Origin of the sequence: Actinomycetospora chiangmaiensis DSM 45062 (assembly GCF_000379625.1) — a bacterium.
Lineage (GTDB): Bacteria > Actinomycetota > Actinomycetes > Mycobacteriales > Pseudonocardiaceae > Actinomycetospora > Actinomycetospora chiangmaiensis.
The window spans coordinates 1-113,772 of sequence record NZ_KB903219.1 but is presented as its reverse complement, the minus strand read 5'-3'; the positions used below and the strand labels follow the sequence as shown (position 1 = coordinate 113,772).

At 74.3% G+C, this 113,772-nt stretch carries 107 protein-coding genes and 1 riboswitch (1 of these 108 only partly in view); of the genes, 45 read left to right on the top strand and 62 right to left on the bottom strand.

From position 1 onward, the window contains the following. From A3CO_RS30820 to A3CO_RS0108080, 4 genes are all read left to right on the top strand, one after another. Positions 1-489: the 3' portion of an acyltransferase family protein gene (locus A3CO_RS30820; protein WP_245561463.1), read on the top strand. It extends 1,554 nt beyond the left edge of the window; the window shows 489 of its 2,043 coding nt (coding positions 1,555-2,043); its start codon lies off the left edge, out of view; its stop codon occupies positions 487-489. 94 nt (positions 490-583) lie between these two features. Next, positions 584-1,441, top strand: coding sequence for a class I SAM-dependent methyltransferase (locus A3CO_RS0108090; RefSeq protein WP_051085893.1), 858 nt, complete (start codon positions 584-586; stop codon positions 1,439-1,441). A gap of 52 nt (positions 1,442-1,493) precedes the next feature. Continuing rightward, a complete protein-coding gene (locus tag A3CO_RS0108085; protein WP_245561462.1) occupies positions 1,494-3,371 on the top strand; it encodes a glycosyltransferase in 1,878 nt (625 codons plus the stop codon). 113 nt (positions 3,372-3,484) lie between these two features. Then, on the top strand, positions 3,485-6,571 hold the full coding sequence (locus A3CO_RS0108080) for an arabinosyltransferase domain-containing protein (RefSeq protein WP_018331740.1): 3,087 nt from the start codon (positions 3,485-3,487) through the stop codon (positions 6,569-6,571). A gap of 7 nt (positions 6,572-6,578) precedes the next feature. Here A3CO_RS0108080 and A3CO_RS0108075 read toward each other — a convergent pair whose 3' ends face one another. Continuing rightward, on the bottom strand, positions 6,579-7,790 hold the full coding sequence (locus A3CO_RS0108075) for a glycosyltransferase family 4 protein (RefSeq protein ID WP_018331739.1): 1,212 nt from the start codon (positions 7,788-7,790) through the stop codon (positions 6,579-6,581). A gap of 67 nt (positions 7,791-7,857) precedes the next feature. After that, positions 7,858-9,564 (bottom strand): hypothetical protein, encoded by a 1,707-nt coding sequence (locus tag A3CO_RS35485; RefSeq protein ID WP_018331738.1) that lies wholly within the window; start codon positions 9,562-9,564, stop codon positions 7,858-7,860. Between the two features lie 246 nt (positions 9,565-9,810). Here A3CO_RS35485 and A3CO_RS0108065 point away from each other — a divergent pair, with 246 nt between their 5' ends. Further along, complete coding sequence (locus A3CO_RS0108065) at positions 9,811-13,224, top strand: arabinosyltransferase domain-containing protein (RefSeq protein ID WP_018331737.1); 3,414 nt, start codon at positions 9,811-9,813, stop codon at positions 13,222-13,224. Here A3CO_RS0108065 and A3CO_RS35480 read toward each other — a convergent pair whose 3' ends face one another. Next, positions 13,225-13,938, bottom strand: coding sequence for a class I SAM-dependent methyltransferase (locus tag A3CO_RS35480; protein WP_018331736.1), 714 nt, complete (start codon positions 13,936-13,938; stop codon positions 13,225-13,227). Next, positions 13,935-15,188, bottom strand: coding sequence for a polysaccharide biosynthesis protein (locus A3CO_RS0108055; protein ID WP_026204399.1), 1,254 nt, complete (start codon positions 15,186-15,188; stop codon positions 13,935-13,937). Before A3CO_RS0108055 ends, A3CO_RS35480 begins: the two co-directional genes overlap by 4 nt. Before the next feature lie 192 nt (positions 15,189-15,380). Here A3CO_RS0108055 and A3CO_RS37900 point away from each other — a divergent pair, with 192 nt between their 5' ends. Beyond that, positions 15,381-15,545: a hypothetical protein gene (locus A3CO_RS37900; protein WP_157647193.1), complete on the top strand. Its 165-nt coding sequence runs from the start codon at positions 15,381-15,383 to the stop codon at positions 15,543-15,545. On the opposite strand, the gene A3CO_RS0108045 is transcribed toward A3CO_RS37900, so the two are convergent. The 3 genes from A3CO_RS0108045 to A3CO_RS30795 all read right to left on the bottom strand — a co-directional run bounded on the left by A3CO_RS0108045 (position 15,542) and on the right by A3CO_RS30795 (position 18,908). Next, complete coding sequence (locus A3CO_RS0108045; protein WP_018331733.1) at positions 15,542-15,973, bottom strand: Asp23/Gls24 family envelope stress response protein; 432 nt, start codon at positions 15,971-15,973, stop codon at positions 15,542-15,544. The two genes, A3CO_RS37900 and A3CO_RS0108045, sit on opposite strands and share 4 nt — an antisense overlap. Continuing rightward, entirely contained in the window at positions 15,970-17,235 is a 1,266-nt protein-coding gene (nhaA, locus tag A3CO_RS30800; RefSeq protein WP_018331732.1) for a Na+/H+ antiporter NhaA, read from the bottom strand. The genes A3CO_RS0108045 and nhaA overlap by 4 nt, the downstream gene beginning before the upstream one ends. Positions 17,236-17,417: 182 nt before the next feature. After that, the gene (locus A3CO_RS30795; protein WP_084681627.1) at positions 17,418-18,908 is read right to left on the bottom strand and encodes an alpha/beta hydrolase; all 1,491 of its coding nucleotides are present in this window, start codon (positions 18,906-18,908) and stop codon (positions 17,418-17,420) included. A gap of 192 nt (positions 18,909-19,100) precedes the next feature. On the opposite strand from A3CO_RS30795, the gene A3CO_RS30790 reads away from it, so the two are divergent. The 4 genes from A3CO_RS30790 to A3CO_RS0108015 all read left to right on the top strand — a co-directional run bounded on the left by A3CO_RS30790 (position 19,101) and on the right by A3CO_RS0108015 (position 23,083). Continuing rightward, positions 19,101-19,385 carry a PASTA domain-containing protein gene (locus tag A3CO_RS30790; protein ID WP_018331730.1) on the top strand — a complete coding sequence of 95 codons (285 nt, stop codon included), beginning with the start codon at positions 19,101-19,103 and terminating at the stop codon, positions 19,383-19,385. Beyond that, positions 19,295-20,365 (top strand): TIGR03557 family F420-dependent LLM class oxidoreductase, encoded by a 1,071-nt coding sequence (locus A3CO_RS0108025; protein WP_342663152.1) that lies wholly within the window; start codon positions 19,295-19,297, stop codon positions 20,363-20,365. Before A3CO_RS30790 ends, A3CO_RS0108025 begins: the two co-directional genes overlap by 91 nt. A gap of 253 nt (positions 20,366-20,618) precedes the next feature. Further along, entirely contained in the window at positions 20,619-22,235 is a 1,617-nt protein-coding gene (locus tag A3CO_RS0108020; RefSeq protein ID WP_018331728.1) for a peptide chain release factor 3, read from the top strand. Beyond that, positions 22,232-23,083 (top strand): polysaccharide lyase family 20 protein, encoded by an 852-nt coding sequence (locus A3CO_RS0108015; RefSeq protein ID WP_018331727.1) that lies wholly within the window; start codon positions 22,232-22,234, stop codon positions 23,081-23,083. Before A3CO_RS0108020 ends, A3CO_RS0108015 begins: the two co-directional genes overlap by 4 nt. A 3-nt stretch (positions 23,084-23,086) precedes the next feature. Here the strand turns inward: A3CO_RS0108015 and A3CO_RS0108010 are convergent, their stop codons facing one another. The 3 genes from A3CO_RS0108010 to A3CO_RS0107995 all read right to left on the bottom strand — a co-directional run bounded on the left by A3CO_RS0108010 (position 23,087) and on the right by A3CO_RS0107995 (position 25,899). Continuing rightward, entirely contained in the window at positions 23,087-23,464 is a 378-nt protein-coding gene (locus A3CO_RS0108010; RefSeq protein ID WP_026204398.1) for a hypothetical protein, read from the bottom strand. 50 nt (positions 23,465-23,514) lie between these two features. Continuing rightward, positions 23,515-23,853 (bottom strand): hypothetical protein, encoded by a 339-nt coding sequence (locus tag A3CO_RS0108005; protein ID WP_018331725.1) that lies wholly within the window; start codon positions 23,851-23,853, stop codon positions 23,515-23,517. Between the two features lie 132 nt (positions 23,854-23,985). Then, positions 23,986-25,899 (bottom strand): heparin lyase I family protein, encoded by a 1,914-nt coding sequence (locus A3CO_RS0107995; protein ID WP_018331723.1) that lies wholly within the window; start codon positions 25,897-25,899, stop codon positions 23,986-23,988. A gap of 155 nt (positions 25,900-26,054) precedes the next feature. Between A3CO_RS0107995 and A3CO_RS0107990 the strand changes: the two genes are divergently transcribed. From A3CO_RS0107990 to A3CO_RS35470, 4 genes are all read left to right on the top strand, one after another. Then, positions 26,055-26,492 (top strand): VOC family protein, encoded by a 438-nt coding sequence (locus tag A3CO_RS0107990; RefSeq protein WP_018331722.1) that lies wholly within the window; start codon positions 26,055-26,057, stop codon positions 26,490-26,492. 64 nt (positions 26,493-26,556) lie between these two features. Next, a complete protein-coding gene (locus tag A3CO_RS35475; protein WP_026204397.1) occupies positions 26,557-27,624 on the top strand; it encodes a protein kinase domain-containing protein in 1,068 nt (355 codons plus the stop codon). Then, on the top strand, positions 27,621-28,907 hold the full coding sequence (locus A3CO_RS30780; RefSeq protein WP_018331720.1) for a PP2C family protein-serine/threonine phosphatase: 1,287 nt from the start codon (positions 27,621-27,623) through the stop codon (positions 28,905-28,907). Before A3CO_RS35475 ends, A3CO_RS30780 begins: the two co-directional genes overlap by 4 nt. Next, positions 28,904-29,365, top strand: coding sequence for an FHA domain-containing protein (locus A3CO_RS35470; RefSeq protein WP_018331719.1), 462 nt, complete (start codon positions 28,904-28,906; stop codon positions 29,363-29,365). Before A3CO_RS30780 ends, A3CO_RS35470 begins: the two co-directional genes overlap by 4 nt. On the opposite strand, the gene A3CO_RS0107970 is transcribed toward A3CO_RS35470, so the two are convergent. The 4 genes from A3CO_RS0107970 to A3CO_RS0107955 all read right to left on the bottom strand — a co-directional run bounded on the left by A3CO_RS0107970 (position 29,331) and on the right by A3CO_RS0107955 (position 32,355). Further along, complete coding sequence (locus tag A3CO_RS0107970) at positions 29,331-29,786, bottom strand: GtrA family protein (RefSeq protein WP_018331718.1); 456 nt, start codon at positions 29,784-29,786, stop codon at positions 29,331-29,333. The genes A3CO_RS35470 and A3CO_RS0107970 overlap by 35 nt on opposite strands. A 32-nt stretch (positions 29,787-29,818) precedes the next feature. After that, the gene (locus tag A3CO_RS0107965) at positions 29,819-30,904 is read right to left on the bottom strand and encodes a decaprenyl-phosphate phosphoribosyltransferase (protein WP_018331717.1); all 1,086 of its coding nucleotides are present in this window, start codon (positions 30,902-30,904) and stop codon (positions 29,819-29,821) included. Beyond that, positions 30,901-31,476 (bottom strand): phosphatase PAP2 family protein, encoded by a 576-nt coding sequence (locus A3CO_RS0107960; RefSeq protein WP_026204395.1) that lies wholly within the window; start codon positions 31,474-31,476, stop codon positions 30,901-30,903. The genes A3CO_RS0107965 and A3CO_RS0107960 overlap by 4 nt, the downstream gene beginning before the upstream one ends. Positions 31,477-31,563: 87 nt before the next feature. After that, on the bottom strand, positions 31,564-32,355 hold the full coding sequence (locus A3CO_RS0107955) for an HAD family hydrolase (protein ID WP_018331715.1): 792 nt from the start codon (positions 32,353-32,355) through the stop codon (positions 31,564-31,566). Positions 32,356-32,411: 56 nt separating this feature from the next. On the opposite strand from A3CO_RS0107955, the gene A3CO_RS0107950 reads away from it, so the two are divergent. Both A3CO_RS0107950 and A3CO_RS0107945 read left to right on the top strand, forming a co-directional pair. Continuing rightward, entirely contained in the window at positions 32,412-33,044 is a 633-nt protein-coding gene (locus A3CO_RS0107950; protein WP_018331714.1) for a hypothetical protein, read from the top strand. A gap of 20 nt (positions 33,045-33,064) precedes the next feature. Continuing rightward, positions 33,065-34,279, top strand: coding sequence for a carboxylate--amine ligase (locus A3CO_RS0107945; RefSeq protein ID WP_018331713.1), 1,215 nt, complete (start codon positions 33,065-33,067; stop codon positions 34,277-34,279). A gap of 47 nt (positions 34,280-34,326) precedes the next feature. Here the strand turns inward: A3CO_RS0107945 and A3CO_RS30770 are convergent, their stop codons facing one another. After that, on the bottom strand, positions 34,327-35,550 hold the full coding sequence (locus tag A3CO_RS30770; RefSeq protein ID WP_018331712.1) for an FAD-dependent oxidoreductase: 1,224 nt from the start codon (positions 35,548-35,550) through the stop codon (positions 34,327-34,329). A gap of 274 nt (positions 35,551-35,824) precedes the next feature. Between A3CO_RS30770 and A3CO_RS30765 the strand changes: the two genes are divergently transcribed. Further along, complete coding sequence (locus A3CO_RS30765; protein WP_018331711.1) at positions 35,825-37,351, top strand: hypothetical protein; 1,527 nt, start codon at positions 35,825-35,827, stop codon at positions 37,349-37,351. 3 nt (positions 37,352-37,354) lie between these two features. Here A3CO_RS30765 and A3CO_RS30760 read toward each other — a convergent pair whose 3' ends face one another. From A3CO_RS30760 to A3CO_RS30755, 5 genes are all read right to left on the bottom strand, one after another. After that, positions 37,355-40,516 (bottom strand): arabinosyltransferase domain-containing protein, encoded by a 3,162-nt coding sequence (locus tag A3CO_RS30760; protein ID WP_157647191.1) that lies wholly within the window; start codon positions 40,514-40,516, stop codon positions 37,355-37,357. 100 nt (positions 40,517-40,616) lie between these two features. Beyond that, positions 40,617-41,054 carry a DUF350 domain-containing protein gene (locus A3CO_RS0107925; RefSeq protein ID WP_018331709.1) on the bottom strand — a complete coding sequence of 146 codons (438 nt, stop codon included), beginning with the start codon at positions 41,052-41,054 and terminating at the stop codon, positions 40,617-40,619. A 45-nt stretch (positions 41,055-41,099) separates the two neighbouring features. Next, positions 41,100-41,939 (bottom strand): SCO6745 family protein, encoded by an 840-nt coding sequence (locus tag A3CO_RS0107920; protein WP_018331708.1) that lies wholly within the window; start codon positions 41,937-41,939, stop codon positions 41,100-41,102. Further along, a complete protein-coding gene (locus A3CO_RS0107915; protein WP_018331707.1) occupies positions 41,939-43,105 on the bottom strand; it encodes a glutathionylspermidine synthase family protein in 1,167 nt (388 codons plus the stop codon). The genes A3CO_RS0107920 and A3CO_RS0107915 overlap by 1 nt, the downstream gene beginning before the upstream one ends. Positions 43,106-43,118: 13 nt before the next feature. Further along, entirely contained in the window at positions 43,119-43,958 is an 840-nt protein-coding gene (locus tag A3CO_RS30755; RefSeq protein WP_018331706.1) for a hypothetical protein, read from the bottom strand. Between the two features lie 100 nt (positions 43,959-44,058). Between A3CO_RS30755 and A3CO_RS30750 the strand changes: the two genes are divergently transcribed. The 3 genes from A3CO_RS30750 to A3CO_RS0107895 all read left to right on the top strand — a co-directional run bounded on the left by A3CO_RS30750 (position 44,059) and on the right by A3CO_RS0107895 (position 45,979). Next, positions 44,059-45,258 carry a septum formation family protein gene (locus A3CO_RS30750; RefSeq protein WP_018331705.1) on the top strand — a complete coding sequence of 400 codons (1,200 nt, stop codon included), beginning with the start codon at positions 44,059-44,061 and terminating at the stop codon, positions 45,256-45,258. Positions 45,259-45,265: 7 nt separating this feature from the next. Next, positions 45,266-45,613: a metallopeptidase family protein gene (locus A3CO_RS0107900; protein ID WP_018331704.1), complete on the top strand. Its 348-nt coding sequence runs from the start codon at positions 45,266-45,268 to the stop codon at positions 45,611-45,613. Between the two features lie 123 nt (positions 45,614-45,736). Continuing rightward, a complete protein-coding gene (locus tag A3CO_RS0107895; RefSeq protein WP_018331703.1) occupies positions 45,737-45,979 on the top strand; it encodes a hypothetical protein in 243 nt (80 codons plus the stop codon). A 6-nt stretch (positions 45,980-45,985) separates the two neighbouring features. Here A3CO_RS0107895 and A3CO_RS30745 read toward each other — a convergent pair whose 3' ends face one another. From A3CO_RS30745 to A3CO_RS0107880, 3 genes are read right to left on the bottom strand one after another with little or no spacing between them, the layout of a single operon-like run. Further along, positions 45,986-46,630 carry a histidine phosphatase family protein gene (locus A3CO_RS30745; RefSeq protein ID WP_157647189.1) on the bottom strand — a complete coding sequence of 215 codons (645 nt, stop codon included), beginning with the start codon at positions 46,628-46,630 and terminating at the stop codon, positions 45,986-45,988. Positions 46,631-46,641: 11 nt separating this feature from the next. Next, on the bottom strand, positions 46,642-47,616 hold the full coding sequence (pheA, locus tag A3CO_RS0107885) for a prephenate dehydratase (RefSeq protein ID WP_018331701.1): 975 nt from the start codon (positions 47,614-47,616) through the stop codon (positions 46,642-46,644). Beyond that, a complete protein-coding gene (locus A3CO_RS0107880; protein ID WP_281167682.1) occupies positions 47,617-48,537 on the bottom strand; it encodes a hypothetical protein in 921 nt (306 codons plus the stop codon). A 114-nt stretch (positions 48,538-48,651) separates the two neighbouring features. Between A3CO_RS0107880 and A3CO_RS0107875 the strand changes: the two genes are divergently transcribed. Further along, positions 48,652-49,455 carry a DUF2470 domain-containing protein gene (locus tag A3CO_RS0107875; protein WP_018331699.1) on the top strand — a complete coding sequence of 268 codons (804 nt, stop codon included), beginning with the start codon at positions 48,652-48,654 and terminating at the stop codon, positions 49,453-49,455. Here A3CO_RS0107875 and A3CO_RS0107870 read toward each other — a convergent pair. Both A3CO_RS0107870 and A3CO_RS35465 read right to left on the bottom strand, forming a co-directional pair. Further along, a complete protein-coding gene (locus A3CO_RS0107870; protein WP_018331698.1) occupies positions 49,424-49,759 on the bottom strand; it encodes a DUF3817 domain-containing protein in 336 nt (111 codons plus the stop codon). The genes A3CO_RS0107875 and A3CO_RS0107870 overlap by 32 nt on opposite strands. After that, on the bottom strand, positions 49,756-50,208 hold the full coding sequence (locus A3CO_RS35465; protein ID WP_051085881.1) for a hypothetical protein: 453 nt from the start codon (positions 50,206-50,208) through the stop codon (positions 49,756-49,758). Before A3CO_RS35465 ends, A3CO_RS0107870 begins: the two co-directional genes overlap by 4 nt. 68 nt (positions 50,209-50,276) lie before the next feature. On the opposite strand from A3CO_RS35465, the gene A3CO_RS0107860 reads away from it, so the two are divergent. From A3CO_RS0107860 to A3CO_RS0107850, 3 genes are all read left to right on the top strand, one after another. Continuing rightward, a complete protein-coding gene (locus tag A3CO_RS0107860) occupies positions 50,277-51,077 on the top strand; it encodes a CPBP family intramembrane glutamic endopeptidase (protein ID WP_018331696.1) in 801 nt (266 codons plus the stop codon). Positions 51,078-51,087: 10 nt separating this feature from the next. After that, positions 51,088-52,278 (top strand): arginine deiminase, encoded by a 1,191-nt coding sequence (locus A3CO_RS0107855; protein ID WP_018331695.1) that lies wholly within the window; start codon positions 51,088-51,090, stop codon positions 52,276-52,278. 176 nt (positions 52,279-52,454) lie between these two features. Next, complete coding sequence (locus A3CO_RS0107850; protein ID WP_084681636.1) at positions 52,455-53,396, top strand: Rieske (2Fe-2S) protein; 942 nt, start codon at positions 52,455-52,457, stop codon at positions 53,394-53,396. 72 nt (positions 53,397-53,468) lie between these two features. Here A3CO_RS0107850 and A3CO_RS0107845 read toward each other — a convergent pair whose 3' ends face one another. Next, on the bottom strand, positions 53,469-54,191 hold the full coding sequence (locus tag A3CO_RS0107845) for a class I SAM-dependent methyltransferase (protein ID WP_018331693.1): 723 nt from the start codon (positions 54,189-54,191) through the stop codon (positions 53,469-53,471). Between the two features lie 217 nt (positions 54,192-54,408). Here A3CO_RS0107845 and A3CO_RS0107840 point away from each other — a divergent pair, with 217 nt between their 5' ends. The 3 genes from A3CO_RS0107840 to A3CO_RS0107830 all read left to right on the top strand — a co-directional run bounded on the left by A3CO_RS0107840 (position 54,409) and on the right by A3CO_RS0107830 (position 57,926). After that, positions 54,409-56,091, top strand: a complete 1,683-nt coding sequence (locus A3CO_RS0107840; protein ID WP_245561461.1) for a ferric reductase-like transmembrane domain-containing protein — start codon at positions 54,409-54,411, stop codon at positions 56,089-56,091. Then, a complete protein-coding gene (locus A3CO_RS0107835; RefSeq protein ID WP_211214416.1) occupies positions 56,078-57,232 on the top strand; it encodes a hypothetical protein in 1,155 nt (384 codons plus the stop codon). The genes A3CO_RS0107840 and A3CO_RS0107835 overlap by 14 nt, the downstream gene beginning before the upstream one ends. Positions 57,233-57,365: 133 nt before the next feature. Beyond that, a complete protein-coding gene (locus A3CO_RS0107830) occupies positions 57,366-57,926 on the top strand; it encodes a ferritin (RefSeq protein WP_018331690.1) in 561 nt (186 codons plus the stop codon). Positions 57,927-57,957: 31 nt separating this feature from the next. Here A3CO_RS0107830 and A3CO_RS30735 read toward each other — a convergent pair whose 3' ends face one another. The 25 genes from A3CO_RS30735 to A3CO_RS35450 form a co-directional block, all read right to left on the bottom strand. Next, on the bottom strand, positions 57,958-58,875 hold the full coding sequence (locus tag A3CO_RS30735) for a DUF4328 domain-containing protein (protein WP_018331689.1): 918 nt from the start codon (positions 58,873-58,875) through the stop codon (positions 57,958-57,960). Between the two features lie 4 nt (positions 58,876-58,879). Continuing rightward, positions 58,880-59,200 (bottom strand): rhodanese-like domain-containing protein, encoded by a 321-nt coding sequence (locus tag A3CO_RS0107820; protein ID WP_018331688.1) that lies wholly within the window; start codon positions 59,198-59,200, stop codon positions 58,880-58,882. Positions 59,201-59,291: 91 nt separating this feature from the next. Further along, entirely contained in the window at positions 59,292-60,917 is a 1,626-nt protein-coding gene (locus A3CO_RS0107815) for a solute symporter family protein (protein WP_245561460.1), read from the bottom strand. After that, on the bottom strand, positions 60,914-61,270 hold the full coding sequence (locus A3CO_RS0107810; RefSeq protein ID WP_033413990.1) for a DUF485 domain-containing protein: 357 nt from the start codon (positions 61,268-61,270) through the stop codon (positions 60,914-60,916). Before A3CO_RS0107810 ends, A3CO_RS0107815 begins: the two co-directional genes overlap by 4 nt. A 148-nt stretch (positions 61,271-61,418) precedes the next feature. After that, complete coding sequence (locus A3CO_RS0107805; protein WP_018331685.1) at positions 61,419-63,137, bottom strand: sodium/solute symporter; 1,719 nt, start codon at positions 63,135-63,137, stop codon at positions 61,419-61,421. A 6-nt stretch (positions 63,138-63,143) separates the two neighbouring features. Next, positions 63,144-64,004 carry a hypothetical protein gene (locus tag A3CO_RS38965; protein ID WP_211214415.1) on the bottom strand — a complete coding sequence of 287 codons (861 nt, stop codon included), beginning with the start codon at positions 64,002-64,004 and terminating at the stop codon, positions 63,144-63,146. Next, positions 64,001-64,861: a LytR/AlgR family response regulator transcription factor gene (locus A3CO_RS0107795; protein WP_018331683.1), complete on the bottom strand. Its 861-nt coding sequence runs from the start codon at positions 64,859-64,861 to the stop codon at positions 64,001-64,003. The genes A3CO_RS38965 and A3CO_RS0107795 overlap by 4 nt, the downstream gene beginning before the upstream one ends. 115 nt (positions 64,862-64,976) lie before the next feature. Next, positions 64,977-65,342, bottom strand: a complete 366-nt coding sequence (locus A3CO_RS0107790; RefSeq protein ID WP_018331682.1) for a hypothetical protein — start codon at positions 65,340-65,342, stop codon at positions 64,977-64,979. Beyond that, entirely contained in the window at positions 65,339-66,082 is a 744-nt protein-coding gene (locus A3CO_RS0107785) for an ESX secretion-associated protein EspG (protein WP_018331681.1), read from the bottom strand. Before A3CO_RS0107785 ends, A3CO_RS0107790 begins: the two co-directional genes overlap by 4 nt. Next, positions 66,079-67,383: a hypothetical protein gene (locus tag A3CO_RS35460; RefSeq protein ID WP_157647187.1), complete on the bottom strand. Its 1,305-nt coding sequence runs from the start codon at positions 67,381-67,383 to the stop codon at positions 66,079-66,081. Before A3CO_RS35460 ends, A3CO_RS0107785 begins: the two co-directional genes overlap by 4 nt. Before the next feature lie 96 nt (positions 67,384-67,479). Continuing rightward, entirely contained in the window at positions 67,480-68,385 is a 906-nt protein-coding gene (locus tag A3CO_RS0107775; RefSeq protein WP_018331680.1) for a S49 family peptidase, read from the bottom strand. A gap of 23 nt (positions 68,386-68,408) precedes the next feature. Then, the gene (locus A3CO_RS0107770; RefSeq protein WP_018331679.1) at positions 68,409-69,611 is read right to left on the bottom strand and encodes a histidine kinase; all 1,203 of its coding nucleotides are present in this window, start codon (positions 69,609-69,611) and stop codon (positions 68,409-68,411) included. An 85-nt stretch (positions 69,612-69,696) separates the two neighbouring features. Then, positions 69,697-70,557 carry an Fpg/Nei family DNA glycosylase gene (locus tag A3CO_RS0107765; RefSeq protein WP_018331678.1) on the bottom strand — a complete coding sequence of 287 codons (861 nt, stop codon included), beginning with the start codon at positions 70,555-70,557 and terminating at the stop codon, positions 69,697-69,699. Positions 70,558-70,570: 13 nt separating this feature from the next. Next, complete coding sequence (locus tag A3CO_RS0107760) at positions 70,571-71,020, bottom strand: hypothetical protein (RefSeq protein WP_018331677.1); 450 nt, start codon at positions 71,018-71,020, stop codon at positions 70,571-70,573. A gap of 9 nt (positions 71,021-71,029) precedes the next feature. Continuing rightward, a complete protein-coding gene (locus A3CO_RS30720) occupies positions 71,030-71,926 on the bottom strand; it encodes an alpha/beta fold hydrolase (protein WP_018331676.1) in 897 nt (298 codons plus the stop codon). Next, positions 71,923-72,414 (bottom strand): helix-turn-helix domain-containing protein, encoded by a 492-nt coding sequence (locus tag A3CO_RS30715; protein ID WP_018331675.1) that lies wholly within the window; start codon positions 72,412-72,414, stop codon positions 71,923-71,925. Before A3CO_RS30715 ends, A3CO_RS30720 begins: the two co-directional genes overlap by 4 nt. Positions 72,415-72,424: 10 nt before the next feature. Beyond that, the gene (locus A3CO_RS0107745; protein WP_018331674.1) at positions 72,425-72,727 is read right to left on the bottom strand and encodes a hypothetical protein; all 303 of its coding nucleotides are present in this window, start codon (positions 72,725-72,727) and stop codon (positions 72,425-72,427) included. Between the two features lie 81 nt (positions 72,728-72,808). Continuing rightward, positions 72,809-73,021, bottom strand: coding sequence for a hypothetical protein (locus A3CO_RS0107740; RefSeq protein ID WP_018331673.1), 213 nt, complete (start codon positions 73,019-73,021; stop codon positions 72,809-72,811). 293 nt (positions 73,022-73,314) lie between these two features. Then, complete coding sequence (locus A3CO_RS0107735) at positions 73,315-75,096, bottom strand: PHA/PHB synthase family protein (RefSeq protein ID WP_018331672.1); 1,782 nt, start codon at positions 75,094-75,096, stop codon at positions 73,315-73,317. 165 nt (positions 75,097-75,261) lie between these two features. Continuing rightward, positions 75,262-76,146 (bottom strand): methyltransferase domain-containing protein, encoded by an 885-nt coding sequence (locus tag A3CO_RS0107730; protein WP_157647185.1) that lies wholly within the window; start codon positions 76,144-76,146, stop codon positions 75,262-75,264. A gap of 209 nt (positions 76,147-76,355) precedes the next feature. Next, positions 76,356-76,997: a hypothetical protein gene (locus tag A3CO_RS35455; RefSeq protein WP_018331670.1), complete on the bottom strand. Its 642-nt coding sequence runs from the start codon at positions 76,995-76,997 to the stop codon at positions 76,356-76,358. A gap of 84 nt (positions 76,998-77,081) precedes the next feature. Beyond that, positions 77,082-78,110, bottom strand: a complete 1,029-nt coding sequence (locus A3CO_RS0107720; RefSeq protein WP_018331669.1) for an aldo/keto reductase — start codon at positions 78,108-78,110, stop codon at positions 77,082-77,084. An 80-nt stretch (positions 78,111-78,190) separates the two neighbouring features. Next, a complete protein-coding gene (locus tag A3CO_RS0107715; protein ID WP_026204386.1) occupies positions 78,191-79,321 on the bottom strand; it encodes a glutathione-independent formaldehyde dehydrogenase in 1,131 nt (376 codons plus the stop codon). A gap of 77 nt (positions 79,322-79,398) precedes the next feature. Further along, positions 79,399-80,754: a purine-cytosine permease family protein gene (locus tag A3CO_RS0107710; RefSeq protein WP_018331667.1), complete on the bottom strand. Its 1,356-nt coding sequence runs from the start codon at positions 80,752-80,754 to the stop codon at positions 79,399-79,401. A gap of 13 nt (positions 80,755-80,767) precedes the next feature. Continuing rightward, a riboswitch (TPP riboswitch) is annotated at positions 80,768-80,851 on the bottom strand. Positions 80,852-80,918: 67 nt separating this feature from the next. Then, positions 80,919-82,292: a DUF1996 domain-containing protein gene (locus tag A3CO_RS35450; protein WP_018331666.1), complete on the bottom strand. Its 1,374-nt coding sequence runs from the start codon at positions 82,290-82,292 to the stop codon at positions 80,919-80,921. 445 nt (positions 82,293-82,737) lie between these two features. On the opposite strand from A3CO_RS35450, the gene A3CO_RS30700 reads away from it, so the two are divergent. Then, a complete protein-coding gene (locus A3CO_RS30700; RefSeq protein WP_018331665.1) occupies positions 82,738-83,349 on the top strand; it encodes a response regulator transcription factor in 612 nt (203 codons plus the stop codon). 95 nt (positions 83,350-83,444) lie between these two features. Here the strand turns inward: A3CO_RS30700 and A3CO_RS0107695 are convergent, their stop codons facing one another. From A3CO_RS0107695 to A3CO_RS0107675, 5 genes are all read right to left on the bottom strand, one after another. Continuing rightward, positions 83,445-83,732, bottom strand: a complete 288-nt coding sequence (locus A3CO_RS0107695; RefSeq protein WP_018331664.1) for a hypothetical protein — start codon at positions 83,730-83,732, stop codon at positions 83,445-83,447. Between the two features lie 111 nt (positions 83,733-83,843). Then, a complete protein-coding gene (locus A3CO_RS0107690; RefSeq protein ID WP_018331663.1) occupies positions 83,844-84,740 on the bottom strand; it encodes an alpha/beta hydrolase in 897 nt (298 codons plus the stop codon). A gap of 11 nt (positions 84,741-84,751) precedes the next feature. After that, on the bottom strand, positions 84,752-85,417 hold the full coding sequence (msrA, locus tag A3CO_RS0107685) for a peptide-methionine (S)-S-oxide reductase MsrA (protein ID WP_018331662.1): 666 nt from the start codon (positions 85,415-85,417) through the stop codon (positions 84,752-84,754). 19 nt (positions 85,418-85,436) lie between these two features. Next, positions 85,437-86,234: a PIG-L family deacetylase gene (locus A3CO_RS0107680; RefSeq protein ID WP_018331661.1), complete on the bottom strand. Its 798-nt coding sequence runs from the start codon at positions 86,232-86,234 to the stop codon at positions 85,437-85,439. A 16-nt stretch (positions 86,235-86,250) separates the two neighbouring features. Further along, the gene (locus A3CO_RS0107675) at positions 86,251-87,240 is read right to left on the bottom strand and encodes a hypothetical protein (RefSeq protein WP_026204385.1); all 990 of its coding nucleotides are present in this window, start codon (positions 87,238-87,240) and stop codon (positions 86,251-86,253) included. 220 nt (positions 87,241-87,460) lie between these two features. Here A3CO_RS0107675 and A3CO_RS0107670 point away from each other — a divergent pair, with 220 nt between their 5' ends. Both A3CO_RS0107670 and A3CO_RS0107665 read left to right on the top strand, forming a co-directional pair. Further along, on the top strand, positions 87,461-88,756 hold the full coding sequence (locus tag A3CO_RS0107670; protein WP_018331660.1) for an SAM-dependent methyltransferase: 1,296 nt from the start codon (positions 87,461-87,463) through the stop codon (positions 88,754-88,756). A gap of 131 nt (positions 88,757-88,887) precedes the next feature. Then, positions 88,888-89,646, top strand: a complete 759-nt coding sequence (locus A3CO_RS0107665; RefSeq protein ID WP_018331659.1) for an SDR family NAD(P)-dependent oxidoreductase — start codon at positions 88,888-88,890, stop codon at positions 89,644-89,646. On the opposite strand, the gene A3CO_RS30695 is transcribed toward A3CO_RS0107665, so the two are convergent. Continuing rightward, positions 89,606-91,417, bottom strand: coding sequence for a TM0106 family RecB-like putative nuclease (locus A3CO_RS30695; protein ID WP_018331658.1), 1,812 nt, complete (start codon positions 91,415-91,417; stop codon positions 89,606-89,608). The genes A3CO_RS0107665 and A3CO_RS30695 overlap by 41 nt on opposite strands. 146 nt (positions 91,418-91,563) lie before the next feature. Here A3CO_RS30695 and A3CO_RS30690 point away from each other — a divergent pair, with 146 nt between their 5' ends. From A3CO_RS30690 to A3CO_RS0107620, 8 genes are all read left to right on the top strand, one after another. Next, positions 91,564-92,205, top strand: a complete 642-nt coding sequence (locus A3CO_RS30690; protein ID WP_018331657.1) for a DUF6474 family protein — start codon at positions 91,564-91,566, stop codon at positions 92,203-92,205. Positions 92,206-92,545: 340 nt separating this feature from the next. Further along, positions 92,546-93,538, top strand: coding sequence for an IclR family transcriptional regulator (locus tag A3CO_RS30685; protein WP_018331656.1), 993 nt, complete (start codon positions 92,546-92,548; stop codon positions 93,536-93,538). Then, positions 93,535-94,221 carry an ABC transporter permease gene (locus tag A3CO_RS0107645; protein WP_018331655.1) on the top strand — a complete coding sequence of 229 codons (687 nt, stop codon included), beginning with the start codon at positions 93,535-93,537 and terminating at the stop codon, positions 94,219-94,221. The genes A3CO_RS30685 and A3CO_RS0107645 overlap by 4 nt, the downstream gene beginning before the upstream one ends. A gap of 10 nt (positions 94,222-94,231) precedes the next feature. Further along, on the top strand, positions 94,232-95,296 hold the full coding sequence (locus A3CO_RS0107640; protein ID WP_018331654.1) for an ABC transporter ATP-binding protein: 1,065 nt from the start codon (positions 94,232-94,234) through the stop codon (positions 95,294-95,296). Continuing rightward, complete coding sequence (locus A3CO_RS0107635; RefSeq protein WP_018331653.1) at positions 95,293-96,096, top strand: ABC transporter permease; 804 nt, start codon at positions 95,293-95,295, stop codon at positions 96,094-96,096. The genes A3CO_RS0107640 and A3CO_RS0107635 overlap by 4 nt, the downstream gene beginning before the upstream one ends. A gap of 94 nt (positions 96,097-96,190) precedes the next feature. Next, positions 96,191-97,210, top strand: coding sequence for a glycine betaine ABC transporter substrate-binding protein (locus A3CO_RS0107630; RefSeq protein ID WP_157647183.1), 1,020 nt, complete (start codon positions 96,191-96,193; stop codon positions 97,208-97,210). 122 nt (positions 97,211-97,332) lie between these two features. Next, positions 97,333-98,289: a glycine betaine ABC transporter substrate-binding protein gene (locus tag A3CO_RS0107625; RefSeq protein ID WP_018331651.1), complete on the top strand. Its 957-nt coding sequence runs from the start codon at positions 97,333-97,335 to the stop codon at positions 98,287-98,289. Between the two features lie 27 nt (positions 98,290-98,316). Beyond that, positions 98,317-99,297, top strand: coding sequence for a glycine betaine ABC transporter substrate-binding protein (locus tag A3CO_RS0107620; RefSeq protein ID WP_018331650.1), 981 nt, complete (start codon positions 98,317-98,319; stop codon positions 99,295-99,297). On the opposite strand, the gene A3CO_RS0107615 is transcribed toward A3CO_RS0107620, so the two are convergent. Further along, a complete protein-coding gene (locus tag A3CO_RS0107615) occupies positions 99,294-99,986 on the bottom strand; it encodes an SDR family oxidoreductase (RefSeq protein ID WP_018331649.1) in 693 nt (230 codons plus the stop codon). The two genes, A3CO_RS0107620 and A3CO_RS0107615, sit on opposite strands and share 4 nt — an antisense overlap. Before the next feature lie 202 nt (positions 99,987-100,188). Here A3CO_RS0107615 and A3CO_RS0107610 point away from each other — a divergent pair, with 202 nt between their 5' ends. The 4 genes from A3CO_RS0107610 to A3CO_RS0107595 all read left to right on the top strand — a co-directional run bounded on the left by A3CO_RS0107610 (position 100,189) and on the right by A3CO_RS0107595 (position 104,308). Further along, positions 100,189-101,217 carry an NAD(P)-dependent alcohol dehydrogenase gene (locus A3CO_RS0107610; protein WP_018331648.1) on the top strand — a complete coding sequence of 343 codons (1,029 nt, stop codon included), beginning with the start codon at positions 100,189-100,191 and terminating at the stop codon, positions 101,215-101,217. A 59-nt stretch (positions 101,218-101,276) separates the two neighbouring features. Beyond that, positions 101,277-102,335: an amidohydrolase family protein gene (locus tag A3CO_RS0107605; protein WP_018331647.1), complete on the top strand. Its 1,059-nt coding sequence runs from the start codon at positions 101,277-101,279 to the stop codon at positions 102,333-102,335. Then, on the top strand, positions 102,332-103,087 hold the full coding sequence (locus tag A3CO_RS0107600; RefSeq protein ID WP_018331646.1) for a metal-sulfur cluster assembly factor: 756 nt from the start codon (positions 102,332-102,334) through the stop codon (positions 103,085-103,087). The genes A3CO_RS0107605 and A3CO_RS0107600 overlap by 4 nt, the downstream gene beginning before the upstream one ends. 270 nt (positions 103,088-103,357) lie before the next feature. Next, positions 103,358-104,308 carry a type IV toxin-antitoxin system AbiEi family antitoxin domain-containing protein gene (locus A3CO_RS0107595; protein ID WP_157647181.1) on the top strand — a complete coding sequence of 317 codons (951 nt, stop codon included), beginning with the start codon at positions 103,358-103,360 and terminating at the stop codon, positions 104,306-104,308. Positions 104,309-104,471: 163 nt separating this feature from the next. Here A3CO_RS0107595 and A3CO_RS0107590 read toward each other — a convergent pair whose 3' ends face one another. Continuing rightward, entirely contained in the window at positions 104,472-105,599 is a 1,128-nt protein-coding gene (locus A3CO_RS0107590) for a 5-methyltetrahydropteroyltriglutamate--homocysteine S-methyltransferase (RefSeq protein ID WP_026204381.1), read from the bottom strand. Positions 105,600-105,631: 32 nt separating this feature from the next. Beyond that, complete coding sequence (locus A3CO_RS30680; protein WP_018331643.1) at positions 105,632-106,438, bottom strand: IclR family transcriptional regulator; 807 nt, start codon at positions 106,436-106,438, stop codon at positions 105,632-105,634. A gap of 62 nt (positions 106,439-106,500) precedes the next feature. On the opposite strand from A3CO_RS30680, the gene A3CO_RS0107580 reads away from it, so the two are divergent. Beyond that, positions 106,501-108,903 carry a glycoside hydrolase family 65 protein gene (locus tag A3CO_RS0107580; RefSeq protein ID WP_018331642.1) on the top strand — a complete coding sequence of 801 codons (2,403 nt, stop codon included), beginning with the start codon at positions 106,501-106,503 and terminating at the stop codon, positions 108,901-108,903. A gap of 213 nt (positions 108,904-109,116) precedes the next feature. Here A3CO_RS0107580 and A3CO_RS35445 read toward each other — a convergent pair whose 3' ends face one another. Beyond that, positions 109,117-110,598, bottom strand: coding sequence for a serine/threonine-protein kinase (locus A3CO_RS35445; protein WP_018331641.1), 1,482 nt, complete (start codon positions 110,596-110,598; stop codon positions 109,117-109,119). 283 nt (positions 110,599-110,881) lie between these two features. Here A3CO_RS35445 and A3CO_RS37895 point away from each other — a divergent pair, with 283 nt between their 5' ends. Together A3CO_RS37895 and A3CO_RS30665 are read left to right on the top strand one after the other, a co-directional pair. Then, complete coding sequence (locus A3CO_RS37895; RefSeq protein ID WP_018331640.1) at positions 110,882-111,319, top strand: antitoxin; 438 nt, start codon at positions 110,882-110,884, stop codon at positions 111,317-111,319. Then, positions 111,319-112,164: a thioesterase family protein gene (locus A3CO_RS30665; RefSeq protein ID WP_018331639.1), complete on the top strand. Its 846-nt coding sequence runs from the start codon at positions 111,319-111,321 to the stop codon at positions 112,162-112,164. Before A3CO_RS37895 ends, A3CO_RS30665 begins: the two co-directional genes overlap by 1 nt. A gap of 13 nt (positions 112,165-112,177) precedes the next feature. On the opposite strand, the gene serS is transcribed toward A3CO_RS30665, so the two are convergent. Continuing rightward, positions 112,178-113,479 carry a serine--tRNA ligase gene (serS, locus tag A3CO_RS0107560; RefSeq protein ID WP_026204380.1) on the bottom strand — a complete coding sequence of 434 codons (1,302 nt, stop codon included), beginning with the start codon at positions 113,477-113,479 and terminating at the stop codon, positions 112,178-112,180. Between the last annotated feature and the right edge of the window lie 293 nt (positions 113,480-113,772).

Genomic DNA, 113,772 nt, shown 5'->3' with positions numbered 1-113,772 from the left:
GTCGGCGAGGTGGCCTGCATCGAGCACAACCGGGCGGCGATCGACGAGGTGCTGCGCACCCGTCCCGCGGCCGTGGTCGCGGCGGCGAGCCACGACGTGCGCACCGGGGACACCGAGCAGACGGGCCCCGGCATGCTCGACGCCTGGCGGATCCTGGGCGCCGCCGACATCCCGGTGCTCGCCGTCCGGGACAACCCCCGCTACGGCTACCCGCCGTCGAGCTGCGTGGACAACTACCGCCGGGGCGCCCCGGAGTGCGACGTCCCGCGCGCCGGGCTCTACTCGTCCACGCCGCCGATCCGCTCGCTGTCACTGCCCCCGACGGTGTCCTACCTCGACCTCGCCAACTGGATCTGCGGCCCCCGCACCTGCGACCCCGAGGTCGGCAACGTGACGGTCTACCTCGACGACAACCACCTGACGGCGACGTTCACCGCCTCCCTGGCGCCGGTGGTCGGCCCACGGCTGGCGGCACTCGTCCACCGGTGAGCCACGCCCGGTGGGCGACGACCCGGCGCACCTCGCGCGCCGGTCGACGCGGCGGGCCTCGACGTCGGGGCCGCGGCCGGTCTTCCATGACGACGTGGCCTCCCTGCACCGACGCGCCCGGCACGCCCTGCGAGTCCGTCTGCTCGACGCGGTCGCGGACGCGACGGCCCCCGCGCTCGCGGACCTGCGGCGCGAGCAGGACCGGCGGTTCGAGGAGCTCTCGGCGCAGCTGCGGGACCTCCGCGAGGCGATGCACGCCCGCGAGGTGCGCGACCGCCGGGACATGCTGGCCGCCGGCGAACGGGAGGCGGTCGGGTCGAGCGCGGCCTTCGTCCGGGAGGCCATGGCCGGCGCCCGCACCTTCCCCACGCCGCACGAGACGCTCGCGCACGCACTGTCCCTCGCCCCGACCGGCGGGATGGCACTGGAGTTCGGCGTGTACAGCGGCCGCACCCTGCGTCAGATCGCGGCCGCCCGCGCGGGCTCCGGGGTGTACGGCTTCGACTCGTTCGAGGGCCTCCCGGAGGACTGGCGGGCCGGCTTCCGCGCGGGCACGTTCGCGGTCGAGGAGCTCCCGACGGTCGAGGGGGCCGAGCTCGTCGTCGGGTGGTTCGCCGACACGCTGCCCGCCTTCCTCGCAGAGCACCCGGGGCCGGTGGACCTGCTCCACCTCGACGCCGACCTGTACTCCTCCACGACCACCGTCCTCGAGCTGGTGGGCCCCCGCCTGCGGCCCGGCTCGGTCGTCGTGTTCGACGAGTACCTCAACCACCCGGGCTGGCAGGACGGCGAGCACCGGGCGTGGCGGGAGTACGTCGCCGCCCACGACGTCGACTTCGTCTACGAGGCCTTCACCCACGACAACGAGCAGGTGGTCGCCGTCGTCACCGGGATCCGTGACGTCGCGGCGCCCGCCGCCCGGCCGGCCTCCGGCACCGGCGGCCGGGCCTGACCCGGTCGTCTCCTACGCTGCGGGGAGCACAGTCGGGGAGAGGGTTGGGCTCGTGACGGACCTGCAGACCGAGACGATGCGGCCCGCCCGGTCGGCCGCAGCGACCGGGCGGCTGGTGGTGCAGCGCGGGCTGTTCACCGGGCCCGTGCCCGAGATCCCCGACGAGATGTACGTCGAGGTCATCGCCGGGCACGCCGAGCGCCGCCGCGCCCACGTCCGCGTCGGCCCCTTCGGCCGGGTCTCCACCAACACCTACTTCGGGCGGTTCCCCGCCGCCTACTGGCAGCGCTGGACCACGGCCCGCTCCGTGCGCTTCGAGGGCCGCATCCGCGGCGCCGGCCGCGTGATGCTGCGCGCCTCGGACACCAACGGTGTCCCGCGCACCGTCGCGGTCCACGACGCCGAGGCCGAGGACGTCCGGCTCGAGGCCCGGCTCGACCGGTTCCTCGACGGGGGCGGCCTGTGGGTCGAGCTCGTCACCGACGACGCCGAGCTCCTGCTCGAGGACGTCCGCTGGACGGTCGAGGCGCCCGCGGTGCCGCGCCACACCAGCATCGTCATCTGCACCCACAACCGGGCCGACGACTGCGCGGCCACCCTCACCGCCCTCGCCGACGACCCCGGGGCGACCGCGCTCGTCGACGAGATCATCGTCGTCGACCAGGGCACCGACCCCGTCGAGAGCCGCCCCGCCTTCGACGTGGTGAGCGCCGTGCTGGGCGAGCAGCTGCGCTACCTCCGGCAGCCGAACCTCGGCGGTTCCGGCGGCTTCACCCGCGGCCTGCACGAGGTCGTCACGACGGCCGGCGAGGTGCCCACCGACGCGCTGTTCATGGACGACGACGTGCGTTGCGAGCCCGAGGTCGTCGTCCGCCTCTCGGCGTTCGCGCAGTACACGAGCCACCCGACCATCGTGGGCGCGCAGATGCTCAACCTGCTGCACCCCACCCAGGTCCTGGCCGGGGCCGAGTACGCGGTGCTCGAGGACCTGACCAACGGCCACGTCTCCCCGGGCGCCGTCGGCGAGTCGGACGTCACCGCCTACCTGCCGGACGGCACGAAGAACGTGCAGGACCGCCGGGTCGACGCGGGCTACACCGGCTGGTGGTCGTGCCTCATCCCGGTCGAGGTCACGCGGGCCATGGGCTACCCGCTGCCGCTGTTCTTCCAGTGGGACGACGTCGAGTACAGCTACCGCGGCCGCGCGCACGGCGTCCCGACGGTGACGCTGCCCGGCGCCGGGCTGTGGCACGCCGACTTCCCGTGGAAGGACTGGGACGACTGGCACCGCTACTTCAACCTGCGCAACGCCATGATCACCTCGGCGCTGCACAGCGGGTTCCCGGTGCGGCACGTGGCGGCGACCCTCGGTGAGCTGCTCGGCCGCTACCTGCTGTCCATGAACTACGGGCTGGCGGCGACCCTGATCCGCGCCGTCGAGGACTTCCTGGCCGGGCCGGACGTGCTGCGCGACGGCGGGGTCGACGCCACCGCCCGCATCCGGGCCGAGCGGTCCTCCTACCCGGAGACGGTGATGCACCCGATCGCCGAGGCGCCGACCCTCGGACCCGCCCAGATGCCCGTCGTCCGCGCCGGCGGGAAGCCGACGCGGACGAAGGCCGTCTGGGCCAAGCGGATCGTGCAGCAGGTGACCGGCCGGGTGCCGTTCCACGAGGGCCTCGTCGGGGCCGGCGAGGCCGACTGGTGGCACATGGCCCTGTTCGACCGGGTCGCGGTCACCGACGCGGGCCAGGCGGGGGTCCGGGTACGGCAGCGCGACCCCGAGCTGCTGCGGCGGCTCGGTCGGAACGGCGCGGCGGTGCTCTGGCGGCTCGTCCGCGAGGGCGACGCGGCGGCGGGGCGCTGGCGCGCCGCGGCACCGCAGCTCACGGGCGTCGACAACTGGCGACGCCTGTTCGGGATCGACTGAGTCGCGGACGGGGGGCCGGCCCGCGGGTCACGGGCCACCTCTCCCCGGGGGCCGACGGGCGCCTTGCTACGTTCGGCGATGCCCCCCTCCCGTCGTGACCCGGAGCACCACGCGTGACCGCCACCCCGCAGGACCTCGCGGCCCGGACCTCGGCGAGCACCGAGCCGCCCGTGTCCCGGGGCTGGTCGGTGGCCGCGGTCGTCACGGCGGTCGGCGGGGTGGTCGCGATCGTCTGCGCGGTCCTCCTGCCGCTGCTCCCGGTGTCGGTCGACCGGCCGGTGATCTCCTGGCCGCAGCAGCCGGGTGCGCCGCAGTCGACGGACCTCGGGCTCGTCGCGCAGCGTCCCGTCGCGCTCGACGTCCGCTTCACCTGCGCCGACGTGGCGGCGGCCGCGCGGACCGCCGACGGGGTCGTCGTGTCGACGTTCCGCCCGGGCTTCCCGGCCGCGGAGGCCGCCGGGCTCAGCGCGGTCGTGCGCGGCGACCGGCTCGTGGTGACCACCCGCGGGCAGACGGTGTCCGACGGGCCCGCCTCGGCCTGTGACGTCGCGATCCACGGCGACCTCGGCGGGCTCGTGACGACGGTCGACGGCGCCGTGGTGAGCCGCCTGCCCGGGACGTCGCAGCCGGACGTCGACGCGCTGGTCAGTTCGCTGTCGAGTGCGCCGGGGCTGCAGGTCCGGCTGTCCCCGGACGACGAGTTCGCCACCTCGCCGACCCCGCTCAAGGTCGTCGTCCTGGTCGTCCTGGTGCTCGCCGTCGTCGTCGCGCTCGTCGGGCTCGGGCTGCTCGACCGGGAGCGGCCCGGGAGTCCGGAGCGGGTCCGGTGGCGTCGGCCCGCCGTGGTCGACGTCCTCGTCCCGCTGGTGATGCTCGCGTGGACCTTCATCGCGCCCACCACCGACGACGACGGCTACTACTCCGCGATGGCGGCGAACGTGCCCTTCTCGGGCTTCGTCGGGAACTACTACCAGCTCTACGACCAGGCGTTCACGCCCTACACCTGGATCTACTACGCCCTCGCCGGCTGGCAGGGCGTCGCCGGGACGAGCCCCGTCGTCCTCCGCCTGCCCGCGTTGGCGTTCGGGCTGGCGACCTGGTTCCTGGTGCGTGCCTTCACCCGGCCGCTCCTCGAGGGCCGGGTGGTGGGCCGCGTCCTCCCCGTCGTCCTGGGCGCCGCCTTCCTCGCCTGGTGGCTCCCGTACGACATGGGGGTGCGGCCCGAGGCGGTCGTCGCCGCCAGCGTGATGGCCAGTTCGGTGGCGCTCATGCGGGCCGTCGAGCGGGACCGGCTGCTGCCGATGGGCCTCGCGGTCGCCGCGGCGGGGGTGGGCTTCACCGCCGGCACCACGGGCTTCGTCGCGCTGGCGCCGCTGCTCGTCGGGGCGCCCGCGTGCTGGCGGGTGCTGCGGGCCCGCGGCCGGCACGTCGCCCTGCCCGCCCTGGTCGGCGTCGTCGCGGCCGGGGGCGTCGTCTCGTTCCTGGCCTTCGCCGACGGCTCGCTGCGCGACTTCCTGCGCGCCCAGCAGATCTTCCGCGGCCTGCAGTACCCGGAGAGCTGGTCCACCGAGATCGTGCGGTGGAACTACCTGCTCAGCGACACCGCGCCGATGGGCAGCTACGCCAAGCGCCTCCCCGTCCTGCTCACGTTGTTCGTCCTCGTCGGCTTCCTCCTCCTGGCGGCGGGTCGACGCGGTTGGCCGCCGCGACTGCGGTTCGCGGGCCTGACGACCCTGCTCGGGTTCCTGCTGCTGTGGATGACCCCGAGCAAGTGGACCCACCACTTCGGTTCGTTGGCGGGGATCGGCACGGTCGTCCTCGCCGGCGTCCTCGTCCTCGGCCCCGGGCTGGCCCGGGCGCACCCCGACCGGCCCGTGCGGTGGCCGGTCGGCGTCGGGGCGCTCGTCGGCCTCGCGTTCGTCGTCGCCCTGTCGATGAACGGGCCCAACACCTGGGCGTACTCCTGGCTGCTCGGCATGCCTCACCCGACCGAGGCGCCGGCGGTGTCCTTCGTGCGCTTCGGGTCGCCGGTGTGGTGGCTGCTGGGCGCCGTGGTGGTGACGGTCGCGATCGGGGTGCTGGCGCGCCGGCGGGGCCGCCCGCTCGGGGCCGGGTCCGCCCTGACCGCCGTGCCGGTCGTGGCGACGGTGGCCCTCCTCGTCTCGCTGACGTACCTGCTGGGGAGCTTCGGGTACGCCGCCGTGCGCACCCTGGACACCTACTCCCCGGGCGCCGACGCCCTTCGGGACCCGCTGGCGAGCCGGTGCGGGGCCGAGCAGGCCGTGGAGGCCCTCGACCCACGCACGGCCCGGGTGCTCCCGACGGCGGAGGGCGCCCCGACCGCCGACGGCGACGCCTTCCCGGGCGGGACGTGGTCCCCGTCGAGCCCGCCCCCGGTGACGGGGGTGCCGGTCTGGGGCAGCCACCGGCCGGGACCGGACGGCGTGACGCCCGCGGACGGCGCGGGGACGGGCACGTTCACCACGCCCTGGTACGCCCTGCCGACGGACGCCGACGCGCTGCCGGTCTCGCTCTACGTCTCGGGGCGGACCGGGGACGGCGACGAGGTGCGCGCGGAGTTCCGGACCCCGACGGGCGTCGTCGAGGCCCCCCGTCTCGGCCAGGGCCAGGGCGGGAAGGCCGTCGACGCCCGGGAGTGGCGCTCGGTCACGCTCGACGGCCCGGCCTCGCCGCCGCCGGGGGCCACGGAGGTCCGCCTGGTCGTCGTCGACGGCGACGCCGGGACGGGGGGCTGGACGGCGGTCACCGCGCCGCTCGTGCAGCGGTGGACGCCGTTGGCGGACCTGGTGCCGCCGGGCTCGGCGACCGCGGTCGGCTGGCCGACGGCCTTCATGTTCCCCTGCCTGCGCGCCCCGCGGGCGGCCGACGGTGTCAGCGAACCCGTCGCCACGGTCGTCACCTGGGGCGACCAGCCGCTCTCCGGGGTCTCCGACAGCGCGTTCCTCCCGGTGCGCGGGGGACTGTTCGTGCCGAGCTACCGCAACTCCGCGGTCACCCAGCTCTCGGCCCGCTTCCGGGACGCGCCGCCCGTCCCGATCCAGGTCTACACGCTCCGCGACCCGCTGCCCGACGACCGCTACACGATCGACCCGCGACGGGTCACGGTCCCGGGCTGGCAGCCCGCGCCCAACACGACCTTCTCGGTGCCGGTCGGCGAGGACGGCGTCGTCCGGCCCTGACGCCTGGTCAGCCGGCCTTGGTGAAGACGGCCTCGTAGGCGTCGAGGACGGAGTCGACGCTGAAGTCCGCGGCGGCCGCGGCGCGACCGGCCGCGCGGTCCGGCGGCGTGTCGCGGAGGGCGCGCAGGGCCTCCCGGAGCCCGGCGACGTCGCCGGGCGCCACGATGCGGCCGAACCCGGTGCGCTCCACCGGGAGCCGCACCCCGGGGAGGTCGCTCGCGAGGGCCGGCACCCCGGCGAGCATGCCCACGACCTGCACGATCCCGAAGGCCTCGAAGGCGTTGACCGAGGGCAGGGCGAAGGTGTCGATGGAGGCGTAGAACTCGCCGAGCCGCTCGTCGGGGACGAACCCGAGCAGCTCGACCCGGGGGTCGCCGCCGATGTGGGCCCGGACCCGGTCGACGACGCTGCCGCCGGCGATCCGGCTGTGGTCCCCACCGATCAGGAGGCGGGCGTCGGGATCGTCGAGCCCGAGGAAGGCGTCGACCAGGTGCTCGACGCCCTTCTCCTCGACGATGCGTCCGAGGAAACCGACGTGGAACCCGTCGCCGCGCCGGTAGGTGGGGGCCGCCGGCTCGACCGGCGCGCAGGGTGGCGGGATGGCGACCATGTGCGGGGCGATGTCGGCCCACAGCCGGCTCTGCCGGGCGTAGTCCTCACTGGTCACGATCGTCGCCACCGACCGCCGCAGGCCGCCCCGGTTCGAGCGGTCCACCGCCTCGCGCTGCAGGGCGTTGACCGCGCCCGGGGGGAGGCTCACGTCGCAGTGGTAGGTCGACACCACCGGGATCGGGGCGAGGCGCGTGAGCAGGCCGGCCTCGATGAGCGGGAGGTGCAGGTTCGCGATCCGCGAGCGCCGCATCTCGCGCAACGCCAGGCGGGTGAGGTTGATCCCGATCGTGCCCTTGCCCACCCGGGCCAGCACCGGGGCGCGGACGACGCGGACACCGTTGATCGTCTCGGTGCCCGGCAGCGAGTCGTCGTGCCGGCTCGCGACCACGCACACGCGCCAGCCGCGGGCCGCGAGCCCCTCCGCGACGTCGCGCGCGACGTTCGTCAGCCCCGAGACGTAGGGCGCGTAGTAGGTCAGGACGATGACCAGGTCGTTCTCGACGGGCGACTCGGTGCGAACGATGGTCGCGCCTCCCTGCTCGTGTCGACGAGACCGCCCCCGGCCCCGAGAGGCCCCGCGCAGCCGGTGTCTCGATGCAGAACCCACGGTAGCGGTCCCGCCCCGTCGTCCGGCCACGCCCCGCTCACGGCGGGCGACAGGACGACCCCGAGGGTCAGAGCGTGAAGAGCCAGACGTCCCCGACGAAGGCCCCCGGGCGCCCGGTGACCGCCCGGACCCACCCCAGGGCGGCGTCGGGGGCGGCGAGCGCTCCGGGTACGACGACGACGGCGGTCACTCCGCGGGACGCGAGGTCGGCCCGGGCCGCCGCGACGTCCCCGCGACCGCCGTCGCCGATCCCGCGCTGGAAGGGTCCGACCTCGCCCTCGTGCACCACGGGGTCGCGCCCGGAGCCGCCGATGAAGTAGCCGCCGGTCTGGCGGAAGGCGAAGCCGGCCGCCGCCTGCCAGCGCAGCGGGTCGCCGCCGCCCCGCATCCAGTCCGAGGTCGGACGGGGCACGAGCTCGACCACCGGCGCCTCGCCGCCGGCCGCGGCGAGACCGGGCGCGCCCGCGGTGAAGAACGCCGGCGACGTCGCGTCCACCGACGGCTGGTCGCCCGCGGGGAGCCAGGTCGCCCCGGCGGCGAGGACCGCCGTCATCGCGAGGACGAGACCGCTGCGGCGCAGCGCGCCCGTGCCGGGCAGGCGGCGCGCGAGGTGCTCGAGGGCCATGGCCCACGTGGCGAGCACCCCGAGCGCGACGAACGGGGCGAACCGTCCCGTCTCCGCCTGGCCGAGGAGCGGCACCGGCTCGAGGACGTGCCAGGGGAGGCGGATGCCGGTGTCCGTGCCGAGGACCACCAGCGACCCGCCGAGCGAGAGCACCGCGAGGACCGCGGTGACGGCGACGGCGACCAGGACGGGGCGGGTCCGCACGATCAGCAGCGTCGCCGCGACGACGAGCAGCATGGCCACGCCCAGGTAGGAACCCTGCTCACCGGGGAACGCGGCCAGCCGGGTCGCGAGCGCGTCGGTGCCCGGCCGGATCGCCGTCAGGGGCGAGGGGACGAGCAGGTTGGCGGCGTCCGCCCCGGTGTCGGCGCCCTCGCGGATCGGTCCGAGCGGGCGGCTCGGCCCGCGGAGCAGGAGCCAGACCGGCCACGCCGTGAGCACCGCGGTGACCATGACCGCGGCGAGGGCCGACCGGCCCACGGCGGGCAGGTTCCGCCATGCTGCCCGCGGGTGGCTGAGACCGAGGACCAGGGCCGCGACGACCAGGGCGACGGCACCGAGCGCCAGCGTCTGCGTGTACACGAGCATCTGGGCCGCCACCCCGAGGCCGAGCAGCGCCCCGGCGAGCCAGGGCCGGCGCGGCGCGGCGAGGACCCGGACGACCGCCCAGAGCACCAGCGGCGGGAAGAGCATCCAGACGAGGTTCACGTGGCCGACCCACGCGTGGCCGACGACGAACGGTGCGAAGCCGTAGAGGAGACCGGCGAGGGCCCGGATCCACCGCGGGCCGACCACCGTCGCCAACGCCCGGTGCGCCGCGAACCCGGAGGCGACGGGGCCGAGGATCATCGCGACGTTGTCGGCCACGACCGGACCCGCCGTCGTCGTCACCGGCGCCAGGAGCACCGCCAGCAGGGGCACCCCGGTGTTCCACATCCCGTTCACGCCCTGGGGGGCGTTCTGCCAGCCCGACGTCAGGGGGTCCAGCCCGCGCCCGAGGGCGAAGGGGGTCCACCCCAGCCACCAGGTGAACAGCGACGCGTCGGTGGACACCCACCCCGCGAACCGGGTGCCGAGGTGTCCGAGGACCTCGTGGAAGAACGCGAGCGACGCCGCCAGGTACGCCGCGACGACGCCGAGCTCGGCCATCACCGCCCGCCGGCGACGCGCCGGGGGCGCGGTCGTCGGGGGCTCGTCGACGAGCGACGGCGGGGACGTCGTGGTGGTCAGAGCGGCCTCCCGGACGTGGTCGACTCACCGGAGTCGCTCGGGGAATCCTACGAGCGTGGCGCGGCCCGCCGTGGGAGCGCCTCACACGCCGCGCGCCCCCGCGCTTGTTAGCGTCCTCGCGGCAGGAGCGAGGCTCACGACGGACGCGGACGAACGGAGCGATGCGTGGCTGAGGGCACCGTGGACGGTGTCGCCGAGAGCCGGGACCTGCCCCCGGAGGGACGCTCCGCCCGGCTGAAGGACGCCCTGCGCGGCGCCGCGCTGCGCCTGCGCGGCCGCAGGCCCGGGTCGGAGGCGGGCACCGGGCCGGAGGCGGACGCGGCGCCCGACGCCTTCTCCCCGGACGACGACGGCCCGGACCGTTGGGGGCCGTCGGACTGGGGGCTGGACGGGCTCCTCGTCGCCCGGGTGATCGCCGTGGCGGCCGCGGTGGTGGCGGTCGTCAGCGGCGTCGCGCTGCCGTTCGCGCCGGTCGAGCAGAACGTGCCCCGCATCTCCTGGCCCCTGGACGTCGTCCGGCCGGAGTCGACGATGCTCGCCCTGCGGGCCTACAAGCCCGAGGCGATCGACGTCGGGTTCAGCTGCGGTGCGGCCCGCGCCGCCGGGGCCACGGCCGACGGGTACCTCCTGACGACGATGGCGCCCACCGCGGCCGGCTTCGACGACCGCGCGCTTGCGATCCGGGTCCGGGCGGACGAGCTCACCGTGCGCAGTGGCGGGCAGCAGATCGCCACCGAGCGCCTGCCCGACGGGCCGTGCTCCTACCGCGTCGTCGGTACCGGGACGAACGTCGCCGCGTTCCGGGACGGCCGTCCGCTGGGGGCCGTCGCGCCCCGGATCGGGCAGGCGGACCCCGACGAGATCCAGAGCGTCCCGCCCGACTCCCTGCCGGCTCCCCGCGCGATCACCGCCCTCCCGGACGTCGACGTCCTGCACACGTCGCTCACCGCCCTCCCCGGCGCGACCGCGAGCGACCTGGCGGTGCGGGTCACGGTCGACGACCGCTACGCGAGCACCCCGAGCCCGCTGAAGCACGGGCTGATCACCGCGGCCGTGCTCGCCGTGCTCGTGTCCCTGCTCGCCACCGCGGCCGCGATCCTGCTCGCCCGCCGCCGGGTGCCGCGCACCGATCCGGAGCGGGGACCGCCCCGGTGGCGCCGCGTGCTGTCGTGGGCCGCGGGCCAGCGACCCCGGGTCGTGGACCTCGTCGTCCTCGCCGCGCTGGCGGTCTGGGCGTTCCTCGCCCCGCTGGCCGACGACGACGGGTACTACCGCTCGATGGCGGCGAACATCCCGTTCTCGGGCTACCTGCCGCAGTACTACCAGGTGTTCACCCAGGGCTTCACGCCCTTCACCTGGCCGTACTACGTCCTGTCGTGGTGGCAGCAGCAGGCCGGGATGGCGCCGGTGGTGCTCCGCGTCCCGTCGGTCGTCCTCGGCGTGCTCACGTGGCTCCTGGTCCGCAGCTTCGTGGCCCGGGCCCACGGCCTCGCCGCCCCGTGGCGGGAGCACCGCCTCGCCGCCGCCGCGACGCGGGTCGTCCTCGCGGTCGCGTTCCTCGCCTGGTGGCTGCCCTACGACATCACCACCCGCCCGGAGCCCTGGACCGCCGCCTTCGCCGCGGCCACCCTCGTCGTCGTCGCCGAGGGCCTGGAGCGGGAGCGGGTCGACCTGCTGGGCCTCGCGGTCGGTCTCGGCTCGATCGGCCTGATGACCGGGACGACCGGGTTCATCTGTCTGGCGCCGCTCCTCGTCGGGGCGCCCGCGACCTGGCGGCTGCTGCGCCGCCGCGCCAGCCGCTGGTGGGAGCTGCCCGCCCGGTGGCTGGTGATCGTCGCGCCCGGCGCGCTCGGCGCGGTCGTGGGCTTCGCCGACGGCACCTACGGCGACTTCGTCCGCTCGCAGCAGATCTTCGCGCCGATCCAGCGCGCCGAGACGTGGTACCTCGAGTTCGAGCGCTACGCCCTCCTGCTCGACGAGACGAGCCGGTTCGGGGCCTACGCGAAGCGCACCGCGATCCTGGTCTGCCTGCTGGCGCTCGTCTGGTTCCTCGTGACGACGCTCGTGGCCCGGGCCGGCGGGGTGCGGGTCCCGCCCCGGCTCATGCTGGCGGGGTGGTCGACCGCGTTGGCGTTCCTCCTCCTGCTGCCGACCCCCAGCAAGTTCCCGCACCACCTCGGGGCGATCGTCGGCCTCGGCTCGGCGTTCCTCGCCCTGCTGCTCGTCGCGCTGCCCGGCCTCGTGCAGGGGATCGCGCAGGCGCGCGGGGGCCGGCTCCCCTGGCCGGGGATCGTCGCCGGTGCGGCCGCCGCGGTCCTGGTCGCGGCCCTCGCCGGGCACGGCCGGAACCGGTGGGCCTTCATGTGGGGCCTCGGCCAGCCGTCGTGGCTCGACTACCCCTCGGTCAAGGGCTACTACTTCGACCGGCCGGTCCTCTGGGCAGCGGTCCTCGTCGGGGTGCTCGTCGTCGTGCTGGCCGTGACGACCTTCCTCCGCCGGTCCTGGCGCCCGTACGCGCTGGTCCTCGCCGTCCCGGTGCTCTGCGTCCTCGCGATGCTCGCGACCACCACGCGCATGGTCGCCGACTTCGCGCTCGCCGCCGACCGCACGTCGACCACCTACTCGCCCGAGGCGGACGCCTGGCAGGACCCGGACGCGACGCGCTGCGGGGCCCAGCAGGCCCTCGACGTGCTCGGCACCCGGCGCACGCCCCTCACGCCGCTCCTGCCCGTGCCCACGGCCGAGGAGGAGCCGCCCGACCAGGCGTTCCTCCGGGACGCCACGCTGCCCGAGAGCGGCTCCCCCGGCGTCGGGCCCCTGGTCCCGGTGTGGGGCAGCTTCCGCTCCCCGTCGCCGGGACGGACGCCGGAGGCGCGGACCGGCACGTTCGCCACGGGGTGGTTCCGCCTGCCGCCGGGCACCTCGGCCGGGCAGTTCGCGGTGACCTCCCTGGTCTCCGGGCGGACCGGCGACGGCAACACGCTGCGTGCCGAGTACGGCCGGCCCGGCCTCGGGCCCGACGGCGTCGCCACCCTCGGGACGGCCCCCCGCGACCGGGAGGTCGAGTCCGGCGACGGCACCTCGTGGCGCAGCCTCGACCTCTCCCGGGCCACCCCGCCGCCGCCCGGGGCCACCCTGGTCCGGCTCGTCGCCACCGACGCGACCACGGACGTCGGCGGCTGGCTCGCCTTCACCGCGCCCCTGGTGCAGCAGTGGCAGCCGATGAGCACGGTGCTCGACCCCGCCGGGGTGTACACCGTGGCCTGGCAGCAGGCCTTCCTGTTCCCGTGCATCGCCCAGCCCCGCGTCCAGGACGGCGTGACGCAGCCGATGGACGGCTTCCTCGGCTACGGCGCCTCCCGCGGCGAGGCCCTGGCCGACTTCGCCGCCCGCCCGGACAGCGGCGGCATCGTCGGGAACTCCTACCGCGAGGCGTCGGTGACCGAGCGGCGGACGCGGCTGCGCGACTTCCCCGGGACGAACGACGACCTGGTGCTGATGCTCTTCGAGCAGCCCTACCCGACCGAGCGCTACCGGCTCGAGCGGGACACCCGGACGGTCTCCGGGCTCACCCCCTGATCAGCGGGAGCGCAGCAGGAAGACCGAGGACTCGCCGCGGCCGGGTGCCAGCAGCAGCCGCCCGGACAGGAACTGGACGAAGGCCGGCACGGCGTGGCGGGCGGCGTCCACGAGCCTGGGCAGCCGCGAGTAGGGCACGTCCCACAGCCCGTCGGTGCCCTCGCGCTCGACCTCGAACCCGTGGGCGACCAGGAACTCCCGCCACTGCGCGTGCGGCTTGAGGTTGACGTGGGTCGGGTCGTCGAACCCCATCCACGCGTCGCCGGCGAGCTGCCGCCCGCGGCCGGCGGGATCGGGCATGACGACGAGGGCCTGCCCGCCGGGCCGCAGGACCCGGCGCCAGGTGGCCAGCACCGAGGCCGCGGTGTCGTCGTCGAGGTGCTCGAGCACGTGGATGGCGGTGAGGGCGCCGAACCCGTCGGTCGGCAGCGCGTCCGTCGTCGTCGTGATCGCGCAGCCCGGCGCCGTCGCCCGGGCTGCCGCGGCCGACCACTCGGAGAGCTCGAACCCCGACGCCGGGCCCAGGGCCGAGAGCCGCCGCACCAGGTGCCCGGTCCCGCAGCCGAAGTCCAGGTACGGGCCGCCATCGGTGTACCGCGCCACGAGCCGCGTGAACCAGCGGAGCGCCGGCCGGTCCCCGGCCTGGCCGTTGGCCTCGTAGTAGGCCTCGTCGTAGTGGTCGGCCGTGCCGGGGCGGGGTTCGAACGAGCTCATGCGTGCCTCTCGGTCTCCGGGGCCGGGAGGCCCTCGTGCGTGCGGAGCAGCAGCAGGACGCTGACCACGGTGCCGGCGACGGACCCGACCCCGAAGGCGATCTCGCCGGCGACGACCACGCCCGGGACGAGCGCGAAGGTCACGCCCGCCGCGAGCAGTCCGGTCATCCAGCTCAGGGCGACGTCGACGTGCCGGCCGCGGGCCACGTGCACCTGCGTGACCACGACGAGACCCACGTGCGCGAGGACGCCCGCGGTGATGATCGCGAGGTCGAGGCCCCCGATGGAGTAGTCGGCGCCGAAGATCAGCCGGACGATCGGCGGACCGACGAGCCAGGCCGCGGGCACCCCGACGACGACCAGGGCCGCCAGCGCGGCCGCACCCCGACCGAGCAGCCGCAGCACCTCGCCGCGCCGGCCGTCGGCGAGCAGTCGCGTCAACGTCGGGACCACCGCGGACTGCAGCGGCACCACCATGGACAACGGGGCCTTCGCCAGCGTGAAGGCCGCGACGAACACCCCGGCGGCCGCTTGCGCGGTGTCCGGGGCGATGGCGACGACCACCACCGGGAGCCCGTTCAGCAGCAGCTGCGCGCACACCGAGCCGACGAGGAGCGGCATCGCGGCCCGCGCGAGCGCCGACGGCGTGTTGCTCGCGACGTCCTCGGGCGCATCCGGGAACTGCGCCGCGGCGCGGCGCCAGGCGGCGGGCAGGAGGGGGGCGTGGGCCAGCGTGATCGCGGCGACGAGCGCCCAGCAGAAGGCGGCCGCACCCACGTTCCCGACGACCAGCAGCACCGCCGCGATCGCGACGCGCAGCAGGGAGTCGAGGACCATGACCGCGCCGTGGCGCACGAGCCGGTCGGTGCCGATGAGCACCCCGCGGAGCAGGAACTGCACCGCCGAGACGAAGCAGAGCGCCAGCAGGGCCGCGAAGATCCAGACGTGCCCGTCCAGCGACGGCCACACCAACGGGCTGGCGGCGAGCAGGACGACGAGCGCGAGCAGCGCGAGCGCCCCGGCGGTCACCGCACCGGAACGCAGCACCCGTCGTCGGGAACGGCGCAGCGCGAGGCGCCGGGCGAGTTCCTGCTCCAGCGGCAGGAACGGCCCGAAGGCCACGACGAGGGCGAGGGCCCAGAACGCACCGAACGTCGCGTACTCCGCCGGGGGCAGGGCGCGCGCGACGACGGCGAGATAGACGTTGACGAGGAGACCGGAGACGAGGACCCCGACGCCCGCGGAACCCACGAGACGCCGCGCGCCGGGCCCCTCACGGGGCTCGGAGCGGGGCGGATCGGTCGTGGTGCTGATGTGAGGACGATACTGGTGGTCCACGTGCCCTCCGGGCCTCGCCCGACCTTCGGCGCGTTCTCGACCATCCGCGTGACGGGAAGGGCGGACCTCTGTGTCCTCCACCGAGTGTGTGGGTACGGTAACGCTGTGAACGTGCAGAAGGTCGTGGGCATCCTGGTCGCGATCCTCGTGGTCTTCTGGATCATCAGTTCGCCGACCACGGCCGCGGGGACCGTGAACGGGATTCTCAACAGCCTGGCGTCCGCCGGCTCCTCGTTGATCCAGTTCCTGCGCGGGATCGCGCCGGGTTAGACCGCAGGGGTCGGCGGGACCGCCGGCTCCTCCACGTCGGCACCCGGCAGGACGACGTCGGTGACGACGATGTTCAGCTCGGTCACGCGGACGCCCGCGATCTGGTCGACGGCCTCGGGCACGTGACGACGCAGCGCCCGGGTCAGCTCGCGCGCCCCGGCGCCGTACTCGATGGCGACGTCGAGGCCGACCGTCGCGGTGTCGCCCTCCATGTCCACGCGGACGCCCGCGACGTTCTCCGTCGCGCCGGTCAGCGTCTGGCGCACGGCACCGACGGCGCGGGCCGTGGAGTTGCCCAGCCCGGCGATCCCGGGGATCTCGCGCGTCGCGAAGGCGACCACCTTCTGCACGACGGCGGGCAGGACCTCGGTGGTGCCGGTGACGGCGATGGGGTCGGTCGGGGGGAGGGGCGGCGTGGGTGCGGTCATGCTCCCCGTGTACCCGCTCGTGCCCGCCGCCTCGCGGACCCCCGCAGCACGATCGTGGCCAGCAGCGCGGCGAGCAGCGAGGCCACCACGATGCCGACCTTGACGTGGTCGTCGGCCCCGCTGCCGCCACCGAAGGCCAGCTCGCCGATGAGCAGCGACACGGCGAAGCCGATGCCGGCCAGGAGCGCCAGCCCGATCACGTCGGCCCAGCACAGCGACTCGTCGAGCTGCGCCCGCGTGAAGCGCCGGACCAACCAGGTCGCCCCGCTGACACCGACCGCCTTGCCCGCCACCAGCCCGCCGACCACGCCGAGCGTGATCGGGTTGACGAACGTCGCGGTGAGGTCGGACCGCCCGACGACGGTGACGCCCGCGGCGAAGAAGGCGAAGACCGGCACGGCGACCCCCGTCGAGATCGGCCGCCACCGGTGCTCGAAGTGCTCCGCGAGCCCCGGGCCGTCACCGGGTGCCCGCCGGATCACCGGGACCGTGAAGCCGAGCAGCACACCGGCCACCGTGGCGTGGACCCCGGACGCGTGCACGAGCGCCCACGTGGCGGCCGCGAGCGGGAGGAGCAGCCACCACGAGCGCACCCGCCGCTGGACCAGCACCGTGAACAGCGCGAGCGGGACGAGCGCGAGCAGCAACGGACCGATCGCGAGGTCGGCGGTGTAGAAGATCGCGATGATCGTGATGGCGAGCAGGTCGTCGACGACGGCGAGCGTCAGCAGGAACGTCCGCAGGGCCGTGGGCAGGCCGCGGCCGATCACCGCGAGGACGGCGAGCGCGAAGGCGATGTCGGTGGCGGTCGGCACCGCCCACCCGGCCAGGCCCTCGGGGTCCCCGAGGTTGACGGCCGCGTAGATCAGCGCCGGCGCCGCCATGCCCCCGACGGCCGCCGCCACGGGCAGCACGGCGCGGGCCGGCTCCCGGAGGTCGCCCGCGACGAACTCGCGCTTGAGCTCGAGCCCCGCGACGAAGAAGAAGACCGCGAGCAGGCCGTCGGCCGCCCAGGTGGCGAGCGGGAGGTCGAGGTGCAGCGCGGCGGGCCCGACCCGGAGGTCCGCGAGGGCGGTGTAGGCCTCCCGCCACGGCGTGTTCGCCCAGATCAGCGCCAGGGCCGCGGCCCCGATCAGCAGGGCACCGCCGACGGTCTCCCTGCGGAGGATGCTCCCGAGACGCGAGGACTCGCCCGGCGACGGCGGTACGAAGAGGCGCCCGGTCCGGGTGCGGCGCAGGCGTTCCCGACGGATGGGGGTCACGTGACTTCTCCCGGGCAGGCGGCGGCGACCGCCGACCAGACTTCCCGGCACACCGCGATCCAGCGTACCGGCGGACGGGGTGCCGTCCCCGCCGCTCGGACGCCCGCGGTCGCGCGTGCCCCCGACGATCCGCGTCACCGTGACCCGGACGCGCCGGGGGTCGGCGTCCGTCCCGCAGGCTCTCAGCAGACGGCGTTCGGCGCCGGGAGCGTGCCCGCGATGAGGTAGCGGTTCACCTGGTCGTCGACGCAGGGCCGACCCTGCCCGTAGATCGTGTGCCCGTCGCCGCGGTAGGTCAGCAGCGCCGAGCCGGGCAGGCGACGTGCCAGGTTCAGGCTGTTGGTGTACGGCGTGGCCGGGTCGTTCGTCGTGCCGATGATCAGGGTCGGCGGCACGCCCGCGCCGGACGGCGGGGTCAGCGGGTCCTGCGGGACCGGCCACCTCGCGCACGTCAGGCCGGAGACCAGCACGTTGCCGCTGAAGTGCGGGGCCCGCTGCTCGGCCGCCCGCGCCTGGGCCAACACCTCGTCGGTGTTGCGGGGCCACGAGTTGTCCAGGCAGGTCACCGCGTTGTAGGTGTCGGAGTTCGAGCCCTCGAAGTACCGGGCGGCGAGGCGACGGAAGGGCCCGCCGTCGCCGGCGTCGGCCGCCTTGAGGGCCTTGGCCAGCGTCGGCCAGTTGCCCTTCGAGTAGAGCGGCAGCACGACGCCGAGCTCGAGCAGCCCGGGCGAGAGCGGCGACATCCCGGGCACGGGGATCGGGGCGGCCGCGACGCGGGCCCGGACCCGGTCGAGCATCGCGATCGCGTCCGGCCCGGCCTCGCAGGTGGGCCGGGTGGCGCAGTCGGCGGCGAACTGGCGCAGCGAGTTCTCGAAGCTCTCGGCCTGGCTGGGGTCCAGCCCGGGCAGCGTCACGTCGACGACGCCGTCGAGCACCATCGCGCGGATCCGCTGCGGGAACTGCTCGCCGTAGACCTGGCCGATCGACGTGCCGTAGGAGTAGCCGAGGTAGGAGATCTGCTGCTGGCCGAGCGCGGTGCGGATCGCGTCCATGTCCCGCGCGACGTCCCGCGTCCCGAGGTGGGGCAGGAGCTGGCGGTAGGCGTCGCCGCACCCCTGGTCGTAGCGGTCGACCGCCTGGGCGGTCGAGGCCTCGCCCGCGGGGTCGCCCGGGTCGGGGTCGCCGTAGTACGGGGTGTCCGGACCGATCGGGCACGCCAGGTTCGCGCTGCGGCCGACGCCGCGGGGGTCGAACCCGATGACGTCGAAGCGGGCGGCGACGGCGGCCGGGACCTGCCCGCTCTCCACCGTCTCGATCCCCGAACCCCCGGGACCGCCCGGGTTGACCAGCAGCACGCCGAGCTTGTTCGCCTGGTCGGCGGCCGGCTGGCGGACGATCCCGATCGTGATCGTGGGGCTGCCGGGCGTGGTGTAGTCGACCGGCACGGTGATCTGGGCGCACTGGAAGGTGCCGTCGCACGGCACGAACTGCGCCGGCGCACCGAGCGGGGTCGCGGGCGCGGCCGGGGCGCTCGAGGACGGGGCCGCCGACGACGGGGACGAGGACTGCAGCGGGGGCGCGCCCGCCGACCCGCCCGAGCAGCCGGCGAGGACGAGAGCCCCGGCGAGCAGGGCCCCGAGCATCCCCCGTGCGGTCGTGCGTCGTGGTCCCATCGCGCCGCTCCTGTTCCACCCGGCCGGCCACTCCCCGCCGGGGCCGCGCTCGCCAGCGCATCCAACCGCACCCGCGGTACCCGGGCCGCGCGACCCGTCGTCGGGCTCCCCGGTGCCGGCGGAGCTCGTCGCTGCCACCGGACGACAGCGACGACGCTTCGCCGCCACGGGGGGAGGCGCTACGGTCGGCACATGGGTGAACCCGATCTGGTGCTGGTCCCGGCCCTGGTCGGGCTGCCCGCCGCCGACGCGCACGAGCTCGCCATCTCCTCGCGCGTGGTCGCGGTGGACCCCGACCCCGACACGCCGCCCACGGTGAGCGGCACCGTCACCGACCAGGAACCGAAGGCCGGCTTCCAGGTCCCGGCGGGTGCGCCCGTGACGATCTGGGTCGAGCCCGACGACGACGGCGGGGGCGGCAACATGCCGCGGGTGCTGCCCGACACGCCGCTCGACGGAGCGGGGGCCAACGCCTGAGAATCGGGCACCCCTGCCCGGTGAAGATCGGATACAAGCTCATCGCCGAGGCCTACGGGCCCACCGAGATGGTCCGCCAGTGCGTGCTGGCCGAACAGGCGGGGTTCGACTTCGTCGAGATCTCCGACCACTTCCACCCGTGGGTGTCCGAGCAGCAGCACTCGGGGTTCGCCTGGTCGATGCTCGCCGCCATAGCCGCCAGGACCGAGCGGATCGAGCTCGCGACCGGGGTGACCTGCCCGATGATCCGCTACCACCCGGCGGTGATCGCCCAGGCCGCCGCGACCACCCAGATCCTCGCCGAGGGCCGCTTCACCCTCGGGGTGGGCTCCGGCGAGCGGCTCAACGAGCACGTGGTCGGGCAGGGCTGGCCGCCGGTGCACGTGCGGCACCGGATGTTCCGCGAGTCGCTGGAGATCATCCGGCTGCTGTGGCAGGGCGGCTACCAGAGCTACGAGGGCCGGCACCTCACGCTCGAGGACGCCCGCGTGTTCGACCTGCCCGAGGAGCTCCCCAAGATCGTCGTCGCGGCCGGCGGGACGCGTGCCGCGGCCCTCGCCGCCGAGCTCGGCGACGGCCTGTTCGTCACCGAGCCGTCGCCGGACCTCGTCGGGGCCTACCGGGAGCACGGCGGCACCGGCCCGCGCTACGCCGAGGTGCCGCTGGCCTACGCGGGCACCGTCGAGGAGGCGGCCGAGTCGGCCCGCGCGCTGTTCCGGTTCGGCATCCCCGGGTGGAAGGTGCAGGCCGAGCTGCCGAACCCGGTGAACTTCGACGCCGCCACCGCGCTCGTCACCGCCGACGTCATGGCCGAGAACTTCGGCTGCGGCCCCGACACCGAGCGCCACCTCGCGGTGACGAAGCCGTTCGTGGACGCCGGGTACGACCACCTCGCGCTGATCAACGCGGGCCCCGACGTCGACGGCTTCTTCGACCACGCCGCGAACGGGCTCATCGAGCAGGTGCGCAAGCTCGGCTGAACGACGACGGCCGGTCCTCTCCCCCCGGGAGGACCGGCCGCCGGGACGGCCGACCAAACCGGGCGGTCCGTCCGCTCGTAGTGTGCCCCGTGAGCCCGGGGTGAGACAGCCGGTTCCGGTGTGATCCGGTCGACGGTGCGCGCCACGCGACGAGCGCACCCGCCATCCCCCGAACGACGGCCACACGGCTCCTCCCCGTAATCTGATCGCCGATGGGTACCGGCGTCGGGGGACGAGCACCAGGGGACCGGCGATGACCGTGACGTCCCCGCACGCGGGGCCGGACGGCTCGCCGGCCGGCGAGGCACGCCGACGCCGGACGTTCGCGGTGATCTCCCACCCCGACGCCGGCAAGTCGACGCTCACCGAGGCGCTCGCGCTGCACGCCGAGGTCATCTCGGCCGCGGGCGCGGTGCACGGCAAGGGCGGCCGCAAGGGCGTGACCTCCGACTGGATGGACATGGAGCGCGAGCGCGGTATCTCCGTGACCAGCGCGGTCCTCCAGTTCTCCTACCGCGACCACGTGATCAACCTGCTCGACACCCCCGGCCACGGCGACTTCTCCGAGGACACCTACCGGGTGCTCGCCGCCGTCGACGCCGCGGTGATGCTCCTCGACGCCGCCCGCGGTCTCGAGCCGCAGACCCTCAAGCTCTTCGACGTCTGCCGGGCGCGCGGCGTGCCGGTGCTGACCTTCGTCAACAAGTGGGACCGTCCCGGCCGGGAGCCGCTGGAGCTGGTCGACGAGGTCGAGCAGCGGATCCGGCTGCGCCCGATGCCGATCACCTGGCCGGTGGGCATCGCGGGCGACTTCCACGGGCTCGTCGAGCGGGCCGACGGCACGATGCGCCGCTTCACGCGGGCCGCCCACGGGGCGTCGAAGGCCGCCGAGGAGATTCTCGACGCCGACCGGGCCGCCGCCGAGGAGGGCGTCGACTGGGAGCGCGCCACCGAGGAGCTCGAGCTGCTCGGCGAGATCGGCGCCGACTTCGACCCGGTCGACTTCCACCGCGGCACGGCGACCCCGGTGATGTTCGGGGCCGCCCTGTCGAACATCGGCGTCGCCCGGCTGCTCGACGCGCTGGTCGACCTCGCCCCGCCGCCCGGGCCGCGGCCGTCGGCCGAGGGCCCGGAGCGCCCGATCGAGGCACCGTTCTCCGGCCTGGTGTTCAAGGTGCAGGCCTCGATGGACAAGTCGCACCGCGACCGGGTCGCGTTCGTGCGGGTCTGCTCGGGGCGCTTCGAGCGCGGCATGGTGCTCACCCACGACGCCACCGGGCGCCCCTTCGCCACGAAGTACGCCCAGGCGATGTTCGGCCGCGACCGCTCGACCATCGACGAGGCCTTCCCCGGCGACATCGTCGGGCTGGTGAACGCCAACGCCCTGCGGCCCGGCGACACGCTGTGGGCCGAGAAGCCGGTCACGTTCCCGACCATCCCGAGCTTCGCCCCCGAACACTTCGCCGTGGCGAGAGTGGCGGACGCGTCGAAGACCAAGCAGTTCCGCAAGGGCATCGAACAGCTCGACTCCGAGGGCGTCATCCAGGTGCTCTCCTCGGACCTGCGCGGCGACCAGGCCCCGGTGCTGGCCGCGGTCGGCCCCCTGCAGTTCGAGGTGGTGGCGGCCCGGCTCGCCGACGAGTTCTCGGCCCCGATCAAGCTCGACCGGCTCGACTACACGATCGCCCGCCGCACCGATGCGGCCGGCGTCGAGGCCCTGAAGGGGGCGATCGGGATCGAGGTGCTCACGCGGCGCGCCGACGGCGAGCTGCTCGCGCTGTTCCCGCACAAGTGGCGGCTGCAGGCGGTCACGCAGAACCAACCCTCGTTGACCCTCGAGCCGCTGATCGCCGAGGGGACGGGCCAGTGAGGAAGCACGGACTGCTCGGCGCGGCGGTCTCGGTGCTGCTCGTCGCGGGCGTCGTCGTCGGCTGCTCCACCGACGCGCCGAGCCGGACGGCACCCACCGCCGCGCCGGTGACCGCGACCGGTGCGCCGCCGCCGCTGACGGGCGCGCCCGACCCCGCGACCGTGCCGGCGCCGATCTGGCAGGCCTCGCTCTCGGGCCGTGACCCGCTGCGCAACTTCCGCGACACGCCCTACAACAACGACGGCGCCCGGGCGCCCAAGCTCGTCGACGCCCCCGGCGTCGCGGGGGCGAAGGCGCTGGAGTTCACGGTGCCGGGCGGCGGGAAGCGCAGCGAGCTCGAACCGATCGTCCAGTTGTACCGCGAGGGCGACGAGGCGTACTTCGGTTTCGCGTGGAACCTCCCCGCCGACTTCCCCGTGAACGCCGACGGGTGGCAGGTCCTCGCGCAGTGGAAGAACTCCGGGGACGGCAGCCCGCCGATCGAGATCAAGGTCGAGGGCGGCCAGTTCAAGCTCGACGGCGGCGCCGGCGGGGACGACCCGCGCGGCACCTACTTCTCGACGCCGATCGGCCCCGCGCTGACGGGTCGGCAGACCGACGTCGTGGTGCACATCAAGTTCTCCACCGACCCGCAGAAGGCCTCGGTCGACGTGTGGATGAACGGCCAGCAGCGCATCACCGGCTACCAGCCGCCGGGCGGCACCCGGTACGAGGGCGACGACTCGTACCTCAAGACCGGCATCTACCGGGACTCCGCGATCTCGCAGACCGCGAACCTGTTCCTGCTCGACGCCCGGGTGGCGAGCAGCTACGAGTCGGCGTCGGCGCTGGTGGGTCCGAAGAGCTGAGCGTCAGGCGCTCGGGCGCCGGCCCGAGGGAAGGCCCCGGGGCGGGATCGCGTCGTTGATGATCCGCGACAGCGCCTCGGGGTCCTCGACCTCCACCACCACCCGGTGGTACGGCTCGCCGCGCAGGTAGATGGCCAGCAGCGTGGTCGCCGCGTGCACCATCCACAGCTGCCGGCGCTCCCCGATGCCGTACGTCCCGGCGCGCAGCAGCCCGGGCACGCTGATCCCGGGCAGGTGCATCCGCGGGCTGGCCACCACCGCATCCCGGCGCCCGAGCGTCCGGGCGCCGAGGACGCGGTCGATCGGCAGGAAGAGCCCGGCGCGGAACGCGTACACGCGATCCCGACCGGTGAAGCGGAGCAGGACCCCCTGCTCGGTCACCCTGGTGTGGACGCCCACCCCGCGGCCCCCTCCCGCGCGTCGCGCCGGTCCTACGGACGTCCCGCCCGGACCGACGACTGCTCGTAGGCCTGCGCGGCGGCCCGGCGGGCCTCCTCGTAGCCCCTGGTGACGGCCGAGTGCCCGTCGTCGTGGGCCGCGGCGACCGCCCGCTCGGCGGCCGCCACCATCTCGGCCAGCGCGCGCTCGGCCTCGTCCGCCGCCCGTGACAGGTCCGAACCCGTCCCGCCCGACGTCGCGTCGGTGGACGTGCCGCCGGACGTGTCCGTGGGGCGGTGCCGGGAGTCGTCACCGGTGCCGTGCCGGCCGTGCGTGGGCTCCTCGTGGGCGCCGCCCGTCCCGGTCCCCTGCGCTGGGGTCGATGAAGTCACTGCGTCTCCGTGCTGCCGACGTCTCGGGCCGCCCGGTCCGACGCGCAACCGGTCGCGGTGCCGTCGGACCGGCCGGGCCCGCGTCCGGCCAGCATGGCAAACCGGGAGGTCGGGACAGACGCCACCCCCCGCTCAGCGCGGGTACGCCGCCGCGTAGCTGGTCCCGATCCGCCAGTCGTCGAAGAACAGCGTGCCCGGTTGGCCGATGCCGGTGCTCCGGTAGATGCCGGTCTTGAGGTAGCTCGTCGTCCCGGCGTAGAGCGTGCCGGCGGGCGGCCGGAACCCCCGGATCGTCTGCTTCCCGTCGACCCAGGTGTCCACCGAGCCGCCACCCTCGGCGAACCGGACGTGCACCACGACCTGGTGCGGCCGCCCCGGCGTCGCGGCCCCCATCGGGATCTCGTACGGGGCGCCGCGGTCGAACCCGCCGTCGAGCTGGAACTGGCCGCCGCCGACCTTGACCGACACCGGCGGCGAGCCGGTGCCGTCGTTCTTCCACTGCGTGATGACCTGCCAGTCGTTCGTGTCGACCGGGAAGCCCGGGGCGAGGGTCACCGAGAACCCGAAGTAGAGGTCGTCGCCCGCGCGCAGGGACCGGAAGTTCGGCTCGAGCTCGGCGCGCTGCCCGCCGCCGGGCATGGTCACCTGCAGCGCCGGACCGAGGGCCGACCCCACGACGGCCGGCGTGGCCGCCCCCACCACGTTCCAGGGGGTCGAGCGGTAGTTCGCGAGCCCGGCGGCGTAGTCGGCCTGCCAGAGCAGCGTCCCGCCGTCGGGGGCGGGCGCGCCGCCCGCCGACGCGGCTGGTCCGACGGGAGCCGCACCGGGCGTGCCGGCGAGGAACCCGACGACGTCGAGCACCACGTGCATGGCCGACCCGGCGTCGGCGACCTGGACCGTGCCCTGCGGGCTCACCGGCACCACCGCGAAGCCCGGCCGCACCGCCCCCGCGGGGACGACCACGGCCGACGTCGACGGGGGTGGACCGGCCCCCCACACCCCGATCGCGCCGTTGGCCGCCGGCGACAGGCCGGTGACGTTGAGCAGCACGGACGACACCCCCGTCGCCGGGACCCCGGCGCGGCCGAGGACGGGCACGGTGCGGATCTGCCCCGGCGTCAACGGCCCCGTCCCGACGGCGGCCGTCGCCGGGTCGGGCGTCCGGCTGTCGTAGAGGCGCGCCGGGGTCACGGCGCGCCCGACCGCCGCCGGCACCACCGCCACGAGGTCGGCGAGCAGGTCGACGGTGCCGGCCTGGTTCGCGACCGTGATCGACCCGTCGTCGCCCACGGGCACGATCGTCATGTTCGGGAGCGTGTCCCCCGGGACGAGCGTCAGCTGCGGGGCGAACGGCTTCGGGCCGCCGGTGCCCCAGGCGGTGAGCGTGGTCGGCTGCGACGCGTCGGTCCCGGTGAGGGAGAGGAGCACCGCGGAGCCGGGCGGGGCGGGTGCGAAGCCCCGGCCGTCGACCTGCACGCGGCGCTGCTCGCCGGGCTGCAGGATCCCCTCGGCCCGGGTGTCGAGCACCCGCTGCGGCACCCCGGACGCGAGCGGCGAGTTCTCCGGGAACCAGCCGACGACGTCGACGGTCGCGTCGGAGAGCCCCGTGACGTTGAACAGGCTGACCGCGCCGCCGCCGCCGAGCTTCGTGACGATCGTCTTCGTCACCGGTACCCCGGGCGCCAACGACAGCGTCGAGGTGGGCGGGCGCGGGGCGTCCTGCGGCCACAGCGTCATGTAGGTCGAGCCGAAGAGCGTCGTCCCGGTGATGTTGAGGACCACCGTCCCCGCCCCGGTGTCGGGCACCCCGCCCCGCCCGGCGACCGGGATCGAGACCGTCTGGCCCGGGCCGAGCGGACCGGCCGTCGTGAAGCCCCGGTCGACGACGCGGCCCGGCACGCGCGAGTCGAACAGCCGCGCGGCCTGCAGGGGGACGAAGCCGTTCCCGACGGCGGGTGGGGCAGCCTGGGCGAGCGCGGGGACCGCTCCGCCGACCAGGACCGCGACCAGCAGCAGGGTCAGGGGCAGGAGCCGGGGCGTGCGCAAGGGGCTCCTCGGGTGACGGCCGACGGGGTTCCCGCCGGTCCCCCGATCGGGCGGTGCCGGAGCACGATGTCACACGCTCCGCAGCGACCGGCCGCCAGGTGCCGTGCCCTGGCGTGTCTTCCCGTCACCGCCCGGGTCACGCCACGATGACCGGTATGAGCCTCGAGGTGCAGGTCACGATCGATGCGGCCGATCCCGGCGCACTCGCGGAGTTCTGGGCGACGGCGCTCGGCTACCGGGTGCAGCCACCCCCGCCGCCGTTCACGACCTGGGACGAGGCGCTCGAGGCGTGGGGCGTACCGGCCGGGCGGCGGCACGACGCGTCCGCGGCGGTCGACCCCGACGGGCACGGCCCGCGCCTGTTCTTCCAGCGGGTGCCGGAGGGCAAGTCGGCGAAGAACCGGCTGCACCTCGACGTGCGCGCCGCGCCGGGTCTGGCCGGGGACGAGCGGATGGCGGCGCTCGAGACCGCGGCGGAGCGCCTCGTCGCCCACGGCGCCACCCGGCTGCTGCGCGTCGACCCGGAGCCGCCCCTGGTGCCCGGCAACATCGTCATGGCCGACCCCGAGGGCAACGAGTTCTGCCTCGACTGACCCCTCCGGGGGCAGGGGTATCGTGGTCCGACCGCCTGCGGGTGGCGTCGGGTGAGCGAGGTACATGGTGGACGGACGTGTGCGGTCGAGCCGCCTGCGGACCCCCCTTCCCGACGCCGGGTCGTTCCCGACCGACCCCGCCGGGCTCCTGCCCGAGCACCGGCGCAGCTGTCCGTCCTGCGACGCCCCCGTCGGGCGCGGCCGCGACGGGCGGCCCGGTCGGCTCACCGGCAGCTGCACCGCGTGCCGACGCCCGTTCGACCTGCGCCCCGACCTCCCGCCGGGCGCCCTCCTGGCCGGCCGTTACCGCGTCGTCGACCTCCTCGCCCGGGGCGGCGCCTGGCTCTACACGGCGCGGGACGAAGCGACCGGCGAGGCCGTCGTCGTGGCCCGCGTCCGGGACGACAGCACCGCCGCGGCCCGGCTGCTCGGCCACCCGCACCCCGGGCTCGTGCCGCTGCGCGACGTCGTCGACCACGCCGGGACCCGTCTCGTCCTCGGGCGCCTGCACGGCGCGCCCGCGCGGGGGCCGCTGGCCCCCGCCGACGCCGCGGCGGTGCTCGCCGCGGTCGCGCCCGCCGTGGGTCACCTGCACGCGCTCGGGCTGCTGCACGCCGACCTCAAGCCGTCGAACGTGCTGCTCACCGCGGACGGCCCGGTCCTCGTCGACCTCGGGTCGGTGCGCCGCGCGGACGACCGCCGCAGCCCGGTGTGGGGCACCGACGGCTTCCTCGCCCCGGAGATCGCCCCGGGCGGCGCCGGCCCGTCGGTGGCCTCGGAGGTGTTCGCCCTCGGCCGCTGCCTGGACGTCCTGCTCGGCGCCCCGGTGCTGCCCCACCTCGGGCCGCCGCGGGGGCCCTCGGTGCTCGACCCCGTGGTGCGGCGGGCGACGGCCACCGACCCCGGGCTGCGCCATCCCGACGTCGCCGCGCTCGCCGACGACGTCGCCCTCGCACTGCACCGGACGGGGAGGTGCACCACCCTCCCGGGGCAACCCGACGATCACGGCGTGGGTGTGGCGGACGGCGGGGACCTCGTGCACCAAGATGGCTCCCTGCCCACCCCGACGTCCCGGCACCGACCCCCGCCGCTGCACCCGTCCCAGACCGAGACAGGAGCCCTCCCGTCGTGACCGAGTCCTCCGCGCCGCCGTCCCCGACGAACGGCCCCGGCGACCCGGATCCCCGTCGCTCCGCTCGCCCGGGCCCGGATCGGGGCGGCCCGGACGACGACCCCTCCGCCGCGACCTTCGATCCCGCCACCGCGGACCCGGACGACCCGGACCCCACCGGGGGCGTGCCCGTGCAGTCGGTGGGTCCCGCGGGCAGCGCCGGGGAGCACACCGACCTGCGGGCGGTGCTGGAGGCGACGCGGACGCAGATCGAGACGGCGGACTGCCCGGAGTGCGGTGCGAGCGTCGACGAGGCGCAGGACCTGGTCTGTGGCCGCTGCGGCGCCCGCCGCCCCGCGGTGCGCGACCACGTGGAGTTCCGCCTGGGCCCGGCCGCGGCGGTCACCGACCGCGGGCTGCGCCGTCGCCGCAACGAGGACGCGTGCGCGCTGGGCCGCATCGCGACCCCCGACGGCGAGGTGCTGGTCGCCTCGGTGTGCGACGGCGTCGCGTCGGCGCGGCGCGGGGACGAGGCGTCGCTCGCGGCGGCGGAGGCGTGCGTGGCCGTGGTGCTGACGCGGATCACGGCGCGCGGCCCGCAGAGCCTCGACGAGCTGGCCGCGGCCGGGGCGGGCGCGGCGGCGGACGCGGCGGCGGACCTCGTGCGCCACGGCGACCCGGCCGACCCGCCCGCGACCACGTACACCGGCGCGGTGACCCGCGGCGGCTCGGCGGTGATCTCCTGGGTGGGCGACAGCCGCATCTACTGGCTCGCGGGCGACGGCACCTCGCAGCTGCTCTCCACCGACGACTCGTGGGCCGAGGAGATCGCGGCCGCGGGCGTGATGACCCGGGAGCAGGCCCACGCCGACCGCCGCGCCCACGTCCTGACGCGCTGGCTCGGGCACGACTCGCCCGAGGGCCCGGCCCGCGCCCGCCGCTTCCGGCCGGCCGCCCCCGGCGTCCTGCTGCTGTGCAGCGACGGGATCTGGAACCACATCCCCGACGCCGACCGGCTCGCCGCGGTCCTCGCCTCCGGCCGCGGCGAGGCCGACGTGCTCGGCGACGCCCGCGCGCTCGTCGACGCGGCGCTCGCCGACGGCGGCTACGACAACGCGACCGTGGCGCTGGTGCCGCTCGACCCCGACGACCGCCGCGACGGCGGCGAGTGGGACCCGCGGCCCGGGGGCGGCGAGGACACCGGCCCGATCCTCATCCCGCTCGACGTCGAGGACGCCCCGCGCCGCGACACCACCGCGGAGTCCACGCAGGACCCGCCCGCCCCGCGCGACGGGACCGCGTGACGGGCTGGGCCGCGCAGGTCCGGGCCGACCGGGACCACTACGACCTGGTGTGCGCGCGGGACGACGGGTCGGCGCCGCTGCCGGACTTCCCGTCCGGGCCGCGGGAGTTCACGGTCGAGCTCACGGGCGAGCAGGTCATGATCGGGCGCCGCCCCGTGGCCGACGAGCCGCACCGGCCCGGCCGGTCCGGCCCCGACCCGTCGTCGGGAACGGCCCCGGGTATCGACCTGACCGGGCCGCCGCGCGACCCGGGGGTGTCGCACGTGCACGCGGTGCTGCTCGCCGTCGAGGACCGGTGGGTGGTGCTCGACGCCGGCTCCACGAACGGGACGACGCTGAACTACGGCGCGGAGCCCCTCGCGCCCGACGTCCCGGTGCCGCTGGAGTCCGGGGACACGATCCACGTCGGCGCGTGGACCACGATCACGGTCCGGCGACGGGACGACGCGGCGGGGTGACGGTGAGCCGCAGCGTGGCCGGGTCGGGGTCGACGACCGGCACGGGGCGCCGCTGACCGCGCGCGAGCACGAACCGCGCGGCGAGGAAGCTCGCCGGCACGGCCAGGACCGCGGCGACGAGAGGGGCGATCCGCTCGTCCACCCCGAGGGTCACCAGCGCGACGACGCCGACCGTCGTCGCGGCGATGTTCACCGCCTGCGACGCCGGGTAGAGCAGGAACCGCCGCCACGTGGGCCGCAGCCGGAACGTGAACCGGCAGTTGAGGAAGAACGAGACCACCATCGCGACGCCGAGGCCGACGACGTGCGCCGTCAGGTACCCGACCTGGCCGAGCACGACCAGGTAGACCGCGTAGTACGTCCCCGCGTTCACCACGCCGACGAGGGCGTAGCGCACGAGCGCGGCGAGGGTACTGGTCATGACGCGGTGTCCGTACCCGCGGCCGCCGCGGTTCAGTGCACGGCCGAGGTGGACACCGCGAGGAACAGCAGGACCGCCCAGGCGAGGCCGAGCACCTGCAGCACCCGGTCGTTGATGACGATCTCCTCGGGCTCCCCGCCGTTGCCGCCGTCGACGTCGACGGCGTAGCGCAGGATGGCCACGACGAACGGCACCACCGAGATGATCGCCCACATGCTCGGCGGGGTCGGCAGGGCGTTGCGCACCGGCTGCACGCCGATCTGGAAGGCCCACAGCGAGTAGGCCAGGATCACGATCGTCGCCGACAGCGACCACACGAACCGCAGGTAGGACGCCGAGTACCGCTCCAGCGACTTGCGGATCTTCGCGCCGGTCTGCTCGGCGAGCCGCATCTCCGCGTACCGCTTGCCCGAGGCCATGAACAGCGACCCGAAGGCCATCGTCAGCAGGAACCACGGCGAGAGGTACAGCGAGGCCGCGGCACCACCGGCGATCGCGCGCATGAGGAAGCCGGAGCTCACGATGCACACGTCGATGACGGGCTCGTGCTTGAGCCACAGGCAGTACGCGAGCTGGACCACCACGTAAACGATCACGACGATCGCGAGGTTGAGCGAGGCGACGAAACCCAGGGCGATCGCGCCGGCGAACAGGACCACCGCGGTGCCGTAGGCCACCGCCGGCGGCACGATCCCCGCCGCGATCGGGCGGAAGCGCTTCTTCGGGTGGGCGCGGTCGGCCTCGACGTCCCGGGCGTCGTTGACGAGGTAGACCCCGGAGGCGGCCAGCGAGAACGCCGCGAAGGCGACCAGCACCTGGACCCAGACCGAGCCCTCGCCGAGCCGGCCGGCCGCGAACGGCGCCGCGAAGACCAGGACGTTCTTGACCCACTGCTTGGGCCGCATCGTCTTGAGCAGGCCCAGCGGCACCGCGAGCGGACCGGTCCGGCGCACCGGGACGGCGGTGTCGTCCGGGGCGTCCTCGGGCTCGCGGTTCTCGACGAGGTCGGCGCTGAGCTCCCCGGGCCCCTCGGGCTCCTCCGGGTGCGCTCCGCTGCGCTGCGTCTCCTGCTCAGCGGGTCGAGCTCCGCTGCGCTGCGTCTCCTGTGAGGCGGTCATCGGGTCCTCCAGCGGCCCAGCCGGCCCCGCTCGACCAGGCGCCGCGTGGCGAGGGCGCACACGGCTCCGAGAGCGGTTCCGGCCAGCACGTCGGTCGGGTAGTGGACGCCCAGCACGAGGCGGGAGAGCGCCATCGCCGGGATCACGGAGGGGAGGGGGGCGGCCGCGCCGGAGCGGCGCAGCAGGCCCGCGTAGAGCACGACGGCCGCGGTGGTGGACGTGGCGTGCGAGGAGGGGAAGGACAGCCGGCTCGGGGTGCCGACGTGGACCGCGATCCGCGGGTCGTGCGGGCGGCGGCGACGCACCACGCGCTTGACCGCGATCGAGGCACCGTGCGCCCCGGCCACGCCCACGGCGGCGGTGGTCCATTCCCGACGACGGGTCGGGTCGAGCGCCGCGCCCAGCGCGCCGAGGGCGAGCCAGCCGGCGGCGTGCTCGCCGAACAGGGACATCGCCCGCGCGGCGCGCACCACGGTGGGGTGGTCGATCCGGCGCTGCACGGCGACCAACAGGGCCGTCTCGTCGACTCCTCCGGGTGCCCGGTCGAGCACACGTCCTCCTCGGCGCAGCATCTTCAACGGCGGTCCGATGCTACGCGGGCCTTGACACACGCCCCCCACCGAGGCACGCGCGCGGGTCGGCGCGTCGTCGGAGGAGAGTCAGAACCAGCGCTCGAGGACCATCGCCACCCCGTCGTCGTCGTGGTGGCCGGTCACCTCGTCCGCGACCTCCCGGAGCTCGGGGTGGGCGTTGCCCATGGCCACGCCGTGGCCCGCCCAGCGGAGCATGGCTAGGTCGTTGGGCATGTCGCCGAACGCGACGACCTCGTCGGCGGTGACCCCGTGGTGCGCGGCCGCGAGGGCGAGGCCGTGCGCCTTCGTCACGCCCGGCACGGAGCACTCGACGAGGCCGTGGGAGGCGGAGAAGGTGACGTCGACGAGGTTCCCGAGCCCGTCGCGCACCGCGGCGGCCATCGCGTCGCTCGTGAGGCCCTTCCGGCGCGCGAGCACCTTGATGGCGGGCCGGGCGGCGAGGTCCCCCGTCGCGATCTCGACGTGGTCCGAGTTCGGCCAGGCGGGCTCGTAGGCGGGTTCGCAGCAGAACTCGGGCGCGTCGACCCGCTCGACCGCGAGCCCGGCACCGGGGAGGGCCGTGCGGAGCCGGTCGATCACCTCGGCGAGCGCGTCGACGCCGAGCTCGGCCGCCTCGACGACCCGGCCGCTGCCCGCGTCCCAGAGCACCGCGCCGTTGGCGCCCACGCACAGCCCCCGTACGCCGATCGCGTCGCAGACCGGCTCGATCCAGCGGGGCGGGCGCCCGGTCGCGATGACCAGCGGCACCCCGGCCTCCGTCATGCGCTCCAGCACGCGGACCAGCCGCGGCCCCGGCCGGTCGTCGGCGCCGAGCAGCGTGCCGTCGACGTCGCTGGCGACCAGCCGGGGAGCTCTCATGGGGTCGATTGTCCGCCGGGAGCGCGTCGGGCGCCGGAGCCCGGGTATGCGGCTCCATGAGCCAGAAGCAGACGGCCGCCCGGCTGCTGGACGAGGCGGGCGAGACCTTCGCCGCCGAGGCCGGCATCTCCCTCGACGACAAGCCCGCCCCGCTCTACCGGCTGCTCGTGCTGGCCGTGCTGCTCTCCAGCCGCGTGCAGGCCAAGCTCGGCACCCGCGCGTGCCGCGAGCTGATCGACTCCGACCTCGGGACGCCGGCCAAGATGGGCGCGGCGAGCCACGAGCAGGTCCACGACGCGCTCGACCGTGCGAAGTTCCTCAGCAAGGACCAGACCGCCGACGCGCTGATCGAGGGCGCCGGGCTCGTCGGGGACCGGTGGAAGGGCGACCTGCGCGGGATGCGGAGCGAGGCCGACGGCGACGCGGGCCGCCTCGCCGAGCTGCTCACCGAGGTGCCGCGCCTCGGGCCGGTGGGCGCCGACATCTTCATCCGTGAGGTCCAGGCCGTCTGGCCGGAGTTCCGTCCGCACCTCGACGGCAAGGCGACCGACGGCGCGAAGGCCGTGGGGCTGCCGCAGGACGCCGCGGAGCTCGCCGATCTGGTCAGCGGGGACGATCTGGCACGATTCGCCGCGGCCCTGGTCAGAGCCGGTCTCGACGACGAGGTGGCGGCCCGGGTGCAGGTGTGACGGAGGTCTAATCTGCGCGGATGGAGCTCGACCGCGCGGTCCCCGCCCTCCTGCTCAAGCTGGGCTCCTACCCGTTGCACCACGGCGGGGTCGGGGTCCTGCGCAGCCTGGGCCGTTGCGGCGTCGACGTCTACGCGGTGACCGAGGGCCGGTTCACCCCGGCGGCGATGTCACGCCACCTGCGGGGGCGCTTCTCCTGGCCCACCAGCGGCGGGGAGGACCCGGCCGAGCTCGCCGAGGGGCTGCACGGCATCGCCCGGGCCCTGGGGCGCCCCGCGGTGCTGGTGCCCACCGACGACGAGAGCGCCATCGCGATCAGCGAGCTCCGCGACGACCTCGCCGACGACTTCCTCTTCCCCCGCTGCGCCGACCCCGGCCTGCCGCGGCTCCTCGCCAGCAAGGAGGGGCTCGCCCAGGTCTGCGCGCGCCACCGGATCCCCACGCCGCACACCGTCGTCCCGACCTCGCTCGCGGACGTCGAGGACTACGCGGCGCACGGCGCGTTCCCCGTCGTGGTGAAGAGCCGGGCACCCTTCGAGCGTCACCTGCACCCGTCCGTGCGGTCCTCGACGGTGGTCGGGACCGCGGACGAGCTCCGGGTGATGGCCCTGGACTGGGACGACGAGCCGTGGGTGATCCTCCAGGAGTACCTGCCGCAGGAGGAGTCCGAGGACTGGGTGGTGCACGCCTGGACCGACGGCGCGGACACCGTGGTGTTCACCGGGGTCAAGGTGCGCAGCTGGCCGCCGCACGCCGGCTTCACGACGGCGGGTCGGGCCCGGTGGAACCCGGAGCTCGCCGCTCTCGCGCGGCGCCTGTTCGCGGCGGTCGGCTTCGCCGGGATCGCCGACCTGGACTTCCGGCGCGACCGCCGCGACGGGTGCTACAAGCTGGTGGACTTCAACCCGCGGGTGGGCGCGCAGTTCCGGCTGTTCGAGGACGCGGCGGGCCTCGACGTGGTCCGCGCTCAGCACCTGGCGCTCACCGGGCGCCCGCTCCCGCACGCGGAGTTCCCGGAGGGCCGCGCGTTCGTGGTGGAGGACTTCGACTACGTCGCCCGGCTCGCCTACCGGCACGAGCGCACGGACGGCCCCGCCCCCGCCGGCCGCGCGCCGTCGACCGAGCACGGCTGGTTCGCCCTGGACGACCCGCTCCCCGTGCTGCCGATGGTCATCGGACGGGCGCGGCCGGTCGTGGCGCGGGCCCGGCGAAAGGTGCGGCTGCGCCGCAGGTGAGCACTCAGTGGGGCGATAGGCCCCGTGAGTGCTCACCTGAGCGGAGCTCACAACGCGAACGACCCCACGGGGTAGGCCACCCGCAGCGTCGGGCCGCGCTTGCCCGCGACGCGGCGGGCGAGCTCGGGCGCGGCGTACCAGGTGCCGGTGACGAAGCGGTTGACCGGCCCGAAGGAACGGACCGCCGGCGCCCCGAGGACGTGCAGCCCCCGCACCGAGGTCTCGAAGCCCGCGCGGAGCACGGGGGAGCCCTCGGCCAGCTCGAGCTCGCCGAGCAGTTCCTTGTCGAGCAGGTCGTAGCGCGACACGTCGATGTCGTAGCCGCTGCCGACCATCACGTGGTCGGCCGTGAGCGCGGTGCCGTCGGACAACGTCACCGTCACGCCGGCGTCCGACGCCGTGGCCGCGGTGATGCGCCGCCCCAGCTCGAACGGCACGTGCTCGAGGCGCGCGCGCAGGTTGTGCGACCCCGCCGGGAACAGGCAGCGCCGACGCACCTCGAGCTGCAGCCGCTCGGGGAGCCGGCGGTAGGTCTCGGGCGCGGCCGCGAGCCAGCCGGTGGCGCGGCCGCCGACGTCGGTCGGCGGGACCCGCCAGCGCTGGCGGAAGGTGGGCGGCGGCGCGTCCGCGGGGCGGTGCGGGCCGAGCCAGTGCACGGCCGACGCGCGGGCGGTCACCGTCACGTCGACGCCGAGGTCGGCGAGGATCGCCGCGTTCTCCAGGGCGCTCTGGCCCAGCCCGACGACGAGGACCTTCCGGCCCGCGAAGACCGACAAATCCTCGTGCTCGACCACGTGCGAGACGGTGCCCTCGGGCAACCCGGCGAGCTCGGGCACGCCGCGCTCCATGTTGTGCAGCCCGACGGCCAGCACCACGCGCTCGGCGTGGACCCGGTCGCCGTCGTCGAGGGCGACCGCGAAGCCGGAGCCCTCCCGGACGACCTGCGCCACGCGGCGGGTGTCGAGGTCCGGCACGACGCGGGAGGCGAACCAGTCCCCGTACGCGAGGAAGTGCTCGAGCGACGCCGGGTTGTCCAGCGTGACGCCCCGGGCGCGCGCCCAGGCGGTGATCGTGTGGCCCGGGACCGGGTGCGCGATCGAGGAGGCACGCTCCTTCGAGCGCAGGATCATGCCCCGGGGCATCTGGTGGCGCCAGGAACCCATCACCTCGCCGAAGGTGTGGGTCTCGGTGCCCTGGTGTCGCAGGAAGGCAGTGGCGGCGAGCCCGTACGGCCCTGCGCCGACCACTGCGACCTCGGTGGTGCCGGCCATGGTCCCCCTCTCCGTGCACGCGTCCGGTGACAGCGCGTGAGACGTATCGCACCAGACGGGGAAGCCGATCTACGTCCGGGGTCGCCACACGGGAGCACGCTGACCAGCGGTTTCGGACAAGGACGCCCCGTCGGGCACGAATCCGTCCCGGCCCGACCGGCGTAAGAGTCGTTACGTCCAGTGATCAACTCGGCCGTGGAGCCGCTGGTCGAGGCCCCGGGAGCCCGTCGGGGCCACCCGCTACGGTGCGATCGGACACCCCGGGGGGAGCACCATGTCGGCCGAGACCCTGCCCGACCCGTCACCGCCGCGGGCCGACGACGCCCCGCCGCCCGCCGCCGCCGCGCGCGCCCGTCCGCGCGTGCCGGCCGAGGTGCTCGCCGCCCTCGCGGGCGCGGCCGCCGGGGTGGCGCTCTTCCTCCTCGCGTACCGCGGGATGCCGGACGACACCTACATCACCCTCGACTACGCGCGGAACCTCGCCGAGCACGGCCACTGGGGGCTCACCCCGTTCCGCGACTCGAACTCGGCGACGTCGCCGCTGAACGTCTGGCTGCTCGCGGCGGGGATCGTGGTGACCGGGCGCCCGGTGGTCGCCGTCGGGCTGGTGCTCGTCCTGGCGACGGCCCTGCTCGGGCTGTGGGCCGCGGAGCTCGCCGGCCGGCTCGGCGTCCGCCGGCCGGTGCTCGTCGCGCTCGTGGTGGGGCTGACCGTCACCTCGCCGGTCTTCGCGAGCGTCGTCGGGATGGAGTCGTTCCTCGGCGCGGCCCTGCTGCTCGGCGTCGCCCGGTACGCCGCCGACCGCCGTGCCCTGGCCGCCGGGATCGTGCTCGGCTTCGCGGTGCTGTGCCGCCCCGACCTCGCCGTCCCGGGGCTCGTCGTCCTGGTGGCGCTGCTCCTCGGACGGACCCCGGGCGCCTGGCGCTCCCTCGTGCCCGCGCTCGTCGCCACCGTCGTGGTCGCGCTGCCCTGGCACCTCTTCTCCTGGTTCGTGCTGGGCGGCTTCGTGCCCGACACCCTCGTGATCAAGACGGGCGGGGCGTTCCCGAACGGCGAGGTCTTCGGCAACGGACCGCTGTTCTGGGCCGACCGGTGGCCGGTGCCGATGCTGCTGATCGCGGCGGTGGGCGTCACCGGGCTGGTCGCCCTCGCACGGTCGGTGGGCGCCGTGGTCCGGGGCCGGCACGCCCCGGTCGACCGGGCCGTCGTCGCGTGCGGCGTCGGCGGGCTGCTGCACTACGCGGTCTACGCGGCCATGGGCGTCTCGTCGTACATCTGGTACTACTGCCCGTCGCTGTTCCTGATCACCCTGTGCGCCGCGCTTCTCGCGGCGGACCTCGCGGGTCGCCGGCGGGCCGGCGTCGCCACCGGGCTCGCGGTGGTGGCCGGGATGGCGGTCGGGATCCAGATCGTCGGCCCCCTGCCGTGGGCGCAGCCGGTAATCTTCGGCAACTGGGCCACCTCGTCGCAGTACATCGACGCGGGCCGCGCCCTGGGCGCCACCCTCGCCCCCGGGCAGAGCGTCACCGCCCCGGGCGAGATCGGCGCCCTCGCCTACGGGTGCCGCTGCGACATCGTCGACGTCTTCTCCGACCACGACCGCGTCCGGGCCCTCGCGGCCGGCCGCGAGCAGGCGGCCGGCCCACTCACCCGCGCGTTCCTGCAGGTCGACTACCTGTTCTCCGACTCCGACGCGCCGCGCCCGACCGACCGGGTGCTGCGCTGGGAGGCCGGGACGGGACCGGGCTGGCCGACCGACGTCCCCGGCCGCGGCCCCGGACGCCTGGTGCTCGACCCGTAGCGGTCAGCCCACCGCGCCCTGGTAGTCGACGTCGGCGTAGTCCTGAGTCGCGATCGTCGGTCCACGCTCCCAGCCGGGCTTCGAGCGCGACGTCGTGACGGTGTCCACGGCCCCGGCCGGACGGTCGCGGACGACGAGGTCGACACGGCCCCAGGGCTTCGCGCGCGGACCCCCGGGCTGCACCGCCGTGGCCAGCCGGACGTAGGTGGAGCTCGCGTCGTCGGACCGCCACGCCCCGCCGCGCTCGAGCTTGTCCTGCAGGCCCCAGTAGCTCTCGCCCAGGTCCTCGTCGGCGTGGATGCGGACGTCCGGCGCGGGCGCGATGCCCCGGGCGACGGCGGCCTGGTCGACGCAGGGCCACAGCACCGCCGACATCTGGTCGACGAGCACCGACCGTCCGGCCAGGACCTCGGCGATCGGCCGCGGCCGCGCGAGCCGTGGTTCGGCGACGGCGACGCGGTCCTCCCCGATCGAGGGTCCCGGTTCGACACGGACGCGGACGTACTGCGGCCGGACGGGCTGGTCGACCAGCGACACCGGCCGTTCCTGCCAGGTGCGGCCGTCGGCGTTGGGCAGCGGCACGATCTCCCGGCCGCCCGTGACCTGCACGGCGTCCGCGGGCCCGCGCCCGAGGTCGACGGCGACCCGCTCGTCCGGGGAGTTCGCGAGCAGCATCGGCACCACGACGTCCGTCGCGTCGCCGTCGGCGGGGATCGGGTACCACCCGGTGGTCAGGCCGCCACGGCCGCGGGACGTCGGGGTCGCGTCGTGCCACACCGTGCCCGGGGCGGGGGCCGGGCGCGGCGCCGGGAACCGCGACGTATCGACCATGTCGCCCTCGGTCGCGGCGGGCCCGAGGGGCCGCCCCAGCGGCACCGACGCGGGCCCCAGGTAGGTCACCTCGTCCTGGAGGCCGCAGAGGGAGCCGCGCACGACGTCCTTGGTGTTGCCGAGGGCGACCGTCCACCCGGGGTACTGCGTGGCGGGGGCCAGGACGAACACCCCGAGCATCCCGATGACGAGCGTCAGGCACGCGACCGCGAGGACCGCCCGGTCCGGACCGGGTCGGGGCAGCCGCCGGTCGGGCCAGCGCCGCGCGGACCAGCTCGCCCAGGCCGCGGCCAGGACGGCGACCGCGATCCAGACGAGCGGGTTGCGCAGGAACACCGGGCCGAGGTGGGGCGCGAGCAGGTTCTGGCTCAGCGGCGTCGGCGCCGGGTCGGCGTGGGCGCCGAACGGCTGGCCCCGGTCCGAGTAGGGCGTCCACACGTTCCAGCCCGCGAAGGTCACCGAGGTCACGACGACGAGGACCGCGAGTCCGACCGCGGTCGCGAGGGCGCGTTCCTTCCCCGGCAGCGGTGCCCGCAGCAGGGCCACCGCGAGCAGGACCGTCCCGGCCGCTCCCACCGCCGGGAAGTGCAGGACCCACTTGGTCGGGCTGGCCGCCACGAGCGCGAACGCGACCGCACTGGTGGCGGCGGAGTGCAGCAGGAGCCGGCGCAGGTCGTCGTCGTCGGGACCCCGGAGGGCACTGCCTGCCGCGACCAGCACCGTCACGCCGAGCGTCAGCAGGATCGGACCGCGGCCGCCCCACGACGTCCGGCCGGGCGAGAGCAGCGTCTGGTAGTGCGTGAGCTCGTCGTACCAGGGGACGGTGTTGTAGTAGTACGCGTGGACCGCGGACGCCTCGAGGACGTCCCCGAGCGAGGCGTCGGCGAACGCGACCGGCACGGCGACCGACGCCGCGGCGGCGAGGACCGCCAGGACCACGAGCTGCTCGCGGGCGGTGGCGGCCCGGATGCGCGGCCACCAGCGGGGCAGCTCGACGAGCAGGGGCGCCCAGGCGACGAGGCCGGTGGGCGAGCAGGTCAGCGACAGGGCGGCCGCGGCGACGGCGAGCGCGTACAGCACGGGGGCCTCGCGCAGCCGGGCGAGCTCCACCAGCAGGAGCACGACGACGGACAGCAGCACGATGAGCGGCTCGGGGCGCAGCGTCAGGCCGAACGGGAGCCACCACACGAGGTGGCCGACGAGCAGCGCCCACGGGACGTAGGCCCGGTGGATGCTCGCCCGCCGCAGCGCGATCGCCAGGTAGATCCGCAGCAGGCCGTAGGCGAGCAGCCCGAAGGCGAGCGGGAGCAGGCGGAGCCAGACCAGCGACCAGCCGCCGATCGCCCCCCACACCTGCATGAGGTACTGCGACGCGACGAAGGGGTTCTCCGTCACGTTGAACATGTAGACGGCGTTGCCCAGGTAGCCCGACGCCCCGGCGTCCCGGGACATCAGCGGGTACCAGCTGTCGTCGAAGTTCATCGGGGCGAGGAGCACCCAGGCCCCGGACACCACGACGAGGAGGGCGTCGGCCCACGACAGGTGGCGGCGCAGGACGGTCCACGCGTGCCGCCGGCCCCGCCACCACCGCCGCACGGCCGGCCCGTGGTCGCGGGTGAGCAGCACGAACAGCACCACGAGCGCGAGCACGTGCCCGACGAGCAGGATCGTCTTGAGCAGGCCCGGACCCGAGGCGTACCGGTCGTCGGTCTGCAGCGTGACCCGCGGGGCGGCGGCCCCCGACGTCGTGGCGCCGGTGTCGAGCTCGGAGACCTGCGGCGGGGCGATGTCGCTGCAGGAACCGCACGCCAGCGGCACCGCGACGCCGTCGAGGGTGGCGCGCAGGCCGTCGGCGCCGCTGTGGAGGGCGAGGACGCACTCGGTCGGCGGCAGGACGGTCGACAGCATCCGCTCGCCGGAGACCACCACGTCGACCCGGCCCGCGGCCGAGGAGACGACTAGCCCCCCGGCGGCGACCCGGTCGGGGTGGGGGTCGGGCTTGCGGTCCTCGGGCGCGATGTCCCGGGTCTGGGCGACCGGCACGGCGCCGGCGGGCATGGTCCGCAGCACGTCGCCCCCGACGCGCAGCGCCGCGCAGGGGACGGTGGCGTCGAGGAAGGCCGGGCGCGGCGGGCTCAGCGACAGCGTCGTCGAGCGCGCGGGCTGACCCGCGGCCGGCCACGACACGGTGGTGACCTGGCCCGACACCGGCGCCAGCGGCACGGCCAGCCCGAGCAGCACCGCCAGCAGGGCCCAGACGAGGACGGCCGTCGGGCGCACGGACGGCGGGGTCGCACCCGCCGCCGGGCCCACGGGACTCAGGACCGCCGTCATCGCCCCCACCCGGCCTCTCCCCCGAGGAACACGGCTCTGCTCGGTGGCAGACTAGAGGCGACGCTTCACGGCCAGCACACGGGACGCGCCGGGGCGGCTTCTAGATGATGGCGACCGCGACGACGAGGCCGAGCGCGAGGTGCATCCCGGCGATCATCGCCGAGACCGGCGTGAAGCCCTCGTCCTGCAGGCAGGCCCCGACGTCGAGGCGCGAGACGAACTCGAGGCCGCGGACCGCGATCACCTGGGCGACGATCCCCACGAGGCCGAACACCAGCGTGTTGACGATGCCCGTGAGGAAGCCACCGCCGGAGACGTAGATGGCGGTCACGATGATGAAGGCCATGGACACGAGGCCTGTCGCCGACACGATCACGGCGTTCGGGCGGCCCTCCCGGACCAGTCCCCGCAGGTCGCCCGGCGTCGTCAGGTCGATCGCGAAGTAGCCGACGTACATCAGCACCGCCCCGATCACGGCGTAGACGGCGATCAGGCCGATGCCGGAGAGCAGGGTCGGGAAGAAGTCGGGCGTGAACACACGGGCCCCCAACGGGTGGTCCAACCGGACGAAAGGGGCGCCAGACTAGCGGGTCAGCCCGACGGGATTGGGCGACGGCACGACCGTCCAGCACGATTCCGCGATCGGGGCCAGCAGTGCGGCCAACCGCTCCGTCCGCGCCGCGCCGAGCGCCGCCCACGGCCCGGCGGCCGCGCGGTCGGTCGCGTCCTCGACGGCCGTGTGCAGGGCGGCGGCCTCCTCGGGGGAGTACCGCGCGAGCGCCGCCTCCCACCCGTCGTCGGGCAGGCGCCGCCCGAGCCGCAGGTCCCGCTCCGGGGACTCGCCCGCGAGCACCTTCAGCACGTGCGACCCGATCGGGGACACGCCGTGCACGGCCAGTGCCGCGAGGTGCCCGTCGCCGCGGTGCTCGCGCAGGGTCGTCGTGGCCTGCCAGAGGGCGAGGTGCGCCTCGGCCGGGCGCGGCAGGGCGCGGTTGGCGGCCCCGAGGACGCGGCCGGCGTCCTCGCAGGCCTGCGCCGCCTCCCAGGCGAGGTCGGCGGCCTCCCGCACCGACCCGTCGTCGGGAAGGCCCAGCTCGCGCCACGCCGCATCGATGCCGGTCAGCCGCCGCCCGAGTGCGACCTCCGGCGGGACCGTGACGCCGGCGAGCGCGTCGACGATCCGGTCGGGCGCGAAGCCGCCGAAGGCCGCGACGACCACCGCGGCGGGGACGGGGCCGAGCGGCGCGGCCCGCTGCGCGACGTAGCGCGACCAGAACGACGGCCCGAGGTCCGCGGTGGCCCGCAGCGACCCGGGCGCGAAGTAGATCAGCGCGTGGACCGGTTCGCAGAGCCGCCACATCCGGCGCGCGACGGGCTCGGCCCCGTCGGTCCGGGTCGAGTTCCGCCGCGCTGCGTCTCCCATCAGTCCGGGATGCGGTGCGGCACGAACGCCGCGCCGTTGTCGGTGACCAGCCCCGTCGACTCGCGGATGCCCATCCCGGCCGCCTCGTCGCCGACGATCCAGGCGCCGAGCACGGGACGATAGCCGTCGAACTCGGGCAGCGGGTCGAACAGCTGGTAGACGTAGCCCTCGTCGCCGTAGACCCCGCCGGTCTCGACGACGGGCTCCCCCGCCCCCGCCACGATCTGCACGTTCGCGCCCTCGCGGCCCAGGAGCGGCTTGCGGACGTACTCGGTGAGGAAGCCGGGGTCGCCCAGCGACGCCGGGAGCAGGTTCGGGTGGCCCGGGTACATCTCCCACAGCACGGCGAGCAGCGCCTTGTTGGAGAGCAGCGTCTTCCACAGCGGCTCGATCCACTGCGTCTCGGGCAGGCTGCGCGTGACGTGCTTGCCGAAGTCGTCGCCGAGGATCCACTCCCAGGGGTAGAGCTTGCAGACGCAGCTCATCGGGGCCTCCTCGAGGTCGACGAACCGGTCGAGCGCGGAGTCCCAGCCGATCTGCTCGATCGCGAGCCCCACGGTGTCCAGCCCGGCCTCGGCGGCGGTCTCCTGCAGGTAGGCCGTCGTGACGTGGTCCTCGCCCGTCGTCTCGGCCTGCGACCAGCAGAAGTGGACCTCGCCGCGCGGCAGGTTCGCCGCGATCGCGCCCCACTGCGCCACCAGCTTCTCGTGCAACGAGTTCCACTGGTCCTGGTCGCCGAAGACGTCCTTGAGCCAGTACCACTGGCAGATCGACGCCTCGAGCAGCGAGGTCGGGGTATCGGCGTTGTACTCCAGCAGCTTGGCCGGCCCCGACCCGTCGTAGCGCAGGTCGAAGCGGCCGTAGAGGTGCGGGTCGTGCCGCTTCCACGAGTCGGCCACCTGGTCCCAGCACCACTCGGGCAGCGCGAAGTCGCGGAACCGGCCCGTGGTCACCACGTTGTCGACCGCCTCGAGACACATCGAGTGCAGCAGCTCGACGTCGGCCTCGAGCGAGAGGATCTCGGCCATGTCGAAGACGTAGTGCACCGACTCGTCCCAGTAGGGCCGCGTGCCGTCGGCGCCCATCGCGGGCGTCCCGAAGACGAGCCCCTGCTCCTCGATCTTCTGGCGCCAGTCCGGGCGGGGGGTGGAGCGTTCGCGTCGCACGGCGGTGAGCTTCTCAGCTGCCGGAGCTCGAGCCGCCGCCGGAGGAGCCGCCCGAGGATCCGCGGCTGCCCGACCCGCTGGTCCCCGACGACGAGCCGCCCACGCCCAGCCCGCCGCGGCTCACCGTGCCGCTGCTGCCGTTCGAGGTGCCGACGCTCGACCCGGACGTGCCGCGCAGCGTGGTCCCGCTCGACGGCGGGTTGGTGCTGCCACCGCTGACGGTGCCGCCGATGGGCGTGTTCGAGCCGTAGTTGTAGTGGTACTGGTTGCCGAACCCGCCGAGGAAGATCGGGACGAAGGCGCCGCTGGAGTTGTAGTAGCCGCCCTGCTGCACGCCGCTCGCGCACTGGCTGTCGTCGACCACCCGGCCGCTCTGGTCGACGCACTGCGCCGTGGTCTCGTCGCCGCCGCTCGAGGCGGCGTACGCGATCGCGACGATCGCGACGACACCCACCGCGACGCCACCGCCGATGAGGACCCGCTTGCGGATCTTCGACTTCCGCTGCTCCGCGGCGGCCGTGGCCTCCTCCTGGGCGCGGCGGCGACGTTCCGCCTCCCGGCGGGCGCGCTGCTCGGCGACGGTGGGCTCGCGCGGGGTCGTGGTCGCCGGGTCCTGGTAGCGGATCCCGCCCCGGCGCGTCTCCGGCGCCGACTGCTCGAGGGTGCTGCCCGGCTCGGGGGCCTCGCCGCGCTCGACGGCCTTCCACTCGTCGGCCGTCCGCTGCTCGGTGTCCGGCGCGGACGGCGTGGAGGCCGTCGAGGCCGCCGAGCCCGTCGACGGCGCGGCGGGGGTGCCCTCGGACGGCGTCACGGCGTCGTCCGCCCGGTGCCCACCGCCCGGCTGGTCCGTCATGACCCGTCGCCCCCGCTCATCGCTCCACTCCATCACATCACCGGGTCCGTCGTCCCCCCGTCAAGGAGACGAACCGGGCACGCGGCATGATGGCAGGACCATGCTCGTACGGGAACGTCCGTCCTCCGGTGGAGGGGACGAATCAGACACCGACCGTGACGGCCACGACGGTCGGCGGCTCATCGCGCGCCGCGGCGTCGTCGGTGTGCTCGTCGGCGCCCTGGTCATGCTGCTCGCCGCGTCCGCCCTGGCGGCCACCGGCTCGAGCCTCGGCTTCCTCGGCCTGGCCTCGAACGCGGGCGGTTCGCCCGGCGTCCTCGGCGGCTCCAGCACCGGCCCGACCTCCGACCGGGCGGCGCTCCCGTCGACCCCGGGGACGTGCCTGACCTGGACGACCGCCGACGGGTCGGACGTCTCGCAGGTGCCCTGCGCGCAGTCCCACCTGTTCGAGACGGCGGGGGCGGTGCAGGCCCCGCTGCCCGAGGGCGCGCCGTTCCCGACCGACGCCGCGTGGCAGCAGCTGGTGGCCTCGCAGTGCGGTCCCGTGGTGCAGGGCTACCTCGCGAAGCCGCTCGACCCGACCGGCCGCTACAAGATGGGCGCGCTGAAGCCCACCCAGGCCGCCTGGGAGGAGGGGGACCGCACGGTCCGCTGCGGGCTGCAGGCCCCCGGCCGGTCCGGCGCGCTGTTCTCCTCCACCGGGAAGGTCGCCGACGCCGATCAGGCCGTCGTCTTCGCGCCCGGCACCTGCCTCGGGCTCGCGGGCAAGGAGGTGTCCGACCCGGTGTCCTCGTGCGCGAAGACGCACGCCGCCGAGGTCGCGGGCACCGTCGACCTCGGTCAGAAGTTCCCGAACGCGCTGCCCTCGGTCGACGACCAGGACAACTTCCTGCAGCCGGCGTGCACCAAGGTCGCGCAGGACGCGGTGGGCGCCCAGAAGCTGACCGACTCGAAGCTCACCGTGTACTGGACGAACATCAACCAGGCCTCGTGGGACGCCGGGACGCGGCGGGTCAGCTGCAACATGGGTTCGTTGCTGGCCGACAACTCCGGCTTCGCGCCGCTGACCGGTGCGGTGAAGGACGGCGTGACGATCGGCGGAGCGGCCCCGGCGTCGGCCGACCCGCTGCCGCCCGCGGGTGCCCCCGCCGACGCCCCGGCCACCTCGACGTCGGCCGCCCCCAGCGCCGACCCGGCCGCCCCCGGGAACTCCACCGCCCCACAGCCGGGCCTGCAGCTGCCGGTGCCGCTGCCCGGGATCGGCCGGCAGCAGACCCCGGCGCCCGCCCCGGCCAACTGAGCCGACGGTGGACGGGGTCGCTCCCGAGCGCTTCGAGGAGCTCGTCGGGGAGGCGCTCGACGAGCTCCCGCCGGAGCTGCTGCGGGCGATGGACAACGTCGTCGTCCTCGTCGAGCCCCGCGACCCGACCGACCCGGAGCTGCTCGGGCTCTACGAGGGTGTCGCGCTGACCGAGCGCACGAGCGACTACGACGGCGTCCTGCCCGACCGCATCACCCTCTACCGCGACGCGCTCGTCGCCCTGTGTGCCGACGAGGACGAACTGCGCGACGAGGTGGCGATCACGGTGGTGCACGAGATCGCGCACCACGTCGGGATCGACGAGGAGACGCTGCACCGGTACGGCTGGGGCTGAGCTCCGACCCTGGCACCGAGGATCACGTCGGGCAGGCTCGACCGCCCGCGGGCCCGCCCGGCGTCACCCTCGCGCCGCGCCGGGGGTGGACGGACGGCCGCCGGACGGGCAGCCTGGCCGCCCATGGCGGACCTGATCGCGCAGTTCCTGCGGGCCGTGGACGAGGCGGGTGATCGCGTGATCCCGGAGTCGGCCCTGGCGGGCGGCGTCGCCGAGGACCAGCAGGCCCAGTTCGACGCGTTCCTCGCCCAGCTCGAGCAGGCCGGCCTCATCGAGGACGTGAGCCCGGAGGCCGCCGGGCGACGCTTCGTCCACGTCGCGGTCACGGACACCGGCCGCACGTACGTGGCCGACCAGGGGGCGTAGGCGCGTTCAGCCGCTCGTCGCGTCGCGGGTGGAAGCCAGCCCGCCCGGGGCCTCGCGGCGCCACGCCGCGAGGCGCCACCCGCCGTCGGGAAGGCTCCCGAACTCGAGGCGCCCGCAGTTGTCGAGGTGGTCGTCCCCGTCCGGGCGCAGGTCGCTGGCGCCGGCGAGGGCGTGCCCGACGAGGCGCAGCACGGCCCCGTGGCTGACGAGCACGACGGTCTCGTCGGGGTGGCGGCGGCGCAGGTCCTCGACGGCGGGGAGGTAGCGGTCGAGGACGTCCTGGCCGGACTCGCCCCCGGGCATGCGGGCGGTGACGTCGCCCGCGCGCCAGGCGTCGTAGACCGCGCGGAAGACGCCGACCGACTCGTCGTCGGAGCGTCCCTCCAGGTCGCCGACCTGCACCTCGTGCACACCGTCGACCGCGCCGGGCGTCAGGCCGAGCACCGTCCCGACGACGCCGGCCGTCTCCTGCGCCCGCCGCGCCCGCGACCCGTAGAGCGCGGTGACGCCGAGTTCGGCGAGTTCCTTGCCGAGCGCCTCGGCCTGCAACCGGCCGAGGTCGGTGAGCCCGGGCCCGGGCAGCCGGGTGTCGAGGGTCTTCGCGACGTTGGCCGGCGTCTGGCCGTGGCGGGCGAGCACCAGGGTGGTCACGGTCTCCACGTCTACCCGACGACGGGCCCGGGGGCCGGGTGGGATGGCGAGGATCGCAGCGTGTGCAACCAGTGCTCGGCCGCCTCGTAGTCGGCCGGGTGCTGGCCCGGTACCGGGGCGGCGACCGGCGGCGACGGCGCGGTGGACCCGGCCGGGACGGTCGCGCGGGGGTAGGAGCCGAGGAAGCGCAGGTCGGTGCACCGCCGGTGCAGCGCCGCGAGGGCCTCGCCCATCGGCGCCTCGGCGACGTGCCCGGCGCCGTCGAGGAAGAACCAGTACGTGCCCAGCCGGGCCTTGGACGGCCGCGACTCGATGCGGGTGAGGTCGACGCCGCGGATCGCGAACTCGGAGAGGATCGCGAGCAGCGCACCGGGCTCGTTGACGGTGGTCGCGGCGATCGAGGTGCGATCGGCACCGGTCGGGGCGGGCAGGGCGCAGCCGGCGCGGGCGACGACGACGAAGCGGGTGACGGCGTCGCCGGTGTCGTGCACCCCGTCGGCGAGCACCTCGAGCCCGTAGTGGCGGGCGGCCACGGGAGCGCACACGGCGGCGTCGACCTGGCCGTCGGCCACCGCCGCCGCGGCCGCCGCGGTGGACGGCGTCATCCGCACCTCGGCGTGCGGCAGGTGCGTCGCGAGCCAGCGCCGGGTCTGCGCCTCCCCGTGCGGGTGGGAGGCCACGGTGGCGACGTCGGCGGCGGTCGTCCCCGGGCGCACCAGCACCCCGAACCGCACCGGCAGCAGGATCTCCCGGATCACGACGACGGGTGGGGTCTCCACGAGCCCGTCCATGGTCGCCGGGACCGCGCCCTCGACGGAGCTCTCGATCGGGACGCAGGCCAGCTCGGCGTCACCGGCGCGCAGGGCGTCCAGGGCGGCCGTGGTGCTCGCGGCCGGCTCCGTCGTCGCCCCGGGGAAGTCGTCGATCACCGACCCGAGCGCCTGCTCGCAGAAGGTGCCGTGCGGCCCCAGGAACGCGATCCGCACTCAGACCAGCCCCAGGCGTGCCATCTCGGCCCCCTGGTCGGCGGGCGCGGTCGACCCGAACGACGACAGGTGCGCGCGGACCTGCATGGCGGTCCGCTCGTCGACGGACCCCATCTCGCGGGCGAGGGCGTCGGCGTCGGTGGCCTCGAGGGCGTCGCGGACGTCCTCGACGAGCTCGTCGGAGACGTCGGACCCCTCCTCCGGGGCCGCTCGCAGCGCGCGGGTCACCGCCACGAGGAGGTTGAGCCAGCCGTGGTGGTCGAACCCGGTCGCGGGGTCGACGTGCCGGGCCGCGGACTGCAGCCCGATGCTCGCCGTGAAGGAGCGCCCGGAGGCGGCCACGACGGCGAGGAAGCGCGACACGTCGGTGACGCCGGGGAACGCACCCGCCCGGTCGCCGCCGCAGCGCAGCTTCGGGCGGCACCCGTGGCCGACCACGCGGCGGACCCCGTCGATCCAGTCGTCGGAGCCGTCGGCGTCCGGGCGGCGGGGCTCGACGACCGCGACGACCTCGTCGGGCACGAACTCGGTCACCCGCTCGAGCCAGATCGAGTCGACGTCGTGGGGCGCGGGCATCTCGACGGTGCCGGTGGTCAGCAGCGCCGCGCGCGAGGACGTCAGCGACAGCGCCTTCGGCACGCCGCCGAGCCCGGTGTCGACCGAGAGCGCGACCGGCAGCGGTGCGGACGGGCGCCGCTTGACGAGCTCCGCGACGAACTCCTGCAGCCGGGAGACCGGGACGACCAGCGACCCGAGCAGACCGCCGTGCTCGCCCGCGCGGGCGTCGAGGTGGGCGCCGACGACGTCGGCCATCTCGCGCCGCGGGCCCGGCGAGACCAGTGCGGCGTCGTCGAGGATGCGCGCGAGGAGCGTGGGCACACCGTCGACCGGTGCCCCACCGGCCTGGGGGACGGTGGACACCAGGGCACGGTAGCGGGCGGGGACACCGGGTTCGTCCACCGGGCATCGCCCTTGCCCTTCGACCCCTCGCTTCGGTTAGGCTCACCTAAGTTTGCCGACCGTGAGGAGCCCGCCGTGGTCTGGAGCCGCCCGCCCGAGCCCGCCGTCCCGAGTCCGGCCGAACGTGCCCGGGCGACGGCCACGCGGGCGTCGTCCGCCGCCCTGATCACGGGGTCGCCGACGGTCGACGAGCACGACCGGGTCGTCCCGACGCTCCACCACGTGCCGGCCTCCGGCGCCGCGACGCTGCAGGTCCCGGCCGACCACCCGCTGGTGGCCGCCACCCGCCGCGCCGAGCACCTGCCCGTGATGATGGAGCTGACCGACTCCGCGCCGGCCGCGGTGCGCCAGCCGGTCCGCGGCCTCGTCTGGGTGTGCGGGCGCGTGCGGGTGCTCCCGGCCCGCGTGGCCCGCCGCGCCGCGCTGCGGATCGCGGCGGAGCGGCCCGACGAACGCCTGCTCGACGTCGGGCACGCCGACGTCCTGCTGCGGCTGGACCCCGCCTCCGTGGTCCTGAGCGACGCCGAGGGCACCGGCACCTTCACCCCCGCCGAGGTGGCCGCCGCCCCGGCCGACCCGTTCACGGAGTGCGGCGACGACTGGCTCGCCCACCTGGCCGGGGCGCACGGGTCGCTGGTCACGGGCCTCGCCCGTCACCTGCCCCCGGCGCTGAACCGCCCGGAGCACACCCTCGTGCCGCTCGCCGTCGACCGGCTCGGCCTGCGCCTGCGGGTCGAGACCGCCCACGGCGACCACGACGTCCGGCTCGGGTTCGCCGGCCCGGTGGGCTGCCCGCGGCTGCTCGGCGCGGAGGTGCGCCGGCTCGCAGGTCTCCTCGACCCCGAGGTCAGTTCGAGGACGCCCGCAGCGGAGCGGTGACCTTCCGCTCGGCCACGAACGACACGAACGGGATCGTCCCCGCCAGCGCCACCAGGAGCAGCTTCCCCACCGGCCAGCGGGCCTTCACCCCGAGGTCGGCGGTGAGGGCCAGGTAGCCCATGTAGAGGAACCCGTGGATCGGGCCCACGATCGCCACGAGCAACGGCTGGTCCGCGAAGTACTTCAGCGGCATCGCCACCAGCACGAGCACCAGCAGGCCGACACCCACCACGTAGGCGCCCACCCGGTAGCGGCGCATGGCGGCGACGACCTTGTCGGTGAGGGCGGCGGTCGGAGCGGTCACGGGGTCGACTCCTCGTTCCGGGGGCCGTCGGTGCGGTCGCGGCGGCCCAGCTCGGCCAGCATGGCGTTGTACTCGTCGGAGGCCCGGACCCGGGTGGGCCGACCCGCGCCCGCACCCGGCTCGACACCGGTCGGCCGCGGGGTGAACGGGCTGTCGGCCTCGGGGATCGACCCGGCCGCGGGAGCCGGGGACGGCCCGTCGTCGGGACCCTCCTGGACCTCGGTGAGGTAGCGCGCCTCGGAGCGCAGCATCCGCCACCACAGCGCCGCGAAGAAGACGCCGAACAGCGGCCACTGCAGCGCGTACCCGGCGTTGAGCAGCGTGCCGGTGTCCGACTCCGCGCGGCCGAGCTGCCAGTAGGCCATGCCCCCGCACACGACGACGGCGCAGAGCGCGAGCACGGTCCAGCCCACCCACCGGGGGGTCGCCAGCACTCGCAGGACCTGCACCCCACCGAGGTTACCGACGCGCCCGGTGTGGACTCCGTGGCGTGCGTCGCGGCCTAGGGTGATCACCGATGAACAGCTGGCTCTCCCCGGCACGGCCCGACGTCGAGGTCGTGACCGGCCGCGAGCGCCGGCTGCTGGTCACCGAGATCCTCGTCGTGGCCACCGTGACCCTCGGGCTGTCCGGGCTGCGGTCGCTCATCTCGCTGCTGGACTCCCTGGCCGCGCCCGCCCCGCTCGCGCAGCGGCAGGTGACGATCGACCGGCCGCTCGCCACCGACGCCTGGGTGGACCTCGCCGCGCAGCTCGCGTCCTCGCTGCAGCTCCTGGCCTGGGGCGGGCTCGGCCTCTACCTCCTGCTGCGGGCCGGGTCCGGGCCGCGCGGCGTCGGGCTGGACGGGCGCCGGCCGTGGCGGGACCTCCGCGCCGCGTGCGGGCTCGCCGCGCTCATCGGCATCCCCGGGCTGGGCTTCTACCTGGTCACGCGCGCGATCGGGATCAACCTCACGGTGGTCCCGTCGGTGCTCGACGACCACTGGTGGCGGGTACCGGTGCTGCTGATCTCGGCCTTCGCGAACTCGTGGGCCGAGGAGGTGCTCGTCGTCGGCTGGCTGCTCTCGACGCTGCGTCGGCTCGGGCTCTCCGAGAACCGGTCGTTGCTGCTCGCGGCGGCGCTGCGCGGCTCCTACCACCTGTACCAGGGCTTCGGCGGCGGCGTCGGCAACCTCGTCATGGGCCTGGTGTTCGGCCGGTACTGGCAGCGCACCGGGCGGCTCTGGCCCCTCGTGTGGGCGCACACGCTCATCGACGTCGTCGCCTTCGTGGGCTCCGCGCTGCTCGCCGGGAAGGTGTCCTTCCTGCCCGGGAACTAACCTCGGCCCGGTGACCCCGCGCGTGGACTCCGAGGTCGGACCGCTCCGGACGGTCGTGCTGCACCGCCCGGGCCCGGAGCTGCAGCGGCTCACCCCGCGCAACGCCGACCGGCTGCTCTTCGACGGCATCCCGTGGGTCGAGCGGGCGCAGCTCGAGCACGACCGGTTCGCCGACACCCTGCGACGGCACGGCGTCGAGGTGCTGCTGCTCGCCGACCTGCTCACCGAGGCTCTTCACGACGACGGGTCGCGGAGGTCCGGCATCGCCGCGGCGGTCGACGAGCGGGTGCTCGGCAAGGAACTCGGAGCGGGCGTCCGGGCGCAGCTCGACGGCCTGCCCGCCCCGGAACTGGCCACCGCGCTGATCGGCGGGCTGACCTTCCGCGAGCTCGGCGACGGCGAGAACTCCCTGGTCCGGCGCATGCACGGCCCGGACGAGTTCGCGGTCGACCCGCTGCCGAACCTCATGTTCACCCGCGACTCCTCGATGCGGGTCGGCGACCGGGTGGTCGCCGCCGCCATGGGCATGCCCGCCCGGCGCCGGGAGGCCTCGCTCGTCGCGCTGGCCCACGCCGGGCGGCCGGAGCTCGGCGGCGTGACCCACACGCAGCCCCGCGACACCTCGGCGGTGGAGGGCGGCGACGTGCTGCTGCTCGCCCCCGGGGTGCTCGCGATCGGCGTCGGGGAGCGCACCAGCCCGGCCGGGGCCGAGTCGTTCGCCCGGGCGATGTTCGCGGACGGCCTGGCCCACACCGTGCTCGCCGTCCCGATCACGCAGCGGCGGGCGACGATGCACCTCGACACCGTCGCGACCATGGTCGACGTCGACACCATGGTGGTGTTCCCGCAGGTCCTGGACGCGCTCGAGGCATGGACCATCCAGCCGAGCACGTCCGATCTGTCCATCACCGGTCCCGAGCCGTTCCGTCCGGCCGCCGCCCGCGCGATGGGGATCGACGAGCTCCGCGCGGTCGACACCGGCCCCGCCGGGGTCGCCGCCGAGCGCGAGCAGTGGGACGACGGCAACAACACCCTCGCGCTGGCACCCGGCCTCGTCGTCGCCTACGAGCGCAACACCACGACGAACGGTCGGCTGCGCGACGCGGGCGTCGAGGTCGTGACCATCGAGGGCTTCGAGCTGGGCTCCGGCCGCGGCGGGCCGCGGTGCCTGTCGTGCCCCTGGGAGCGCGACGTCACCTGATCGGGTCGGCGCGCCCTCGTTCGGCGCAGCCAGACGTGCGTCCGGCCACAGACGACCGTGCCCCACTGCACCGGTACGGACGCCGTCCTAGCGTCCGTCCCGTGCTGAGGAAGCGCCCAGTCGGTCGTACGCCGGTGAACCCGCTGCGACGTCTGTCCGGCGAACGCTGGGAGGCGATGGAGCCGACCTGGCGGGACGCGAAGCCGGGCATCATCCACGCCGCTCAGGAGCGGGCGCAGGCCCGGCCGTCGGGCAACTGGTACGTCGTCGGGGCGTCCCGCGACGTGGCGGTCGGCTCACCGGTCGGCGTGACGGTGGCGGGCGTCGAGCTGGTCGTCTGGCGGGCTCCCGACGGCGGGTTGCACGCCGGCCCGGGCGCCTGCCCCCATCTCGGCGCGGACATGTCCACCGCGCAGCAGTCGGGCTGCGAGCTGATCTGCCGCTGGCACGGCCTCGCCCTCGGCCCGTCCGGCCGGGCGGGCTGGCGCACGCTGCCCGCGCACGACGACGGGGTGCTCGCCTGGGTCCGCCTCGACGCCGTCGGCGGGGAGGAGCCCACCGATGCGCCGGTCCTCCCCGTCCGGCCGCCGCACACGGAGAGCCTCGTCGCGGTGGCCACCATCACCGGGACCTGCGAGCCCGAGGACGTCATCGCGAACCGCCTCGACCCGTGGCACGGCGCCTGGTTCCACCCGCACTCGTTCGCCGACCTGCGCGTGGACTCCGCTCCCGCGCGCACCGCCACCGACGACGAGGACCACTTCGACCTCCGCGTGGCGTTCCGGCTCACCCGCCACTACGGCGTGCCGGTCGAGGCGCGCTTCACCTGCCCCGACCCGCGCACCATCGTCATGCACATCACCCGCGGCGAGGGGGCGGGCAGCGTCGTCGAGACCCACGCGACGCCGCTGGCGCCGCACCCCGACGGCCGGGCGCGCACGCTCGTGACGGAGGCCGTGCTCGCCTGGTCGGGCCGGGAGGGCTTCGGGCACGCGAAGAAGGCGCAGTGGCTCGTCCGCCCGCTCATGGAGTTCGCGGCGAAGCGCCTGTGGGTCGACGACATCGAGTACGCCGAGCGCACCTACGAGGTGCGCCGGCGTCGGTCGCTCTCCTCCTGAGTGTCAGCGGTGGCACACGGCTGCCACCGGACGTCAGCGGTGGGCCACCGCTGACGTCCCCTCCGGCCGGACTCAGATGGGCCGGCGGCCGAGGATCGTGTGGACGATCCCCTTCTGCCAGCCGTCCACCGGCTCCACCCGGACGTCGTCGAGGCCGGCGTCGCGCAGCCGGCCGGTGAGCCGGATGATGCCGTCGAAGTGCAGGACCGACTTCCACAGGTACCGGTAGAGCGAGGCGTCCCCGGTCACCCGCCATCCGAGCGGGATGATGATCGCCCAGCAGACCGCGGTCCAGGTCGCGCGCGAGCGGGCCGAGTCGGCCACCGAGTACTCGTGCACCGCGAGCGGCGCCCCCGGCGCGAGCAGCGCGTGGAGGTCCTTCACCCCGGCGGTGACGTCGGGCAGGTTGCGCAGCAGGTAGGCGGCGAGGATGCCGTCGAACGGCCCCTCCACCCCGTGGGCGGCGAGCTCCTCGGCGCGGGAGTGCACGAACCGCACCGTGTCCGGCCACGACTTGGCGCGGGCCTGCGCCAGCATCTCGGCCGACGCGTCGGCGGCCACGATCTCCGCCGCCGGGTACGTCTCCACGAGCGCCTGCGTGGACAGCCCGGTCCCGCACCCGACGTCGAGCAGCCGCAGCCCGGCCCCGTCGTCGGGCAGGGCCAGCCGCCGCGCGGAGAGCCGCAGGTGGTCGAGATAGCCCGGGTTGGCACCGACGAGGCGGTCGTAGGAGGTGGCGTCCTGGTCGAAGGCCGCCGGAACCTCGGCGGCCTCGCGCTCGCGGTCGAAGGTCACGAGGGGCCATCCTGCCGTGCGGGCGCGGACCGAGCACTTCCGGCAGCGGGGACGAACCCCGCCTCCGGGGGCGGCGCACGAACCTGAGAGCGCTACCGACGAACGGCGCAGCGATCATGTCCGTCGTCGCCGGATCCCGGTCGATCGGCGCGGTGGGCGCCCCTCGGCTCTCAGGATTCCGGGTCACGCCCAGGTCACGGACCTACCTTCTGCGGCCGTGCGCAGACGGATGACGACGATCGCCTGGACCGGGATCCTCGCCGCGATGACCGCGGTGCCGTTCGCGCTCTCGGCCTGGCGCGGGCACTCCACCGCGCCCGGCGCGATGCTCTCGGTCGGGCTGGGGGTGCTCGGGCTCGGCGCACTGGTCGTGGTCGTCGTGGTGCCCAGCCGGATCCGCACCCTCACCCGCGCGTTCGGCGTCGACCGCGTCATGGGCCTGCACCGGTGGCTGGGCATGCTCGCCCTGGCCGCCGTGGTCGCGCACGCCGCCGTGGCGATCTGGAACCACCCGGAGCTCGGCGACCCGATCACCGCCCGGACCACGGCGAAGGTCGGCTGGGGGTCCCTGGTCGCGCTGCTCGCCGTCGGCGGCGTCGCGGCGGGCGGGCGCCGTCCCGGGGCGCGCTACGAGCTGTGGGCCCGCCTGCACGTGGCCCTCGCCGCGGCCGGTCTGGTCCTGGCCGCGCTGCACGTGATCTGGCTGAACCACCTGGTCGCCGACCCGGTCATGCGGGTGTGTCTGGTCGTCCTCGCCGGGGCGCTCCTCCTGGTGCTCGTCCACCGCTGGGTCTGGCGGCCGCTGTTCTCCCGCCAGGGCGCCTACGTCGTCTACGGCGTGCGCCGCGAGGGGCCCAGCGTCGCCACCCTCGTGCTGGCGCCCGTGCACCTGCGTCGCGGCGGGCTGCGCTTCGACCCCGGACAGTTCGTGTGGCTGCGGCTGCGCCGGGCCGTCGTCGGGACCGAGGAGCACCCGTTCACCATCGCCTCGAGCGCGAACGTGCCCGGCCGGCTCGAGATCACCGTGCGGGACCAGGGCGACTTCTCCCACCGGGTGGCCGCGCTGCGCCAGGGCGACAAGGTGTGGCTCGACGGCCCCCACGGCTCGTTCACCGCCGAGAACCACGGCGGCCGCGCGGGGCTCGTGCTCGTCGCGGGCGGCGTCGGGATCACCCCGATGATGAGCATGCTGCGCACGCTCGCCGAGCGGGGCGACGTCCGGCGGCACCGGCTGGTGCTGGCCGAGCGGGGCTCCGAGCCGCTGTTCGCCTCCGAGCTGGAGGTGCTGCGCCGCCGCCTCGACCTCGAGGTGACCCGGCTCGCCGGGCGCCGCATCGACGTCGCGCTCCTCTCCGAGGTCCTGCCCCCGTCCCCCGAACGGGAGCACCTCGACTACTTCGTCTGCGGTCCCGCCTCGCTCGCGACCGGGACCCTCGCCGCCCTCGAACAGCTCGCCGTCCCCGCCTCGCGGGTGCACTGCGAGCAGTTCGGGTGGTCCGGGCCGCTGCCCACCACGACCTCCGGGGCATCCGCCCCGGTCGATCCCGCTCCCCCGAAGGACCCCCATGTCCCGACACTCGGCCCGGCCGCGCATCCCGCGGTGGGCGGTCGCCGTCCCGCTCTCGATCCTGCTCGTCCTCGGGGCGGCACAGGCCTGGGCGTCCTCCCGGAGGAACGACACCCCGACGAACGGCTCGACGAGCTCGCAGCACGGACGGGCCCCCTCCCTGCTGTCCCGTCTGACCTCGGCCGTCACCGGTCGGTCGCACCAGGCGGACCCGGGGACGAACAACGGCGGGACGGGCGACGGCGCGGCGGGCACCACGACCGCCGCGTCCGCGACGACGAGCGCGTCAGCCACGCCCGACGCCGCCGCGGCGGCCGGCATGCACAAGTCTGACGCCCAGAAGCCGCACCAGCAGCAGCAACAGCAACAGCAACAGCCGAACCCGAACTGCACGCTCGTGGTGCCGCCCGCGCCGCTGACGGCCGCCGGGCTCGCCACCCCCTACCGGCTGAAGGGCTCCGGGGATCAGGGCGCGTGCCACGAGGCGAACAAGGCGCAGGCCGCGTTCGTCGAGGCCAGCGTGCTCGACCCCGCCACCGGCGCGCTGTCGGTCTACCACCCGCTGGTGATCGACGACGGGTCCCGGCCCGCCGCCGCGCCGATCACCCCGCAGCTGCCCGCGGGCGCGGTCGTCGGCGTCTGGTTCGGCTTCAACGGCACCACGCTGACCCTCGACGGCGACAAGGCCGGCTGCGTCAACGGCACCCCGGACTCGCCGTTCGGGCAGTTCGCCGACTGCGGCGCGGCGCCGTTCTTCGCCGCCGCGAACGCCGCGGTCGCCGCGGGTCGGACCACCGTGCCCGCCCTCGGCACCGCCGCCGACGGCCGGCCCTGCCCGACCACCCGCGACTTCGCGGTGGTCGACCAGGACCAGAGCGACAACCTCGCCACCTCCTACCGGGTGCTGGGCGACGGACGGACGGCCCAGAACACGGCCGCGACGACCGGCCTCGGCGGCACCGTCCTGACCAACGCCAGCGACAACGGCCTGCTCGACGCGTTCATCGACCCGGCGCTGGGCTGCCGGCCGATGACCGCGCCCGACCTCGGCGACGGCGGCAAGGCGGTTCCCTCGCTCGCGCTGAACGAGCTGCAGGCCGCCGCGCACCAGGGCGACCCGGTCGCGCTCGTCCCGTCGAACGACCCGATGGTGCTGGCCGGGGACAACCCCTCGCGCGCCAAGCTCGTCCTCTACCGGCTCGGCGTCGACCAGTCGCCCGCCGCGTCCGCCGACGGCGGCGCCTACTGCCGCTCCCTGGCCGCGGTGGCCCCCGGACGGCTGAAGGCCGACCAGGCCCGCTTCGCGGCCGCACCGTCGCCCGACCCGGCGGCCGCGAACTCCCTGTTCACCTTCCTCGCCCAGCGCCTGCAGGCCTCGTTCAAGAACCTGAACTGCGCGAAGCTCGGTGCACCGGCCCTCCCGCTCACCGTCAAGCAGGACGGTGACAAGGCGGTGGCCGCGACGATCGGCTGACCCCGGGGCGGGGGTGCGGCGAGGCGGGGGTGCGGCGAGGCGGGGGTGCGGCGAGGCGGGGGTGCGGCGAGGCGGGGGTGCGGCGAGGCGGACGCCATACCCTCGCGAGGTTAGGCTGACCTACACTCCCGGGATGGAAGAGCCGTCCCCCTCGAGGTTCCACGACCTCCTGCGTGACCAGATCCGCCACGAGTTCACGGCGTCGCAGCAGTACACCGCGGTCGCCGTGTACTGCGACGACGAGGATCTCCCGCAGCTGGCGGCGCACTTCTACGCGCAGGCGCTCGAGGAGCGCAACCACGCCATGGGGATGGTGCAGTACCTGCTCGACAACGACGTGCACGTCCGCATCCCGGGCGTCGACGAGGTCCGCAACGACTTCAAGTCGGTCGAGGACGTCGTGGAGCTGGTCCTCGACCAGGAGCGCCGGGTCACCGACCAGATCACGCTGCTGGCCCGCACCGCGCGCGACCAGGGCGACTACCTGGGCGAGCAGTTCATGCAGTGGTACCTCAAGGAACAGGTCGAGGAGGTCGCCTCGATGACGACGCTCCTGCGGATCGTGCGCCGCGCCGGCGACAACCTGTTCCACGTGGAGGACTTCGTCGCCCGCGAGATGCCGGCCGACGCGGGGACCGACCCGACCGCGCCGCCGTCCGCCGGTGGCGTCGCGAGCCTCGGCGGCGCCGCCTGAGTCGGCAGGCGGTGGATCGACAGGCCGTGGGTCAGCCCGCGACGACGTAGCTGCGGCCCGTCCGACGCAGGACGGGGGCGAGCAGCTCGGTCAGGTGGGCGGTGACCCGGACGGTCAGCAGCGCCACGACCACGGCGACGACGTCGGACCAGAAGTGCAGCACGACGCCGTCCGCGAGCGCCTGGGTGCTCTCGCCGAACCCCTGCACCACGGTGACGACGCCGAGCACGACGCCGACCGCCCACGCCGCCCACCACGCGAGCACCGGACGCGAGGGCGTCGGCCGGCGGTCGGCGGCGAACCCGGCGGCGGCGTGTTCGATCTCGGCGAGCGTCGCGCCCGGGACGGTCAGCGTGAGCGGTGGCAGGACACACCCCAGGAGCAGCATCCGCGTGGAGCGCCAGGGTCGCGTGCCCGACGCGTCCGCGGCGAGGCCGCGCGCCTGCAGCAGCCACCGCAGGAAGACGGCGCCGGTGGCGAGGGCGGCGGCGGGGGCGAGCAGCCCGAAGATGCCGACGATCGCGTCGGACCAGCCGAGCAGCACCCCGGAGAGCGCCCGGTCACGGCTCAGGAGCAGCAGGACGTAGCGGAAGACCTCACCGAGGGCGGCGACGCCGCAGAGCAGGGCCGTGGTGAGGGCGAGCCGGCGCAGCAGCCCGGCGGTGGCCCGCAGGGCGTCCGCGGGCGCGGCGGGTGCGGGCGCCGCGAGCGGTCCGTCGGGCCCGCCCGGCTCGGGGCGCGCGGCCCACGGCCACAGGCTCCACCGCGGGATCGACGGGTAGCGCGGCGGTCCGGCGTAGGGCGCGCGCCGGGGGGCGGACGCCCGGGGCCGCGTTGCGTCCGGGGTGGAGGCGACCCAGCGGACCCCGCCGAGCACGCGGCCGCAGTGCACGCAGAAGCGCCCGGACGCACCGGGCGGCTGCTCGCGACCGCACCGCGGACAGGTCACGGGCTCAGACCACCTGGGCCGGGCCGGGACCGTCGGCGACGACCGGGCGACCGGCGGCCTCCCACGCGAGCATCCCGCCCGTCACGTTCACCGCGTCCCGTCCCTGGTTGCGCAGGTAGGCGGTGACCTGGGCCGAGCGGCCGCCGACGCGGCACACCACGGCGAGCGGTCCGTCGGGCACCTGGTCGAGCCGCTCGAGGAACGCCGACATCGGCACGTGCACCGCCTCGGGGGCGTGGCCGGCGGCCCACTCCTCGTCCTCGCGGACGTCGAGCAGCGTGGCACCCGCGGGTACCTCGGACACCGTCACGGCCGGGACGTTCATGGGCTCCATTGTGCGCTGCATCCGGGTGAGCACCCGGTGGGGCACCACGTGGGGCACCCGGTGGGACGCCGCCCCACCGGGTGCAGGCCGGTCAGTGCGGGGCCGCCGTGTTCGACGAGCCCGCCCCGGTCATCGACCGGACCTCCATCTCCGCGGCCTTGCGCTCGTGCTCCGCCTGCTCCGCGGCGTCGCCCCGGCTCGCCCCGACGAACGTGCCGACGACACCGAGCAGGAACGAGAGCGGGATCGACACGATGCCGGGGTTCGACAGCGGGAAGATCGCCTCGCCCGCCGACCCGAACACCACCGGCGACAGCAGGATCAGCACCACGCAGACGACGAGGCCGCCGTAGGTGGAGAACAGCGCCCCGGTGGTGTTGAACTTCTTCCAGAACAGCGAGAACAGCAGCGTCGGCAGGTTCGCCGACGCCGCGACCGCGAACGCCAGCGCCACGAGGAACGCCACGTTCTGGCCGTTGGCGAGGATGCCGCCGATGACGGCGACGACGCCGACCACGAGGGCGGTGCGCCGGGCGACCCTGACCTCGGAGCCGGGCTCCGGCCTGCCCTCCTTGATCACCGACGCGTAGACGTCGTGCGCGAAGGACGCCGCGGAGGTGATGGTCAGGCCCGCGACCACCGCGAGGATCGTCGCGAAGGCGATCGCGGAGACCACGCCGAGCAGCAGGGTGCCGCCGAGTTCGAAGGCGAGCAGCGGGGCGGCGTCGTTGACGTTCTTCGACGACAGCAGGTTCGGCGGGACGATGGCGGCCGCGCCATACCCGATCACCAGGGTGAACAGGTAGAAGATGCCGATGATCCAGATCGCCCAGTTCACCGAGCGGCGCGCCTCCTGCGCCGTCGGCACGGTGTAGAAGCGCATGAGAACGTGCGGGAGCCCGGCGGTGCCGAGCACCAGCGCGACCGCCAGCGAGAGGAAATCGATCCGGCTGGTGATCGTCTTGCCGTACTGGTTGCCGGCGTTGATCAGGTTGGCCGGCGACACCTGGTCGGCCGCGCCGAGCAGCGCGGACAGGTCGAACCCGTAGAGCCCGAGCACCCACACCGTCATCACGGCGGCGCCGATGACGAGCAGGGTCGCCTTGATGATCTGCACCCACGTCGTGCCGCGCATGCCGCCGTAGAGGACGTAGACGATCATGACGAGGCCGACGAGGGCGATGACCAGCGCCTGCCCGTCGAAGATCGTGCCCGGCGTCTTCGGGATGCCGAGCAGCAGCGAGATCAGGCCACCGGCCCCCGCCATCTGCGCGAGCAGGTAGAAGAACGAGACGACGAGCGTCGAGACGGCCGCGGCCGCCCGGACCGGGCGCTGCTTCATCCGGAAGGCGAGGACGTCGCCGAGGGTGAAGCGGCCGACGTTGCGGAGCAGTTCGGCGACGAGCAGCAGCGCCGTGAGCCACGCGACGAGGAAGCCGATCGAGTAGAGGAACCCGTCGTAGCCGTTGACCGCGATGGCCCCGGCGATCCCCAGGAAGGACGCTGCGGACAGGTAGTCGCCGGAGATCGCGACACCGTTCTGCGGACCGGTGAACGAACTGCCGGCCGCGTAGTAGTCCGAGGCCGTCGTCGCCGACCGGCTCACCCGGTAGACGATGAGCAGCGTGATGAGGACGAAACCGAGGAAGATGCCGATGTTCAGGTAGGGATTGCCGAGCTGCGCGGTACCGCCCTGCGCGAGCACTCCGGTCCTCACAGCTTCTCCTCCACCGTCGCCCGGAGCACCTCGGCCTGCGGGTCGATGTTCTTCTCGGCGAACTTCGCGTAGGCCACCGCGATCACGAAGGTCGACACGAACTGCAGGAGTCCGAGCACGAGCCCGACGGTGAAGTTGGTGCCGCCGAGACGGGTGTTCACCACGTCGGGCGCGAAGTCGGCCAGCAGGACGTAGACGAGGAACCAGGCCAGGAACAGGCCGCTCATCAGGAAGATGTACCGGCGCCAGCGGTTGCGGAGAGCCTTGAATTCGGGGCTGCGCTGCATCTCTTCGTACGGGGTCGGAGCTCCGATCGGGTCGGACCCTCTCGAGCTCGCCTCGGTCGCACTCATGCGTGGTCACCCTTCGGGGGGAGTTGGGCCGCCGTGTGCCGGAATTCCAACGGCCGAACCCTAGTGGGCGTCACTCCCGTACAGATGGTTCTTTCGAGTGGCGAATGCCCCTACGTACGGTATGCGTCGTGTGCACCGAGTAGGTGATTCAGCGACCCACACGCATCTCGCCGAGCCCGAGACGCTCGGGAGCGTGCAGGCGCAACAGGGTACGGCCCACCTGGGCCGGGATCCGCGAGGCCGTCGCGCGGCTCACGAGGACCATGGTGATCACCGCGGCCGGCACCGACACGGCCGCCGGCTGCTCCAGCAGGGTGCCGACGACCCCGCCGAGGCGCACCCCGCACAGGGTGGTGATCGCCGCCGAGAGCGACAGCACCCCGCCCACCGCGATCCCCGCGATGGCGCCGCGGTCGGTCAGCCCCCGCCACCAGATCCCGAGCAGCAGCAGCGGGGCGAACGTCGACGCGGCCACCGCGAGCGCGAGGGTCACCGCGTGGGCGAACTCGAGGCGGGCGAGGACCAGGGCGCCCACGATCGGCACCACCCCCGCCACGTGGGCCGCGATGCGGAAGTCGCCGAGACGCCCGGGCAGCACGTCGCTGGAGAGCACCCCGGCCACCGAGAGCAGCAGGCCGGCGGACACCGAGAGCAGCGTGGCCGCGATCCCGGCCGCGACCAGCCCGCCCAGGACGGCACCACCCACCCCGCCGATCGTCAGGGAGGGCAGCAGCAGGACGACGGCGTCGCCCTCCCCGGCGGTGAGCAGTTGGGGGACGACGGACCGGGAGAGCGCGCCGAGCACGATCGGCACGATGCTGAAGAAGCCGAGCAGGGCGATGACCAGCACCGTGGTCCGGCGGGCGGCCCGCCCGTCGGGGTTGGTGTAGTAGCGCACCAGCACGTGCGGCAGGCCCGCCGTCCCGAGGCACGTCGCGAGGAGCAGCGAGTAGACCCACAACGGGTTGCGCTGCCCGTCGCCGAAGGGCCTGTCCCACTGCTGGTTGTCGGAGACCGCCTCCCCCATCACGGGCATCCTCGAGCCGGCGGGGAACACCAGCACGGTGTCCCGGGGGACGTCCTGCTGACCGGGCCCCCAGGTCACGGTGCTCGGCGGCGCGCCGGAGGGGCGGATCTCCACGGTCGTCGGCACGGCCACGGTGAGTTCGACCGAGTCGTGGATCTCCACGGTGGTCGCGCGGTCGAACACCAGCGGCCCGCCGCGGTCGGGGGCCGCGGTGAGCCCCGTCCCGAGGAACCAGGCCACCAGTACGAGGGCGGGGACGACCAGCGCGACGCCCTTGAGCCAGAAGCCGAACGCCTGCACCAGGGTCATCGACCGCATGCCGCCGAAGGTCACCGCGGCGGTGACCACGAGGCCGACGACGAGCACGCCCACCCAGCCCGGGAGGCCCGTGACGACCATGAGGACGAGCCCGGACGCCTGCAGCTGCGGCACGAGGTAGAGCCACCCGATGACCACCACGACGAGCGTGGTCACCGCCCGCAGCGTGGTCGAGTCCAGCCGCGTCTCGGCGAAGTCCGGCACCGTGTAGGCCCCGGAGCGGCGCAGCGGGGCGGCGACGAACAGCAGCAGCACCCCGAAGCCGGCGACGAACCCCACCGGGTACCAGAGGCCGTCCACGCCGTGGGACAGCACGATCCCCGCGATGCCGAGGAACGAGGCCACCGACAGCGACTGCCCGGAGATGGCGGCGGCGTTGGCGCGGCTGCGCACGGTGCGGGAGGCCGCGAGGAAGTCGTCGGTGGAGCGCGTGACGCGCACGCCGAGCGACCCGATCGCGATCACCGCGACGGCGGCGAGCGTGAAGAGGACGACGGCGACGACGGAGTCCGACCCGGTCACGGCGGCTCAGTCCTCGACGTCGTCGGCGAAGTCGAGCTCGTTGCGCTCGGCGGTGCGGGTGTAGAGCCAGCCCAGCACCAGCAGGAAGGGGAAGGCCAGCACGCCCAGCAGCACCCACGGCAGCGAGACGCCGAACACCACCGTCGTCGCGACCCGCGGCATCGTCAGGAAGACGACGGGCAGGACGCCGAGGACGATCACGGCGACCACCGCGAGGCGCGCGGCGAGCATGAGCTGCGAGCGCATGAGGTTGGACAGGAGCAGCTCACCGGTCGCGGTCTGCTGCTCGATCTCGGCGACCGTGCCGACGGCGCGGGTCGGCGAGCGCCGTTCTGCGAGCACGATGCGCTGCCGGGCGGGCGGCGGCGCGTCGATCCCGCCGACGTCCGGCCCGGGCTGCCAGCCGTAGAGCGGCTTCTTGTCCTCCGACGGCACCGTCTCCGAGGCCATCACGGCGGAGGCGGGGAACGTCGAGGCCAGCGGCAGACCCCGCACCGGGGTCGGGTCGATCTCGACGTCGGGCGGGGCGGCCGGCGTCGGGGGCCCCGCGGGGGGCCGCAGCGCGATCGGCGCGGCGACGGCGCCGTCCTCGGCCGGCGCGGCGTGCCGGGGGCGGTAGTCCGGGGGCGGGGTGTGCCCCGTGCCCTCGGACTCCGCCCGGGCGTGGCGACCCATGCGGCGGGCGACACCGGGCGGCACCGGGCCCGGGCTCGGACGCGGCGGGGCCGACGCGGCGCGCATCCGCACCCGCGCGATCGCCGGGCCGTCGACGGACGCGGCGGCGTGGTCGTCGCCGGTCGGTTCCGGCGGGTCGGCCGGGCCGGGGTCCTCGCCCCCGGTCCGGGTCCGCCCGTCGGTGGCGGTCATCGCCGGCCCCACGCCTGTTTCGTCGAGCGGACGAGCCGGTCCTTCAGCTCACGGGTGTGCCGGCGGCTGACCGGTAGCTCCGCGACCTCGCCGGGCTGGTTGCCGTTGCCCAGCCGCACGACGTAGCCCGACCCCGCGAGGCGCAGCTCGGTGATCAGCGGCAGCGCGACGAGGTAGGACCGGTGGATGCGCACGAACCCGGCGTCCGACCAGCGCTCCTCGAGCACCGAGAGCGGGATCCGCACCAGGTGGCTGCCCTCGGTGGTGTGGAGGCGGGCGTAGTCGCCCTGCGCCTCGACCCAGCGCACGGTGGAGCGCTGCACCAGCTTCGTCGTGCCGGCGAGCTCGACCGGGATCACCTCGTCGTCGCCCTCCTCCTCGACGGCGGGCTCGACGGGGACCGTCGTGCCGCGCGAGGCGAGGATGCGGGTGAGCGAGGCGTAGAGCCGCTCGGGGCGCAGCGGCTTGAGCAGGTAGTCCACGGCGCCGACGTCGAAGGCCTCGACCGCGCGGTCGTCGTGCGCGGTCACGAAGACCACCGACGGGGGGATGACGTAGCGCGAGAGGACCTGCGCGAGCTCCAGGCCGTCGAGCCCCGGCATCCGGATGTCGAGGAACAGCACGTCGACGTCCGACTGCTTGGCGGGTGAGGCCATGCCCTGCGGCGGGGTGCCGAACCCGCCCAGGTTGACCTGGTCGCCGCCGGTGAGGATGCGCAGCGCCGAGATGGAGTCGTTCGCCTTCAGCACCGTCGAGACGCGTTGATCCTGCTCGAGCAGGTAGGCGAGCTCCATGAGAGCGGGTTCCTCGTCGTCGACCGCGAGGACGACGAGGCCGTCGTTGTCGTTGGTAGTCACTGTCGCGCCATCCTGCCCAAGGGTCGGTCCCGCGTCCACGATAGGGACCCTGCCCGTGTCACCGTGCCCGGGTCGGCCCCGCGGCGCGCGGCGCTACCGGACCTGACGTACACCGTCACCCGATCGGATCACCCGGCCCGCGATCGGCCCCGGGATCGAGCGAGTCGCGCACCGAGCGCTCCGACTCCCGCCAGGCCGCCGTGCCCTCGGTGACCGCGCGGCGGACCGCGTCCAGCTGCCGGGCCAGGTCGTCCGCGGCGGGCACGGTGTCGGTGACGAGCAGCTCGCGGTACCAGGCGGCCATCTCGGCGTTCTCCTGCCCCGTGCCGGTGGCCAGCGGGTCCTCGGCCAGGCGCCGGAGCGCCTCACGGGCCTCCGCGACCGTGCGCTCCAGGTCGTCCACCCGGCCCGCGAACCGCTCCGCGTCGGCCGGGTCGAGCGCCGCGAACCCGCGCTCGGACGCGGGACCCGGACCGCTCATGTCGTGCTCCTCCCCGGCTCCACCAGCCACGCCTCGACCTCGGCCCGGGTCCCGGGGGACGCGGCGTCGTCCGGGACGAGCCGGGCCTGCGCCGGCGACGTCGTCCGACCTCGATCGTGCCGCAGTCGGTGGCGGCCGCGGGGCGAGTCGAGCCATGTGATGTGTGCATCTGCACGGTCGTCCGCCCAAGTCGCCCCGATCGGAGTAACGGCGACACCGAGTTGCGTCCAGGCCACGGTGTCCGCGAGGACCGCGTCGACGTCGAGTCGCCGGCGTTCCCGACGACGGGTCGCCACGGCCGTCTCGGGCGGCGGCACCTCGAGCGGCGGCCCGGGCGCGGGCGGCAGCCGGGGCAGCAGCGCCAGCACGGCGGCCGCGATCCCGCCGGGCGCCACGGGCCGGACCGTGACGTCCGCCCCGGCGTGGTCGGCCGAGGTGAGCAGCGCGCCGCCGCCCGGACCGGCGAGCGCGACCGCGGCGGTCGGGCCGCTCCCCCGTCGCACCAGGTCGACCTGACGCCGGGCGTCCCGGACCGCCGTGCCCACGGCGAGCAGGTCGGCCGCCGGCCCGGGTGCGAGCAGCCCCCGGCCCGCGAGCGCGTCCTCGGTCCGCGCGCGGGCGAGCACCGTCTCGTCCTCGGTGTCGGCGGGCCACGCCATGCCGGCGAGCGGGTAGGGCCAGTCCCCGGCCCCGCACTGCTCGAGCACCCAGAGCAGCTCGTGGCGCCGCAGCGTGATCACGGGTCCTCCCCCAGCACCGCGGGCACGACCCGCCGTCCCGCCGCGCCCCACCCCGCCGGGGCCGGGTCGACCAGCCACGAGACGTGGCGCACCGGCACCACGGGCTCCTCGGCGCCCGCGTCGGACGTCTCCGGCTCGTCGGGCGCCGAGGGCGCGGCGTCCGGCCCGAAGTCGGCCGCGCCGCGGCCCGGCCGGTGATCAGCGAACACCCTCGGTGGTCCGGGAGGCCCACCGAGCGCCGAGGGTGCTCGCTGGACGCGTCCGTCCGGACGGCGGATCGGTGCCGGTCCGGCTCCACGGGGCCCCGGCGCGCCCACCACCGTCGTGCTGCCGCCAGGGAGGCCGCCGACCTGCCCGCCCGTCGACGCCGCGGGCGCAGCACCCGGACCGGGCCCCCCGACCGACGACCCGGCCCCGACCCGCGCACCACCGCCGCCCGCACCACCCCTGGCCACACCACTCCCGGCCACACCACCACCGGCCACACCACGACCGGCCGCACCACCACCGGCCGCACCACCGCCCGGGGTGCCACCCGCCCCCACTCCACTCGCCGACACGCCGCCCCGCGCCGCCCGTCCGGCGGGACCGGCGACCGGCGCCGACGCCCCCCGCACGGGCACCTCGCGTCCGGCACCGGGCCGGACCGTCGCCGGACGCGCGCCCACACCCGACGTCGGGACGGGGTCCACGGCGCCGGCGGCCCGCTGCAGCACGCCGCTCGCGGCGCCCCGGGCGCCCACGGGGAGCGGCGGCCGTCCGCGGGCCGCGGCGCCCGGAGCCGGAGTCGGCCCGGCGCCCGCGGGCTCGACCGCACGGGCCGCCGTCGCGGTCTCCCCGAGGTACGCCCGGTAGGCCTCGCGCGCTGCAGCCTGGTCCGCGGCGGCCGACCGGAACCCTGCGTAGCCGTCCGCGGGATGACCGGTCACGAGGGCACGCAGTTCCTCGAGCACCGGCGTCACGCCCAGCGCGGGCAGCGCGGGCGGTCGCGGCGGACCGACCGCGGCCTGCACCCGGACGAGCGCGGCCCGCAGGCCGTCGATGCTCCGGGCCTGACCCCCGACGGTCCGCGCGAGCTGCTCCATCCGCTCCGCGAGGACGCGGGTGCGGGCGCCCGCGGCGTCGGCGTCGCGGCCCACCCAGGTCTCCCCGACCCCACGGTGCGCGGCCTGCAGCCGGTCGGCGGCCGCCCGGAGCTCGTCGGCCCGCGCGAGGTGGCGGTCGCGGGCGGCGGCGAGCGCCTCGGGGCTCGCGCCGTCCCGGGTCCAGCGGTGGATCTGCTCATGGCTGAGCCCGGACACGTCGCGTCCGTCCCAGCCGACCGACGGCATGTGACTCCGTCCTGTGAGCACTTTCCGTGCCTATAGCACCAGAAAGTGCTCACATGGCGAAGCCACCTACAGCCCGAACCGGCTCCACACCGCGCGGTGCTCCAGGTACTCGAGGGCACCGGCGATCGCGGCCGCCGGGTCGACGACCCCGGGCGTGGGGAAGCCGCCGAGCACGCCGACGCCGAGCCGGGCGAGCAGCGGGCGCCGCGGTTCCACCGTCACCGCCTCGGCGTCGGGGAAGCGCTCCTTCAGCACCTCGCGCGGCGTCCCGAGGCCGTCGATCAGGCCGAGCTCGAGGGCCTTGCGCCCGGTCCAGACCTCGCCGGTGAACAGCTCCGCCGTGGTGTCGAGGGCGTCGCCGCGGCGGCTGCGGACCCATTCGATGAACAGCTCGTGCAGCTCGGCCTGCATGCCGAGCAGCCACTCGACGTCCTCGGGCTTCTCCGGCTGGAACGGGTCGAGCCGGGCCTTGTTCTGACCGGCGGTGTGCAGCCGGCGCTCGATGCCGTAGCGCTCGATGAGCCCGGTGAGGCCGAACCCGCCGCTGACCACGCCGATCGAGCCCACCAGCGACGTCGGGCAGGCGAAGATCTCGTCCGCCGCGCAGGCGAGCCAGTAGCCTCCGGAGGCCGCGACGTCCTCGCAGAACGCGAGGACGGGCAGCTCGTGCTCGGCGGCCAGACCACGGATGCGGTCGGCGACGAGCTGCGACTGGGTGGGCGACCCACCCGGCGAGTTGACGACGAGGGCGACCGCCACCGCGTTCTCGGCCTCGAACGCCCGGGTGAGGGCCGACTCGACCGCCTGCAGGTTGATCACCGAGCGGGGCACCGGGCCGGAGGCCGAGGCGATGACGCCGCTGAGGCGGACGACCGACACGGTGCCACCGGAGACGCGCGAGGCGAGGGCGCCGGGCAGGACCGACGAGACCGCCGGCGGGAGCTTGAGGGCCGAGGGCAGGCGGAGGTCCATGACAGCCAGTTTGCCCTACCCGGTCAGACCCGGACGCCCGCCCGGAACTTCGGCACGCGGAGGCTGATCTTGGTCCCGGCGCCGCGCTCGGTCTCCACGACGAGGCCGTAGTCCGGTCCGAAGGCCGAGCGCATGCGGTCGTCGACGTTGCCGAGCCCCACGTGCGCGCCCGAGAGGTGGGCGTCGCGGTTGTCCTCCCGCAGCGCCTGCGGGTCCATGCCGACGCCGTTGTCCTCGACGGTGATGAGGCACTCGCTCGCCGAGTCCTCGGCGGTGAGGGTGACGGTGCCGCCCTCCACCTTGCCCGCCAGCCCGTGCCGGACCGCGTTCTCCACCAGCGGCTGCAGCGCGAGGAAGGGCAGCACCACCGAGAGGACCTCCGGTGCCACCTGGACCTTGACCGCCAGCCGGTTGCCGAAGCGCGCCCGCTCCAGCATGAGGTAGCGGTCGATGTTCTTGAGCTCCTCGGCGAGCGTCGTGTACTCGCCGGCCTGCCGGAACGAGTAGCGCGTGAAGTCCGCGAACTCCATGAGCAGCTCGCGGGCCCGCTCGGGGTCGGTGCGGATGAACGAGGCGACCGTGTTCAGCGCGTTGTAGATGAAGTGCGGCGAGATCTGGGCGCGCAGGGCACGCACCTCGGCGCGGTTGAGCCGGTCGCGCGAGTCGTCGAGGTCGGCCAGCTCGAGCTGGCTCGACACGTACCGGGCCACCTCCGCGGTCGCCCGCAGCAGCACCGGGCCCGGCGTCTCCCCGCTGACCGCGGCGAGCGTGCCCACCACGTTGCCGTCGACCTCGAGCGGGACGACGACGATGCCCTTGACCGGGCAGCGGTCGTCCCCGCACTCGATGTCGCGCCGGCTCGCCATCTGCTGGCGCCCGGTCTTCATCACCTTCTCGGCGTAGAACCGCACGTCGAGGTTGTGGTGCTCGGCCTCGCCGTCCCAGGCCAGCGGGATGCAGTCGGCCGCCGTCATCGACAGGGCCTCGGTGTCGAGCAGGGTGCGCAGGTAGGGCACGGCGAACTGGGCGGAGGACTCGGAGAGCCCCTCGCGCAGGGCCGGGGCCGCGAGCGACACGGTGTGCAACGTCGAGAACGTCGCCCGCTCGAGGGGGGAGGCGAAGGCGTGGCGGCGGCGGAACCGGCGGTAGACCACGAGCCCGACGACCACCAGCACGACCACCACGCCGAGGACGACGAGGACGGTCGGGGAGGTCAGCCAGGACACGGCGTCATCGTCTCCTCCGCCACCCCGTCAGAGCAACGAGCCACACGTTCCCGACGACGGGTGATCATCCGTTCGGCGGTATCCCTCACTTGACGAGGCGGGAGAGCCGCCGATCGGCCAGGGGTTTGCCGCCGGTCTGGCAGGTGGCGCAGTACTGGAACGAGCGTTCGGCGTAGGAGACCTCGCGCACCGTGTCGCCGCACACCGGGCACGGCAGCCCGGTCCGGGCGTGCACCCGCATCCCCGACCGCTTCTCCCCCTTGAGCAGGGCGGCGTCCTGGCCGACGGCGCGGTCCACCGCCTCGGTGAGCACCCCAATCATCGCCGCGTGCAGCCGGTCGACGGCCTCGGCGTCGAGCTTCCCCGCGATCGCGAACGGCGACAGTTTTGCGACGTGCAGGATCTCGTCGGAGTAGGCGTTGCCGATGCCCGCGATCGTCCGCTGGTCGGCCAGCAGCGTCTTGAGCCGCGTCGAGGCGCCCGCGAGGATCTCACCGAACTGCGCGCGCGAGAGGGTCAGTGCGTCCGGCCCCAGCGACGCGATCTGCGGGATCGTCGCGGGGTCGGTCACGACGTAGGCCGCGAGCCGCTTCTGCGTGCCCGCCTCGGTGAGGTCGAACCCGGGGCCGCCGACCGTCTCGAGGTGGACCCGCAGCTCCAGCGGGCCCTTGCCCGGCTTCGGCGGGGTGGTCGAGGCCTGCTCGTGCCAGCGCATCCAGCCCGCGCGGGAGAGGTGCACGACGAGGTGCAGCCCGTCGAGGTCGACGTCGAGGAACTTGCCGATCCGGCCCGCGCCGGTGACGAGCCGGCCGCTGAGCGCCGACAGAGGCGGGTCGAACGTCTTGAGCGCGGTCATGCTCGCGAGGTCGACCCGGGCGACGGGCCGGGCGATCGCGTGCGTGCGCAGGTGCTCGGCGAGCGCCTCCACCTCGGGCAGCTCGGGCACGGCGCCCCCTCTCCTACTGCGGCTGCAGCGGGCTGTTGGCCCGGGCCGGCGTGCCCCGCCGCTGCAGCGTCCGGATGGCCTGCTTGTACTCGGCGCGCGCCTCGGTGCGGCCGCGGACGTACCCGCTCCACGCCTCGCCGCCGCCGCCGCTGTCGTCGTCCGGCCAGCGCCCGCCCTCGACCATGAGGCGACGGGGGCGGCGCAGCGCCCAGCGCACCGGGAAGAAGCCGGCGACGCCCAGCAGGATCAGCACGATCCACCACGGCACGCTGACCGCCGAGACCTGGAACTTCCAGGCGATGAGGGCGAACCAGAGCAGGCCGAGCACGACGATGATGCCGATGACGGCCCGCCGGCCGCCCTCCTTCTCGTGCTCGAAGTGCTCCGAGCGGTCGCTCCACATGATCTTGATGCTCACGAGCCACTCACGCCCGTCGACGCCGGTGACCGGTCTCGCACTCACGCGGCCAGCTTACGGCCGGTCGGCCCCCGTGGGTCGGTGCCGATCCAGGAAGTCCTCGACGACGGGGCCGAGTTCGCCGGGGCGGGTGAGCAGCCCGAGGTGGCCGCCGCGGTGCAGGTGCACCTCGCCGCGCGGGAGCAGCGATCCCATGACGTGCGCGTTGACGATCGGGATGACCGGGTCCTTGCGGCCCGCGAGGACGAGCGTCGGCGCGGAGATGAACGGCAGCACCGGCAGGCTCGTCCACGTCGTCAGCGCGAACAGCTGGTGCAGGTAGGCCCGCGCCCGGACCGGCTGCACGCGGGAGAACAGCGCGTCGACGGCGTCCGGGTCCTCCCCGACGTAGATCTCCCGGCCGGCGTCCCGGCGGTAGGACGGGTCGTTGTAGCGGCGCGGCGTGAGCATCCTCGCCAGCACCCCGATCCGCGCGGGCACCATCATCACGCCCGTGCCGGTGGACACCAGCGCGAGGCTCCCGGTGCGCCGCGGGTACTGCAGGGCGAACTGCTGCACGATGCCGCCGCCCCACGAGAGCCCCAGCAGGTCGACCACCCGGTGCGAGCGGCCGGTCAGCCCGTCGAGCTGGTCGAGCAGGTCCGCGAGGAGCGTGGTCAGCGCGGCCATCGGCAGCGGCACCGGCGAGAGCTGCGACCCCCCGATGCCGGGGACGTCGAACCGGATGACCTCCCGCCGGGGGTCGAGGGTCTCGGCGAGCGGCGCCAGCAGTTCGAGGCTGGCGCCGATCCCGTTGACCAGCACGAGGGGGCGGGGCGCCGGGGCGCCCGACGGGTCCGGGGCCGCCGGCCGGACCGCGACCCGCAGGCGTCGACCCGCGACGGACAGCGTCCGCTCGAAGGGCTCGGGCACCGCGGCGTCGGGGGCGGGGCGTGGGACGGTGGCGGTCATCGGGTGACTCCCTCCGGCCTCCGGGGCGCGGCCCCGTCGGCGGTGTGGTGCGCGGCGGGGCGATCGGCGGCCCGACCGTCGGTGTAGCTGCGGTACACCGCGATCAGTGCCTCCTTCTGCCCCTGCGTGAGGCGGGGGTCGGCGCGGACCGCCCGCTCGACGTCGGGGTCGGCGGACGGCCGCTCCCCGCGGGTGGATCCCGCCTGCTCGCGGACGAGGCCGGCCTGTTCCAGCAGGGTCTCCGCGGACAGGTCGAGGGCGTCGGCGATCGCCTGCAGCACGCGGACGGACGGCACGTGCAGCCCGCGCTCGACCTGGCTCAGGTACGGGTTGGAGATGTGGGAGAGCGCCGAGAGCTGGCGCAGCGACAACCGCGCCAGGCGGCGCTGGTCACGGATGAAGCCGCCCAGCGCACGGCGCTGGGCGTCCCACACCGAGTCCGGCGCGGCGCCCGGCGGGCGGCCCGCCGGACCCGTCGGCGACGACACGGCGGGGCGGTCAGCGCGTCCGGAACGCGGACATCGCGCCGAGCACCTGGTGGGCGGCCGAGCGCTGCATCTCGAGCAGGGCGATGCCCGTGTCGTAGGCCCGGTCGACGAACTCCCCGGCCGACGGCAGCCCGCCGGGCAGCGACCCGGTGCCGACGCGACGCGTGGCGTCGTCGGCGCCGGAGAGCGCGGCGGTCCACAGCTCGGTGACCCCGCTGGTCAGCTCGGTCATCATCTGCTGGCCCCGGGCCACGGCGTCGGCCACCTGGTCGGTGACGTTCCCGGTGGGTGCAGTGCCGTTCGAGGTCGACATCCTCGGCTCCTCTCCTGCGACGGCGCCGGTCTGCTCGACCGGCCGATCAGCCGCTCAGGATACCGAGCACGGCGCCGTGTGTCAGGGATGCGGGAGTGAGGCGAGGATCGCGCCCCGTCGGCGGTCGACGTCGAGCAGGCACTCCGGACAGTCGCACCGGGCCTGCGGCGAGGTGAGCAGGAGGTCCAGCCGCAGGAACGCGGTGTCGTACCGCGGCCCGACGGCGTCGTCGACGAACCGGCGCAGCGCGACGGAGGCCGACCGGACGCGGTGGTCGGAGGGGTGCTGATCCATGGGGGCAACCGTTCGGAGGCGATCAAGGCGGGAGCACGTTGCGTTCCCCGCACCGCCGTCGCGCTCTACGCAACACCGTGCCTGCGCGACCCGACGTCGTCAAGCCGCGTCACGGCGCGGCCGCCCGATCGTCACGTGCCGTTGACGTCGCGTGTCCGGACCGACCGCGAGGGCCACACCACGCAGGCCGAGCCGCGCCCCGGGCTGCCCCACGGCGCTGCCGGAGGGACCGGACCCGGACACACGTCGGGGCGGGGGGTCACGATCGACACCCCCGCCCCGGCGTGCACCGATCAGCTCGTGCCGAGCACGTACTCCCCGGGGGCGTCGCCGAGCACCGGGTGCGCGTCGCTGCCCACCGGCGGCGGCGTCCGCATCCCGCCCGCGTGCTCGCCGATCCACTCGCTCCAGGTCTCCCACCAGGAGCCCTTGACCTCCGTCGCCCGGGCCCGCCAGGCGTCCGGCCCCGGCGCATCGGCACCCGTGGCGCCGACGGTACCCACCCAGTGCTTGGCCTTCGGGCTGGGCGGGTTGACGACACCGGCGATGTGACCCGCCGTCGAGAGGACGAAGGTGACGTCGCCGCCGAGGAGCTCGGTGGAGGTGAAGGAGGTCCGCCACGGCGCGATGTGGTCGTTCTCCGCGGCGACGATGAACGTGTCCGCCTGCACCGCCTTGAGCGAGAGCGGCTCGCCGTCGATCTCCAGCTCGCCCTTCGACAGCTCGTTGTCGATGTAGAAGTGCCGGAGGTAGAAGGAGTGCATCGCCGCCGGCATGCGCGTGGAGTCGGTGTTCCACGCGAGGATGTCGAAGGCGGGGGGCGTCTTGCCCTCCAGCCAGTTCGGCCCGATGTAGTTGAAGATCAGGTCGTTCGCGCGGAGCAGGTCGAACGTCGTCGCCATCGACTCGGCCGGGAGGTAGCCCGACTGCTCCATCGACTTCTCGAGCCGCGCGGTGATCTCCGGGCTCACGAAGGACGAGATGGGCCCGACCTCGGAGTAGTCGAGCATCGTGTTGAGCATCGTCAGCGAGTTGACCCGGTCGTCCCCCCGCTCCGCGCACCGCGTGGTCAGCAGCGCGGCCATGAGCCCGCCGAGGCAGAGACCCATGAGGTTGACCTTGTCGGCGCCGGTGATCTCCTGGACCACGTCGAGCGCCGTGGCCGGGCCGAGCTCGAGGTAGTCGGCGAACGTCGTCGTCGCCATCGAGCTGTCCGGGTTCCGGTAGCTGATCATGAAGACCGTGTGGCCGTGCTGGACCGCCCACTCGACGAGGCTGCGCTCCGGCGCGAGGTCCATGACGTAGTACTTGTTGATCCACGGCGGGCTGCACAGCAGCGGGATCTCGTGGACCTCGTCGGTCTGCGCCTCGAACTGCACGAGCTCCATGAGGCGGTTGCGGTAGACGACCTTGCCCGGGGTCGCCGCCAGTTCCTTGCCGACGCGCAGGTTCGTCTTGTCGACCTGGCGCGGCTTGCCGTTGTTCGTGGCGACGTCGTCCAGCAGGTTGCGCAGGCCGGCGACGACGCTCGACCCCCCGGTCTCGAACGCCCGCTTGAGGGCGGACGGGTTGCCGGGCAGCACGTTGGTCGGCGAGACGACGCCGCCCACCAGGCTCATCAGCATGTGCGCGCGCTCGGCGGCCTCCTCGTCGAGCGAGGCCGCCCCGACGAGGTCCTCGAGCAGCGCGACCAGGGCGAGGTACTCCTGGCGCAGCGCCCAGTACGCGGGGTTCTCCACCCACGTCGTGTCCTTGAAGCGCCCGTCCTTGCTCGTCGGCACCGGCTCGGTCGAGGGATCGTTCTCGACGGTGCCCCCGGCGAGACCCCGCAGTGCGCGTCCCGCGGCCGCGGCACCGATCCGGGCGGAGAGCGCGGCGAACGACGATGCGGCGCGCCCCACCTCCCCGGGATGGGTGGCCCAGCCCTGGGCGAGCTGCACGACCGTGCGGCCCATCAGGGACGGGTCGGTCCGGGCGAGGACCGCGTCGGGGACGACGCGCTCCATCGCGGTGGCGATGTCGGGGGCACGCAGCGCGGGGGGCGCGCTGCGCTCGAGGTCGCTGTTGGCGGCCATGCCTTCTCTCCTTGCCGGGAGGTCCCGCACCCCTCGCGCCGGGGCGTGCCTGTCGGGACCCCCTCCGCGGGAATGTGTGCCCCTTCACACTGCCAGGGAAACAGGACGACCGGCCGGGCCATGAGGCCCGACCGGTCGGGAGGAGATGAAGGTCCCGGGCGGGCTTCAGCCCAGCGGGCCCCGCTTGCGCGCGACGATGCCCTCGTAGACCAGGGGGCTCGCGTCGGTGGCGAGACGGTGCCGGAAGCGCTCGCGGCGGACGACCTCGAGGGACCCGGAGGCGAGGCCCTCGGAGATCATGGTCGCGAAGCCGGAGGTGTCGTCCTCGGCGAGGAACGCGTCCTTGATGGTGAGCACGACCCACCCGCCGTCGGCGATCTGGTCGTAGGCGGTGCGGAAGGCCGCCGGCGGGATGTCGCCGAACCCGAGGGCCGCCACGACGGTGAGCGCGGTGAGCCGGTGGTCCGCGAGGGTCCGGGCGTCGGCCGGGTCGAGGGCGGTGAGGTCGGCGACCAGGTAGTCGGCGTAGAGGCCGGGGCGGTCGCGCTCGGCCGCCGCCTGCGCCTCGGGGAGGATGTCGACCCCGACGGCGTGCCCGACGCCGACCGAGGCGAGCTCCTCGGCCATGATCCCGTTGCCCGCGCCGAGGTCGAGGACCCGCACGTCGGCGGGCGTCTGGTCGGTGCCGGAGAGCGCGTCGACGAACAGGTCGGCCATGAAGCGCGGCGTGTCGCACCCGAGCACGTCGTAGAAGATCTTCTCGTAGAGCCCCGGCACGTCGAAGATCCGGTGGTAGTCGTGGAAGCGGAACTCCGACCAGGAGCCGTCGGACTGCTGGACCACGCACCACTCGTCGTCCTGGCTGAAGCGGCTGCTCGGCTCCGGCAGCGCGACGCGCAGGGCCCGGCGGGCCGCCGTGAGCGCACCCGGGCCGCGGTACACGCCCTCACCCAGCCGACCGTGCTCCCGGCGGGCGGCCTCGCTGCCGAGGTGGCCGGTGTGTCCTGCTCCGGCGACTGCGGAATCGAACCCGTTGACCGTCGACGTCATGGCGACCACCCTTCGGTCGCACCCGGGGCGCGACCAGCACGCGGACGAGCGGGGACGCCCGTCCGCAGGATCAGGACGGTCGATCGTCGTCAGGCGCCTCCGGACGGGTCAAGCCGAGCGCACGCCGGAGCGACCATCCTCACGATCGCTTGAAACGACGCCGCTGCGTCCGGACGCGATCACTGCTCGTGATCACGACGGGGTTTCGGTCACCGCCACTGGCCGCGTTGGTCCCGCGGGTCGTAACGCTGCGTGCGGTCCTGCGGGTTGGCGTAACCACCCTGGGGCGGGTACGGCGGTTGCGGGTCGTAGCTGCCGTACCGGTCGTCGTACCGGCCGTCGTAGGGCTGCTGCGGCTGCTGCGGCGGGTCGTAGGTGCGGCCGCCCCAGCCACCGCGCTGGGCGGGGCGCACCGAGGTCGCCGAGACCCCCGAGAGCATCGACACGATCCCGATGCCGATGGCGGCGTAGAGGACCCCGGTGGCGATGTGGGCCGAGATCGACCCCTCCGCGAGGAACACCTGCAGGATCAGCACGACGATCACGAGCACCGCGATCGCCGAGAAGAACGAGGCCGGGCGGGGCGTCGTCATGAGCAGCAGGTGCAGCAGTGCCGTGCTGGCCAGCGCGGCGATCGCGGCCGCGACGGGGATGACGGTGGAGGCGTTGTCGACCAACGCCCCCGACCGTCCCGCCGTCTGGATCCCGACCTCGAAGATGCTGTTGATGATGAGCACGCCGACGAAGGCGATGCCGGCGGCGACGAGGGCCGTGGCGACCCCGCCCGCCCAGAGGCGTCCGGGGACGACCTCGACGTCGCCGTCGTTCCAGGAACGCTGCGGGTAGCTCACGGGTCCGATCCTCCCCTGGCGGATACGGGAATGGTTGTACCGCACCGCCGCACGTTCACGATCGGAGGACGGACCCCTTCGTGTCTACGCCGCGGAGCGTTCAGCCGCCGGTCGACGCCGCAGCCGGGCGTGTTCGATCGCCGGCGGCGCGTACGAGACGTCGCCCGGGTCGACGTCGGTGCCCGGCGGCACGATCTCGTCGATGCGGTCGAGCACCTCGTCGTCGAGCGTGACCTCCGCCCCGGCGAGCAGGTCCTCGAGGTGCTCCATGGTGCGGGGCCCGATGATCGCGCTGGTCACGCCCGGGTGGGCCACCGCGAAGGCCATCGCCATGTGGGTCAGGGAGAGGCCGGCCTTCTCCGCGACCGGGATCAGCTCCTCCACCACGTCGAGCTTGCGCTCGTGGGTCAGCCGGCCCGGCGCGAACGACATCCGCTTCGAGTCGGTCTCCTGCCCCTTGCGGTACCGCCCGGTGAGAAGCCCCATGGCGAGCGGGCTCCACACCAGCGTGCCCATCCCGTAGCGCTCGCAGACGGGCAGCACCTCGCGCTCGATGCCGCGGTTGACGATCGAGTACGGCGGCTGCTCGGTGCGGAAGCGCTCGTAGCCGCGCCGTTCGGCGATCCAGTGCGACTCGACGAGCTCCGAGGCGGGGAACGTCGAGCAGCCGATCGCCCGGACCTTGCCGCTGCGCACCAGGTCGGTGAGCGCGGAGAGGGTCTCCTCGACGTCGGTGTCCGGCGACGGCCGGTGGATCTGGTAGAGGTCGATGTGGTCGGTCTGCAACCGGCGCAGCGAGTCCTCGACCTCCGCGACGATCCAGCGCCGCGAGTTCCCGGAGCGGTTGGGGTCCTCGCCCATGCCGCCGTGCACCTTGGTGGCGAGCACGACGTCGTCGCGCCGGCCGGCCAACGCCTTGCCGACGATCTCCTCCGACTCGCCCTGGGCGTAGACGTCGGCGGTGTCGACGAAGTTGATCCCGGCGTCGAGCGCGCGGTGGATGATCCGGATCGAGTCGTCGTGGTCGGGGTTGCCCCAGGCGCCGAACATCATCGCGCCCAGGCAGTAGGGGCTTACCTTGATGCCGGTGCGGCCCAGCGTGCGGTACTTCATGTGCGGATGTGCCTCCTTCGTCGGCCCGTGAGCACTTTCCGTGGTGACAGCCACGGAAAGTGCTCACGAGGCGCAGCCACCTACGGCTTCAGGACGACCTTCGAGTAGCCGTCCTCGCGGGCGTCGAAGCGCGCGTAGGCGTCCGGCGCCTCGTCGAGCGGGACCTCCTGGGACACCACGAACGAGGGCGTCGCCCGGCCCGCGACGATGAGGTCGCGCAGCTGGGCGTTGTAGGCCTTGGCGTCCGCCTGCCCGGTCCCCATCTTCTGGCCCTTCTCGAAGAAGCGGCCCACGTTGAACAGCAGCCGCCCGTTCGCGGCGTTCTCGTCCGGCGCGCCCGGGTCCTGCGGCAGGTAGAGCCCGACGATGCCGAGGCGTCCGGTGTGCCGCACCGCGTCTACGAGCTGGTTGAGCACGACGGCGGGCTGCTCCTCGCCGTCGTTCGCGGTGGCCTGGTAGCCGACCGCGTCGACGCCCTTGTCGGCCCCGAGGCCGTCGGTCTGGTCCACCACCTGCTCCACCGGGTCGCCGGCGGAGAAGTCGATCGGGATCGCCCCGATGTCCTCGGCGAGCTGCAGCCGGGAGGCGACCTTGTCCACCACGAAGACCTTCGAGGCGCCCTTGATGACGGCGGAGTACGCGGCCATGAGCCCGACCGGCCCGGCCCCGAACACCACGATCGACTCGCCGGGGTTGAGGTCGGCGAGGACCGTCGCGTGGTAGCCGGTGGGGAAGATGTCGGCGAGCATCGCGAAGTCGTTCTCGTGCTCCTCGCCGGGCGGGAGCACGAGGGCGTTGAAGTCGGCGAACGGCACGCGCAGGTACTCGGCCTGCCCGCCGGTGTACGGGCCCATCCCGACGTAGCCGTACGCGCCGCCCGCGTAGGGCGGGTTCACCGTCAGGCAGAACGCCGTCTTGCCGGCCAGGCAGTTCTTGCAGAACCCGCAGGCCACGTTGAACGGCAGCGAGACGCGGTCGCCCTTCCTGATGCGCGTGACCCCGGAGCCGACGTCCTCGACGACGCCCATGTTCTCGTGCCCGAAGACGATGCCGGTCTCGGCGACCGTGCGGCCCTCGTACATGTGCAGGTCGGACCCGCAGATGGCCGTCGTCGTGATCCGGATCAGGGCGTCGGTGGGGGCCTCCAGACGGGGGTCGTCCACCTGCTCGACGGCCACCTCGTTCGTCCCCTTGTAGACCACGGCTCGCATGAAGCTCCCTCCGCGGCGCCGGATGCACGGGTGCGCATCCGTCCGCCCCCGCGGGACTCCCCCGGCGCGTGGCGGTCTCAACCCCGCGCGGCGACCTTTTCCCGACGTCGCGTGCGGCGGCCGATGGCCGCGAACGCGGCGGCGACGAGTCCGGCGACGAGGAACGAGGTCAGCGAGGCGGAGAGCCACGACGGCGGCGTGAACCCGATCGCCTCCCGCAGCGACGTCCAGGCGTCGGACCACACCGGCGCCCCACCCGGGTTGATCAGCTGGTAGACGGCGAGCCCGATCACCCAGGCCACCACCATGAGCGGCCGCGACGGCGCCCAGCGCGACAGGTCGAGGGCGCCCCGGTTCACCAGGGCCTCCCCCACCCCGACCCCGAGCAGCGGGACGAAGATCGAGCCGATCACCGCGAGGAACACGGCGTAGTCGTCGATCGTCACGGCCAGGCCGAGCACGGTGATGAGGGCGCCGATGACGAGGCTGAGCACCCGCCGGTCGGCGCGTGGCAGGAGGTTCTGCGCGGACACCGCCGTGGAGTACACGTTCGCGAAGGACTGGTCGGTCTCGCGCAGCGTCAGGATCACCAGGGCGACGACGCCGAGCGGCGCGGCGAGCATCGGGGCGAACACCTGGTTGCCGTCGCCCGCGACGAGCGACAGCGCGGCGAGCCCGACGACGAAGCACAGGATCTGGGTGATGCCGTAGCCCACGGTGGCCGCGGTGAACGCCGTCGCCACCCGCTTCGAGTGCCGGGAGTAGTCCGAGGCGACCGGGATCCAGGAGACGGCCACCGCGATCGCGGCGTCGGTCCCCGCCCAGAACCCGGCCCAGGACCCGCTCGCCCCCAGGTCCGCCGCGGCGGGCCGGGTGAACAGCCACCAGGCGAGGTAGGCCACCGAGATCGCGACGAGGATCGTCACGACCCGGCGCAGCAACCGCAGCATCCCCAGCGGGCGCAGCGTCAGCAGCGTCGTCACGACCCCGGCCCCGACGATCCACGCCCAGGTCGGGCCGCCGATCGCGAGCGTCCCGGCCTGGGCGATGACGACGAGCTCGAAGGTGCCCCAGCCGATGAGCTGGACGACGTTGAGTACCGACGGGATCCAGGAGAGCACCCCGCCGAACAGGCCACGCAGCACCACCATGGCGGGCGCGCCGGTGCGGGCCCCGGGGATCGCCGACAGCCCGACCATCGCGCTGCCGATGACAGTGCCCACGACCGTCGCGAGGATCGCCGCCGGCACGGTGAGCGGCGGGGCGCCGGCGGGCTGGAGGACCGCGAGGACACCGGCGAAGCCGAGGAGGCTCACGCCGAGGTTGGCCCAGAAGGCTCCCTGGTCGAGGAAGCCGAGCGACCGGGGGACGGGGCCGTCGAGGGTGGGCGCGACCTCCGCCCGTTCGGGGGTGGACAGCGACGACGCGGCCATGCGACCTCCAGGGTTCCCTGCGCCGGCATGATCCGGATCAGGTTCGAACGGTCGGGACCGCCAGGTCCCCTCTCAGCCCGTTGCCCGGACTCCCGTAGGACGCACGCGCGCCCCGCCGCCGACGGTAGGCCGTCGGGCGACGGGGCGCGAGGGGTGGAGCGCGCTCAGGCGGGGAGGTTGATGCAGGTCTCGCCCGCGTTGATGCAGGTCGCGCCGGCCTCGTTCTGCTTCTTCGAGGCGAAGTTCTCGAAGTCGGAGTGGTCGGTGTTCGCCGCGTGCTGGTTGTCCGGGAAGGAGTCGATCGAGAACGCGCGGCCCGCCGGCTGGTCGTAGGTCAACGTGATCCGCAGGGCCGGCACCGGGACGAAGCCGTCACCGCAGTTGCCCGACGAGTCCGGGAAGGCCATGTGCGACCGGAGGTCCTTGGACTCCAGGTTCTGACCGTCCCAGCAGCTCGGGTAGTCGAGGAGCCGGACGAGCTTCGACCCCGACGGGCAGATCGGGTACTTGGCGGTGATCTGGTCGGTGTGGCCGGTGCAGGTGTACTTGGCGTTGGCGTTCTTGCCGTCCTGCACCTTGGCCTTCGCGTTGCCCGTGATGTTCATGAGGTGCTGGGGCAGCGCCTCGATCTTCCGGTCGCCGTGCCCGCGGAAGGTCAGCTGCGCCGAGACCGGCGTCAGGATGCGCCCGACGTTGCCGTCGAGGCTGCCGCCGTCCTTCCCGACGTCGTTCCCGACGCCGTTCAGGTCGCGCAGCACCGGCCAGAAGAAGGTGCTCCTGTCGCCGTTGCGGCACGACGTGCCCGCGGCGTCGAGCGACTCGTCGGTCGAGTTGCCGTTGGTCGAGGTGTTGCCGACGTAGTCGTGGGTGTGCTGGGCGCCGTTCCGCTTGCCCGGCGCGGCCATGTAGTTGTCCGAGTTGTTGTGGTCGCTGCGACCGCAGTCCACGGAGTAGCTGCCGCCGGAGAAGACGCCGCCCTCGCCGATGTTGCCGTTCTTCCCGACGTCGGCGATGTCGACGTACTGGTCGGAGCCCGCGGCCCTGATCTTGTCGCGGCCCGGGAACTCGACCTTCTTCTCGCCCTTGGCCTGCTTGGCCTGGTCGTCCTTCTTCTGGTCGTCGGACTTCTTGGCCTCGTCGGGCGACTGGTCCTTCCCGCCGTCGTTCTTGCCGTTGCCGTCGTGGCCGGTGCCGCCGCTCTTGGCGTCCTGGCCGTCCTGGCCGCCCTTCGTGGACCCGTCGGAGGAGCCGGAGCCGGAGCCGTCCTGGCCGTCCCCGCCCTTGCTGCTCTTGCCGTTCTTGCCGTTCCCGCCGCCGTCACCGGAGCCGGAGCCGGACGAGTCCTCGGAGCCGGACTTCGAGTCGGACTTGCCGCCGGTCAGCGAGGACAGGAAGCTGCTGCCGCCGGAGTCCCCGCCCTTGTCCTTCGCCAGGGCGTTGCCGCCGAGGACGACGGCGGTGCCGCCCACGAGCAGGGCGGCGACGGCGGCGAGGAGCCGGAGTGGGAGCCGGGTGCGATGTCGTCCACGTCGGGGCACGGGGAGACCTCCAGACGATCTCGGTCCCGGACCTCGGGGAGCGCGGTCCGGGTCGCGACGGCGGCGTCCGGTCGGCCGGAGCTCGGGGTGTCGACCGGGGGAGCCCGGACGTCGCCGTCTGCGTGGGGGAGCGGACCGGAACGCTAGGAGCGCCGACCGAGACCGGACCGTGATCTGAGAGTAAAGAGCGCTCCAAGCCGTCGACCGCACATCACGACGCGACGACGAGCAGGTCCACTGCTCCGCTCGGCCCAGTCGCTGCGACTAACGCCGGTTCTCGCTCTCAGGGAACCGCCCGTCGCACACGCCACACCGCCGTTCGGCGCGCGCTCGTTGCCCCGGCGCCGCGCACACGGCAGCCTGGTCGGCGATGCAACCCAATCGTTATGCGGACGCGGAGCGGGGCCGCGTGCTGTGTGTGGCTCCTCCTCACCGCACAACGAGCGTGCTCGTCGGTGCGTTGCGGTCCAACGGCTTCGAACCTCAACTCCTGCGGGAGAGCTGGAGCGTCGGCGCCGCGGCCCGGGCCGGCGGCGCTCGCGCGGTGGTCCTCGACGTCGAGATGAGCGGGCTCCGTCCGGTGGAGGTCCTCGCCGACCTGCACCGCGAGAGCCCCCGCACCCCGGTGATCGCGCTGACCTCGCCCGAGGCCCGCGACCGCACCGTCTCCACCCTGCGCGCGAGCCACGACGACTACCTGGTCACGCCCTTCCCCATGGAGGAGCTGCTGGCCCGGCTGCGCCTGCGGCTCGGCGACGACCGTCCGACCGCGCAGCTCTACCTGCGCCGCGGCGAGGTCATGGTCGACACGGCCCTGGAGCAGGTGTTCGTCGAGAACAAGCCGGTGAGCCTGTCGCGCACCGAGTACGCCGTCGTCGACGCCCTCATCCGCCACCCGCGCGGTCAGGCGATGTCGCAGGACGAGCTGGTCACCCGCGTCTGGGGCGGCCCGCCGACCTCCAACATCGTCGAGGTCTACATCGGCTACCTGCGCCGCAAGCTCGGCGCGGAGCGCATCCGCACCATCCGCGGTCGCGGGTACGTGCTCGAGGGCTGAGCCCCCCCCCGTCCCCGAACGCACGAACGGGCCGTTCATCACCTTCCGGCGTGATGAACGGCCCGTTCGTCGTGTGGGGCTCGGCTGTGGTGGGCTCAGTCGGTGAGCGACGCCAGCGCGACCTGACGGGCCCGGCGCTGCGCGTGCGCGACGGCGACGGCCTGCGCGCGGGCGGCCGCGGCGTCGGCCTTCGCGGCACGGCGGGCGCGCCATCCGCGCGGCTCCGGGACGGCGACGGGGGCCGGGGCGGGGGCCTCGGGGGCGCGGCGCGGGCCCGGGATCACCGGGAACGGCGTCGACCGGAGCGCGGCGTCCGGCGTCACCCGCGGCGCGGGGACGGCGGCGTTCTCGACGAGCGCGGCGGCGGTGTGGTGGCGGCCCATGATGTTCTCCCCCGAGGAGTGCGGGCCCCGAACGGCCCGCCGACACCCGGGATATCGCTGGGGTCGCAGAACTGTTTCACCTCGGTCGCCGGACCACCCGGACGGGTGTCGCTACAGCGACCGGATGAAGGCGACCTGCCGTTCGATCGAGGTCGCAAAGGGCTCGCCGACGTAGATGTCGAAGTGCCCGCAGTCGATCTCCACGGTCTCGACCGGTCCCCCGGCGGTCGCCGCGACCTTCCGGACGGCGGCCGGCGGCGCGATCGAGTCGGACGCCGCGACCACCAGCAGCATCGGGCACCGGACCCGCGGTGCGGCGGTGACCGGACGGTTGAACGGGATCGTCAGGATGTCCCGCGCCGGCATGTCGTTGACGAACGACGGGCCGATGATCGCGCCGTACCCGCCCTCGGCGTCGGGCGAGGTGATCGCCGCAACGGCGCCGGGCGGGCCGAAGATCGCCACCCGGTGCTCGCGGCGCCCGAGCGCGTGGCCGACCGCGTCGGCGATCGCGTGGGCCGACACCTTGAGCAGCTGCCACGGGCCGCCGTACCGGAGGATCTCGGTCAGGGCGCCGAGGCCGTCCATCGCCGCGCCCTGGGAGATGACGCCCGCGATCCGCGGGTCCGCCGCCGCGACCGCGACGACGTGCCCGCCCGAGTACGACGACCCCCACAGCACGATCCGCTCGGGGTCCACGCCGTCGATGAGCCGGGCCCGCGCCACCGCCGCGTGGTAGTCGCGGCGGTGCGCCCGGTGGTCGACGTGGCGCCGGGGCGTGCCCTCGGAGTCGGCGAACCCGCGGTAGTCGACGAGCAGGACGTCCGCACCCGCCGTCGTGAAGGCCTCGGCGAAGGGGCGCAGGCCCGAGTCGCGCGTGGCGCCGAAGCCGTGGGCCATCACCACGCACGGACGGCCGCCCGGGCCGGCGAGCGACTCGTCGTCGGCCCGGAGGTACGTCGTCCCGAGGCGTGCTCCGTCGGACTCGACCGTGATCTGCGTCTCCACGGCCGGGGAGGCTAGTGCTGCTCGGTGCTCACTCCCAACCCGGTCGGGCAGGACACCCCGGTACCGGCCATCGAGCAGTAGCCGTTCGGGATCCGGTGCAGGTACTGCTGGTGGTAGTCCTCGGCGTAGTAGAACGCGCCGAGCGGGGCGATCTCCGTGGTGATCTCGCCCTTGCGCGCAGCGGTCAGTGCCTGCTGGAACGCCTCGCGGGTGGACTCGGCGATCGCGCGCTGCGACTCGTCGGCGTAGTAGATCGCCGAGCGGTACGTGGTGCCGACGTCGTTGCCCTGGCGCATCCGCTGCGTCGGGTCGTGCTCCTCCCAGAACAGCCGGACCAGCTGCTCGTAGGTGATCACGGCGGGGTCGAACACGACGAGCACCACCTCGGCGTGGCCGGTGAGGTTGGTGCAGGTCTCCTCGTACGTGGGGTTCGGCGTGTAGCCCCCGGAGTAGCCCACCGCCGTGACCCACACCCCGGGCTGCCGCCAGAACAGCCGCTCGGCACCCCAGAAGCAGCCCATGCCGAAGACGGCGGTCTGCAGACCGTCAGGAAACGGCGGCTTCAGCGGCCGGCCGTTGACGAGGCTGCGCTCGAGGGTGGGCAGCGGCGACCGGCGGCCCGGCAGGGCGTCGGCGGGGTCGACCATCTCGCGCTTGTCACGACCGAACCAGCTCATGGGCGCGAGGCTACGCGGATCAGGTGCCGAACAGCCCCGTCTCGAACGGACCTCCGGTGGGCTCGCCGACGCGCAGGAACCACTCGGTGCCGAACGCGGCGGCGAAGGCCTCGTCGGGCAGGGCGAGGAAGAACGACTCGGGCGCGATCTGGCTGGCGTGCGCGCGCATGGCGTCACGCTTGGCCCCGAGCCAGGGCGTGACGTCGACGCGGGTGGTGAGCTCCGCCTCCGGGGTGCCCATCGCCTCCAGCTGGCGCTCGTCGGGCCCCTCGCCGTCGCCGAGTCCGAGCCCCGCCTCGCGCGCCATCGCCATGAGGCGGCGCATCTCGTCGCGGTTCGTGGTGGCCTGGTAGACCCGCGGCGTCCCGGCGATCTCGGCCGCGCGCTGCCCGACGTGGTGCACCTGCACGTGGTCGGGGTGGCCGTAGCCGCCGTGGTCGTCGTAGTGGGTGAGGACGTCGGCGTCCTCCTCGCGCAGGATCGCGGCCAGCCTCTGCGCGGCCTCCTCGACGTCCGCCGCGGCGAACGCGCCCTCGCCGTCGTTGGTCTCCGTGCCGACCATCCCGGAGTCGACGTAGCCGAGGAACTCGGTCCGCGCCGCACCCAGGATCCGCGCGGACTCCAGCGTCTCCGCGTGCCGGCGGTGCGCCAACGTCTCCCCGGGCTCCAGGACGTCCTGCACGATCTCGCCGTGCTCACCGCCGGTGGCCACGACGAGCACCACCCGGTGCCCCGCGTCCGCGGCGGCCCGCATCACGCCGCCGCAGGCGATGCACTCGTCGTCGGGATGGGCGTGGAAGGTCACGAGCGTCGCCACGACCGCGGAGCGTAGGTCAGCCCAGGCTGAACGACAGCACGAGGATCAGGATCACGACGACCACCACCGCGATCGTCCCCAACGTCGACGCCAGGCCGCGGCGGCCGCCGTAGAACACGTCCGACCCCGCGATTCCCGACGGCGGGTCCTGCCGCTCCGGCGGCCGGTCCACCCACGGCGGGGTGGTGCGCGACGCCGGGACCGGGGCCGACGGTCGCCGACCCGCCGGTACTCCGGGGACGACCTGGGTGCGCTCCGGGACCGCGAACGTCGGCGGCTGGAACGTCGAGGGCGGCACGACCTGCGTGGTGTCGGCGGGGTCGTGCACCACCTGGGTCGCGTCGGCGTCGGGGGTGCCCGGCGCGGGACCCCACCGGAAGGGCGGCGGGAACGGGTCCGCGGGCGACGGGGTGGGTGTGGGGAACGCGTCCGTCTGCTCCCCGCCTGGCCGAAGGGCACCGTCGGTCGGATAGGTGGGCCGGCGGCGCCCTTCGCCCGCGGTCGTGTCCGCCTCGGCCGCTGACCGAAGGGCACCGTCGCTCGGATAGGTGGGCCGCGGGCGCCCTTCGCCGGCGATCGGAGGCGCCGGGCGCCCTTCGCTGGCGACCCGAGGCGCCGGACGCCCGGTCGGCGCCGGACGGGACGCGACAGATGGCACGGCCGGGATCGGGTCCACAACCGGCACAGCCGGGATCGGGGACGCGACCGATGGCGCCGCCGGGAGCGGGTCCACGGCAGGCACGGCCGGCAGCGGGTCGACGGCCGGCACCGGGTCGGCCTTCTCGGTGACCGGCGGCCCGGTGACCGGATCCTCCGCAGTCGGTGGCTGCGGCGCCCGTCGGGAGGACTCCTCGGCCGTGGTCGTCGTCTCCTCCGCGGCGACCCGGGCCGCCTCCTCGCGTCGGCGAGCGATCAGCACGTCCCGGCGGCGCCGGTAGGAGGTCGCGTCGACCCGACCCGCGGCGAGGTCGGCGTCGAGCCGCTGCAGCTCCTCGCTGGCCTCCACCGGGCGGTCACCCCCTCCACAACCGGTCGCCGCGCGCACCGTAACCGAATCGGACATCGAGCGGCGCTCCCGAGATCCGCACGGGCACGTCGAGGGCGTTCCAAACCGGACGATGCGAGATCACCGCCACATGTATCCGAACGATCGGGCCCCCGGCCACGAAGGTGCTGCCGACGGAAACGTCGCCCGCTGAGCTGCCAGCGTCGAGAGGACCCACGCCGTGTCGTCGACCATGCCCCTGCCCGACCCGAACCCGGTGCGCGGGGAGCGCGTCATCCCGCGCCCGGCCGAGGGCGTCTGGCCCGGACTCCAGGATCCCGGCGAGAACCGGGTGCGGATGGTCATCTCGCGCTCGCTGCTGCGGGCGGCCGTGCGCCGGATGCCGATGCGGCTCGTGTGGCCGGACGGGTCGAGCGAGGGCTCCGGCGACGCGACCAGCCCGGCGATGCGGATCATCCGCCCGGAGGCGTTCTTCACGCGCCTCGGCACCGAGGGACTCATCGGCCTGGGCGAGGGCTGGATGGTCGGGGACTGGGACTCCGACGACCTCGTGGGCGTCATGCGCTGCTTCACCGACCACATCGAGTCGCTGGTCCCGCGCCCGGTCCGCAAGCTGCGCCGGCTCTACGACCGCGGGCAGCCGCGCGAGGAGCGCGCCGCCGACGCCGCCGTCTCGCAGGAGAACGTGCACCGGCACTACGACCTGTCGAACGACCTGTTCCAACTCTTCCTCGACGAGTCGATGATGTACTCGGCCGCCTGGTTCCAGGGTCCGGTGGGTCCCGACGGGCAGCACCTCGAGTCGCTCACCGCCGCCCAGCACCGCAAGGTCGACGGCATCCTCGACCTCGCCGGCGTCCGTGAGGGCTCCCGCGTCATCGAGATCGGCACCGGCTGGGGCGAGGCCGCCATCCGCGCGGCGCAGCGCGGGGCCCGCGTCACCACCCTCACCCTCTCGGTGGAGCAGGCCGACCTCGCCCGCTCCCGCGCGCAGGCCGCCGGGGTCTCCGACCGGATCACCATCGACATCCGCGACTACCGCGACGCCCGCGGCGAGTACGACGCGGCGATCTCGATCGAGATGATCGAGGCGGTCGGCGCCCGCTACTGGCCGGAGTACTTCCGCACGATCGACCGGTTGCTCGCGCCGGGCGGGCGGTTCGGCCTGCAGGCGATCACGATGCCGCACCACCGGCTCCAGGCGACCAAGGCGTCGTACACCTGGATCCACAAGTACATCTTCCCCGGCGGGATCATCCCCAGCGTCGAGGCGATCGAGCAGACGCTCGCCCGCCACACCTCGCTGCGCATCGACGACCGGCGCTCGATCGGCCTCGACTACGCGGAGACCCTGCACCGCTGGCGGGACACCTTCCTCGCCCGCGAGGAGCAGGTCCGGGCCCTCGGCTTCGACGAGACCTTCGTGCGGATGTGGGACTTCTACCTCGCCTACTGCGAGGCCGGGTTCGCGTCGCGCTACCTCGACGACTTCCAGTTCGGGATCGCACGCCCCTGACGGCGGGTCGGGTCCGGTCGGGTGTGACCCGCACCCGTAACGGTCAGCCCTGACCGTCGGGGGGATAGCCTCCGCGCGACGCGGGGCCACCCGACCGACCCGTCCGACCACTGCCGAGGAGTGCACCCACCATGGACGTAACCGACGTCGCCGCCATCGTCACGGGAGGGGCGTCCGGCCTGGGCGGGGCCACCGTCCGCCGGCTCGCCGCCGACGGCGCCCACGTCATCGCGATCGACCTGCCGAAGGCGATCGACAACGCCGAGAAGCTGCAACGCGTCGACTACGTCCCCGCCGACGTCACCGACGGCGACCAGGTCCAGGCGGCGGTCGATGCCGCAGTGGGCACCGGGCTGCCGCTGCGCGTCGTGGTCAACTGCGCGGGCATCGGTACCGCGGGCCGCGTGCTCTCGAAGAAGGGCCCGCACGACCTCGGGGTGTTCTCGCAGGTCGTCGGGGTGAACCTGATCGGCACCTTCAACGTCATGCGGCTCGCCGCCGCCGCGATCGCGCAGACCGAGCCGCTGGAGCACAACGCCCGCGGCGTCGTGGTCAACACCGCGTCGATCGCGGCCTTCGAGGGTCAGATCGGTCAGATCGCCTACGCGGCGTCGAAGGGCGGCGTGGTCGGCATGACCGTGCCCGCCGCGCGCGACCTCGCGCAGTACGGCATCCGCGTCATGACGATCGCCCCCGGCATCGTCGACACCCCGATGCTCGCGGGCGTCGAGGAGTCCTTCCGCGCCGACCTCGCGAAGGGCGTCCCGTTCCCGCAGCGGCTCGGCGACCCGACCGAGTACGCGAAGCTCGTCGGCATGATCGTCGGGCACGACTACCTGAACGGCGAGGTCATCCGGATGGACGGGGCCCTGCGCATGCAGCCTCGCTGAGCGGCTCGCCCGCCCCCTCGGGGTCGGGCCGGAGATCGTCGAGGTGCGGCACGGCGAGTACCGCGTCCGAGGTCATCCACGTCCGCAGGGCGTGGGTGGCCCGGACGTCGTCCTCGTTGTAGATCAGCAACCGGTCTCGCATCGCGGGCTCGGGCGCGTCCCCGTCGAGGCCGACCGCGCGCCGGTACCAGCGCATCGAGTTCTCCCCGCCGGCCTCCGGATCCCGCCAGCCGAACCCGGCCGAGGGGGCGACCCGCTTCAGTCCCTTGCCCCGGGGACACAGGAACGACGTGCTCACGGCCGGGAACAGGTCGATCCAGGCGTCGGAGGCGATGAACGCCTCCACCTCCTCGGCGGCGGGGATGCCCGGCTCCCCCGCGAAGCGCTCCACCGACCCGCGCAGCCACCGGTTCTCGGCCTGCTCGTTGTAGCAGTAGGAGCGGAACGACAGACCCCGCTCCGCCGCGCGCCGGCGCACGTCGGTGAGCCACGCCCAGAAGGCCGCGAAGGACCGTGCCTCGTCCCGCGTCGGGACCGGGTCCCAGGTGGCGAAGCCGCGGTACCCGTGCTCGAGGCCCACGTCGGCGCCGCTGAGCAGCACCCCCCAGAGGTAGGCGCCGTCCTCGCCGAGGCTCTCCATGTCGACGTCGACCTCGACGGCGCCGCGCGGCACGTCGGGGCGGTGCACCCGCCGGACCAGCGGCACGTCCGCCCGCCAGGCGCGCGCGAGGGCCACGGCCTCCCGCAGGTCGGCCGACAACTCTCCCCCCGCGTGCTCGTCGTCCGTGTCGGCCGGCTCGGGCAGCCCCTGGCGCGGGTCGAGCGTGGCGAGCATCCGCACGGTGGTGATCCCCCGGCCGCGCAGCCGCAGCGCGTCCTCGCCGCGGACCACGAGGCTCACGTCGTCGGCGCGGCGCAGCTCGGACTCGCAGACGGGCCACCACGGGCAGCGGCGGCACTCGGTGATCCGCGAGGGCTCCGCCAGTGCGGGGCCGCCCGCCCGGGCGGCGGTGGCGACCGCGAGCCGGTCGGCGAACCGCCGGTCGTACGTGTCGAGCGCGCTGCGGCCCGCCTCCTGCCCCGGACCGGCGGCGAGGTCGGTCCAGACCACGCAGTCGGCGTCGAGGCCCACCACGCCGCCCCAGGCCCGGCTCGCCCCGAGCCCGGCGGCCGCGAGCATGCGGTGCAGGTGGGCCAGGCGCAGCACGTCCCGGGACACGGCACGGACGCGCCGATCGGGGTCGACGGTCGCCGCCGAGGGGTGCGGCCGGTCCAGCGGCGAGGTCAGCGCCCCCGCGCCCGGATCGCTCACCCGGTGGCGGACCACGATGAGCGGGTACCAGCCGGCGTCGTCCCCGCCGGCCCGGACGAGGAGCTCCGCGTGCCCGCGGCGGCCGTCCCCCGGCGGCAGCTCCGCGGCGCCGATCGCCCGCACCGCCGGGTCGGCCATCAACGCCGACGTGGCCTCGACCCGCTCGGCCCGCCGGCCGTCCGGCACCCGTCGGTAGGCGGCGCCCAGCTCCACCGCGAACCGCGCGGCGAGCTGCGCGCGGTGCTCCGCGGCGTCGGCCACCCGCATCTCGACCCCGGGATCGGGCTCGGGCAGGACGATCTGGCCCGCGCCCTCGACGCCGGTGGCCCCGACCGCCCCACCGGCCACCGGATCGTGCTCGAGGTGGACCCGGCGCCGGCACCGCGTGGTGACCGCGGCGTCGAGCAGCACCGTGCCCGCCACCGGCACCGACCGGCCGTCGGGATCGAAGCTGCCCATGGTCGTCAGAGTGCCACGGACCCCCGACGGTCTCCGTGTCACCGCCCACGGAGGGGGCGCCACCGTTAGGGTCCGGCCCTGGCTGGGGAACCGTCCCCGCGAGGCGATCATCCCGGGTCCTCCCGGGGACGAGCGGGGAGGACCCCATGGCACGGCGCACCAGTCACACGGTCGAGCTCGGCGGCGGCGACGGCGTCGTCATCTGGTCCCGGAAGGCCGCGAAGCACGCGGCGAAGGCGGAGAAGCAGGCCGGCAAGGCCGCGAAGGCCGACCGGCTGGCCGCCGAGCGACGGGCGGAGGCGGCGGAGGCGGAGAAGGCGCGCGCGGCCGAGGACGCGCACCTCACCGGGGCCACGGTGAAGCGCTGGATCGGCATCGCCCGCATCGTCGTCCCGATCGCCGCGCCGCTGGTCTACCAGGCCGTGGGCGCCGCCCGTTCCCGTCTCGACGAGCAGCGCGCCCGCCGGTTCGGCGTGGCCCCCGACGAGCTGTCCTCGTTCTCCGGGCGCGGCACCGCGCTCTACGCGCGCACCCACAACCTCGCGAACTCGGTCCGCGAGATCGAGCGCCGCCGGGAGGGCGACGCCGACGTCCGCGCCTTCGCGCGCGACGCCCGGGACCGGCTGTCCGACCTGGAGGCCGCGGTGCGCTCCGCGGAGCAGATGCCGGCGGCCCGCCGCCGTCGCGCCCACCTCGCCGTGTCCGACGAGCTCGACCGTCTCGAGGCCCGGCTCCTCGAGCTGTGGGGCCTCGATCGAACCGCCGCGCTGCCCGCCGGCGAGGGCTGATCACGCCCGGCAGGTCGGCGAAATCTGCAACAGGTCGATCCGGGCGACCCCCGGCCGGGTGGATCTCGCAGAATCACGCCACGTCACGATCCGACTTCGGGCTGTTCACCTTGTCGGGATCATCCGGCTCTGACCAGCGGTGTTCGGGGCCGGTGGTCCCCGATGTCGACCGTGAGTGACGACGCTGCTCCACCCGTCTCGTGACGTAACAACCAGAAAGAACCAACTTCCGGGTGACAACCCGGTGGCCCTCCCCTTAATCTCTCGGCGGCCGTTGCCACAGAAACAACGACCGTTGTCCCTCGCGCTCCCGGCGTCAGGGGAGCCGAGAGGGGGCCAGGTGAGTCCGCGTGCTCCGCGTCGCCCGTCCGGGCCGGCCCCGGCATCCCTGCCGGAGCCCGCCGACGGCTCCGACGTCGTCGAGGACGAACGCCCCGCCCGCGGCTCGCTCGAGGGCGGTCAGGTCCACCGCGCCCTCGCGATCCTCGAGCTGCTCGGGGATCCCGAGTCGCACGGGCTCGGCGGCCCGGTGGGCAGCGCGGACGTACCGACCTCCTTCGGCGTCGTGGAGATCGCCCGCACGCTCGGCCGTGACAAGTCCCAGATCTCGCGGCTGCTGCGCCTGCTCGCGGACGCCGGGTTCGTCGAGCGCGAGGCGGGCACGTTGCGCTACCGCATCGGCACCCGGCTGTTCTCGCTCGGCGTCCGGGCCGTGAGCCGTCGCCTGCGCGACGAGGCCGACGCGCTCGTCGAGCGCGAGGCGGCCCTGCTCGGGGAACGCGTCGAGGTGTGCGTCCGCAGCGGCGGCTCGTCGATGACCGTGGCCACCGCCGCCCCGGACAGCGAACTGCGCGCCATCGGCTGGGTCGGCCGGATCGTGCCGCTCTCCTGCACCGCCACGGGTCGGGCCCTGCTCTTCGACCTCGACACCCCCGCCGTCGCGCGGCTCATCGTCCCGGAGGGTCTCGCGCAGGCCGGCCCGGGCGCGCCGCGCTCGCTCGACGAGCTCGTCGCGCGCATCGGCGAGGACCGCGAGCGGCGCTTCTCGCTCGCCCGCCACGAGATGGACCGCGGCCTGCTCGCCGTCGGCGCCCCGGTACGCGACGCCGCGGGCGGGGTGGTCGCGGCCGTGGGCGTCGCCGGACCGGACTCGCGGATCGACCCGGTCCTCCCCGAGGTCAGTGCGGGTGTGCTGCGCGCCGCCGCCGACCTCTCCCGCGCGCTCGGCGCCTCGTTACCGCCGCCGGCGACGGGTCCTCCCCGACCACCCCGGCAGCGCCGCCCCCCGACCCCCAGTCCCGTTCCTCCGACCAGAAAGGAAGGAGTGTCGTGAACGTCTTCCAGTACTTCGGCGAGAACAGCGCGCAGATCATCGCGCTCACGATCCAGCACGCCCAGTTCGTCTTCTACTGCGTCGCCATCGGCTCGATCATCAGCGTCGCGCTCGGCCTGATCGTCTCCACCGGCGAGCCGAACCCCAACCGGTTCAGCTTCGACTGGTGGGCCACCGGTATCCGTGAGGGCTCGCTCCTCATCACCGCGGCCGTCCTCACGATCCCCTCGCTGGCGCTCTTCGTCCTGTTCCTCCCGATCACCGGGCTGGGCGTCACCACCGCGATCATCGTGCTGACGATCTACACGCTCTACACCGTCCTGCGGAACACGGTGGCGGGCCTGACCGCGGTGGACCGCTCGATCCTCGAGTCCGCCCGCGGCCTCGGGTACGGCCGGGTCCGCCGGCTCCTGACGATCCAGCTCCCGCTGGCCTGGCCGGTCATCCTCAACGGCATCCGGGTGACCACGCTGATCTCGATCTCCATCGCCGTGGTCGCGTCCATCGTCCAGGGGCCCGGGCTCGGGAAGCTCCTGCTCACCGGCATCACCCGCATCGGCGCGGCGAACGCCTTCCCCCAGGTCCTCATCGGCACCGTCATGTGCCTCGTGGTGGCCGCCGTCTTCGAAATCGTCTTCGCCATCGTGCAGCGCCTGACCATCCCGAGGGGGATCCGTGTCTGAGACCGAGAACATGATCGTCCTGGAAGCCGTCGAGAAGATCTATCCCGGGTCGACGTCCCCGGCGGTGGAGCGCCTCGACATGACCATCCCCCGGGGCGAGATCGTCATGCTCATCGGCCCCTCGGGCTGCGGCAAGACGACCACGCTGAAGATGATGAACCGGCTGATCGAGCCCACCTCGGGCCGGATCATCCTCGACGGCGACGACGTCACCGACGTCAACGGCGACCAGCTGCGCCGCAAGATCGGCTACGTCATCCAGCAGGGCGGGCTCTTCCCGCACTACTCGATCGCCGACAACATCGGCGTCGTCCCGAAGATGCTCGGCTGGGACAAGAACCGGATCAAGGAGCGGGCCGACGAGCTGCTCCACCTGGTGGGCCTCGAGCCGTCGACCTACCGCGACCGCTACCCGCGCCAGCTCTCCGGCGGCCAGCAGCAGCGTGTCGGTGTCGCCCGCGCCCTCGCGGCCGACCCGCCCGTGATGCTCATGGACGAGCCGTTCGGCGCGATCGACCCGATCACCCGCGACCGGCTGCAGGACGAGTTCCTCGAGATCCAGCGCACCGTGGGCAAGACGATCTGCTTCGTCACCCACGACCTGCAGGAGGCCGTCAAGCTCGGCGACCGCATCGCGGTCTTCGGCACCGGCGGCCGGCTCGCGCAGTACGACGACCCGGACACCGTGCTGACGCACCCGGCGGACGACTTCGTGTCCGACTTCGTCGGTGGCGGCGCGGCCGTGCGCCGCCTGTCGCTGCTCGAGCTCTCCCGCCTCGAGCTGCACCCGATCGAGACCGAGGAGAAGGCCGTCGGCAACCGCAACGGCACCCCGGTCGCCGAGGTCGACGGGTCGGGCCGCCCGGTCGCCTGGCGCCACCTGCCCGACCGCGACGCCGCCGGCACGACGCTCGTGACGGTCCCGCTCTCGGGCACCGTCTACGACGCCGTCGACGTGATGCTCGACGGGTCCGCCTCGCTGGTCGCGGTCGTCGACGAGGAGGGCCTGCCGAAGGGCGTCCTGCACTGGAACGACCTCGTCGCCGGCCTGAAGACGCGGGAGCGTGGCGCGTGACGGCCGTCGACCTGCAGCCGGGCGTCCCGACCCCGGCCCAGCAGCGCGTCAAGCAGAGCTCGGGCGGGTTCCTCGGCGTCATCCGGGCGAACTACGACCTGTTGGTCTCGCCGATCATCGTCGTGGTCGGCCTCGTCGGCATGCTGCTCTACGTCGGCAACCAGTCGCTCGACACGATCGAGCAGCGCGCGCTCGAGCCGGCCAACGTCTTCGGCCAGCTCGGCCAGCACCTGCTGCTGACCCTGTACTCGACCGTCCTCGTCCTGGTGATCGCGGTGCCGCTCGGCATCGTGCTGAGCCGGCCGGGCGCGCGCCGGATCCAGGGCGCGGTGCTCGCGCTGGGTGGCTTCGCCCAGGCGCTCCCCCCCTTCGGCGTGCTGCTGCTGCTCGGCTTCTGGGAGTTCGGCGTCCGCAGTGCCGTCATCGGCCTCACGCTCGCCGCGCTCCTGCCGGTGCTGCGCAACACCGTGGTCGGCCTGCAGCAGGTCGACCTGGCCCTCATCGAGGCGGCCCGCGGCATGGGCATGTCCGCGCGTCAGACCCTCTTCCGGGTCGAGATCCCCCTCGCCGTGCCCGTCATCGTGGCCGGCCTGCGGGTGGCGCTCGTCCTCAACGTCGGTACCGCCACCCTGGCCACCTACATCGGGGCCGGCGGGCTGGGCGAACTCGTGCAGCAGGCACTGCGGCTCAACCGCATCAACCTGCTGTTCGTCAGCGGCGCGATCATCGCGGCCCTCGCCCTCTTGATCGACTGGCTGGCCGGCGTCGCCGAGCGAGCCATCGTCGCCCGGTCGGGATAACGACCGGTCACCACGGTCCCGGGCGACGTCGAGGGAGTCGGCCGGGACGTCGTCGCAGGAAATGTCCAGCCATCGAGTGAAGGAGACACGTCCAGTGCAGTGGAAGCTTCGGGGCGGCACGGGCCGCCTGCGCGGGTGGAGGGCCGGCGCGGTGACGCTGGCCGCCACCGCCCTGCTCGCCGCGGGCTGCGGCGGGCTGTCGGGCAGCGGCCAGCCGGCCGCGACCGGCGGCAGCCTCTCCCAGAGTGGCATCAACCTGTCCGGCCAGACCCTGACGGTCGGCGGCAAGGACTTCGACGAGCAGCTGTTCCTGTGCCAGGCGCAGGTCCTCGCGCTGCAGTCGGTGGGCGCCACGGTCAACAACCGCTGCGGCATCCAGGGCTCGGCGGCCACCCGCGCAGCGCTGACCAGCGGTCAGATCGACATGTACTGGTCCTACACCGGCACCGGCTGGATCACCGACCTCAAGCAGACGCAGGTCATCAAGGACCCGCGCCAGCAGTACGAGGCCACGGCGAACCTCGACAAGCAGCAGAACAACATCGTCTGGACCGAGCCGACGCCGTTCAACAACACGTACGCGATCGCCACGACGAAGGCGTTCGCCCAGCAGAACAACATCAAGACGACGTCGGACTGGGCCAACTTCATCAACTCGAACAACCCGAACGCCACGCTCTGCGTGGAGCCGGAGTTCGCCGGGCGTGACGACGGCCTCCCGAACCTGCTGCGCAGCTACGGCGTCACCAAGCCGTACAACTCGCCGCCCGCCGTCACCACGCTCGACACCGGCGTCGTCTACCAGGCGACCGCCAACGGCAACCCCTGCAAGTTCGGTGAGGTGTTCACCACCGACGGCCGCATCCCGGGTCTGAACCTGGTCGCGCTGCCCGACGACAAGAACTTCTTCCCGATCTACAACGCGTCCAACACCATCCGCGGTGACGTGGTGGCGCGGGCGCCGCAGGTCGTCCAGGTCTCGAACGAGATCGCCAAGCGCCTGGACTACAACTCCATGCTGAGCCTCAACGGCCAGATCTCCTCGCAGGGGCAGGACCCCACGCAGGTGGCTCGCCAGTGGCTGCAGCAGCAGGGCCTCATCGGCCAGTCGTAGGTCGTACGCCATGACGGCGGGGAGGTCCGGTTCGCCGGGCCTCCCCGCCGTCGTGTCCCACCCGTCGTCGAGAACCTGCCGTCGTCGAGAACCTGCTGTCGTGACCCGGGGGAGGCGAGCCGATGCGCCGACGCGTGCTGGGCCTCCTGGTCATGCTGCTCACGGCGACGCTGCTCGCCGCCTGCTCGTCGGACGCCGCCCGGGCCACCCCGCCCGGCAGCTTCGCCCGCGACGTCGACCTCACCGGCCAGACCTTCGTCGTCGGCTCCAAGGAGTTCGACGAGCAGCTCCTGCTGTGCCGCATGACGATCGCCCTGCTCCAGTCGGCGGGCGCGACGGTCGTCGACCGCTGCGACACCAAGGGCTCGGAGAACGTCCGCTCCGCCCTGACCACCGGCGCGATCGACATGTACTGGGAGTACACCGGCACCGCCTGGCGCACCTACCTGCGTCAGGAGGCCCAGCTCACCGATCCCCGTGAGCTCTACGAGGCGGTGCAGGTCGCGGACGCGGCCAACGGGGTCAGCTGGCTGCGGCAGGCACCGTTCGACAACACCTACGCCGTCGGCGTCTCGGCCGCGAACGCCCAGCGCCTCGGCGTGCGGACGATCTCCGACCTCGCGGCGCTCACCCGGTCCGGCTCGCCCGACGCCCGGATGTGTATCGACCAGGAGTTCACGGGGCGCGAGGACGGCCTGGTCGGGCTGCTGCGCGCCTACGACTTCCAGTTCCCCGACGGTGCCCTCGACACCCTCGACATCGACGCGATCTACCCCGCCCTCGCCGCGGGCCGGCCGTGCGTGTTCGGGGAGGTCTTCGCCACCGACGGCCGGCTCAACGCGATGCGCATCAACACGCTGGTCGACGACCTCGGCTACTTCCTGCCCTACCAGGCCGCCCTGACCGTGCGGACCGACGTCCTCAACCGCGCCCCCCGGCTCGCCCTGCTCGGCGACCGGCTCGCCCCGATGCTCACCGACCAGGTGATGCGCGAGCTCAACGCCCGCATCTCGGTCGGGCGCCGGTCACCCGACGACGTGGCCCGGACCTTCCTGCGGGAGCAGGGGCTGATCGGCTGACGCGGGCCGGGTTGCGATGATGCCCGGGTGCGAGTCCCGGACGAGCGGAAGGGCGGGACGCCCGCGGCCCCCGCGCCCGTCGTCCTCCTGGTCGTCCTCACGGTCCTCGCGGTCCTGACGGCGGGCTGCGGCGGCGGCGCGGCGCGCTCGCCCGACGCCGCCGGCGGCCTGCTCGCGCGCCACGACCTGCGCGGCGGGAGCTACGTCGTCGGCGGCGGTCCGACCACCGAGCTGCGGCTGCTGTGCCAGCTCACCATCGCCACCGTGCAGGCCGCGGCGGGCGAGGCGACCGACGAGTGCGGCAAGGACGGCGGGGTGGACGTCCACACCGCGGCCGAGCTGACCGACGTCGACACCGGCTGGGCGTCCCTGCGCACCCTCGGTCCGGGCGGCGTGCCCGATCCGAGGGGCACCCCGGTCGACCCCGCCCCCGACCTCGCGGCGCTCCGGGCCGCCGACGCCGCCCGCGGGGTGAGCTGGCTGCCCCCGACGACGTTCACCGACACCGACGTCGTGGTCGCGCGGACGCCGGGTCCCCTCACCGCACTCGCCGCGCCGGGCACCACCTTCTGCGCGGCACCCGGGGCCGTGCCCGGGTCCGCGGTGGCCCCCGGGACGGCGGCGCTGGCCGCCGCGTACGGGCTGGCGCCACCCGTCGTCGTGCCGGACGTGAACGCCGTCCTCGCCAACGTCGCGACGGGGCGGTGCACCGCGGGCCTGGTGCCGGGCTCGTCGGGCCGGATCCCGGCGCTCGGCCTCGTCGTCCGCGACGACGACCGGCGGGTCCTCGACGACGGGCCACCCGGCTCGCGCGGCTACGCGCCGATGCTGCGCACGGGCGTGCTCACGGGCCGGCCGGACCTCGCCGGGGCGCTCGCCGACCTCACGACCCGGCTCGACGGTCCGGCCGTGCGCGCGATGACCCGGGAGGTCGAGGTCGACGGCCGTGACCCCCGGGACGTCGCGCGCCGTTGGCTGACGGCGCAGGGGCTGATCGCCCGGGGCTAGCCGCCGTGCACCGACGGGCCGGTGCGCCCGCCCAGGTCGTCGACGGCGGTGCCGAGCGGCTCGGTGCCGTTGACGAGCTCGAGGGTGCGGCCGATCGTCGCGGGCGCGTCGAGCAGTGCGATGAGCGTGGCGGCCACGTCGGCGCGGGTGACCTCCTCGTGGCCGACCGGCTCCTCGGCCAGCCGCACCCGCCCGGTGGCGGGCTCGTCGGTGAGGATGCCGGGCCGCAGGATCGTCGCGTCGATGTCGTCGCGGCCGCGGACCCCCTCCTCGGCCTCGGACTTAGCCCGCAGGTAGGCGCCCCACACCGAGTCGTCCTCGGCCTCCGACGGCGGGTTCGCCGCACCCATCGCCGACACCTGCAGGTAGCGCCGCACCCCGGCCCGGGCCGCCGCGTCGGCGAGCAGCAGGGCGGCGTCCCGGTCGACCGACCGCTTGCGGTCCGCGCCGCTGTTCGGGCCCGCCCCGGCGGCGAACACGACGGCGTCGGCGCCCGTCAGTTCCTTCGCGAGGTCGTCCGGCCCGCTGTTCTCGAGATCGACCTGCACCGGCTCGGCGCCGACGGCCCGGACGTCCTCGGCGTGGTCCGGGTTCCGGATGAGGGCCACCGGGGTGTCACCCCGCTCCGTGAGCTGCTCCGCGAGCAGCAGGGCGATCTTCCCGTGGCCTCCGGCGATCACGACACGCATGGGCACGGCCTACCCGCGACCGGCGCGTCGCACGCCACCGTCCGTTCTGTCGGTTTTTGCAGATGATGGAATCCCGGGTCTTGCGCGCAACCGAATCCCCACGTGTGATGGGGACCGCTGCGAGAGACGCGACGGGGCCCACACCAGAACGGGGTTTCGGCGCCCTCGCCCCTTCCATCACCGTTGCTTGGAGGACCGTGCCGTGAAGGCCGTGCGGGTGCACCAGTACCAGCAGGACCCGTCGATCGACGACATCGCCGAGCCCAAGCTCCAGGGCCCGCTCGACGTCATCGTCAAGATCGGCGGCGCCGGCGTGTGCCGCACGGACCTCCACATCATCAACGGCGACTGGGAGCAGATCCAGAACCCGGCGCTCCCCTACGTCATCGGCCACGAGAACGCGGGCTGGGTCGCCGAGGTGGGCGACGCCGTGACGAACGTGGCGGTGGGCGACACCGTCATCCTGCACCCGCAGCCCTCGTGCGGGCTCTGCCTGGCCTGCCGCGCCGGCCGCGACATGCAGTGCACCGGCGACGCGTTCTTCCCGGGCCTGTCGAACAACGACGGCGGCATGGCCGAGTACCTGCGCACCACCGCCCGCGCCTGCGTGAAGCTCGACCCGTCGACCAACCCGGCCGACGTCGCGGCGCTGGCCGACGCGGGCATCACCGCCTACCACGCCGTCCGCAAGGCGGTGCCCTACCTCTACCCGGGCACCACCGCCGTGGTGCAGGGCGCGGGCGGGCTGGGCCACATCGGTATCCAGTCGCTGGCGGCGCTCACCGCGACGAAGATCATCGTCGTCGACCGGAACCCGGCCGCCCTCGAGCTCGCGAAGACGATCGGCGCCGACGAGACGGTCCTCGCGGACGGCAACCAGGTGCAGGCCGTGCAGGACCTCACCGGCGGCGGCGCCACCGTCGTCTTCGACTTCGTCGCCGAGCAGGGCGCCGAGATGGACGCGTGGGCCATGACCGGCCCGGCGGGCTACTGCTTCGTGCTCGGCTACGGCGGCCAGTTCTCCGCCCCCACGCTCGATTTCGTGGCGGGCGAGAAGAACGTCATCGGCAACATCGTCGGGACCTACAACGACCTCGCGGAGCTGATGGTCCTCGCGCAGGCCGGCAAGGTCACCCTCCACACCGTCCAGTACCGCCTCGACCAGGCCCTGGACGCCCTACACGACCTCGACGCGGGCGAGGTCCGCGGCCGGGCGATCCTCGTTCCCTAGTTCTTCGGCTCACCACCACCACACCGGCGTGGCCTGGCCATGCCCGAAGGAGGAATCCCGTGTACGAGAAGAATGGCGAGAAGTACTTCGTCGTCGACTCCCACATGCACTACTGGGACGCGTCCCCGGAGAACTGGGTCGCCGGCGCCGAGCAGTACGCCAAGGGCTGGATCGAGTGCTTCCACGCCTACCAGTCGCTCGGCCCGGCCGAGACCCACTGGTCGATCGAGCACTTCCAGAAGTACTCCGAGGCCGACGTCATGAAGGACCTCTTCGAGGACGGCCACGTCGACGTCGCCATCGCGCAGCCGACGTACCTCAAGGAGTGGTACACCGAGGGCTTCAACACCACCGAGCGCAACGGCCAGCTGCTGCGCAAGTACCCCGAGAAGTTCCGCCTCAACACCCGCTTCGACCCGCGTGACGGCGAGGCCGGCATGCGCGAGTTCGAGCGCAACGTCGAGGAGTGGAAGCCGCTCGGCGCGAAGCTCTACACCGCGGAGTGGAACGGCGACTCGCGTGGCTTCAAGCTCTCCGACCCGGAGTGCTACAAGTTCCTGGAGCGCGCGCAGGAGCTCGGGATCCGCAACATCCACATCCACAAGGGCCCGACGATCTGGCCGCTGGACAAGGACGCCTTCGACGTCTCGGACGTCGACAAGGCCGCCACGACCTTCCAGGGCCTGAACTTCGTCGTCGAGCACGTGGGTCTCCCGCGTATCGAGGACTTCTGCTTCATGGCGACGCAGGAGCCCAACGTCTACGCCGGCCTCTCGGTCGTGCTCGGCGGCCTCATGCACGCCCGCCCGCGCTTCTTCGCCAAGGTCATGGGCGAGCTGCTGTTCTGGGTCGGCGAGGACAAGATGACCTTCGGCTCCGACTACGCCATCTGGGAGCCCCGCTGGCAGGTCGAGGGCCTCGTGGACTGGGACTACCCCGAGGGCCACGACTACGACGACTACCCGCGCCTGGGCGTCGAGGGCAAGAAGAAGATTCTCGGCCTCAACGCCGCCAAGCTCTACGACATCCCGGTCCCCGAGGAGCTGCAGCTCAAGGGCGACTCGCCGGCCGCGCAGGACGACGCCGAGCTGGTCAACCGGGAGGTGGCCCAGGCATGACGGTGCTCTCCGACACCCGGGTCCTCGGCTCCAACGCGGACGCCGCCGCGGCCGCGACGGGGACGACGGCCCGGGTGTGGGAGGCGCTGCGCACGGTGCGCGACCCCGAGCTCGACACCGACGTGGTCTCGTTGGACTTCGTCGCCGCGGTCGAGGTCTCGGACGACGGTGTCGCGCACGTGTCGCTGCGCCTGCCCACCTACTTCTGTGCCCCGAACTTCGCGTTCCTGATGGTCGCCGACGCCCACGACGTGGTCTCGGCCGCCGCCGGGGTCTCGCGGGCCGACGTGGTCCTCATCGACCACTTCGCCTCCGACGCCATCAACACCGGTGTCGCCGCGCGGGCCGGCTTCGTGAACTCCATGGCCGGCACCGAGGTCGGCGAGGCCGTGGCGGAGCTCGACGAGCTGCGCCGCACGTTCACCGAGCGGGCCCTCATGGCCGGCACCGACCTCGTCGTCCGCCCGCTCATGAGGGAGGGCGCCACGCCGGAGCAGGTCGCCGCGATGACGCTCGGCGAGGCCGTGGCATTGAGCGGGGCTTCGGACGACCTGCGTCGTCTCCGCACCCGTCGTCGGGAACTGGGGATCCCGTCCGACGACACCGACCCGCTGGTGGTCGACCCGACCGGTCGCACCGTCGGTGTGGACGCGCTGCCCCTGCACCTGCGCAAGGCGCGCAGCTACCAGGTCGGCGTGGACGCCAACACCAGCATCTGCCGCGGCCAGCTCGCGGCGCGCTACGGGGTCTGACCCCACCCCTCCCGACCGGGCCGTTCGTCACGATCTCCGTGGCGGACGGCCCGTTCGTCGTTCCCGGGTCCGGGCCACCACCTCGCCTGACGAACGAATCGTTCGTGGCGTCTATGTGCACGAACGACCCGTTCGTCAGCTTCGGGTGCCCGGTCCCGGCTACTCCGTCTGCACCAACACGTTGTCCCCAGCGGTATCGCTACCCGCTCGTGCCCACAGGCGGACGCCGGTCGGGTGCACGCCGAGCGGGTCGTCGCGCACCGTCGGACCATGCCCCGCCGCAGTGCGATCGACCTCCTCGCGACCTCGATGGTCACAGTGCTGCGACTGGCTCGGGTCGCCGACCTGGTCGCCGCCGGGCTGAGCCGGGAGACGATCGCGGCCCGGGTCCGCTCCGGACGGTGGCTGCGCCCGTTCCCCGGAGTGGTCGCCCTGCAGAGCGGAGCACTCTCGCGCGAACAGCAGATCGTCGCTGCCCACCTGTACTGCGGCGACGGTAGCGCGCTGACGGGGAACGAGGCGGCCCGTCGTCACGGGCTACGGCGTCTCCCCGAGGCGCCCGAGCTCCACCTGCTCGTCCCGGAGGACCGCCACCGACGTTGCCTCCCCGGGCTCGTGGTCGAGCGCACCGCGCGCCTGCCGCCGACGGTGGAGCGGGGCGGTGTCGTCCTCGCCGTGTTCGACCGTGCGGTGCTCGACACGGCGCGGCGCCTCGCCGACCGAGACCAGATCCGGGCCCTGCTCGGTGAAGCGGTGGGTGCACGCCGGACGCGGGTCGACCGCCTGCGGGCCGAACTCGACATCGGCAACCAGCGGGGTAGCGCGCTCGTCCGCGACGTGTTGGACGAGATCGCCGAGGGGATCCAGTCGGCCGCCGAGGGGTGGGGGCGCGAGCTCCACGCCCGGAGCGGGCTCCCACCCATGCTGTGGAATCCGGTGCTGCGTCTGCCGAACGGCCGGTTCCTCGCGCGGCCCGACGGCTACATCGTCGAGGTCGGCCTGGCGTGGGAGCAGGATTCCTGGGAGTTCCATCCTCCCGACGAGGACGACACCGCCCGCCGTCGGGCGGACATGGTCGGCGCGGGCGTGGTCGTGGCACACCATCGGCCACGCCGGGTGCGCCGTGAACCCGACCGTGTGCTCACCGAACTCTGGGCCCACTACCGGCTCGCGGAGTCGCGTCCCACGCCCGACATCATCGTCATCCCGCACGCAGCCTGAGTGGGTCTCCGGACGCGGGCCGGCGCCGCTTCGGCGTCGGCCGGACCTGACGAACGAAGCGTTCGTGGCATCTAGCTGCACGAACGACCCGTTCGTCAGGTATGGGCCGCCGGGAAGCCGACGGCCGGACCAGCCAGCAGGCGTGCGGAGCGGGACCGAGGGCTCAGCCCCAGACGTCCTGCGCGACCGAGACGACCAGCTCGAGCTTGGCCACCTCCTGCTCGTAGGAGAGCGCGTTGCCCTCCACGGTCGAGGAGAAGCCGCACTGCGGGGAGAGGCAGAGCTGCTCGAGCGGGACGTACTTGGTGGCCTCCTCGATCCGGCGCTTGAGGGTGTCGGGCTCCTCCAGCTCGCCGGACTTCGTGGTCACCAGGCCCAGGACGATCTGCTGATCACCGCGGGGCAGGTAGCGCAGCGGCGAGAAGTCGCCGGAGCGGGCGTCGTCGTACTCGCAGAAGAAGCCGTCGATCTCGAGGCCGCCGAAGACCTTCTCGGCAACGTGGTCGTAGCCGCCCTCGGCCGCCCAGGAGGAGCGGTAGTTGCCGCGGCACATGTGCGTGGTGACGCGCAGGTCCGACGGCCGGTCGCGCAGCGCCAGGTTGATCGTGTCGACGTAGCGCTCGTGCATGTGGTCGGCGTCCTCGCCGCGGGCGGCCATCGAGTCGCGCTGGGCCGGGTCGTTCAGGTAGGCGAGCGAGGTGTCGTCGAGCTGCAGGTAGCGCACGCCGGCGTCGTAGAGGCGCGAGACCTCGGCGTGGTACGCCGCGGCGAGGTCGGCCCAGAACTCGTCGGGGTCGGAGTACGGCGAGCCCTCGTGCACCGGGGCGCCGCCGAGTCGGTAGTGCAGCATCGACGGCGAGGGGATCGTCAGCTTCGGCACCGCGGACGTCACGGTCGAGGCCAGCATCGAGAACGCGTCGCCGAAGATGGTGGTGGAGAGCCCGATCCGCTGGTCGATCACCAGGGACATCGCCGCGAACGTCAGGTCCCCGGACGCGTTGCGGAAGGCCACCTCGACCGAGGAGTCCTTCGAGGAGGACACGCCGTCGAGCTGGTAGAGGAAGTCCATGTGCCAGGAGGAGCGGCGGAACTCGCCGTCGGTGGCCGCCTGCAGGCCGACCGACTCCTGCATCGCGACGACGTCGCGGATCGCCTCGTCCTCGGCCGCGCGCAGCCCGGCGTCGTCGAGCCGCCCCTCGGCGTGCGCGCCCCGGGCCTCGAGCAGGGCCGGCGGTCGCAGGAGGCTGCCGACGTGGTCGGCGCGGAACGGTGCGAGGTCACGTGCGGGCATGCGCACAGCTCACCGCATGACGACGGGTGTGATCAGCCCCGGTCCCACCTGACGGAAACCTCGTCCTCGAACGCGGACGCCGCCCGGTCCGCCGCGCCCCGCACCGCCCGCTCCATGCGGGCCCGGCGGTCGAAGAGGCTGCCCGGGCCGCCGGCGGGGACCACCGGGACCGCCACCGACACCGCGCCGACCAGCTCGCCGCGCCCGCCGTCGGGAAGGGGACGCCGGACCGGCGCCGCCATGCACGCCAGCCGCTCGTGGAACTCGCTGCGGTCCAGCGCGAGGTCCCGACGACGGACCTGGTCGAGCTCCCAGTCGAGCTCGTCGGGATCGAGGATGGTCCGGTGGGCGTGGCGACGCTGGCCGTCGCGGGCGAGGACCTCGGTGAGGCGCGGGGACGACAGGTCCGCGAGCAGCAGCTTCCCGACGGCGGTCGCGTGCAGCGCGCCGCGCCACGTCGAGATCGTGGGGACGGGGTGCGCGGGGCAGTCGTCGACGTCGACGACGACGACGTCCGCGTCGCGGAAGGCGGCGTAGAGGACCGCGGCGCCGGCGAGGGCGTGGGCCTCGCGCAGGGTGGCGCCGAGGCCGGGCGGGATCGGCAGCTGGGAGCGCAGCCGGTCGTTCAGCGCGGGCAGCTTGGGGCCGAGCCCGAAGCCGCGCGCCGGTTCGAGCCGCACCAGGTAGCCGTCCGCCACCAGGCTCGTGAGCAGGTGGTAGGTGGTCGAGAGGTTGTACTCGAGCCGCCGGGCCACAGCCTTCGCGGTGATGCCGTCGCCGGCCTCCGCGACCACCTCGAGCACCCGCAGGGCGCGGTGCACCGAGCCGAGAGCCGCCATGGGAGTCATCTTGACCGAACGGCCGAGGTCTGAAGCCCCTTCGGAATGGTTACAGTCCCCGGGTGATCTCGAACGTGTTCACGGTCGACCCCTGGTGCGTGCACGAGCCCGAGCTCGACGTCGACCTCCTCGGCGCGACCGAGTCGTTGTTCGCCCTCGCCAACGGGCACGTCGGGATGCGCGGCAACCTCGACGAGGGCGAGCCGCACCGGATGCCCGGCACGTACCTCAACTCGTTCTTCGAGTCCCGGCCGATGCCGCACGCCGAGGGCGGCTTCGGGTTCCCGGAGGAGAACCAGACGCTGGTCAACGTGCCAAACGGCAAGCTGATCCGGCTGCTGGTCGACGACGAGCCCCTCGACGTGCGCTACGGCCAGGTGCACGACCACCAGCGCACCCTCGACATGCGCAGCGGCCTGCTCACCCGGCACGTCGAGTGGACCTCACCGAACGGGCAGCGCGTCGACGTCACCTCGCAGCGGCTGGTCAGCTTCTCGCAGCGGGCGGTCGCCGCCATCTCCTACGAGGTGAAGATCCCCGAGGACTCCGGCAGCGACGCGCTCCTGGTGATCCAGTCCGAGCTGTTCGCCAACGAGCAGATGCCGGAGATCACCGGCGACCCGCGGGTGGCCGCCGCGCTGACCAAGCCGCTCGCGCCGGAGCACAACTCGCACTCGACCTACGGCGCGCGGATGACGCACCAGACCAAGCGGTCCGAGCTGCGCGTCGGCGCGGCGATGGAGCACCAGGTCTTCGGGCCCGACGACGTGCAGGTGGAGAGTTCCTGCTCGAAGAACGTCGGGCGGACCACCGTGATCTGCCGCCTCAAGCCGGGGCAGTCGCTGCGCATCGTCAAGTACCTGGCCTACGGCTGGTCGAGCACGCGCTCCCAGCCCGCGATCGTCGACCAGGTCGAGGCCGCCCTGGACGCGTCGCTCTACACCGGCTGGGACGGCCTGGTGGCGGCGCAGCGGGAGTACCTGGACGCGTTCTGGGCGCGCGCCGACATCGAGATCGACGGCGACCCGCGGCTGCAGCAGGCCATCCGCTTCTCGCTGTTCCACGTGCTGCAGGCCGGCTCCCGCGCGGAGAAGCGCGCGATCGGCGCGAAGGGGCTGACCGGGCAGGGCTACGACGGCCACAGCTTCTGGGACTGCGAGACGTTCGTGCTCCCGGTCTTCATGCACACCAACCCGCGGGTGGCGGCCGACGCCCTCCGCTGGCGGCACTCGACCCTCGACATCGCCACCGCGCACGCCGCGACGCTCGGGCTCGAGGGCGCGGCGTTCGCCTGGCGGACGATCCGCGGCGAGGAGTGCTCGGGGTACTGGCCCGCGGGCACCGCCGCGTTCCACGTCAACGCCGACATCGCCGACGCCGTGCTCCGCTACGTCTCGGCGACCGCCGACACCGACTTCGAGCGCGAGGTCGGGGTCGACCTGCTCGTCGGCACCGCCCGGCTGTGGCGCTCGCTCGGCCACCACGACTCGGCGTCCAACTTCCGCATCGACGGCGTCACCGGGCCCGACGAGTACTCCGCGGTCGCGGACAACAACGTCTACACGAACCTCATGGCGCAGCGGAACCTGCGCGGCGCGGCCGACGTCTGCGTCCGCCACCCGCGCGAGGCCGAGCGGCTCGGCGTGCACAGCGAGGAGATCGCGAGCTGGCGGGCCGCCGCCACCGCGATGGTGATCCCCTACGACGAGAAGCTCGGCGTCCACCAGCAGGCCGAGGGCTTCACCTCGCACGCGTTCTGGGACTTCGAGAACACACCCGAGGACGCCTACCCGCTGCTGCTGAACTACCCGTACTTCGACCTGTACCGCAAGCAGGTCGTCAAGCAGCCCGACCTCGTCCTCGCCATGGTCCAGTGCCCGGACGCGTTCACCCCGGAGCAGAAGGTCGCGAACTTCGCCTACTACGAGCGCATCACCGTCCGCGACTCGTCGCTCTCCCCCGGCACCCTCGCGGTGATGGCCGCCGAGACCGGCCACCTCGACCTGGCCTACGACTACCTCTGCGAGTCCGTCCAGATGGACCTCGCCGACCTGGAGAACAACGTCCGCGACGGCATCCACCTCGCGGCCACGGCCAGCAGCTGGACGGCGATCATCCAGGGCCTCGGCGGGATGCGCTCGCACAACGGGTCGCTGACCTTCGCCCCGCGGCTGCCCTCGGCGGTGTCCGGCCTGCGGTTCCGGGTGCTCTGGCGCGGGCGGTCCGTCCACGTCGAGATCGGCCACGGACAGGCGACCTACACCCTGGAGGCGCCCACGAGGGGGAGCGGTCCCGCCGGCATGTCCGCCACCTCCGAGGAGGACCTCGACCTGCGCCACCACGACGAGGCCCTCACCCTTACGGTCGGCGAGCCGGTCACCCTCGACATCCCGGCCCTCCCCGCGACCGGGGTCGTCGAGCAGCCCGCCGGCCGCGCGCCGCTCTTCCGGCGGCTGCACCAGTAGCGCCTTCCCGACGGCGGGTGGTGGTCCAACCCGCCGTCGGGACCGTCCGGTCGGCGCTGCGAGGTGCACACCACGCAACGCCCGCGCCCGTCGGACCTACCGGACGTCAGGCTCGCGAAGTGGGCGAGGCGGCCCGAACCATGAGGTGCACCCCATGCAGGCCCGGCCCGCGTCGGACCTGCCCGACGTCGCACTGGCGCGGCAGACCCCGCGCTAGTTGCCCTGCCCCTGACCGCCGCGGAACTGGCCGGGGACGACGCCACCGCCACCGCCAGCGCCGCCGGCGTTGCCACCGCCGGCGGCCGCCGGGGTGGTCGTCGTCGTGGTGGGCGGTTCGGTGGTGGTCACCGGAGGCGGCGGCGCGACCGTAGTGGTCACCGGCGGGGGAGCGACCGTCGTCGGCGGCACCGTCGTGGTGGTCCGGCGTCGGGTGGAGGTCTCGGCCTCGGTGGTCGTCGTGGTGGTCGTCAGCACCGGCGCCGGGACCGACGTGGGCGCCGGGGCGGGCAGCTCGGTGGAGCGGTTGCCGAACAGCGCGTACGCGCCGACCCCGGCCGCGACGAGCAGCACCGCGACGATCGCGGCGATGATCGGACCCCGTGCCGTCCGTCGCGGCGCCGCGGGGGCGTAGGGGCCGCCCGTCATGGTGCCCGGGCCGACGACGGCGGTGCGCCCGTCCGCGGCGTACCCGTACGGCGGGTAGCCGCCGGGCGGGGTGCCGACGCGCTGGGTGGCGCCGTACGGGTCGTACCCGGGCGGGGCCCCCTGGTTCATGGCGTAGGTGGCGCCGGTGCCCGGCGGCGCGAGGGGCGGGCCCATCGCGTAGGTGGCGCCCGTGCCGGTCGTCGGGGCGGGCGCGAGCACGGTCTCCGCGTCCATCCCGGCCTCGCGGGAGATGGCCCGCAGCTCCCCGACCACCTGCTCGGTGGTGGGCCGCTCGGCGGGCTCGTCGCGGGTCATCGCCACGAGCAGCCCGTACAGGGCGGGCGGGAGGTCCGTCGGGACGTCCGGCGGACGGTGCAGCCGGGCCACGGCCGCCTCGAGGGCGTTGCCCGGGTACTCGCGCCGCGCGGTGATGCACTCGAGCAGGACCAGCCCGAGCGCGTAGACGTCGGACGCCGGGCCGACCGGCTGGCCGCGGACCTGCTCCGGGGAGAGGTACGACGCGGTGCCGATCACCATGCCGGTGGCGGTGATGTTGGTGGCGTCGGCGAGGACGGCGATCCCGAAGTCGGACAGGTGCGGACGGCCCTCGGTGTCGAGCAGCACGTTGCCCGGCTTGATGTCGCGGTGCACGACGCCGTGGCGGTGCACGTAGGTCAGCGCGTCGCCGAGGGCCGCGCCCAGGGCGACGACGTCGCCGGGCCGCAACGGGCCGGAGCGGATCCGGTCCGCGAGCGACTCGCCCTCGATGAGCTGCATGACGAAGTACGCGCGGCTGCCCTCGGCGCCGACGTCGTAGATCGTCACCAGGCCGGGGTGGTTCATCCCCGCGAGCGTCTGGACCTCGCGCTGGCGCCGGGACTCGTCGGCCTCACCGACGCCGGCCGGGAACAGCTTCACCGCGACGTCGCGACCGAGCAGCTCGTCGCGGGCGCGGTAGACCTCTGCCGCGCCACCGCGACCGATGAGGTCGCCCAGGGTGTACCGGCCCGCACCCACGGTGGACGGGGGTCCCGCCTCCGTCGAACTCACCGCCCGCGTGCCTCCTCGTCGTCACCCCTGCTCAGGCCGGGATCCCCCGCACCCGCTCCGCGTCCGGGCACGTGACCGTGCCGGGCGCCCGGGGTCCCATGGTGCCGTGTCCGTCCACGCGCGATGTCGGCACCCCGTCACCGGAGCCACTCGCGACCCGGTGATGACCTGGGTGTGACCGTCTCGTGACTGCGTGTTCCGGCTTCCCCGGCTGGCTAGACTCGACGCCCGGGTCGCCGGAGGGTCGACAGGAGACGGCGGCCGTTCGACGAATGAGGAACCCATGGACCGCGACGAGCTGGCCCGGCAGGGCAAGCAGATGGCGTCCGACCTGCGCGACACCGTCAGCCAGAAGGTGTCCGAGAACCAGGACACGATCTCCGGCGTACTCGGCAAGGCCGCCCGCTGGGTCGACGAGAAGACCGGCGGCAAGTACCACGACCAGATCGACAAGGCCCAGGCCAAGGTCGACGAGGGCGTGGGCTGGGTCGCGAGCCAGGGTGCTCCGAACACCCCGGCCTCCGGGGAGCCGCACGCCCCCGGCGCCACCGCCGGCGACCCGGCACCGGGCGGGGCGGCCACCCCGCCGCCGCCCGCGAGCGCGCCACCGGCGGGCCCGGACGGGTTCAGCGGCCCGGCCGGCCCCGGGGCCACCGCCGGCGACCCCGCGCCGCCGCACACCGCACCCGACCCGGACGCACCGCGTCCCCCGCGGGTCTGATGCTCGACCTCGTCAAGGCGGTCGCCTCCTCGCCCACCGGGGAGGCGGGCCACCGCTCGCTCGTGCTCGACGAGCAGTGGGGCATCGGCCCCAAGCTCCACGGCGGCTACCTGCTCGCGGTCCTCGCGCAGGCCGCCGTGGACGAACTCTCTCCCGACCAGGCAACTGAGCACGCCGACAGGGGGTCGGAGGGCCACGGCTTCCCGCAGGCGGTCACGGGGACGTTCCTGCGCGCCCCCGATCCCGGGCCGGCCGACGTGGACGTCACGGTCCTGCGCCGGGGCCGCGGCGCCACGCAGGTACGGGTGCTGCTGCGCCAGGAGGACCGGCCCTGCGTCGAGGCCGCGATGGTGCTCGGCCGCACCCCGGACCCGACCCCGCTCGACGGCGACGTCTCCCCCGCCCCGATCGCGGTGACACCGTTCGACGACTGCGAGCGGCGGCCGGAGAACACCGACGACGGGCGCGGCGGGCTCCCGATCATGCGGGTGGTCGACACGCGCCTGCAGCCGTCGTCCACGGGTTTCCTGGCGGGCCGGCCGTCGGGGGAGGGCCGGCTCACGGGGTGGGCGGAACTCGACACCCGCGAGCCCTGGTCCCCCGTCGGCCTGCTGGTGGCGCTGGACATCCTGCCGCCGGCCTGCTTCGACCTGGGCATCTACGGCTGGTCGCCGACGATGTCGCTGACCGCCCACGTGCACGCGTTGCCGGCCCCCGGCCCGCTGCGGATCACGCAGTGGCTCGACCACCTGGTGGGCGACCGCATGCACGAGAGCTGCCGGGTCTGGGACGCGACGGGCCGGATGGTCGGCCAGGCCTCGCAGCTGGCCGCCGTCCGCCGCTGAGCCCTCCTGCGACCTACTCCGTGGTGCCGTCCGCGAGGATGCGGCGGAACCCGGTGTAGGGGTGCAGGACCTCCGGGACCGTCACCGACCCGTCCTCGGCCTGGTACTGCTCGAGCAGGGCGGCGAGCGAGCGCCCGATCGGCAGCCCCGAGCCGTTGAGGGTCGCGACCTGGGCACGGCCGCCCTGGGCGTCCTTGGCCCGGATCGCGGCGCGCCGCGACTGGAAGGTGCCGCAGTCCGAGCAGGAGGAGATCTCGCGGAAGGTGCCCTGGCTGGGCAGCCAGACCTCGAGGTCGTAGGTGGTCCGGGCCGCGAACCCCATGTCGCCCGCGGCGAGGCGCACCACGCGGTAGGCCAGCCCGAGCGCCTGCAGGCAGTTCTCGGCGTGCGACACCATGAGCTCCAGCTCGGTGCCCGACTCCTCCTCGCGGCAGAACCGCACCATCTCGACCTTGGCGAACTGGTGCAGGCGCAGCAGCCCCCGGGTGTCGCGGCCGTAGCTGCCCGCCTCGGAGCGGAAGCACGGCGTGTGCGCGGTGTAGGCCAGGGGCAGCGCGTCGGCGTCGAGCATCTCGCCGGCGTGGAGGTTGGTGAGCGGGACCTCGGCCGTCGGGATGAGGTAGAGGCTCCGGTCGGCGGTCCCCGTCCGGAACAGGTCCTCCTCGAACTTGGGGAGCTGACCGGTGCCCGTCATCGTCTCGCGGGTGACCAGGTAGGGCACCGAGAACTCGGTGTAGCCGTGGCGCGCCGTGTGCATCGTCAGGAAGAAGGTGGCGAGGGCCCGCTCCAGGACCGCACCCGGACCCTTCGCGACGCTGAAGCGTGCGCCCGAGAGCTTGGCGGCCCGCCCGAAGTCGAGGATGCCCATGGCCTCGCCGAGGTCCACGTGGTCGCGGACGTCGAAGCCGAACTCCGGGGGCGTGCCCCACCGGCGCACCTCGACGGCGTCGGCGTCGGAGTCCCCGTCCGGGGTGTCGTCGTCGGGGAGGTTGGGGATCGCGAGCAGGACCTCGCGCAGCGCCGCCTCGGCCGCCTCGGTCTCCGCCTCGGCCGCGCGGATCTCGTCCTTGATCTCGCGGGCGCGGGTCTTGAGCTTCTCGACCTCCTCGCCCTGGCCCTTGCTCTCCCGGGCGACCCGGCCGACCTCGGCGGCGACCCGCTTCGCCTCGGCCCGCAGGTCGTCGGTGCGGGCGATCGAGGAGTTGCGCCGCGCGGACATCGCCTCGAGGCCCGCGAGGTCCAGGGTGTACCCGCGCCGCGCGAGGCGGCGGACCGCCTCGTCGCCGAGCTCGATCAACGTCCGTGCGTCGTGCATGCCGTCCTCGTGGGTGGTGTGTCGGAGACCAACGGCCACCAGGGTGCCGCACCGGCCCGACCGGCCGTCGAGCACGGTCGGTTAGGTTCGGGTACGCCCGAACTCGCCGGATGTCCTCAGGAGAACCGAGTGTCCACCGTCCTCGTCACCGGTGCAGCCGGTTTCATCGGGTCGAACTTCGTCCGCTACTGGCGGTCCGTCCACCCGGGTGACCGGATCGTCGCCCTCGACGCCCTGACCTACGCCGGGGTGCGGGAGTCGCTGAACGGCCCGGACGGCGAGCTGCTCGACGG

Bases quoted from the DNA above. Each gene is read 5' to 3' on its own strand.
- A3CO_RS35485 (WP_018331738.1), bottom strand. From the start codon at position 9,564: ATGGCCGAGCTCGGCGTCGTCGCGGCGTACCTGGCGGCGTCGCTCGCG.
- A3CO_RS35480 (WP_018331736.1), bottom strand. From the start codon at position 13,938: ATGAGCTCGTTCGAACCCCGCCCCGGCACGGCCGACCACTACGACGAG.
- A3CO_RS0108045 (WP_018331733.1), bottom strand. From the start codon at position 15,973: ATGACCGCACCCACGCCGCCCCTCCCCCCGACCGACCCCATCGCCGTC.
- A3CO_RS30795 (WP_084681627.1), bottom strand. From the start codon at position 18,908: ATGGGACCACGACGCACGACCGCACGGGGGATGCTCGGGGCCCTGCTC.
- A3CO_RS30790 (WP_018331730.1), top strand. From the start codon at position 19,101: ATGGGTGAACCCGATCTGGTGCTGGTCCCGGCCCTGGTCGGGCTGCCC.
- A3CO_RS0108020 (WP_018331728.1), top strand. From the start codon at position 20,619: ATGACCGTGACGTCCCCGCACGCGGGGCCGGACGGCTCGCCGGCCGGC.
- A3CO_RS0107990 (WP_018331722.1), top strand. From the start codon at position 26,055: ATGAGCCTCGAGGTGCAGGTCACGATCGATGCGGCCGATCCCGGCGCA.
- A3CO_RS35475 (WP_026204397.1), top strand. From the start codon at position 26,557: ATGGTGGACGGACGTGTGCGGTCGAGCCGCCTGCGGACCCCCCTTCCC.
- A3CO_RS0107970 (WP_018331718.1), bottom strand. From the start codon at position 29,786: ATGACCAGTACCCTCGCCGCGCTCGTGCGCTACGCCCTCGTCGGCGTG.
- A3CO_RS0107965 (WP_018331717.1), bottom strand. From the start codon at position 30,904: ATGACCGCCTCACAGGAGACGCAGCGCAGCGGAGCTCGACCCGCTGAG.
- A3CO_RS0107960 (WP_026204395.1), bottom strand. From the start codon at position 31,476: ATGCTGCGCCGAGGAGGACGTGTGCTCGACCGGGCACCCGGAGGAGTC.
- A3CO_RS0107955 (WP_018331715.1), bottom strand. From the start codon at position 32,355: ATGAGAGCTCCCCGGCTGGTCGCCAGCGACGTCGACGGCACGCTGCTC.
- A3CO_RS0107950 (WP_018331714.1), top strand. From the start codon at position 32,412: ATGAGCCAGAAGCAGACGGCCGCCCGGCTGCTGGACGAGGCGGGCGAG.
- A3CO_RS0107945 (WP_018331713.1), top strand. From the start codon at position 33,065: ATGGAGCTCGACCGCGCGGTCCCCGCCCTCCTGCTCAAGCTGGGCTCC.
- A3CO_RS30770 (WP_018331712.1), bottom strand. From the start codon at position 35,550: ATGGCCGGCACCACCGAGGTCGCAGTGGTCGGCGCAGGGCCGTACGGG.
- A3CO_RS30765 (WP_018331711.1), top strand. From the start codon at position 35,825: ATGTCGGCCGAGACCCTGCCCGACCCGTCACCGCCGCGGGCCGACGAC.
- A3CO_RS30760 (WP_157647191.1), bottom strand. From the start codon at position 40,516: ATGACGGCGGTCCTGAGTCCCGTGGGCCCGGCGGCGGGTGCGACCCCG.
- A3CO_RS0107920 (WP_018331708.1), bottom strand. From the start codon at position 41,939: ATGGGAGACGCAGCGCGGCGGAACTCGACCCGGACCGACGGGGCCGAG.
- A3CO_RS30755 (WP_018331706.1), bottom strand. From the start codon at position 43,958: ATGACGGACCAGCCGGGCGGTGGGCACCGGGCGGACGACGCCGTGACG.
- A3CO_RS30750 (WP_018331705.1), top strand. From the start codon at position 44,059: ATGCTCGTACGGGAACGTCCGTCCTCCGGTGGAGGGGACGAATCAGAC.
- A3CO_RS0107895 (WP_018331703.1), top strand. From the start codon at position 45,737: ATGGCGGACCTGATCGCGCAGTTCCTGCGGGCCGTGGACGAGGCGGGT.
- A3CO_RS0107860 (WP_018331696.1), top strand. From the start codon at position 50,277: ATGAACAGCTGGCTCTCCCCGGCACGGCCCGACGTCGAGGTCGTGACC.
- A3CO_RS0107850 (WP_084681636.1), top strand. From the start codon at position 52,455: ATGGAGCCGACCTGGCGGGACGCGAAGCCGGGCATCATCCACGCCGCT.
- A3CO_RS0107835 (WP_211214416.1), top strand. From the start codon at position 56,078: ATGCACAAGTCTGACGCCCAGAAGCCGCACCAGCAGCAGCAACAGCAA.
- A3CO_RS0107830 (WP_018331690.1), top strand. From the start codon at position 57,366: ATGGAAGAGCCGTCCCCCTCGAGGTTCCACGACCTCCTGCGTGACCAG.
- A3CO_RS0107820 (WP_018331688.1), bottom strand. From the start codon at position 59,200: ATGAACGTCCCGGCCGTGACGGTGTCCGAGGTACCCGCGGGTGCCACG.
- A3CO_RS0107810 (WP_033413990.1), bottom strand. From the start codon at position 61,270: ATGAGTGCGACCGAGGCGAGCTCGAGAGGGTCCGACCCGATCGGAGCT.
- A3CO_RS38965 (WP_211214415.1), bottom strand. From the start codon at position 64,004: ATGACCGCCACCGACGGGCGGACCCGGACCGGGGGCGAGGACCCCGGC.
- A3CO_RS0107790 (WP_018331682.1), bottom strand. From the start codon at position 65,342: ATGAGCGGTCCGGGTCCCGCGTCCGAGCGCGGGTTCGCGGCGCTCGAC.
- A3CO_RS0107775 (WP_018331680.1), bottom strand. From the start codon at position 68,385: ATGGACCTCCGCCTGCCCTCGGCCCTCAAGCTCCCGCCGGCGGTCTCG.
- A3CO_RS30720 (WP_018331676.1), bottom strand. From the start codon at position 71,926: ATGACCGCCACCGTCCCACGCCCCGCCCCCGACGCCGCGGTGCCCGAG.
- A3CO_RS0107745 (WP_018331674.1), bottom strand. From the start codon at position 72,727: ATGTCGACCTCGAACGGCACTGCACCCACCGGGAACGTCACCGACCAG.
- A3CO_RS0107740 (WP_018331673.1), bottom strand. From the start codon at position 73,021: ATGGATCAGCACCCCTCCGACCACCGCGTCCGGTCGGCCTCCGTCGCG.
- A3CO_RS0107735 (WP_018331672.1), bottom strand. From the start codon at position 75,096: ATGGCCGCCAACAGCGACCTCGAGCGCAGCGCGCCCCCCGCGCTGCGT.
- A3CO_RS0107730 (WP_157647185.1), bottom strand. From the start codon at position 76,146: ATGACGTCGACGGTCAACGGGTTCGATTCCGCAGTCGCCGGAGCAGGA.
- A3CO_RS0107720 (WP_018331669.1), bottom strand. From the start codon at position 78,110: ATGAAGTACCGCACGCTGGGCCGCACCGGCATCAAGGTAAGCCCCTAC.
- A3CO_RS0107715 (WP_026204386.1), bottom strand. From the start codon at position 79,321: ATGCGAGCCGTGGTCTACAAGGGGACGAACGAGGTGGCCGTCGAGCAG.
- A3CO_RS0107710 (WP_018331667.1), bottom strand. From the start codon at position 80,754: ATGGCCGCGTCGTCGCTGTCCACCCCCGAACGGGCGGAGGTCGCGCCC.
- A3CO_RS0107695 (WP_018331664.1), bottom strand. From the start codon at position 83,732: ATGGGCCGCCACCACACCGCCGCCGCGCTCGTCGAGAACGCCGCCGTC.
- msrA (WP_018331662.1), bottom strand. From the start codon at position 85,417: ATGAGCTGGTTCGGTCGTGACAAGCGCGAGATGGTCGACCCCGCCGAC.
- A3CO_RS0107665 (WP_018331659.1), top strand. From the start codon at position 88,888: ATGGACGTAACCGACGTCGCCGCCATCGTCACGGGAGGGGCGTCCGGC.
- A3CO_RS30695 (WP_018331658.1), bottom strand. From the start codon at position 91,417: ATGGGCAGCTTCGATCCCGACGGCCGGTCGGTGCCGGTGGCGGGCACG.
- A3CO_RS30690 (WP_018331657.1), top strand. From the start codon at position 91,564: ATGGCACGGCGCACCAGTCACACGGTCGAGCTCGGCGGCGGCGACGGC.
- A3CO_RS0107640 (WP_018331654.1), top strand. From the start codon at position 94,232: ATGATCGTCCTGGAAGCCGTCGAGAAGATCTATCCCGGGTCGACGTCC.
- A3CO_RS0107625 (WP_018331651.1), top strand. From the start codon at position 97,333: ATGCGCCGACGCGTGCTGGGCCTCCTGGTCATGCTGCTCACGGCGACG.
- A3CO_RS0107615 (WP_018331649.1), bottom strand. From the start codon at position 99,986: ATGCGTGTCGTGATCGCCGGAGGCCACGGGAAGATCGCCCTGCTGCTC.
- A3CO_RS0107600 (WP_018331646.1), top strand. From the start codon at position 102,332: ATGACGGTGCTCTCCGACACCCGGGTCCTCGGCTCCAACGCGGACGCC.
- A3CO_RS0107595 (WP_157647181.1), top strand. From the start codon at position 103,358: ATGCCCCGCCGCAGTGCGATCGACCTCCTCGCGACCTCGATGGTCACA.
- A3CO_RS0107590 (WP_026204381.1), bottom strand. From the start codon at position 105,599: ATGCCCGCACGTGACCTCGCACCGTTCCGCGCCGACCACGTCGGCAGC.
- A3CO_RS30680 (WP_018331643.1), bottom strand. From the start codon at position 106,438: ATGGCGGCTCTCGGCTCGGTGCACCGCGCCCTGCGGGTGCTCGAGGTG.
- A3CO_RS37895 (WP_018331640.1), top strand. From the start codon at position 110,882: ATGGACCGCGACGAGCTGGCCCGGCAGGGCAAGCAGATGGCGTCCGAC.
- A3CO_RS30665 (WP_018331639.1), top strand. From the start codon at position 111,319: ATGCTCGACCTCGTCAAGGCGGTCGCCTCCTCGCCCACCGGGGAGGCG.
- serS (WP_026204380.1), bottom strand. From the start codon at position 113,479: ATGCACGACGCACGGACGTTGATCGAGCTCGGCGACGAGGCGGTCCGC.